Origin of the sequence: Vibrio sp. T9, from assembly GCF_003123985.1 — a bacterium.
Taxonomy (GTDB): domain Bacteria; phylum Pseudomonadota; class Gammaproteobacteria; order Enterobacterales; family Vibrionaceae; genus Vibrio; species Vibrio diabolicus.
The window spans coordinates 173,015-288,357 of the sequence record NZ_NIGY01000008.1 but is presented as its reverse complement, the minus strand read 5'-3'; the positions used below and the strand labels follow the sequence as shown (position 1 = coordinate 288,357).

102 protein-coding genes and 1 pseudogene (2 of these 103 running past the window's edge) are annotated in these 115,343 nt (G+C 44.3%); 41 read left to right on the top strand and 62 right to left on the bottom strand.

The features are described from left to right. Together pfkB and fruA are read left to right on the top strand one after the other, a co-directional pair. On the top strand, positions 1-573 hold the 3' portion of the coding sequence (gene pfkB, locus CBX98_RS18030; RefSeq protein WP_109169937.1) for a 1-phosphofructokinase. It extends 399 nt beyond the left edge of the window; the window shows 573 of its 972 coding nt (coding positions 400-972); its start codon lies off the left edge, out of view; its stop codon occupies positions 571-573. Between the two features lie 18 nt (positions 574-591). Continuing rightward, positions 592-2,331: a PTS fructose transporter subunit IIBC gene (fruA, locus tag CBX98_RS18025; protein WP_109169936.1), complete on the top strand. Its 1,740-nt coding sequence runs from the start codon at positions 592-594 to the stop codon at positions 2,329-2,331. Between the two features lie 82 nt (positions 2,332-2,413). Here the strand turns inward: fruA and CBX98_RS18020 are convergent, their stop codons facing one another. From CBX98_RS18020 to CBX98_RS18005, 4 genes are all read right to left on the bottom strand, one after another. Beyond that, the gene (locus tag CBX98_RS18020) at positions 2,414-3,127 is read right to left on the bottom strand and encodes a hypothetical protein (RefSeq protein WP_109169975.1); all 714 of its coding nucleotides are present in this window, start codon (positions 3,125-3,127) and stop codon (positions 2,414-2,416) included. Between the two features lie 175 nt (positions 3,128-3,302). Beyond that, positions 3,303-6,362 (bottom strand): efflux RND transporter permease subunit, encoded by a 3,060-nt coding sequence (locus tag CBX98_RS18015; RefSeq protein WP_074190632.1) that lies wholly within the window; start codon positions 6,360-6,362, stop codon positions 3,303-3,305. Continuing rightward, a complete protein-coding gene (locus CBX98_RS18010) occupies positions 6,362-7,423 on the bottom strand; it encodes an efflux RND transporter periplasmic adaptor subunit (RefSeq protein WP_109169935.1) in 1,062 nt (353 codons plus the stop codon). The genes CBX98_RS18015 and CBX98_RS18010 overlap by 1 nt, the downstream gene beginning before the upstream one ends. Further along, positions 7,423-8,496 carry an efflux RND transporter periplasmic adaptor subunit gene (locus tag CBX98_RS18005; RefSeq protein ID WP_006742272.1) on the bottom strand — a complete coding sequence of 358 codons (1,074 nt, stop codon included), beginning with the start codon at positions 8,494-8,496 and terminating at the stop codon, positions 7,423-7,425. Before CBX98_RS18005 ends, CBX98_RS18010 begins: the two co-directional genes overlap by 1 nt. A 161-nt stretch (positions 8,497-8,657) precedes the next feature. Between CBX98_RS18005 and vdeR the strand changes: the two genes are divergently transcribed. Next, the gene (gene vdeR / locus CBX98_RS18000) at positions 8,658-9,386 is read left to right on the top strand and encodes an efflux transporter transcriptional repressor VdeR (RefSeq protein ID WP_006742273.1); all 729 of its coding nucleotides are present in this window, start codon (positions 8,658-8,660) and stop codon (positions 9,384-9,386) included. 133 nt (positions 9,387-9,519) lie between these two features. Here the strand turns inward: vdeR and gcvT are convergent, their stop codons facing one another. Together gcvT and CBX98_RS17990 are read right to left on the bottom strand one after the other, a co-directional pair. Then, entirely contained in the window at positions 9,520-10,638 is a 1,119-nt protein-coding gene (gene gcvT, locus CBX98_RS17995; RefSeq protein ID WP_109169934.1) for a glycine cleavage system aminomethyltransferase GcvT, read from the bottom strand. A gap of 260 nt (positions 10,639-10,898) precedes the next feature. Continuing rightward, positions 10,899-11,522: an XRE family transcriptional regulator gene (locus CBX98_RS17990; protein WP_005395176.1), complete on the bottom strand. Its 624-nt coding sequence runs from the start codon at positions 11,520-11,522 to the stop codon at positions 10,899-10,901. 377 nt (positions 11,523-11,899) lie between these two features. On the opposite strand from CBX98_RS17990, the gene CBX98_RS17985 reads away from it, so the two are divergent. The 3 genes from CBX98_RS17985 to gcvP all read left to right on the top strand — a co-directional run bounded on the left by CBX98_RS17985 (position 11,900) and on the right by gcvP (position 16,622). Continuing rightward, positions 11,900-13,195 carry a serine hydroxymethyltransferase gene (locus CBX98_RS17985; protein WP_109169933.1) on the top strand — a complete coding sequence of 432 codons (1,296 nt, stop codon included), beginning with the start codon at positions 11,900-11,902 and terminating at the stop codon, positions 13,193-13,195. A gap of 53 nt (positions 13,196-13,248) precedes the next feature. Next, positions 13,249-13,629 carry a glycine cleavage system protein GcvH gene (gcvH, locus tag CBX98_RS17980; protein WP_046876056.1) on the top strand — a complete coding sequence of 127 codons (381 nt, stop codon included), beginning with the start codon at positions 13,249-13,251 and terminating at the stop codon, positions 13,627-13,629. A gap of 128 nt (positions 13,630-13,757) precedes the next feature. After that, positions 13,758-16,622: an aminomethyl-transferring glycine dehydrogenase gene (gene gcvP, locus CBX98_RS17975; protein ID WP_109169932.1), complete on the top strand. Its 2,865-nt coding sequence runs from the start codon at positions 13,758-13,760 to the stop codon at positions 16,620-16,622. Between the two features lie 96 nt (positions 16,623-16,718). On the opposite strand, the gene CBX98_RS17970 is transcribed toward gcvP, so the two are convergent. The 4 genes from CBX98_RS17970 to CBX98_RS17950 form a co-directional block, all read right to left on the bottom strand. Continuing rightward, positions 16,719-18,737, bottom strand: coding sequence for a DUF3732 domain-containing protein (locus tag CBX98_RS17970; protein WP_109169931.1), 2,019 nt, complete (start codon positions 18,735-18,737; stop codon positions 16,719-16,721). After that, positions 18,734-19,186 (bottom strand): three component ABC system middle component, encoded by a 453-nt coding sequence (locus tag CBX98_RS17965; protein ID WP_109169930.1) that lies wholly within the window; start codon positions 19,184-19,186, stop codon positions 18,734-18,736. The genes CBX98_RS17970 and CBX98_RS17965 overlap by 4 nt, the downstream gene beginning before the upstream one ends. Then, positions 19,183-20,310, bottom strand: coding sequence for a hypothetical protein (locus CBX98_RS17960; RefSeq protein WP_109169929.1), 1,128 nt, complete (start codon positions 20,308-20,310; stop codon positions 19,183-19,185). The genes CBX98_RS17965 and CBX98_RS17960 overlap by 4 nt, the downstream gene beginning before the upstream one ends. A gap of 693 nt (positions 20,311-21,003) precedes the next feature. Further along, on the bottom strand, positions 21,004-21,405 hold the full coding sequence (locus tag CBX98_RS17950) for a VOC family protein (RefSeq protein ID WP_109169928.1): 402 nt from the start codon (positions 21,403-21,405) through the stop codon (positions 21,004-21,006). 241 nt (positions 21,406-21,646) lie between these two features. Here CBX98_RS17950 and CBX98_RS17940 point away from each other — a divergent pair, with 241 nt between their 5' ends. Continuing rightward, positions 21,647-22,108, top strand: coding sequence for a carboxymuconolactone decarboxylase family protein (locus CBX98_RS17940; RefSeq protein ID WP_109169927.1), 462 nt, complete (start codon positions 21,647-21,649; stop codon positions 22,106-22,108). A 104-nt stretch (positions 22,109-22,212) separates the two neighbouring features. After that, the gene (locus CBX98_RS17935) at positions 22,213-22,953 is read left to right on the top strand and encodes a helix-turn-helix domain-containing protein (RefSeq protein ID WP_172605993.1); all 741 of its coding nucleotides are present in this window, start codon (positions 22,213-22,215) and stop codon (positions 22,951-22,953) included. A gap of 118 nt (positions 22,954-23,071) precedes the next feature. On the opposite strand, the gene CBX98_RS17930 is transcribed toward CBX98_RS17935, so the two are convergent. The 3 genes from CBX98_RS17930 to CBX98_RS17920 all read right to left on the bottom strand — a co-directional run bounded on the left by CBX98_RS17930 (position 23,072) and on the right by CBX98_RS17920 (position 25,125). Further along, complete coding sequence (locus CBX98_RS17930; protein WP_109169926.1) at positions 23,072-23,566, bottom strand: YcxB family protein; 495 nt, start codon at positions 23,564-23,566, stop codon at positions 23,072-23,074. Between the two features lie 240 nt (positions 23,567-23,806). Beyond that, positions 23,807-24,067, bottom strand: coding sequence for a DUF5062 family protein (locus CBX98_RS17925; RefSeq protein ID WP_005376453.1), 261 nt, complete (start codon positions 24,065-24,067; stop codon positions 23,807-23,809). Between the two features lie 197 nt (positions 24,068-24,264). Beyond that, a complete protein-coding gene (locus tag CBX98_RS17920; RefSeq protein ID WP_109169925.1) occupies positions 24,265-25,125 on the bottom strand; it encodes an immunity 49 family protein in 861 nt (286 codons plus the stop codon). Between the two features lie 356 nt (positions 25,126-25,481). Here CBX98_RS17920 and CBX98_RS17915 point away from each other — a divergent pair, with 356 nt between their 5' ends. From CBX98_RS17915 to CBX98_RS17905, 3 genes are all read left to right on the top strand, one after another. After that, positions 25,482-26,096, top strand: a complete 615-nt coding sequence (locus CBX98_RS17915; protein WP_172605992.1) for a 3'-5' exonuclease — start codon at positions 25,482-25,484, stop codon at positions 26,094-26,096. Between the two features lie 167 nt (positions 26,097-26,263). Beyond that, positions 26,264-28,024, top strand: coding sequence for an ABC transporter ATP-binding protein/permease (locus CBX98_RS17910; protein WP_109169923.1), 1,761 nt, complete (start codon positions 26,264-26,266; stop codon positions 28,022-28,024). Between the two features lie 504 nt (positions 28,025-28,528). After that, complete coding sequence (locus tag CBX98_RS17905; protein WP_047008310.1) at positions 28,529-28,921, top strand: hypothetical protein; 393 nt, start codon at positions 28,529-28,531, stop codon at positions 28,919-28,921. 40 nt (positions 28,922-28,961) lie between these two features. Here CBX98_RS17905 and CBX98_RS17900 read toward each other — a convergent pair whose 3' ends face one another. The 4 genes from CBX98_RS17900 to CBX98_RS17885 all read right to left on the bottom strand — a co-directional run bounded on the left by CBX98_RS17900 (position 28,962) and on the right by CBX98_RS17885 (position 32,618). Next, entirely contained in the window at positions 28,962-29,966 is a 1,005-nt protein-coding gene (locus CBX98_RS17900) for a metal-dependent hydrolase (RefSeq protein WP_109169922.1), read from the bottom strand. Positions 29,967-30,300: 334 nt separating this feature from the next. Further along, positions 30,301-30,759: a hypothetical protein gene (locus CBX98_RS17895; RefSeq protein ID WP_005486552.1), complete on the bottom strand. Its 459-nt coding sequence runs from the start codon at positions 30,757-30,759 to the stop codon at positions 30,301-30,303. A gap of 94 nt (positions 30,760-30,853) precedes the next feature. Beyond that, entirely contained in the window at positions 30,854-31,882 is a 1,029-nt protein-coding gene (locus tag CBX98_RS17890) for a phospholipase A (RefSeq protein ID WP_006742284.1), read from the bottom strand. Between the two features lie 232 nt (positions 31,883-32,114). Further along, positions 32,115-32,618, bottom strand: coding sequence for a DUF2938 domain-containing protein (locus CBX98_RS17885; protein WP_109169921.1), 504 nt, complete (start codon positions 32,616-32,618; stop codon positions 32,115-32,117). An 84-nt stretch (positions 32,619-32,702) separates the two neighbouring features. On the opposite strand from CBX98_RS17885, the gene CBX98_RS17880 reads away from it, so the two are divergent. Continuing rightward, entirely contained in the window at positions 32,703-33,110 is a 408-nt protein-coding gene (locus CBX98_RS17880; protein ID WP_172605991.1) for a helix-turn-helix domain-containing protein, read from the top strand. Positions 33,111-33,174: 64 nt separating this feature from the next. Here the strand turns inward: CBX98_RS17880 and def are convergent, their stop codons facing one another. The 7 genes from def to CBX98_RS17845 form a co-directional block, all read right to left on the bottom strand. Further along, the gene (def, locus tag CBX98_RS17875; protein WP_005395192.1) at positions 33,175-33,681 is read right to left on the bottom strand and encodes a peptide deformylase; all 507 of its coding nucleotides are present in this window, start codon (positions 33,679-33,681) and stop codon (positions 33,175-33,177) included. Positions 33,682-33,901: 220 nt separating this feature from the next. Further along, on the bottom strand, positions 33,902-34,360 hold the full coding sequence (locus CBX98_RS17870) for an ABZJ_00895 family protein (RefSeq protein WP_172605990.1): 459 nt from the start codon (positions 34,358-34,360) through the stop codon (positions 33,902-33,904). Positions 34,361-34,392: 32 nt separating this feature from the next. Further along, positions 34,393-34,722 (bottom strand): YceK/YidQ family lipoprotein, encoded by a 330-nt coding sequence (locus CBX98_RS17865; RefSeq protein WP_080253353.1) that lies wholly within the window; start codon positions 34,720-34,722, stop codon positions 34,393-34,395. Positions 34,723-35,036: 314 nt separating this feature from the next. Further along, on the bottom strand, positions 35,037-35,288 hold the full coding sequence (locus CBX98_RS17860) for a DUF2999 family protein (protein WP_005395194.1): 252 nt from the start codon (positions 35,286-35,288) through the stop codon (positions 35,037-35,039). Between the two features lie 100 nt (positions 35,289-35,388). Continuing rightward, the gene (locus tag CBX98_RS17855; protein ID WP_172605989.1) at positions 35,389-36,834 is read right to left on the bottom strand and encodes an AGE family epimerase/isomerase; all 1,446 of its coding nucleotides are present in this window, start codon (positions 36,832-36,834) and stop codon (positions 35,389-35,391) included. A 113-nt stretch (positions 36,835-36,947) separates the two neighbouring features. After that, complete coding sequence (locus tag CBX98_RS17850; protein ID WP_172605988.1) at positions 36,948-37,484, bottom strand: AAA family ATPase; 537 nt, start codon at positions 37,482-37,484, stop codon at positions 36,948-36,950. Between the two features lie 293 nt (positions 37,485-37,777). Then, positions 37,778-39,124: a magnesium transporter gene (locus CBX98_RS17845; RefSeq protein ID WP_172605987.1), complete on the bottom strand. Its 1,347-nt coding sequence runs from the start codon at positions 39,122-39,124 to the stop codon at positions 37,778-37,780. Positions 39,125-39,336: 212 nt separating this feature from the next. Here CBX98_RS17845 and CBX98_RS17840 point away from each other — a divergent pair, with 212 nt between their 5' ends. Beyond that, entirely contained in the window at positions 39,337-40,212 is an 876-nt protein-coding gene (locus CBX98_RS17840; RefSeq protein WP_109169917.1) for a universal stress protein, read from the top strand. Between the two features lie 45 nt (positions 40,213-40,257). Here the strand turns inward: CBX98_RS17840 and CBX98_RS17835 are convergent, their stop codons facing one another. Together CBX98_RS17835 and CBX98_RS17830 are read right to left on the bottom strand one after the other, a co-directional pair. Further along, positions 40,258-40,647 carry a MazG nucleotide pyrophosphohydrolase domain-containing protein gene (locus tag CBX98_RS17835; RefSeq protein ID WP_109169916.1) on the bottom strand — a complete coding sequence of 130 codons (390 nt, stop codon included), beginning with the start codon at positions 40,645-40,647 and terminating at the stop codon, positions 40,258-40,260. Between the two features lie 26 nt (positions 40,648-40,673). Continuing rightward, complete coding sequence (locus tag CBX98_RS17830) at positions 40,674-41,102, bottom strand: PaaI family thioesterase (protein WP_024702912.1); 429 nt, start codon at positions 41,100-41,102, stop codon at positions 40,674-40,676. 211 nt (positions 41,103-41,313) lie between these two features. Here CBX98_RS17830 and gloA point away from each other — a divergent pair, with 211 nt between their 5' ends. Together gloA and CBX98_RS17815 are read left to right on the top strand one after the other, a co-directional pair. Further along, entirely contained in the window at positions 41,314-41,700 is a 387-nt protein-coding gene (gene gloA / locus CBX98_RS17820) for a lactoylglutathione lyase (RefSeq protein ID WP_109169914.1), read from the top strand. An 11-nt stretch (positions 41,701-41,711) separates the two neighbouring features. After that, on the top strand, positions 41,712-42,812 hold the full coding sequence (locus tag CBX98_RS17815; protein ID WP_109169913.1) for an alkene reductase: 1,101 nt from the start codon (positions 41,712-41,714) through the stop codon (positions 42,810-42,812). A 120-nt stretch (positions 42,813-42,932) separates the two neighbouring features. Here CBX98_RS17815 and CBX98_RS17810 read toward each other — a convergent pair whose 3' ends face one another. Further along, positions 42,933-43,208 (bottom strand): nitrogenase-stabilizing/protective protein NifW, encoded by a 276-nt coding sequence (locus CBX98_RS17810; RefSeq protein ID WP_005454233.1) that lies wholly within the window; start codon positions 43,206-43,208, stop codon positions 42,933-42,935. A 241-nt stretch (positions 43,209-43,449) separates the two neighbouring features. On the opposite strand from CBX98_RS17810, the gene CBX98_RS17805 reads away from it, so the two are divergent. Then, positions 43,450-45,300, top strand: a complete 1,851-nt coding sequence (locus CBX98_RS17805) for an acyltransferase family protein (protein WP_109169912.1) — start codon at positions 43,450-43,452, stop codon at positions 45,298-45,300. Between the two features lie 80 nt (positions 45,301-45,380). Here the strand turns inward: CBX98_RS17805 and CBX98_RS17800 are convergent, their stop codons facing one another. The 4 genes from CBX98_RS17800 to CBX98_RS17785 form a co-directional block, all read right to left on the bottom strand. Next, positions 45,381-45,851 (bottom strand): RES family NAD+ phosphorylase, encoded by a 471-nt coding sequence (locus CBX98_RS17800; RefSeq protein WP_005376497.1) that lies wholly within the window; start codon positions 45,849-45,851, stop codon positions 45,381-45,383. 1 nt (position 45,852) lies between these two features. Further along, positions 45,853-46,305, bottom strand: coding sequence for an antitoxin Xre/MbcA/ParS toxin-binding domain-containing protein (locus tag CBX98_RS17795; protein WP_006742299.1), 453 nt, complete (start codon positions 46,303-46,305; stop codon positions 45,853-45,855). 165 nt (positions 46,306-46,470) lie between these two features. Then, positions 46,471-48,642 carry a catalase/peroxidase HPI gene (gene katG / locus CBX98_RS17790; protein WP_074190610.1) on the bottom strand — a complete coding sequence of 724 codons (2,172 nt, stop codon included), beginning with the start codon at positions 48,640-48,642 and terminating at the stop codon, positions 46,471-46,473. A 185-nt stretch (positions 48,643-48,827) separates the two neighbouring features. Further along, on the bottom strand, positions 48,828-50,369 hold the full coding sequence (locus tag CBX98_RS17785) for a glutamate synthase-related protein (RefSeq protein WP_109169911.1): 1,542 nt from the start codon (positions 50,367-50,369) through the stop codon (positions 48,828-48,830). 157 nt (positions 50,370-50,526) lie between these two features. Here CBX98_RS17785 and CBX98_RS17780 point away from each other — a divergent pair, with 157 nt between their 5' ends. Then, positions 50,527-51,006 (top strand): YbaK/EbsC family protein, encoded by a 480-nt coding sequence (locus tag CBX98_RS17780; RefSeq protein WP_006742302.1) that lies wholly within the window; start codon positions 50,527-50,529, stop codon positions 51,004-51,006. A 166-nt stretch (positions 51,007-51,172) separates the two neighbouring features. Here CBX98_RS17780 and CBX98_RS17775 read toward each other — a convergent pair whose 3' ends face one another. From CBX98_RS17775 to CBX98_RS17765, 3 genes are all read right to left on the bottom strand, one after another. Continuing rightward, positions 51,173-52,585: a coniferyl aldehyde dehydrogenase gene (locus CBX98_RS17775; RefSeq protein WP_109169910.1), complete on the bottom strand. Its 1,413-nt coding sequence runs from the start codon at positions 52,583-52,585 to the stop codon at positions 51,173-51,175. Between the two features lie 125 nt (positions 52,586-52,710). Next, complete coding sequence (locus tag CBX98_RS17770; RefSeq protein WP_172605986.1) at positions 52,711-53,283, bottom strand: GNAT family protein; 573 nt, start codon at positions 53,281-53,283, stop codon at positions 52,711-52,713. 114 nt (positions 53,284-53,397) lie between these two features. Next, entirely contained in the window at positions 53,398-53,856 is a 459-nt protein-coding gene (locus CBX98_RS17765) for an NUDIX domain-containing protein (RefSeq protein ID WP_048624976.1), read from the bottom strand. 184 nt (positions 53,857-54,040) lie between these two features. Between CBX98_RS17765 and CBX98_RS17760 the strand changes: the two genes are divergently transcribed. Continuing rightward, positions 54,041-54,946 carry a DMT family transporter gene (locus tag CBX98_RS17760; protein ID WP_005395238.1) on the top strand — a complete coding sequence of 302 codons (906 nt, stop codon included), beginning with the start codon at positions 54,041-54,043 and terminating at the stop codon, positions 54,944-54,946. Between the two features lie 82 nt (positions 54,947-55,028). On the opposite strand, the gene CBX98_RS17755 is transcribed toward CBX98_RS17760, so the two are convergent. Both CBX98_RS17755 and CBX98_RS17750 read right to left on the bottom strand, forming a co-directional pair. Continuing rightward, complete coding sequence (locus CBX98_RS17755; protein WP_109169909.1) at positions 55,029-55,343, bottom strand: multidrug efflux SMR transporter; 315 nt, start codon at positions 55,341-55,343, stop codon at positions 55,029-55,031. Positions 55,344-55,493: 150 nt separating this feature from the next. Further along, the gene (locus tag CBX98_RS17750; RefSeq protein ID WP_109169908.1) at positions 55,494-57,599 is read right to left on the bottom strand and encodes a M4 family metallopeptidase; all 2,106 of its coding nucleotides are present in this window, start codon (positions 57,597-57,599) and stop codon (positions 55,494-55,496) included. A gap of 351 nt (positions 57,600-57,950) precedes the next feature. Here CBX98_RS17750 and CBX98_RS17740 point away from each other — a divergent pair, with 351 nt between their 5' ends. Continuing rightward, the gene (locus tag CBX98_RS17740) at positions 57,951-59,315 is read left to right on the top strand and encodes an endonuclease/exonuclease/phosphatase family protein (RefSeq protein WP_109169907.1); all 1,365 of its coding nucleotides are present in this window, start codon (positions 57,951-57,953) and stop codon (positions 59,313-59,315) included. A 292-nt stretch (positions 59,316-59,607) separates the two neighbouring features. On the opposite strand, the gene CBX98_RS17735 is transcribed toward CBX98_RS17740, so the two are convergent. The 4 genes from CBX98_RS17735 to CBX98_RS17720 form a co-directional block, all read right to left on the bottom strand. After that, positions 59,608-60,141 carry a DNA mismatch repair protein gene (locus CBX98_RS17735; RefSeq protein WP_109169906.1) on the bottom strand — a complete coding sequence of 178 codons (534 nt, stop codon included), beginning with the start codon at positions 60,139-60,141 and terminating at the stop codon, positions 59,608-59,610. Continuing rightward, on the bottom strand, positions 60,135-60,521 hold the full coding sequence (locus CBX98_RS17730; RefSeq protein WP_005395243.1) for an MAPEG family protein: 387 nt from the start codon (positions 60,519-60,521) through the stop codon (positions 60,135-60,137). The genes CBX98_RS17735 and CBX98_RS17730 overlap by 7 nt, the downstream gene beginning before the upstream one ends. Positions 60,522-60,728: 207 nt before the next feature. Then, on the bottom strand, positions 60,729-61,634 hold the full coding sequence (rarD, locus tag CBX98_RS17725) for an EamA family transporter RarD (RefSeq protein ID WP_109169905.1): 906 nt from the start codon (positions 61,632-61,634) through the stop codon (positions 60,729-60,731). A gap of 101 nt (positions 61,635-61,735) precedes the next feature. Continuing rightward, on the bottom strand, positions 61,736-62,458 hold the full coding sequence (locus tag CBX98_RS17720; RefSeq protein ID WP_054867404.1) for a sulfite exporter TauE/SafE family protein: 723 nt from the start codon (positions 62,456-62,458) through the stop codon (positions 61,736-61,738). Between the two features lie 446 nt (positions 62,459-62,904). Here CBX98_RS17720 and CBX98_RS17715 point away from each other — a divergent pair, with 446 nt between their 5' ends. After that, a complete protein-coding gene (locus CBX98_RS17715; RefSeq protein WP_109169904.1) occupies positions 62,905-63,441 on the top strand; it encodes a prepilin-type N-terminal cleavage/methylation domain-containing protein in 537 nt (178 codons plus the stop codon). A gap of 48 nt (positions 63,442-63,489) precedes the next feature. Here the strand turns inward: CBX98_RS17715 and CBX98_RS17710 are convergent, their stop codons facing one another. Further along, positions 63,490-64,470, bottom strand: a complete 981-nt coding sequence (locus tag CBX98_RS17710; protein ID WP_025998672.1) for a chemotaxis protein — start codon at positions 64,468-64,470, stop codon at positions 63,490-63,492. A 478-nt stretch (positions 64,471-64,948) separates the two neighbouring features. Here CBX98_RS17710 and CBX98_RS17705 point away from each other — a divergent pair, with 478 nt between their 5' ends. Next, positions 64,949-65,557, top strand: a complete 609-nt coding sequence (locus CBX98_RS17705; RefSeq protein WP_005395257.1) for a response regulator transcription factor — start codon at positions 64,949-64,951, stop codon at positions 65,555-65,557. Here the strand turns inward: CBX98_RS17705 and CBX98_RS17700 are convergent. The 4 genes and pseudogenes from CBX98_RS17700 to CBX98_RS17685 form a co-directional block, all read right to left on the bottom strand. Continuing rightward, positions 65,554-66,441, bottom strand: coding sequence for a LysR family transcriptional regulator (locus CBX98_RS17700; RefSeq protein WP_005395258.1), 888 nt, complete (start codon positions 66,439-66,441; stop codon positions 65,554-65,556). The two genes, CBX98_RS17705 and CBX98_RS17700, sit on opposite strands and share 4 nt — an antisense overlap. A gap of 136 nt (positions 66,442-66,577) precedes the next feature. Continuing rightward, entirely contained in the window at positions 66,578-67,939 is a 1,362-nt protein-coding gene (locus CBX98_RS17695; protein WP_109169903.1) for a GGDEF domain-containing protein, read from the bottom strand. Positions 67,940-67,945: 6 nt separating this feature from the next. Beyond that, a pseudogene (locus CBX98_RS17690) lies at positions 67,946-68,047 on the bottom strand (LuxR C-terminal-related transcriptional regulator); the annotation flags it as partial. Between the two features lie 52 nt (positions 68,048-68,099). Then, complete coding sequence (locus CBX98_RS17685; RefSeq protein WP_109169901.1) at positions 68,100-69,254, bottom strand: EAL domain-containing response regulator; 1,155 nt, start codon at positions 69,252-69,254, stop codon at positions 68,100-68,102. Positions 69,255-69,932: 678 nt separating this feature from the next. On the opposite strand from CBX98_RS17685, the gene ylqF reads away from it, so the two are divergent. Both ylqF and cqsA read left to right on the top strand, forming a co-directional pair. Continuing rightward, a complete protein-coding gene (gene ylqF, locus CBX98_RS17680; protein ID WP_005376521.1) occupies positions 69,933-70,877 on the top strand; it encodes a ribosome biogenesis GTPase YlqF in 945 nt (314 codons plus the stop codon). Positions 70,878-71,216: 339 nt separating this feature from the next. Further along, on the top strand, positions 71,217-72,398 hold the full coding sequence (cqsA, locus tag CBX98_RS17675) for an alpha-hydroxyketone-type quorum-sensing autoinducer synthase (protein ID WP_109169900.1): 1,182 nt from the start codon (positions 71,217-71,219) through the stop codon (positions 72,396-72,398). A gap of 103 nt (positions 72,399-72,501) precedes the next feature. Here the strand turns inward: cqsA and CBX98_RS17670 are convergent, their stop codons facing one another. Beyond that, complete coding sequence (locus CBX98_RS17670) at positions 72,502-74,547, bottom strand: response regulator (RefSeq protein WP_006742321.1); 2,046 nt, start codon at positions 74,545-74,547, stop codon at positions 72,502-72,504. Between the two features lie 367 nt (positions 74,548-74,914). Here CBX98_RS17670 and CBX98_RS17665 point away from each other — a divergent pair, with 367 nt between their 5' ends. Next, positions 74,915-75,532 carry an HAD family phosphatase gene (locus tag CBX98_RS17665; protein ID WP_109169899.1) on the top strand — a complete coding sequence of 206 codons (618 nt, stop codon included), beginning with the start codon at positions 74,915-74,917 and terminating at the stop codon, positions 75,530-75,532. 86 nt (positions 75,533-75,618) lie between these two features. Here the strand turns inward: CBX98_RS17665 and CBX98_RS17660 are convergent, their stop codons facing one another. Then, the gene (locus CBX98_RS17660) at positions 75,619-76,167 is read right to left on the bottom strand and encodes a GNAT family N-acetyltransferase (protein WP_005398196.1); all 549 of its coding nucleotides are present in this window, start codon (positions 76,165-76,167) and stop codon (positions 75,619-75,621) included. Positions 76,168-76,439: 272 nt separating this feature from the next. Between CBX98_RS17660 and CBX98_RS17655 the strand changes: the two genes are divergently transcribed. From CBX98_RS17655 to CBX98_RS17640, 4 genes are all read left to right on the top strand, one after another. Further along, on the top strand, positions 76,440-77,564 hold the full coding sequence (locus tag CBX98_RS17655; RefSeq protein WP_109169898.1) for a fatty acid desaturase: 1,125 nt from the start codon (positions 76,440-76,442) through the stop codon (positions 77,562-77,564). A gap of 355 nt (positions 77,565-77,919) precedes the next feature. Beyond that, positions 77,920-79,287: an anaerobic C4-dicarboxylate transporter DcuC gene (dcuC, locus tag CBX98_RS17650; RefSeq protein WP_109169897.1), complete on the top strand. Its 1,368-nt coding sequence runs from the start codon at positions 77,920-77,922 to the stop codon at positions 79,285-79,287. A 226-nt stretch (positions 79,288-79,513) separates the two neighbouring features. Then, a complete protein-coding gene (locus tag CBX98_RS17645) occupies positions 79,514-80,104 on the top strand; it encodes a LemA family protein (protein ID WP_005398201.1) in 591 nt (196 codons plus the stop codon). Beyond that, positions 80,104-81,993 carry a M48 family metallopeptidase gene (locus CBX98_RS17640; RefSeq protein WP_109169896.1) on the top strand — a complete coding sequence of 630 codons (1,890 nt, stop codon included), beginning with the start codon at positions 80,104-80,106 and terminating at the stop codon, positions 81,991-81,993. The genes CBX98_RS17645 and CBX98_RS17640 overlap by 1 nt, the downstream gene beginning before the upstream one ends. A 68-nt stretch (positions 81,994-82,061) precedes the next feature. Here CBX98_RS17640 and CBX98_RS17635 read toward each other — a convergent pair whose 3' ends face one another. Continuing rightward, entirely contained in the window at positions 82,062-82,418 is a 357-nt protein-coding gene (locus tag CBX98_RS17635) for a hypothetical protein (protein ID WP_005398137.1), read from the bottom strand. A gap of 577 nt (positions 82,419-82,995) precedes the next feature. Here CBX98_RS17635 and CBX98_RS17630 point away from each other — a divergent pair. The 4 genes from CBX98_RS17630 to CBX98_RS17615 all read left to right on the top strand — a co-directional run bounded on the left by CBX98_RS17630 (position 82,996) and on the right by CBX98_RS17615 (position 87,073). Then, complete coding sequence (locus tag CBX98_RS17630) at positions 82,996-84,228, top strand: OFA family MFS transporter (RefSeq protein ID WP_031780690.1); 1,233 nt, start codon at positions 82,996-82,998, stop codon at positions 84,226-84,228. Between the two features lie 67 nt (positions 84,229-84,295). Further along, entirely contained in the window at positions 84,296-85,909 is a 1,614-nt protein-coding gene (locus CBX98_RS17625; RefSeq protein WP_109169895.1) for a VRR-NUC domain-containing protein, read from the top strand. A gap of 165 nt (positions 85,910-86,074) precedes the next feature. Next, entirely contained in the window at positions 86,075-86,722 is a 648-nt protein-coding gene (locus CBX98_RS17620) for an AcfA family outer membrane beta-barrel protein (RefSeq protein WP_109169894.1), read from the top strand. A 15-nt stretch (positions 86,723-86,737) separates the two neighbouring features. Beyond that, positions 86,738-87,073: a NirD/YgiW/YdeI family stress tolerance protein gene (locus CBX98_RS17615; RefSeq protein ID WP_053807720.1), complete on the top strand. Its 336-nt coding sequence runs from the start codon at positions 86,738-86,740 to the stop codon at positions 87,071-87,073. Positions 87,074-87,150: 77 nt separating this feature from the next. Here CBX98_RS17615 and yegS read toward each other — a convergent pair whose 3' ends face one another. The 11 genes from yegS to CBX98_RS17560 form a co-directional block, all read right to left on the bottom strand. Further along, positions 87,151-88,053: a lipid kinase YegS gene (gene yegS, locus CBX98_RS17610; RefSeq protein ID WP_048624961.1), complete on the bottom strand. Its 903-nt coding sequence runs from the start codon at positions 88,051-88,053 to the stop codon at positions 87,151-87,153. Between the two features lie 8 nt (positions 88,054-88,061). After that, entirely contained in the window at positions 88,062-88,967 is a 906-nt protein-coding gene (locus CBX98_RS17605) for a LysR family transcriptional regulator (RefSeq protein ID WP_172605997.1), read from the bottom strand. Positions 88,968-89,140: 173 nt separating this feature from the next. Next, a complete protein-coding gene (locus CBX98_RS17600; RefSeq protein ID WP_005398150.1) occupies positions 89,141-89,566 on the bottom strand; it encodes a bifunctional diaminohydroxyphosphoribosylaminopyrimidine deaminase/5-amino-6-(5-phosphoribosylamino)uracil reductase RibD in 426 nt (141 codons plus the stop codon). Positions 89,567-89,615: 49 nt separating this feature from the next. Then, the gene (locus tag CBX98_RS17595; protein WP_109169892.1) at positions 89,616-90,932 is read right to left on the bottom strand and encodes a BatD family protein; all 1,317 of its coding nucleotides are present in this window, start codon (positions 90,930-90,932) and stop codon (positions 89,616-89,618) included. Beyond that, positions 90,929-92,659, bottom strand: a complete 1,731-nt coding sequence (locus CBX98_RS17590) for a VWA domain-containing protein (RefSeq protein WP_109169891.1) — start codon at positions 92,657-92,659, stop codon at positions 90,929-90,931. The genes CBX98_RS17595 and CBX98_RS17590 overlap by 4 nt, the downstream gene beginning before the upstream one ends. Then, positions 92,652-93,722 (bottom strand): VWA domain-containing protein, encoded by a 1,071-nt coding sequence (locus tag CBX98_RS17585; RefSeq protein WP_109169890.1) that lies wholly within the window; start codon positions 93,720-93,722, stop codon positions 92,652-92,654. The genes CBX98_RS17590 and CBX98_RS17585 overlap by 8 nt, the downstream gene beginning before the upstream one ends. Continuing rightward, positions 93,715-94,293, bottom strand: a complete 579-nt coding sequence (locus CBX98_RS17580; RefSeq protein ID WP_109169889.1) for a DUF4381 domain-containing protein — start codon at positions 94,291-94,293, stop codon at positions 93,715-93,717. Before CBX98_RS17580 ends, CBX98_RS17585 begins: the two co-directional genes overlap by 8 nt. Continuing rightward, on the bottom strand, positions 94,294-95,256 hold the full coding sequence (locus tag CBX98_RS17575; protein ID WP_015313118.1) for a DUF58 domain-containing protein: 963 nt from the start codon (positions 95,254-95,256) through the stop codon (positions 94,294-94,296). Positions 95,257-95,268: 12 nt separating this feature from the next. After that, complete coding sequence (locus tag CBX98_RS17570) at positions 95,269-96,252, bottom strand: MoxR family ATPase (RefSeq protein ID WP_109169888.1); 984 nt, start codon at positions 96,250-96,252, stop codon at positions 95,269-95,271. 85 nt (positions 96,253-96,337) lie between these two features. Continuing rightward, a complete protein-coding gene (locus tag CBX98_RS17565) occupies positions 96,338-97,639 on the bottom strand; it encodes an anaerobic sulfatase maturase (RefSeq protein ID WP_109169887.1) in 1,302 nt (433 codons plus the stop codon). A 114-nt stretch (positions 97,640-97,753) separates the two neighbouring features. Beyond that, positions 97,754-99,280: an arylsulfatase gene (locus CBX98_RS17560; protein WP_047008268.1), complete on the bottom strand. Its 1,527-nt coding sequence runs from the start codon at positions 99,278-99,280 to the stop codon at positions 97,754-97,756. A 140-nt stretch (positions 99,281-99,420) separates the two neighbouring features. On the opposite strand from CBX98_RS17560, the gene CBX98_RS17555 reads away from it, so the two are divergent. Continuing rightward, complete coding sequence (locus CBX98_RS17555) at positions 99,421-100,278, top strand: LysR family transcriptional regulator (protein WP_005396661.1); 858 nt, start codon at positions 99,421-99,423, stop codon at positions 100,276-100,278. Between the two features lie 123 nt (positions 100,279-100,401). On the opposite strand, the gene CBX98_RS17550 is transcribed toward CBX98_RS17555, so the two are convergent. Further along, positions 100,402-101,949, bottom strand: a complete 1,548-nt coding sequence (locus CBX98_RS17550) for an arylsulfatase (RefSeq protein ID WP_109169886.1) — start codon at positions 101,947-101,949, stop codon at positions 100,402-100,404. A gap of 330 nt (positions 101,950-102,279) precedes the next feature. Here CBX98_RS17550 and CBX98_RS17545 point away from each other — a divergent pair, with 330 nt between their 5' ends. The 3 genes from CBX98_RS17545 (at position 102,280) to CBX98_RS17535 (ending at position 105,305) form a co-directional block, all read left to right on the top strand. Next, positions 102,280-102,651, top strand: coding sequence for a winged helix-turn-helix domain-containing protein (locus CBX98_RS17545; RefSeq protein ID WP_237310952.1), 372 nt, complete (start codon positions 102,280-102,282; stop codon positions 102,649-102,651). A gap of 89 nt (positions 102,652-102,740) precedes the next feature. Next, positions 102,741-105,095, top strand: a complete 2,355-nt coding sequence (locus tag CBX98_RS17540) for a fatty acid cis/trans isomerase (protein ID WP_031780574.1) — start codon at positions 102,741-102,743, stop codon at positions 105,093-105,095. An 18-nt stretch (positions 105,096-105,113) separates the two neighbouring features. Next, positions 105,114-105,305, top strand: coding sequence for a hypothetical protein (locus CBX98_RS17535; protein WP_005376565.1), 192 nt, complete (start codon positions 105,114-105,116; stop codon positions 105,303-105,305). Positions 105,306-105,354: 49 nt separating this feature from the next. Here CBX98_RS17535 and torS read toward each other — a convergent pair whose 3' ends face one another. Further along, positions 105,355-108,318, bottom strand: coding sequence for a TMAO reductase system sensor histidine kinase/response regulator TorS (gene torS / locus CBX98_RS17530; RefSeq protein ID WP_109169885.1), 2,964 nt, complete (start codon positions 108,316-108,318; stop codon positions 105,355-105,357). Positions 108,319-108,361: 43 nt separating this feature from the next. On the opposite strand from torS, the gene torT reads away from it, so the two are divergent. Together torT and CBX98_RS17520 are read left to right on the top strand one after the other, a co-directional pair. After that, a complete protein-coding gene (gene torT, locus CBX98_RS17525) occupies positions 108,362-109,411 on the top strand; it encodes a TMAO reductase system periplasmic protein TorT (protein ID WP_080619283.1) in 1,050 nt (349 codons plus the stop codon). A 64-nt stretch (positions 109,412-109,475) separates the two neighbouring features. Continuing rightward, a complete protein-coding gene (locus CBX98_RS17520; RefSeq protein WP_005376571.1) occupies positions 109,476-109,931 on the top strand; it encodes a methylglyoxal synthase in 456 nt (151 codons plus the stop codon). 77 nt (positions 109,932-110,008) lie between these two features. Here CBX98_RS17520 and helD read toward each other — a convergent pair whose 3' ends face one another. Further along, entirely contained in the window at positions 110,009-112,078 is a 2,070-nt protein-coding gene (gene helD / locus CBX98_RS17515; protein WP_006742784.1) for a DNA helicase IV, read from the bottom strand. A gap of 323 nt (positions 112,079-112,401) precedes the next feature. Between helD and yccS the strand changes: the two genes are divergently transcribed. The 3 genes from yccS to CBX98_RS17500 all read left to right on the top strand — a co-directional run. Beyond that, a complete protein-coding gene (gene yccS, locus CBX98_RS17510; RefSeq protein WP_005396670.1) occupies positions 112,402-114,555 on the top strand; it encodes a YccS family putative transporter in 2,154 nt (717 codons plus the stop codon). Between the two features lie 184 nt (positions 114,556-114,739). After that, positions 114,740-114,970: a hypothetical protein gene (locus CBX98_RS17505; RefSeq protein ID WP_041853076.1), complete on the top strand. Its 231-nt coding sequence runs from the start codon at positions 114,740-114,742 to the stop codon at positions 114,968-114,970. 80 nt (positions 114,971-115,050) lie between these two features. Next, positions 115,051-115,343, top strand: partial view of a hypothetical protein gene (locus CBX98_RS17500; RefSeq protein WP_109169884.1) — the 5' portion only. The gene runs 10 nt beyond the window's last position; 293 of the gene's 303 nt are visible here — the first part of the coding sequence; the start codon lies at positions 115,051-115,053; the stop codon falls past the right edge of the window.

The following is a 115,343-nucleotide window of genomic DNA, read 5'->3' as shown; positions in this document are numbered from 1 at the left end:
ACTCACGATTACTTTGTGCTTGCAGGTAGCTTACCTGGAGGCGTAACCGCCGAACAATGTGCTGCGTGGATAAAAGCACTGCATCAACAAGGCAAAAAGGTGTTGTTCGACAGCAGCAAAGCCGCATTGAAATCAGGTATTGAGGCTCACCCATGGTTGATTAAGCCTAATGATGAAGAACTTGGTGATTTTGTTGGCGAACACCTAGAAACACCAGAACAATGCCAAGCCGCCGCGCAAACACTGAGTGACAAAGGCATCGAGAATATTGTTGTGTCGATGGGAGCTGACGGTGTGATGTGGCTAAACCAAGGCGAATGGCTTCGTGCACAACCCCCTCGAATGAATGTGGTAAGCACCGTTGGCGCTGGCGATACGCTAGTTGCTGGCTTGTGTTGGGGTCACATGCAACTGATGCCGAAAAACGATTTATTGCGCTTCGCTACAGCACTTTCTGCCTTGGCAGTTAGTCAAGTCGGCGTAGGGCTAACCAGTCAGGAAGAACTGGAGAACATCAAGCTGCAAACTGAAGTTAGCGAGCTTTACCCTATTACAAACTTAGAACAAAACTAAGGAACAGAAGGTTATCGTATGAATATTGCCATTATTACTGCCTGTCCGAGCGGTGTTGCAAATAGCATCCTTGCGGCAGGGTTACTAGAACAAGCAGCCGCAAAATTAACCTGGAATGCAAAAGTCGAATGTCAATCAAGTGTGGTTGAACCTACACTGCTGACGGAAGCTGACGTTGAACAAGCAGAAGTCATTATCATTGCGGCAAATACTAGCGTGGATACTTCTCGTTTCGTAGGAAAAAAGGTTTACCAAGCGGAAATCAGCGAAGTAGCAAAAGACGCAACTGCGTTTCTCCAGCAAGCGGTTGAAAACGCCACTTTACTTGAAAAAGCAACCACACTTTCGGCTCCTATCACTCCTGAAGCAACATCAGCAGCGAAGAAAATTGTCGCAATCACCGCTTGTCCTACTGGCGTTGCGCATACCTTTATGGCAGCAGAAGCGCTAGAAGAAGAAGGCAAACGCCGTGGCCATCAAATCAAGGTGGAAACTCGTGGTTCAGTTGGTGCGAAAAACCAACTGACAGATCAAGACATCGCAGATGCTGATCTAGTGATCATTGCTGCAGATATCGAAGTGCCACTTGATCGCTTCAGCGGCAAAAAGATGTACCGCACGAAAACAGGCCCAGCTCTAAAGAAAACAGCCGAAGAGATGGACAAAGCATTCGAGCAAGCCACGATTTACCAACATTCAGGTTCTGCAAATTCTGCTTCGACAGCGGACGAGAAGAAAGGCGCTTACAAACACTTGATGACAGGGGTATCGCACATGCTGCCTGTGGTTGTCGCAGGTGGTTTGATCATCGCCCTATCGTTCGTGTTTGGTATTGAAGCATTTAAAGAAGAAGGCACGCTAGCAGCTGCATTGATGAACATTGGTGGTGGCTCTGCATTCGCATTGATGATTCCTGTACTTGCTGGTTACATCGCGTTCTCAATTGCTGACCGTCCGGGTCTGGCTCCTGGTCTTGTTGGCGGTATGCTGGCAAGCTCAACGGGTGCTGGTTTCCTAGGTGGTATCGCAGCTGGCTTCATTGCCGGTTACGCGGCGAAGCTCCTTGCGGACAAAGTAAAACTCCCACAATCGATGGAAGCGCTTAAACCAATTCTGATCATTCCATTTGTGGCAACACTGTTCACAGGCCTTGTGATGATCTACATCGTAGGTGGCCCAGTTTCAGGCATCATGAACGGCCTGACTGACTTCCTAAACAACATGGGATCTGACAGTGCAGTACTACTGGGTATTATCCTTGGCGCAATGATGTGTTTCGACCTAGGTGGCCCAGTAAACAAAGCCGCTTACGCATTTGGCGTCGGTCTATTGGCTTCGCAAACTTACGCGCCAATGGCAGCAATCATGGCCGCTGGTATGGTTCCTGCGCTAGGTATGGGTTTAGCGACCTTCATTGCGAAGAACAAATTTGAACAAAATGAACGTGAGGCAGGTAAAGCATCTTTTGTATTGGGCCTGTGTTTCATCTCTGAAGGCGCAATTCCATTTGCCGCCAAAGATCCAATGCGTGTGATTCCATCTTGTATGGCAGGTGGCGCGCTTACTGGTGCCCTATCTATGCTGTTCGGTGCAAAATTAATGGCACCACACGGCGGTCTGTTCGTACTGTTAATCCCTAACGCCATTTCACCAGTGTTAATGTACTTAGTGGCTATCGCAGCTGGTACAGCAGTAACTGGCTTTACTTACGCTTTCTTAAAAAGCAAAGCAGAAGCCAAACAAGAAGTCGCGGCTTAAACAGAATTACTCCGCTTAACAATGCCACCCTCGAATTTGGCATTCAGCACCTCCCTTTAATTCCGGTTAAGGGAGGTGTTTTTTATTCCGCAGCCGGAACGGCAACAATGTCTACTTCCCCACTGTTCATATCCACCGTCGCTTTATAAGTACTATGCGGATCACCGTAATGTTTAAAGGTGAAGTGGTATACATTGGCTGGCGTCCACAAAGCTTTCGAATCAGCGGGCATAATGTCATAGCCATCTTGCTGATAAAGCTCTGTCGCCATTACATTCGCAATTGCCGCCTGCTGGTTTGAGTCACGATCCACCTTTGGCTCCAAAGAAGGGTTACTCGGGTAAGATTCACCGTTGTAACTCATGAGTCGATATGAGCCATTACTCCAAACGATGAAATCTTGCCAGCCATTGCTGTAACTATCTGCAAGTACAATAGGCGTGCGAGTGACAGACATTCGATTGATAACGTTCCCCTCGTTATCAAACATATAAGCTGCACAACCACCGCTGCCACAGAAATAACGGTCTTGTAGCAATACAATGTGTTCTGCATTGCCATCGCTGTTTAAGTCGGCGCTACCCGATATATAACGTAGATTGTCTTGTTCGAGTGAAAGCCCTTCAGGCGCTAAAACCTTGTTATCAATCCAGTTGGAGATGACTTCAGTGCTAACGCTGTTGATTTTAGGAACGGCTTGCTTAGCCTCTTCTGTAGTCATACTGTCTGTCGTAGTACAGCCGACCAAGGTGAAAGAACCGACGAAGAAGAGTCCGTGTAATACGCGCTTGTTCATGTTATCTCGCTCTTTGATGTATCGTTCCATCAGTATACGCATGATTTGCATTGCATTCGTAAGAAAATCATTAGAATCAAGTAAATGAATGGGTTGGTGTACATTGGTAAGATCAAAAAAGCCCTGAAGAAAACCTTCAGGGCTAGGCAGGAAGCTGGCAAATAGCCAGGAGTCCCTATGCAGTGGTCGGTTTTACCCTAAACAGAATCGCAAACATCACTGGCACTACAATCAGTGTCAGTACTGTAGCAAAACCAAGACCTGCCATAATCGTTATTGCCATCGATCCAAAGAAGGCATCGAAGACGAGTGGAATCATCCCCAAGATGGTCGTCAGAGCAGCCATACTTACCGGACGAACACGACTGATCGCACTATCGACAATCGCGAGGTAAGGCTCTTTCCCTGATTCCAACTCAAGGTTAATTTGATCAAGCAACACAATACCGTTTTTCAAAATCATCCCACTTAGGCTCAGCAAACCAAGGAATGCTGTAAAGCTGAACGGCATATTCGTGGTGAGCAAACCAAAGGCAACACCAATGATCGCCAACGGCACGGTGAACCAAATGACCAACGGCTTTTTAATTGAGTTAAACAGCAAAATAGTAATGATGAACATCAACAAGTAACCCATCGGCAACGAACCAAACAGACCTTCTTGCGCATCTTTCGATGATTCATACTCACCACCCCATGTGATTTCGTAACCTTCTGGAATATGCAGTGCCATCACTTTAGGCTGCACACGCGCAAACAAGCTTGCCGCCGTGTCGTCGCTCAACACATCGTGGTCAGCGAGCACAGTTAACGTGCGCTTGCGGTCACGACGCTGAATTAGCGGCTCGCTCCAATCCAATTTAACGCCATCAATCACTTGGTCGACCGGAATATACGTTTGCAGTGATGGGCTCCAAATGGTCACGTTTTGTAGTGATTCAAAGTCCACGCGTTCTTCTTCAGGAAGGCGCGTCATAATTGGCAAAGTGTGTGTACCATCACGTAAGTAACCCAACGTGCTACCACCAAACGCCATTTGCAGTGTGCTTGAAAGATCTTCTTTCGAAATGCCCAAGCGACGAGCTTTAGACTCATTGAAAACAGGCACAAGCTCCTTAGTACGCTCTCGCCAATCGTGACGAATGTTTCGGGCACCAGGGTCGGTATGAAGGATGTCTTCAACTTGCACCGCTAAATCACGTAAAACTTGTGGATCGGGACCAGTAATACGCGCTTCGATCTTAGACGCTGGTGAAGGGCCAAATTCCATCAATTTAAATTGAAATGTCGGTGCATCAAACGTCTTCGCAAGGTTAGCATCTAACTTGTGCAACAAACCGAACATGCTCTCACGATCAGTGGCGCGAACTTGGAACTGGGCGTACGCTTCGTAACTTTTCTCTGGCTGATACGTAAGAGCAAAACGCTGCAAACCCTGCCCAATTGAAGCAGAAACAAAGTCAATATCGTCTTGCTGACGAATGTAGCTTTCCACTTCTTCGGCTTTTTTGATCGTTTCGCGGATATCCGTACCTTCTGGCATCCACATATCAACGTAAAACATCGGCGTGTTCGATGGTGGGAAGAACTGCTGTTTTACATTACCAAATGCCACGACAGCACCCACTAATAGCGCGACCATGCCAGCAACCGTTAGCCAACGGAATCGCAGTGCGAATTTTAGCGATGCGCCAAATACAACAAACAGCCAACCTTTATAGGGATCTTCTTCGTTGGTATCTTGGCCCTTGTCCTCTTCTTTCAACAATAGATCTGCGAGGAATGGCGTCAGCGTAATAGCGGTAATCCAGCTCAAAAATAGTGAGAAACACAGCACCCAGAATAGAGAGCCCATGAACTCACCCGTTGCATCTTGCGACAAACCGATAGGTGCAAAAGCCGTAATCGCAATGATGGTTGCGCCAAGCAAAGGCCACTGTGTTTGCTTTACAATATCGACGGCCGCTTGAACTTTAGTGCGCCCTTTTTTTAGGCCAACCAAGATGCCTTCCACGACCACAATCGCGTTATCAACCAGCATACCCAGAGCAATAATTAACGCGCCAAGAGAAATACGGTGCAGCTCGATATTGTTGTAATTCATCAATATGAAGGTACCGAACACCGTCAATAACAGCACGACGCCAATGATGACACCACTGCGTAAGCCCATCGTAAACAGCAGAACGATGATAACGATCGCCACTGCCTCTGCTAGGCTAATTACGAACGCTTTAACGGACTCATCCACTTCATTGGCTTGGTTGTAAAAGTAGTTCATATCGATGCCAGCAGGCTTGATAGACTCAAGGCTCGCAAGCTCCGCATCCAAACGTTCGCCAACCTCAACCACGTTCACACCTGACGCAAACGAGATACCGATATTAATCGCTTTTTGACCGTTAAAGAGTACGACGTTGCTTGGCTTCTCTTGGATACCACGAGAAATCGTTGCTACGTCTTTTAGACGAATTAGGTTCCCTGTGTCACGACCATGAATGATCAAGTTTTCTAGCGCTTCTACGGTGTTTAAGGTACCACTTGGACGAATGACAAGGCTCTCGCCATTGACCATCACTTCCCCTGCTGAAACCACATTATTTTGTTGGTTCAACAAGCTCGCAACCACATTCATGTCTAAGTTCAGCGCGGCAAGGCGATCAAGTGAGATCTCAACGAATAGCATTTCTTGCTGATCGCCCGTGATATCCACCTTTCCTACGCCATCAACCAGCTCGATTTCACGAGTCAGGTAATCAGCATAGCGTTTTAGCTCGACATAATCGTAATCGTCACCAGTGAGCATCAGCATCACGCCATAAACGTCACCGAAATCATCAATGATCTGCAAAGATTGTACGCCCTGAGGCAAAGTTGGTCGCAAGTCATTAATTTTACGGCGCATTTCATCCCAAATTTGCGGCAGTTCATCAGGACCATAGTCCATTTCCATACTGACCGTGATTTGAGACATACCATCAGAAGACGTAGAGGTAATTTTGTCTATATAAGGCAGTTTTCGAATCTCTTTTTCTAAAGGATACGTCAGCTCTTCTTCAACCTCTTTCGACGTCGCGCCAGGGTATGTTGAAATGATCATGGCATCTTTAATCGTAAATGCCGGGTCTTCTAGTCGCCCAAGCTCCAAAAACGACGTTAGACCACCAACAGCAAGGATAATAATAAACAACCAGCTGATGACTTTATTTTTTATTGAGTACTCAGCAATGTTCATTATTGTTTATTCTCCACAACATCCACATGTTTACCTTCACGTAATTTACGTAGGTTTGAATTAATCAGAACGTCGCCTTGCTTAACTCCTGACGACACAATGGCTCCGTTGCCATTCACTTGGGAAATCATCACAGGCACCCGGGTGACAACGTCACCCTCTTTTTTCCATACAAAGAACTCATTCTCTTCGCTGCCCGCTTGAAGCGCCGTCACTGGAATACTGTAACCATCGATGGAGGTAATCCCCGCTTTCACCATATCAACCAGAACACTGACACTGGTTCCCGGCAATATCTCTGGTTTTGGCTGTGGCATCGTCAAATACATTTCGTAAGTTTGAGTTTCGGAGTTAGGCTCACTTGTGTGCTCTAAATAGTCCAAAGCAAATGTGTCATTAATGCCGGAGAAGGTTGCTCTGGGCTTGTAACTCATGTTGTCTGAATTTGGGTCCACCATAGCGAGAACATTGTCGGAAAGCTCAATACGCACGTACACCAAATCGTTTTGATATAGGTTCAACACTGGCTCTCCAACTGCCACACGTTCAAAACGCTCTTTGAAAACGTCAGACACTTTACCGGCGAACGGGGCAAATAAACGGGTGTAGTTCAATTGATTGGTGGCGTTATAGAAATTAGCCTCTGCCAACTCTTTATTAGCCGTTAGCTCATCAAGCTCGGCCTTTGAGATCATCTGACGTGCGTGTAGGTCTTCGCCGCGTTTGAGCTGACGAATCGCCAGTGTATATTGCGCTTCTGCGTCATTTACGGCTTGCTTTTCTTTACTGTCATCCAGCTTTGCGATCATTTGGCCTTGCTTAACAACGTCGCCCGCTTTCACCAACACGTGTTGAATTTCTCCCGCGCGGCGGAATGCCATAGGTGTTTGCTCTGCTGGTACAACTATTCCTTTAAAAGCTCGATATTGGCTTTGTACCGGCGCATCCACAGAGATAGTCGACACAAAAAGCGGCTGCTCGACGACAGCTTGGTTTTCATTTTTGCAACCCGTTAAAACTGCAAGCGCAATTGCAGAGATCGTAAATAGAGATCGTTTCATTAAATGCCTCCCTCACGAACCCAAGCTTTCACGACTTGTCCTTCGACCAGTCGCTCAACGCCAGCAACAACAACGTAATCATTGTTATCAAGCCCTGCTTTCACACCTCCAGAGGCATCAAGAGACACAGTGACTTTATTAACTTGCTGTGTGTTTCTGTCCATTACCCACACTTCGCCTTGCGTCTCTTTTTTGTTTACCCAAGCGGATTGAGGCAACGTCATCGCGTCCGATAGATGTTGTTTAGCTATGTGCACCTGCCCTGTCATACCTGTTAGCAAATTGCGATCTTCTGGTCGAGTGATGGTTACGATCGCCTCATAACTGTTGGTATCGATATTTGGCTGAGTCGAAATTTCTTTAAATTTTCCAGGGATACGTTTTCCTGGCTCGCTATCCATCGTCACCCACATATCGGAGTTTTGCAGTGACTCAAGTGATACGGATTCCGCATAACTGACTGGCAGTGTGAACGACACATCTAAGGTCGTGTTATCGATAAGATTCAGGATCTCTTGCTTCTCTGCGACCACTTGAAACGGGTTAACGTAGGTGTATGACACGATGCCATCAAAAGGTGCGTGAATCTTGGTATAACTCAAATCTGTTTTGGCTTGTTCGTAGTTTGCCAATGCCGCTTTATATTGAGTTTCTTTCTGGTCGTACTCATCTGTACTAATCAGCTTTTTTCCATAAAGGTTTTTCGCGCGCTCCCATTGCGTTTTTGCTAACGCGAATTGTGCTTGAGAGGCGTCTAACGCAAGCTGAAGATCTTTAGGGTCTAACGTTGCAAGCACTTCACCTTTTTTTACCTCTTGGCCCATGCGAACAAGTAATTCATCGACCTCACCACCAACCTGAAAAGAAAGCTGTGCGCGATGTGTCGCATCAATACGCGCTAAAAAGGCATGCGAGTCTTCAACTTCTAGATCTTTCACCGCCAGTAATTTTACAGGTTTGATTAAAGGTTCAGACGGCTCGGAAATGGCTTTGTTACACCCAGTTAGCATGCCAGAGAGACTTAATGTCACCACAGCACCAACTAAAGTGCGCTTTAAATATTGTTTTCGCACCCGCTTTCTCCGTAGGTTTTATTTATTACACAGCCGTGCAGTATATGCAGAATTTGAAATCGATCAAGATATTTTCCAGGTGGAAAGCAAATTAATTAGTCAAAGCGTCCGGTTTCTGGTAAAAGTAAGCGCGTTGATTAATATTCGGGAAAATTCGAACTATGAATGAAAGAAAGCAGGGGCGTAGAAGTGCTGAAGCCGCAGAACAAACTAAGTGTCTGATCCTTAAGGTGGCAGCAGATATGTTTTGTGAACTTGGTTACGAGCGTGTCTCACTGCGCAATATCAGTGAAAAGGCTGGTGTTTCACATAGTTTGATCCGTCACCACTTCGGCAGCAAAGAGAAGATTTGGCAAGCGGTTAGCGACGCGATGGATGAATTCATGCAGTGCTATATGGCTGAATTAATCAATGAGATGCCTGAGAACACACCTTCGAATAGAAAAATTTATCTGTTCATGGTTCGCATGCTGGCATTTGCGCTCGTTAATCCTCACCCAGTACAGATGATCGCTGATGCTATTCGCCAAGGCGATGATGGTGCCCTGCTGCAGTATTTCTTAAAGTCAAAAGATGAGTTTGCTGCGATATTTACCGGAATTTTTGAGCAGTACAACAGTGAAAACCCTAACGCCCAATTTGATCAGTGGGAATCAAAGTGGCAGATGTTGATTTTTGCACATGGTGCAATCAGTCTTACTCCGATGATGCAAGAGACATGGCCTGACATCGCTGATAATCGCGAAAAAATGCTGATCAAACATTGGGAATTGTTCAATACGATCATGGCGTCTCAGTTTGGGATTGCAAAAGAAGACATGATTCATCCGGAAAAACTTGAAGATATCGTTATCGACATGTGTTGTACAATCGACAAAGCGGTCGGATAAGGCTGCAGAAACTACGATAACTTCCAAGCGTATAAATAAAACCGATATACATAAAAATGCCGAGCTAGAAAGCTCGGCATTTTTGCTTGTTTCTTGCCTCGCGAATACGCGAAGAATGACAATAATGAGTAACCTAACCGCGGTAGTAACGTTGCGGTACAAACGGCATTTTCTCAACCGTCATTGGTAGCATTTTACCGCGTACTTCAGCGAACAATTCGGTACCAATCGCAGCAAGATCAGCACGCACATAACCCATTGAGACAGGCTTACCTGCATTTGGACCCGCAGTGCCGCTGGTGACAACGCCAATTTTAACGCCATCAGCATCAAACAATTCCGCGCCTTCACGTACTGGTGCTTTAGTTTGGCCAACTAAACCGACACGCTTGCGCGCCACATCTTTGGTCTCGATCTGCTTAAGAATAATATCCGCACCTGGGAAACCACCTTCACGTTCACCGCCGATACGACGAACCTTTTGGATGCCCCATAACAAGCTCGCTTCTACAGGCGTAGTTGTTGTATCTAAGTCATGACCGTATAGGCAAAGACCACACTCAAGACGAAGTGAATCACGAGCACCAAGGCCAATCCATTCAACTTCCTCTTCCGCGGTCAGTTTACGTGCTAGTTCTTCTGCCTTGTCAGCAGGAACCGAGATCTCGTAACCATCTTCGCCAGTGTAGCCACTACGAGAAACAATGCATTCGGCGCCTAAAATATCGACTTTACGAATATCCATGAACAGCATGTCAGAAACTTCTGGGGCAAAACGCGCCAATACAGCTGCCGCTTTAGGGCCTTGGATCGCAAGCAGAGCACGGTCTTCAATAATTTCTAACTCAACACCAGATGGCAAATGCGATTGTAGGTGTGCAATGTCTTGTTCTTTGCATGCCGCGTTCACAACCACAAAAAGATGATCGCCTAGGTTCGCTACCATCATGTCATCCATGATGCCGCCCTCTTCATTAGTGAAGAACGCATAACGCTGTTTACCAGACTCAAGATCCACAATATCTACTGGCACTAATGTTTCTAGGAACGCAGCTGCACCGTCACCAATTAGGCGAAGTTGTCCCATATGAGAAACATCAAACAGACCTGCCGCATCACGAGTGTGTAAGTGTTCCTTTTTTACGCCTAGAGGATACTGAACAGGCATATCGTAACCCGCGAACGGGACCATTTTGGCACCAACTTCAACGTGAAGTGCGTGTAGTGGTGTTTTCAGTAGTTCTTGAGTCATTTTCGTCTCCATTTAGATAGACCCGAGAATGCTATCGGCATTCGATGTGTTTCCAATAATAAACACGGCTCATTCTATTTTGCACGAACAAGACGTAGATCGACTTGCAAAAGTGTGACTCTTAACATTTTAATCACAACAAATCGTACAAAAAAAGCGCTTTAATGAGTGTGTTCTCATCAAAAAAGCGCCTTTTCATCATAACGACCACCAACAGCAATCGTTTGCTTTCACTATAGGAAATTTACAACTATTTATAACTATTTGGCTGTCACCCACAAAATGTGCGCATCTTCCTCGCTAACACTGGTCAACATATGTCCCATGTTCGCATCGTAATAGACGCTGTCGCCCTCGCTTAGAACAACAGGTTCGTAGAACTCAGAATAGAACATGACCTCACCAGATAAGATAAGCAGAAATTCTTCGCCATCATGACGAACCCAGTCTTTATATTCATCAAAACTGCGAGCACGAATTTGGCTCTTAAACGGCATCATTTTCTTATTGGAAAGTTGAGTAGCGAGCAGTTCATGTTCATAGGTTTGCGTTGGGTGTGGTTTGCCTTCATTCTTCTTGGTAACATCCCTACGCCCTGTCGCAACCTTTTTTCTAGGTGGCTCAAAGAGTTGCGGCATATCAATTTGTAAGCCAAGCGCCAATTTTTGCATTGCTTGAAATGTCGGAGAAATCTGCTCATTTTCTATTTTACTCAGTGTAGAACGAGCAAGCCCTGTTCGCTGACTGGCTTCTTCTAGTGTAATACCAAGTTTTGAGCGGATATCCTTGATACGCTGACCCAGCTTTAACGGCTCGATATTTTGATCATTTTGCTCTTTCGCTAACGTCATCGATGGGTATTCATCGTAAATACTTTCTGCCATAAATCCCTCTATAGATATCCTTATTTTTGTCCTACTAGCATTGTGCATGAAGCACATAGTGGATAAAAGTCCACCAAGTGAATTAAACCGTGCTCTTGTTAACAATTTTTGAAATCTTGTTTCCTATAGGAAATTTTTGGTTGATTGTTCCCGCCGCAGGCGCTATGTTACCAACTTGTTAGATGTAGAGATGCATATTTCCGTAAGAGATTGGTAAAGGAAACACGCAATCCGACGGAGTTTTTGCCCACATTTAGGGCCGGATGTTCACTCTGTTCTGCTATGCAGTTCAGCTGTTTTGAGGACAAATGAACCACAACCGCAAATCATAATTCATCTATTGCGGGTTCATTTTAAGATTTGGAAGGTCAACTACCATGAATAAGAGTTACCCTAACCACAGCTTGGAAAACTTTTTCTCTACCAACCTCTCTGCGACAGATGATGCTGTCTTTGCTGGAATTCAGGCGGAATCCGCTCGCCAAAACGAACAAATCGAACTTATCGCTTCTGAGAACATTGTTTCTAAAGCGGTAATGCAAGCTCAAGGCACATGCCTAACAAACAAATACGCTGAAGGTTATCCAGGTCGTCGTTACTACGGTGGTTGTGAGCACGTAGATACAGTGGAAGCCATTGCTATCGAACGCGCGAAAAAACTTTTTAATTGCGAATACGCAAACGTTCAACCTCACTCAGGCGCTCAAGCAAATGGCGCGGTGAAACTGGCTCTTCTTCAACCAGGCGACACCATTCTTGGCATGTCTTTGGACGCTGGAGGCCACCTAACACACGGTGCACGCCCTGCACTTTCTGGTAAATGGTTTAACGCAGTTCAATACGGCGTTGATCGCGAAACACTAGAAATCAACTACGACGACGTTCGTGCACTTGCAGTAGAGCACAAACCAAAGATGATCATCGCGGGTGGCAGTGCTATTCCACGCGTTATCGATTTTGCTAAGTTCCGTGAAATCGCTGACGAAGTTGGCGCAATTCTTATGGTCGATATGGCGCACATTGCTGGCCTTATCGCAACAGGTGCACACCCTAGCCCATTGCCACATGCGCATGTTGTGACCACCACAACACACAAAACATTGCGTGGCCCTCGCGGCGGTATGATCCTGACTAACCACGAAGACATCATTAAGAAAATCAACTCCGCCGTATTCCCTGGCCTACAAGGCGGCCCACTGATGCACGTTATCGCAGCAAAAGCGGTTGCATTTGGAGAAGCACTTGGCCCTGAATTTAAAACTTATATTGATTCGGTGATCAATAACGCAAAAGTCCTAGCGGAAGTATTGCAAACTCGCGGTTGCGACATCGTAACTGGTGGCACAGACACGCACCTAATGCTGGTTGACCTTCGCCCTAAAGGCTTGAAAGGCAACAAAGCAGAAGAAGCTCTAGAACGTGCTGGGATCACATGTAACAAAAATGGCATCCCATTCGATACAGAGAAGCCTATGATTACATCGGGCATCCGTTTAGGAACGCCTGCGGGTACAAGCCGCGGCTTTGGCGCTGAAGAATTCAAACTCATCGGTAATTGGATTGGTGACGTACTGGATGGTTTGGTGAACAACCCAGAAGGTGACGCAGACGTTGAAAAACGCGTTCGCAAAGAAGTAAAAGATCTTTGCAGTCGCTTCCCTCTTTACCAATAAACGATTTTTTAAAAATCACAATAATTCCTGACAAGTTATTTGGAGATTAAGCAATGGACAAAACACTGAAGTTTACAGATAGCCACGAGTGGGTACGTGACAACGGTGACGGCACAGTAACACTTGGTATTTCTGAGCATGCGCAAGAAATGTTGGGTGACGTAGTATTCGTTGACCTACCAGACGTAGAAGACGAAGTAGAAGCAGGTGAAAGCTTCTCTTTGGTTGAGTCTGTAAAAGCAGCGTCAGATATCTACTCTCCTGTTACCGGTGAAATCGTAGAAATCAACGAAGAACTAGAAGACAGCCCAGAGCTAATCAACGAAGAACCGTACGAAGGTGGTTGGATTGTGAAAGTGAAGCTTTCAAACCCATCTGAGTTGGATGACTTAAAAGACGCGGAAGAATACCTAAACTCTATCGAAGAAGAGTAATTAGGATGTGACGAAAGCTGTTCCCTAGCCTGTTTAGAGAGCAGCTTTTTTTCTAGGTTCGGACGTATAATTAAATGTGTCACTAACGACCATTTCCGTTACCCGAGCCAAGGAGTAGGTAAAGGACAATGACTGAATTACTTCAAAGCCTCAGCACACAAAACGAGTTCGTTGCTCGCCACAATGGACCAAACAAATCTGACCAACAGAAAATGTTGGATGCCATCAACGCAGTTAGCCTAGATTCGCTTATCGACGAAACCGTACCAGCACAAATTCGCCTAGAGCAACCAATGAGCTTGGCAGAAGCAAAAAGCGAAGCAGACATGTTGGCAGCAATGCGTAAGTTCGCCGATCAGAACCAAGTTAAACGTACATTCATTGGTCAGGGTTACTACAACACCTTCACGCCGAACGTGATTCTACGCAACGTGATGGAAAACCCGGGCTGGTACACTGCTTACACTCCTTACCAACCAGAGATCTCACAAGGTCGTTTAGAAGCGCTTCTAAACTACCAACAAATGGTGATGGATCTTACTGGTATGGAAATCGCGAACGCGTCACTGCTCGATGAAGCAACGGCAGCAGCAGAAGCGATGACACTTTGTAAGCGTGCGGGTAAAAGCAAGAGCAACGTATTCTTCGTGGCTGACGACGTTCACCCACAAACCATCGAAGTGGTAAAAACTCGTGCGAAATTCATCGGCTTTGAAGTCTTGGTTGGTTCTTTAGAATCACTACCAGAGCAAGACGTGTTCGGCGCTTTAGTTCAATACCCAAGCACAACAGGTGAAGTTCGTGACCTAACGGACATCATCGCAAAAGCGCAAGCAAACAAAACGCTTGTCACTGTTGCGACGGACCTGCTTGCTTCTACCCTATTGAAACCTGCTGGTGAAATGGGCGCAGACGTAGCAATTGGCTCTGCACAACGTTTCGGCGTTCCTATGGGTTACGGCGGTCCACACGCGGCATTCATGGCAACGCGTGACAAACACAAGCGTACCATGCCAGGTCGTGTGATCGGTGTTTCTATCGATACGAACGGCAACCAAGCACTGCGTATGGCAATGCAAACCCGTGAGCAGCATATCCGCCGCGAAAAAGCGACATCGAACATCTGTACCGCTCAAGCATTGTTAGCGAACATGGCGTCTTTCTACGCGGTTTACCACGGCGCAGAAGGTCTACGCACTATTGCTCGCCGTACACACCATATGACTGCGATTATCGCCGCTGGCCTAACCAAAGGCGGCTTTGAACTTGCTCATAACAGCTTCTTCGATACCATCACCATCAACACAGGTTCAAAAACAGAAGAGCTTTACGCAAAAGCACTTTCAGCAGACATCAACCTACGTCTACTACCTGGCAAGCTAGGTATTAGCTGTGACGAAACAACCACGGTCGCTGATGTAGAAGCACTATTTGCAGTCTTTGGTGTAAAAGAAGACGTAGCAGCACTATCGACGGAAATCGCAGGCAACGAGTTTGCGGCAATTCCAGAAGCGCTACGCCGCACAACAGAATACCTGACTCACCCTGTATTCAATACGCATCACAGCGAAACGCAAATGATGCGTTACCTGAAACAGTTAGAGAACAAAGACTTCTCGCTAACGCACGGCATGATCCCACTAGGCAGCTGTACGATGAAGCTGAATGCCGCGGCAGAGATGATTCCAATCACTTGGCCAGAGTTTGGTTCTATCCACCCATTCGCGCCAGCAGAACAAGCGGCGGGCTATGCAGCACTAGCGAAAGATCTAAAAGAGAAGCTTTGTGAGATCACAGGCTACGACGCATTCTCACTTCAGCCAAACTCTGGTGCATCTGGTGAGTATGCAGGTCTTATCGCGATTCAACGCTACCACGAAAGCCGTGGCGAAGGTCACCGCAACGTATGTTTAATCCCAAGCTCTGCGCACGGTACTAACCCTGCAACGGCGTCTATGGTGTCAATGAAAGTTGTGGTTGTTAAGTGTGATGAAGAAGGCAACATCGACATCGATGACCTAGCAGCGAAAATCGAGAAGCACAAAGACAACCTATCAAGCATTATGATCACTTACCCTTCTACGCACGGCGTTTACGAAGAGAAAGTGAAAGAAGTGTGTGAAATGGTTCATGCCGCTGGCGGTCAGGTTTACCTAGACGGCGCTAATATGAACGCACAGGTTGGTCTAACATCACCAGGCTTCATCGGTTCAGACGTTTCTCACCTAAACCTACACAAAACCTTCTGTATCCCACATGGTGGTGGCGGTCCGGGTATGGGTCCTATCGGAGTGAAATCTCACCTAGCGCCTTTCCTACCAGGCCATATTGAAGACGGCGTAGAAGGCGAAGATTTTGCAGTATCAGCAGCAGATATGGGTAGCGCTTCTATCCTACCGATCTCTTGGGCTTACATCGCAATGATGGGCGAAGCAGGCCTAACAGATGCAACAAAAGTAGCAATTCTGAACGCAAACTATGTGATGGAAACACTTCGCCAACACTACCCTGTTCTTTATCGTGGCAAAAATGGTCGTGTAGCGCACGAATGTATTATCGACATTCGTCCACTGAAAGAAGAAACAGGCATCAGCGAAGAAGACATTGCGAAGCGTCTAATGGACTACGGTTTCCACGCACCAACTATGTCGTTCCCTGTAGCGGGCACGCTAATGGTTGAGCCAACGGAATCGGAAGATCTAGAAGAGCTAGACCGCTTCTGTGATGCGATGATCGCTATCCGCGAAGAAATGGAAAAAGTGAAAAACGGTGAATGGCCACTAGAGAACAACCCTCTCGTTAATGCGCCACACACGCAAGTTGACCTTTCTGCTGAAGAGTGGGACCGTCCTTACTCTCGCGAGCTTGGCTGCTTCCCTTCTAAAGCGACCAAATCTTGGAAGTACTGGCCAACAGTAAACCGCGTAGATAACGTATACGGCGACCGTAACCTAATCTGCTCGTGCCCAAGCATCGATAACTACGAAGATTAATTTTTATAGTCTTTAAATAGACAAAGGCGAACCGTTTGGTTCGCCTTTTCTATATGGGCAGTTTTATCACAAGCCAACGTGAAACACAGTGTCGACCTATTGATCTGGAACTGGGTTTATCAACCCTCTTGTTCTCCACCTATTACCGTTGACGTAGTATTCAAAATCATATCCATTTGATAAACGTAAATCATCTGCATGGTCAGTGACGATAACCTGTGGGGAGAACCCAAATTCCTTCTCAATATTGACGCAGTATTCAGATAATTGTGTAAAGAGATTTTCGACGGCTTCTATATCTTCGTCAACTACTCTCTCATTTACGTGGTTACTTCTCAGCTTCGCTTCCGCTTCTTTTTGTTCCTCAAACGTTTCTGAATTGTCACGTTTAAAGTTGGGGAAATAGACTTGGGTAGGTTGATCTAAGAATAGTACTGAAGGAATTGAACACTTACTTCCTAGTTCTGCAAAATATTTATGTAAAGCTAAGAAAAGAGTTACATGACTATATAGCCAGTTCGCTCCGCTTCCCATTGATCTCAAGTATATTTTTTCATCTTCTTCAGTTTGGTGGTAAAGGTCAAAAGTTTCGAATGAGAACTTTAGATTGATTGGCATATAGCTATCTTCAAACTCGAACTTACTACCTATATCAGCCATATAGGTATTTACCTTGGCAGCAGCGTTCTCTAGCCCCTGTTTAACATTATATTTAAGAAGCTTTCTATTCGTATCTTTTAGCTTACCCTCAAGCTCTGTTAACATTTTGTTCAATTCAATATCGTCAGATAAATTGAGTGTATCCAATATCATAAACAGTTTTGCTTTTTCGATTAGCACTGCTTCATACAACGTCTTTCTTTTGGCTAGTTTTTCTTCCGATTTTTCAATAACAAGAATATATTGGTTTATTCTTGTTATTGAGTTACTTACACTCTCGATTTCACGTTCAACTTCCAAAAGAGTAGATTTAAATTTTGCTTTCATTGGCTTGGCTGAAGCAATGTTGCCCGATACTTTATGTATCGCCTTTTGGAGCCTTACTGCACTTTCGGACAGGTCACCTTTTTCCGTTCGACAGAAAGGACACACAGTTGTCGAAACATGAACTTTGTCTGGTGATTTAAGCTCCGTAACACTATCTAAAAATCTAGACTCTTCATTGATGTGCTTACGAATCGAGCTAGCTTTCCTTTGTAGCTTCCTCAACTCAGACGTTTGCGCTGTTAATTCAAACTTCAACTTATTGTATCGCTTCGTAGTTGCATCTGAATTATGTTCAATCTTCTCTGGTACAATAATATTGTCGAGCCGCTCTTTAGCTAATTGAGGGTTACGAAGAACTTGAGCTAATCCAACAGGAGCCTCTTCAAAGCCCATCATGGAGTATAAATGACTTAGTACAGGCTCAACCTTATCTTTGTATGTCTTTACGGCCCTATTGTTTGCATCTTGCTGTCTCTTCAAACCGTTCACTTCACCCATCAAACGTTCTTTTTCTTGAGTTAAATGAAAATAGTCTTGATCGACTAACCCTAAGAATATTTTCGTATGATCAATAACATGCTCTCTTTTCTCTTTTTCATCAAAGCGATAAAACAACGCATGCTTATTTGCTACAAGGTTTTGATGCTGTAACATAAACGAGCTAAGGCTTCTAATCGAGGGCGTAGATGCTTTACGCCGTCTATACTGCCTTGCTACCAGAGACTCATCGACATCATCTATATCTATAAACAAGTCACGTAGATACTTTTTATACTCTGCCAACGGTCTAAAGTATCTACTTTCAAAGTAACCTAACTGGATATCCTCTGACGTAAAGCTTTCTAAGGTTTTAAAGAATGCCTTGTTGGGCAAGGTAGGATCACGAGCTACAACCAGCGCCTGCTCTTCAACTTCCAGCACAACATAATAAATAACTGCACTAGCGGTTATTACACCTTTCGGAATTGTATTTTCTGAGCTACCGAAACAGTAATCGAATATCTCTATAAGAGCGCTCTTACCCGTAGAGGACTTACCAGTGACAATGTTTAAACCCGACTTGAAGTTTACTGGATGCTTCAAACCACTTTTATCAATAACACCTATTTCACGAATCAATGTTTTCATCGTGGTTTAACTCCTAAAAAGGCGTAAATTTCTGAGACAGTATGCCCTTGAAACAAACGACCTAAATTATATGCGCTTTTCTGAATAGATAACTTGCTATCATTGACTGTTTGACAATGTAGCATGAGTCTATCTTCCTCAAAGAAAATCCAATCATTAACAATGCAATATTGGAGAGATTGCTCGGTCAAGATTTGAAACTCATCAACTCTCTCTTGTAAATCATATAGTTGACTTCGTTCTTGAAAAATAGACCATATAGAACTTCTTACATTAGCTGTAACTAGCTTAGGCGCGAACAGTGGATGACTACAGATAGGTATGACCAATGGAGCTAGTAACAAGTTTTCTTCCGTCTCATTCAGAGTTGAATAAAAAGACGCTAAATACCCGCCATATTTAAAAGGATTAAACCTAACTTCATAAAGTGCGTTAACGATGCTCGTCATACCTGAATTCTCCAGTGTAGATCGCGCTCATCATCATCCATCGCGTCATGAATGAGGCCATTCTTGTACTCTATTGGGGGAATATCATTCCCAATGTGTAGCGGCGTTTCTAACATAGTCTTGTTGTACAGTACCTTAGAACCCTTGAGACTATCTGTAGCTTCTAATTGAGCACTGGAATATTGGATCTTATATCTCTTAACCAATTGATTTTGATAATTAGTAGTCTTCTCAAGGTAAAGAGGAAATTCATCGAGTTGCTCCATTAATGAGTTTTGCAATTCTAGCCAATTGCCTAATGCATCTGGTATCATCGCGTAATGCTCAATAGCAGCAATTTTCTCTACAAATAGTTTGCTTTTATGCAATTCAACCTGTTCATCTGTAGCTTCACCTCCTTCAAACTTTGGAAAAGTAAACTCTTTTTTACAATATTGAGACGTTAACTCCTCACATTTAGCTCGAAACTCATTCTCAGGGATATGCCATGAAGTGTTATCTGCTTTACCGTAAACAAAGCCAATCAAGCCCTCCAAAAAACTTTTCAAGTTGCTCGCAGGAATTCCAACGGGTTTGGAATAAATCTTTTTCTCTAAAAGAAGCAAATCATCGGCTTCGGTGAAAAGGGTAATTTTTGACAATACCTCTTTTAATCGCTCAGGAGGCTCTTCCATCACGGCTTTTTGAATTTTCGCAACACCAGATAGATTTTCAGACTTCAACTCGTCATCACCTCTCTCTGCAAAGATTGAGTTCAGAGTTTTCAGGCGTTCATCGCTCGACTGTTTGTTCCAAGACTTAAATCTACTATTGGAACCAAAAGCCTGAGTGGTGTGTAACACTAGAGAGGCGTAATCTGTATCATCAAACTCTGGAGCTAGCCAGTTATTTAGAGTCTTCCAAAAGTTTTCATGATGATCAGTAAGAGGCGATTTGTAGTTCTTAACTTCCAACTGTTCTGAGCATGAGTTATCGGAAGCAGTTAAGCTCACATCACCATCCTTCTCGAACCAAATCGATTGGCCTTCATTGAGGTCAAAACACTTATCTAGACCTATAAGCACTTGATAGTGAAATGCTAATGCTGTGGTCAACGCAGCATTCTTGGTGCTACTGTCACTCATACTATCTCCGTAGCTAGAATAAACAACATCGTAATCATTACGTATTGGTTGGATTACTATCCAGATTGCATATCCTAGCAACCCAAAAACTAATTGTCATTCTAGCAATGTGGTTATTGTGTTGCTTTTGATAACTAAATCAAAGACTAATGAATGTGTTTTTACTTATATCGAACGGATGAGACCAGTATTTATCTGGCTTCTAATTTAAATCAACACAATCTCGATAGAATGCTCCCTCACTATCCAGAAACAATCTGACTTCCCCCTCATTCGTAACCAAGAAGATAACAACAAGCTCACTGGCATCGTTATTAATCAGTAAAGATCTTAGCCAAAAAGTCTCCTTACACTCCAAAGGTGCTAGCGCGTCAGCTCCTTCAAAGATGACAAGTGTCTTGCGTCTACAATATTTTTAATGAGTATTCCAGATGGTTGATTTAGAGAGCGGTCAAGTTTCCATCTTAGTTATCTGTGATCATTTGTAGTCTCTAAATAGACAAAGGCGAACCGTTTGGTTCGCCTTTTTGTTTTTGGTGTGCCGCCCTAGCATTTGTTGATACATCAAGAAGGAATGATGGCTAGTTATTGTTTGAGCAAAAGTGATTTAGAAATATAGTGACTTCTGAGAACCTTAAAAGCTTGTTGGAAACTCCTCATGAACACTATGTTATGCAGGTAATGTGTAGTTTCTCAGTTCAGTTGCAGTAAGTCCCATTTATTACCATAGAGATCTTGGAACACCACCACTGTCCCGTATTCTTCCACACGAGGCTCTTCATTAAATACAACACCATTTTTCTTCATCAACTCATAGTCACGCCAGAAATCATTAGTTTGCAGGAACAAGAAAACACGACCACCTGTTTGATTTCCTACTGCGTGCGTTTGCTCCGGTGTACTCGCTTGAGCCAAAAGAAGGTTTGTACCATTGGAGTTTGGAGGAGAAACTTGAACCCAGCGTTTACCACCACCTAGGCTGGTATCTTCAACCAGGGTGAATTGAAGTTTTTGAGTATAAAATTCGATAGCATCGTCGTAATTTTCAACGACTAGAGCAATGTTTCCGATTTGCTGCTGAACAGTTTTGGCCATGATGATTTCCGCTGTGTTAAAACGCTAATTGTACGCTATTTTGAGACTTTTCTAGAAAGCACGTAACGCCTTGCAAAAGTGTAAGGCACACAATACGAATGTTTACGCATAGCATCAAATAGACATCCTTTTTCGCTTTCTTCGTTCACTCCTTTATCTAACTTTATTGAGTGCATGTCGAAAATCTTCAATCTTTTGCTAAGAGCGTTTTTTATTATGTGAAAAACAGAGGAGAATGACCATGAAAAAACGACTCAACTATATTGAAGTAGCGCCAAAGGCAATAGAAATCCTATACGCTCAGGAAGCTTACTTCCATGAACAATTTAGCCAATCAGAAACCATGAACATGATCATATGGGAACTGGTTAAGTTACGCATATCGCAAATCAATCAATGTGCATTTTGTATCGACATGCATAGTAAAGATGCGCTTAAGTTAGGTGAAAAGCCGGAACGCATATGGGGGCTTAGTGCATGGAAAGATATGCCATTCTACAGCGATGCAGAACACGTTGCACTAGGCTGGGCTGAATTACTAACTGCTGGCCGACCAGTAGATGATGATACCTATCAGCTGACCTTGAATACCTTCGGAGAAGAAGCTATGGTCAGCCTAACAATTGCGATCAACGCGATCAACAGTTGGAACCGAATAGTTAAGGCATTTAAGCCAAAGGTTGGAGTCTATAAACCTAGATAATTCTATCTGACAGTTTTTACTTATAAGTCACTGCTTATTCCTCAACTTAATATGATGAAAAGTACATGTGTATCACTTTCTCATTTAAGTTGAGGTTAAATAGGATGATTCATTTGAACTTAGAATTTGATATTTTAAAACCTCAAAGGGCTTTAGCTGGCTATGTTCAAGCCATTTGGTCAGCATCCGTCAAACCTGATACGACGCAAACCGTACGTAAACAATTACTCAGTGATGCTGGTACAGGTGTGGTATTCATTTTACAGAATGAAGTACAAATGGATGGTGAGTGGCAAACGCCAGGGGTTGTCCTACTACCTGTAAGCATTCTGGCACATCAAGTCTGCCTACCGCCAGGCGCGGTGATGACTGGCGTACGCTTTCATCCTGCTGTTGGTTATCAACTATTTGGTAAACGCCTAGAACAGCTATTGCGGATTCAAGATGACCACCCTTTGGCTTCTTCTGCGCTAGCAACATTTGAGTCTCTGCAAACAGCGCGTTCGCCGTCTGCAAGGATTTCTACTTTGTATCGCTGGGTTCAAGCACTGATTGAGGAATATGAACCACAGTACGTCGGCCACATCATTGACCAGCCTACAGGGACGCTCAGTCAGCGCCAGAGAGAGCGCAATTTTCAGAAATGGTTGGGGATTACTCCTAAACATTACCAACGCATTAAACGAGTGAAGCACACTTTAGAGCAACTCCGAGCGCAACCCGATCTTACTTTATCGGAGTTGGCGCTGGAGCAAGGTTTTTCCGATCAATCACACATGACTAGAGAGTGTAAGCAGATTGCGCGCATGACACCGAAGCAGTATGTCCGAAAGAGAAATCTCTAAACCCTATTAGCTTTCTACATCAAACCCAGTTGATTCAGAATCAACCAAGCACTTGTTATGATGTTCGATATATATCACCTACTTTTCAGATCGCTCATTCCAGCTTGATGTGAATTTGTTAGCTCGCTTTTGATGCCGCGTGCTGCTCTACCATAAACGCGATCACTTCTTCGTTTAAGCAAGATTTGCTGATGTATTGGCGTTGTTTACCAAGGTGAAGGATAAAGCCCAAATCAGTTTGTTCGAGTTGGTCGATATCATTCCAAGCGAGGCTGCGGTCAACTTTACCACTTTTGTAGCGCACGCCATCTGCATTCACTTCAAAAGCCACTTTACTGCCGCGACTTGAGCTGATGGTTTGACGCCACAGCCACCAAGTTCTTTTGAAGTAAACGCTGCACGCTTCAATCACACTCAATACGATAAAGAACCAACCGACATAACCGTTAGGTAGCAGTTCAAACTCCAATAAAACCACACCAAAGATAAGAAACAGCATCCCTTTTAGGTACGCCTGTGGAAACTTCGTTGGTTGGCTAGTTTGATCATAACACTCAGCAAAGAAAGGTTTGTCGAGTATGTATTCTGTAGTGAATTCGAAATCTTTAGACATGTATGGTTACTTCAAGGCTTCTGTAAATGAGTAATCTTGGTTGCACTCTCGCAACGCCTGCATTGTAGCGCTTCTCGGGATTTATCTTTAGTCCTTTTGATTCTGTTTTGTAAATCAATGATACCGCCACGCAAAAAGACCTCGATGCACTCGCCAAGATCAAACAAGGCGAACCACTTGGCTCGCCTTGTTAATTAATGGCCTGTGTTAAGTAATAACCTATGTGACTTCTTGAGTTTTCTACTTTAGAGGGTCGTTGTCTGGCAATGCACTGTGTATCCATACTGCCAGTCGGTGTTTGATGCTTGCGCCGTCTAGCTTACTTTCCGGTAGTGGCGTTATCTGTTTTGCATCGACCAAGAATAGGTAAATCGCTTTTACTCTTAAAGGCTGAGGTGACTGTGGGAGATCAAAGCCTTGCAGCTTAGCCATCTTCCCACCAATCTCTAGTGCCTTTTTAACCAGTTTGTCTTCATTGTGAAGCTTGGAGCTTTTTGACATTGATAAATCCTCTTCTTCGCTTCAATTGAGGATACATGAAGTGTCACGTATGGCGTGTTAGTAAGCTCTCATATTGATAAGTTTATGCCTTGCTTCCGAGTTGCTGGTTGAAAAACGACCTTTTTTCGAGGCGTATTTTCTGTGTATGCCTCCGAGCTGCAACTCCGAGTGGGCTTGAGGGCCAGCCTCCGAATGATTTATTTAGAACAGAGATCATGTTCACCGTAAACGAGCCATTTCGGTAAATATGCGGTTTCCGGAATTGTCCAGCCATACTTATCGTATGCCAATGCAGCAAGACCAGTCAGTCTTAGAGAAACATTCCCTTTTGGCGAATAACGAAGATCTTCATTCATGTAAAACTGGTAATGAGCCTCTAACGCATCTCTCAGCGCTTCTTGATAATGTGCCTCATCGCCATCGATAATGGCAACAAACACATTCACAAATGGAATAAACAAAGAGTGTACATATGGCACCCTGGTTGATTCTAAATATTGCGGGGAGGATTTCTCCATCACAGTTTGCAATAACTCAGGTAACGCTGATGAATTGCTAAATACACCGCTAACGAACTCGACCAGCGCAACATCGAAAGGATCTTTTAAACGCACTAACGACTCATCCATGATGGTCATCAGCTCTACGCAGCGCCAATCTCTCGCTGCCATCGCTAAACAGATTTCATCCAACCATGCATCCATTGTTCCTCCTGCAACAGAACGGTTACCCACTTCCGAAAAGTGTCGGTGCCCAACGGAGAATTCAACAACTTGGTCTGAATGATTGGCCAGTAAGTATACGTTATTCAGTAACTCAAGCGCTCTTTTTATATAAGCTGGCGAGGCCTGATGTTGTCCGTATTTTGAAGCAGTGAAGAATGCATCAAGCGAATACCAAGCGTCGCCTTTCATTCTTTTGAGAGGCTGCTGATAAAAAGATTGTTTTTCATCAAGCATTTCTTCCCAGAAGTTGTAGAAATCTTCATCTTCCTCACGAAAAATACGCAATTTTCTTTCTTCAGGTATCTCTAAATAGTGATTTTTCATTTGTTCCATCGTTCCCTAGCCTCGCATTATAAGTTGTTCTAATTTTTTGCCGTGATGATATTCATCTTCAAAATCAAGCCGTGAATGATGCCGAAGTTGATTTATAAAATCAATTTATAATCAGTATGTTGCATCGAAAGTTAATGCTTAATTGAAATGAATCGAAAAGCCGAAAAACATTTGAAATATAAGGCTACCGCACAAGCCGCGATGGGTAAGCCAGAACGTACCTGTCCATAAACAGTGGACGACGAAAGCTGACTTTGTGGAGTAAAGATAGACAGATATTCACCATTGTGTTCGCCTTTCTTTTTCTGTCGCTTTCGATAATACTCTTGCGCAATATTACTCAGCTGGAAAATTTTATGCCTCAAGCAAACTCTGTGGTCGTACTCGACTTTGAAACCACAGGTCTCTCTCCTACTTTAGGTGATCGCGCAATAGAAATTGGTGCAGTAAAGTTAGTCGATGGCGAGGTTGTCGATAGTTTTCAGCAACTCATGAATCCCGGCTTCAGAGTGAGTTCTTTCATTGAGAACTACACCGGCATTACTAACAATATGTTGCGATCGGCACCAAGCTGCGAAGAGGTAATGGCGTCATTTAGTGAGTTCATTGCAGGCGAAAACCTTATCGCTCACAACGCGTCCTTCGATAAACGATTTTTAGATGCAGAGCTTGAGCGAATCAACTGTGGTTATTCGGGTGAGTTTGCTTGCTCCTTACTGGTAGCAAGACGGCTCATTCAAGATGCCCCATCACACAAGCTAGGTGAACTTGTTCGCTATAAAAATATCGACAACGACGGTGTTTTCCACCGTGCACTAGCCGATGCGCAAATGACAGCCAAGCTTTGGCTCTTAATGGTCGAAGGGATAGAAAACTCAGGTATCGTTAAGCCAAGTTTTCAGTTGATGCAAACGGTTAGTAAAACAGCAAAAGGAAAAGTCGACCAGCTACTCGCCAAAAGCCGTGCTTAACCCCCTCCTAGCTAAAAGCTGATTCTCGTCTCTTAGACGTTTAAGTGATTTTCGATGCGATATTGGCTATCCCAGTGAACTTCCTACTCCGAAAGCGGCAGTTCACTGGTCTCACCAACCAAACTCGCTTACTATGCCAGTTACCTAAAACGCTTTGTGAGTCACTCATGAGCCGAAAAAATAACAAAAATCTCAGCATTCTTCTTAAACTCAACACCTTTATTGCACCTTATAAATGGCGGGTTGCGGCGGCTTTGGTTGCCCTTGTCGCGACAGCAAGTTTGACGTTATCCGTTGGCTATGGAGTACGTATTCTTATCGACCAAGGCTTTGCTCAGCAATCATTGCAAGAGCTTACCAATGCGATTCAGTTTATTGTCGGTGTCACATTGTGTATTGCCATTGGGACCTTCTTTCGCTTTTACCTTGTCTCTTCCGTAGGTGAGCGCGTCAGTGCGGATATTCGCCTTTCAGTGTTTAACCATGTGATTACGCTGCATCCGAGCTATTTTGAGACCAACAGTAGCGGCGATATTATGTCGCGCCTAACTACCGATACCACGTTGCTGCAAAGCATTATCGGTTCATCGTTCTCAATGGCGATGCGTAGCGCTTTGATGTGCTTTGGTGCCATCATTATGTTATTCGCTACCAACGTTAAGCTCACGCTGATTGTGCTTGCTTCTGTGCCTTTGGTTCTCGTTCCGATTTTGTTTTATGGACGACGCGTGCGTGCGCTCTCTCGCCAAAGTCAAGACTCAATGGCCGATGTCGGCAGCTACGCAGGTGAAGCGATAGAACATATTAAAACCGTGCAAAGTTTTAGCTCAGAGCCGTACGAACGAGCGGCTTTCGCTGTCGAGGTGGAAAAAGCGTATGAAGTGGGCAGACAGAGAGTAAAACAACGCGCAATCCTGATATCAGGCGTTATTGTGATTGTGTTCAGCGCAATTGCAGGCATGCTTTGGGTTGGCGGCAGCGATGTGATTCACGGAAAGATGTCTGCGGGAAACCTAGCAGCGTTTGTGTTTTACGCCATTATGGTTGCCTCATCGACTGCAACCATTTCCGAAGTCATGGGTGAACTGCAAAGAGCCGCAGGTGCTACCGAGCGACTGATTGAGATTCTTCAAGTAGACAGCGATATTAAAGCGCCAAGCAACCATTTGCCTGTCCGTCCGGATATGCCTGCTGAGGTTAACTTTAATTCGGTGAGTTTCAACTACCCTTCTCGCCCAAATCAACCAGCTATCAAAGAATTAAATCTAACCGCAGAACAAGGCAAAGTATTGGCGTTGGTTGGCCCTTCTGGTGCAGGTAAAACAACACTATTCGAATTGCTGCAACGCTTTTATGACCCACAACAGGGGCAAGTGTTGTTTGGTGGCGAAGATATTCGACAGTTCGACCCAAAAGAGCTTCGACGCCAAATGGCACTCGTACCACAACAGCCAGCGCTGTTTAGCCATGATGTGTTCCACAATATTCGCTACGGCAATCCAGAAGCCACGGATGAACAAGTCATCGAAGCCGCCAAAAAAGCTCATGCCCATGAGTTTATTGAGAAGCTTCCCGAAGGCTATCACAGCTTTTTAGGCGAGCGCGGCGTTAGACTATCAGGTGGTCAAAAGCAGCGCATTGCGATTGCCCGCGCGATTCTAAAAGATCCAAAAATCTTACTACTAGACGAAGCTACCAGCGCCCTTGATAGTGAAAGTGAACATCACGTTCAGCAAGCACTTGAAGCACTGATGAAAGGACGCACAACACTTATCATTGCTCATCGCCTTTCGACTATCCAACATGCGGATAAAATAGCGGTGCTGGACAATGGTGAGTTAGTCGATGTTGGTAACCACCAATCATTAATGCAAAGCTGTGAGTTGTATCAGCGACTCGTGGCGTTACAATTTAAGCACTTAGAGTAACGCCTAGTTAAGCCCTCAAGAATAAGCAAAAACGGACCAAGTGATTTAATGCCAATAGCTTAACGATGTTTTTGTGTCATTCCAGCGAGCCTTGGCGAGACTAGGAATCTAATAGCAACGTGCTGAGGAGTGGTTAAAGAGACAATTTTGACCATAAAGAGCTAGGATAGAAGATCCTATATCACGCACCTTCGCCGCTGTACAAGATAACGAAATACAAAAAGATGCCACTCGTAGTTAAACGAGCGGCATTAAACCAAGTGGTTCTCGTTTTAATACAGGAACTCCGGTAAGAATCCAGTAACCAGCGTACTCTCCCTTCAACTAGAAACACTCATCCCCAAGTACCATATAAAATCCAATCAACTTCATTTGTAACAAGTTAGGTTTCAAAAATAGGAAATTACCACTGTAAAAATTCACCGCGTTTTGTCTTGCTGCCTATGGTTACAATGTTCGTGAAATCAATGCCTTTAAACCAAGTTACAAGTAAGTGGCACCGAGATGAACAGTGAAGCGAAACAACTTTTTTATCATTTATGTCAGCAATACGATGCGCTTTCTCAAGAACTAGAGTCTCGCGCGTTTCCTGAGTTTTCCGAGACCATCACTCATCCGCTTGGACACTGCTTTGTCCGTTGCCCTGTTGGCAGTCAGCGCTTTTCCATTGTTGCAGTCAACTTTGCGCCCTCCGTTCGCGGGCAAGGTGTGCTTACTGCATTTATCGACTACATTAAAAGCCATCCATATCATTACCAAGGCGTTGAAGTCGCTATCATTGAAAACAAAAGCTTAGCAAAACGACTGTTGTCTCTTGGATGGAAGTACAAGTCTCTGTTTGGCAAAGTTTTCTTCGCCAGCAAGCCGACCCTAGTGAAGGACTTTCAGTCTGCGTAATAGTTATTACGACACCACATCGGCATCCAAAGCAAAACCATCACTCAAAATCCGTAAGCATATTTAGAAAAGTTTGGCGATCTTCGGTTGTACTACCTCGATGAGCAGTGTATTCAACATGCTCGTTCGGGCTAGCTTTGGGTGATAAATTGATGCCCCACAGCGCGTTAATTTGGTTTGGAACGATGGAGTAACGCACGTCAACAATTCGCATTTCGTTATTCGGGTCTTGCGCTACAAAACCATTTGAAAACCAACGGAAACGTTCGATGTCTTTCGCTTGCTGCGATTGCGGATCGAGCCATGGAAATTGAGTCTTCACATTGAGCTTTGGTGTGGATTCGCCTGGGTAGATTTTTATTGAACGCCCCACTCTTACCGCATCCACATAGTAGTTATCTTCCGTTTCATAAATCACTTTCCAGACCAAAAGGTTCCCGAAGGTTGGTTTTGCTTTTAGCTGCACAGCGCTGTGCTGTCGCTCTTGGACGATTTTCCATCCGGCCACTTCTGCTCTATCTCGTTGAATAACCCCAAGAGTCAGATAAGCCAGAGACCATAGAAATGCGACACGCGCGTAATTTCGATTTCGCTTCAGTGCGGCAAACAAAAGCAGGATCAAAATAGGAAATGTGAAAGCGGGGTCGATAACCGAGATTGTGTTCCAAGCATAGCGTGTGTTGCTTATCGGCCAAAAAAGCTGAGTCCCATAGCTGGTGCAAGCATCTAACAGCGCATGGGTGCTATAACCAAGGGCACAATAAAACCAACTCTGCCGGAAGCTTAGTCCTCGCTTTTTTGCTAACAACGGATACAACACTAAAGCACAGAGAAAGCTGCCAAAAGGGATAAACAACAATGAATGGGTAAAGTGTCGGTGATATTCCAAAAACAGCAATGGGTCAGTTGATGAACGGATAAGTACATCCAAATCCGGTGCCATCCCTGAAACCACGCCTAACACGCCAGCAGCCACAATGTGCCGCTTGTTACTTGCAGACTGTGGCAAAGCAGCGCCAAGTAAACCTTGCGTTAACGGGTCCATTATTTACGCCCGCAACGAAAATGTAGCCGAGATAGAAGGCATATACGCTTCAAAATAGGCTCAAATTTAAAAACCAGAACGTTCTCCGACATAAATTATCCGTATTTAAGTGGATTGGAAATCACGGCTTAATGATGCATTAAAGTGTTCGAAAACAAATGCTTTGATTTTAGTGTAAGAAGGAATCGCCCTATTCGCTAGTGAGAAGCGAACCTAAAGCGAGGCTTGTGGTGTACGTCAAAAGTCCAAAACAGCGGATTTTACAGACGCAAAATAAAACAAGGCGAACCAGATAGCTCGCCTTGTTTACTGAACGATTAACGACAAAAAAACCTTAGTCTTGAGGGTTTTCTTTCGCGTTGATTTCAGCGTAAGTGTGCAGAAGCTCTGTCAGAGTTTTCACCCAAGCAAAAACATCCGAAGGGGTATTTTCGAGTAGTTTTTCCACTAGTGCACAGTGTGTTTCTAGCGTGATTGCCTCTTCCAAATGGAATGAAATCGCATAGAAATGCCAAAGAACCAGTCGCGTCATTCGCTCGCTATTTTGCTTTGCATTGTCTGAGTCATCAAACGCTTGTTGAATTTCACTCAGTGCGATTGCTGTCATGCGTAGCATTGCATCAAGACGTGCAGACAACATACGGTCTTCGCTATCCACTTCTTCTTGATCAAAAGTAAACAGCTCATTCATCACGTCTTCTGGCACCATTTTACTGATCATGCGAGCACTAAACTCTTCCAGTTCATGGCGAGGCATGGTTACAAGACAATCGAAGGTGTAATCACGAAGCATAAAATCACTCTAGGTTGGAAATCAATTTTAGCCACGCATTCTAAATACTGAAATCTCAATTGCCAGCGTTTATTTCTATTGGGCTACCGAAAAACTACAGAACACCGTTGATCGCAATACCAACACCAATACGCTGCTGATTATGATCATAGTCAATCAAGCTCTTACCATACCCCGTCGAGTACTGTGCGTATCCCTGAAGTTTGCCCCAGATCGGAAATGACACCCCTAATTCGGCAAAGCCTTTATGCGTTTGGAAGTTCTGGCGGCCTAAGAAGGTAAACTCATAACCATTCCATTTGTACGCACTCGATAGCTCAAAGTGCCCCATGTAATCTTCGATATCCGGGTTATCATCACCTTTAGGATCATTCGGAGATGTTTTTTCATCCTCAGGTATACGCCACCACGGTTGAAGAGAAACCGCAAAATTGTCTTTCGCAAAGGTTAAGTTGGCGTAAACACGATTCCAACTGCGCGATAACTCTTGTCTCTGCCCATTCGACTCATGTTCAATACCAAAACCTAACCAAGTCGAACCATCAAGTGGCTTCCAGTCTGTCGGGGTATAATAAAAAAGCTCAGGACGATAATTGGTTTCACGAAATGGACGCGATGCTGCTCCTGTATACACCTGCCAAAATGACTTTAGCGTCATACCAAAGAACAAACCATCCCCATCAAACAACAAATCGTCGTAGTTCATTGGCACTTTAAAACTAATTTGGAACTCCGCTTCTTCCTTACGCAGCTCATCCCCGTACTTAGTGTCCGCATAAGCACGCTTATTTACGCGATCACTGTAAGTGAACGGCAAGATGTAGTTAACACGATGCGCTACCAAACTAAATGGTTCAAAGGCGTTTTCTCGTTCTGACTCCAAACGCTTGTCGACCAAGCTTTCCTGAAGCTCCTCAGGTTCTTCAATTTCTGGATCTGCGGGCACTGTACTTGTTACTGCATCAAGCTCACACTGCGCGCGAATGCTCTTTATGGTTTCCTCACCTTTGCTTTGCTTGATTTTGTCTAGCAAACATAAATCATAAGCACTGGCTGTTTCTCCCATCGCAACTGGCGCTGCCAATAAGCTCAGTATTGATATCCCTGCCACTTTTGAAGCCATCTGAAACCCTTAATATTCTTTATGTCAAACCAGATAATTTTAATTTTTCTTGGTAAACCGCTTGCCATTCAGGCGTTAAGGCAATGTTAAATTTTCGCCGACTTTACGTCTTGGATAAATACGACAGACCTCAAACATATCGGCCCACTATGAGCAACGCGCCAAAAACGACCAAGAGTTGAGCATCATAAATAAAAACAAAAAAGACTCGTTTGCATGATGCTCATATTCCCTATGCAAAATACTGGCTCGCCACTTTGATTGCAAACCCGGCTATGAATAAACCCAAGCCGTAAGCCAAATGCGCCAATGTGCTAAGAAAACGGGCTTTCCAAGGTGTTGGGGTTTTACTGGCAGCAAAACCAAATCCTAGACAAGGTTGAATGACAAAAAATGGGAACACCAACGTGACCACACCAGTGGCTAAGCCGGGCACTAGACTAGGCTCTATCAACCAATGATGCCCAAAAGCAGCAATGTGAGCCAAAGCGAAAACAACACCAATGGCATAGTGCAAAAACCAACCGAGTGCTTTTTCTCCCGACATCGGGTCTGTTGCCATAATTGGCGCATGCATAAGCTTTCCTTTGGGCATGTACAAAACCCAGCGCGCGACCAATGCATAGTTTAGTGAGGGAATACCAAACACTCTCCTTTGTAGCCAAGCCCATAAATCCATTATCAAAGTCGCACCAATCCCTATTAGCGCCGCTTGTAATCCTATTAAAAACAGCATTTTTCGCTCCTCAAGTTTTTGATTTGTTAAGGTCTTAGTTGCATGCTACAACTTAAAGCCAACTTGAAGTCAATGAGGAATAATATGGATATTGCAGAAGTGGTTAAAAAATCAGGATTGCCGACCTCAACGCTCAGATACTACGAACAGTTGGGGTTAATTCGCTCGATAGGAAGGAATGGATTGAGACGTCAATATTCACCAGAGGTACTCAATAAACTCAACATCATTAGTTTGGGGCGTATCGCTGGAATATCACTTAACGAAATGGCAGAAATGTTGAATCACTCAGAAGGTTCAAAACCATACATTGATCGTGACTTACTGGCGAAAAAGGCGCTTGAAATTGATGAGCAAATAACACGTTTGAAAGCGGTGCGAGACAGCCTAAACCATGTTGCCACCTGCCCTCATGAGTCACATATGGACTGTTCTTCATTTCAGAAGCTTATGAAGATCGTGAAGCGTTATGTCCCCAAAAAACAGAGATAAAGCACTCTACTTATTCTTGATGTAAAAGGAAGTAACTCGCGGTTGTGAGTTACTTCCTTTCATATTACTTAGCTTGCGCTTTTACGTACTTCTTCACTTTTTTCATCGCCATTTTTTGCTTTAGCGGTGAAAGATAATCAATGAACAAGTTACCAGATAAGTGGTCGATTTCGTGCTGCATCACAATCGCTAAGAACTCATCACTCTCGATTGTAATCGGGTTGCCATCACGGTCTAGTGCAGAAACAACAACTGATGTGTAACGCTCTACATCGGCATAGTATTCGGGAACAGATAGGCACCCTTCTTGACCAAGCGCTTTGTTTTCTCCGCTCACAACTTCTGGGTTGACTAAGATTAAAGGATCATTGCGTTCGTCAGAGATATCGATGACAACAACCGCCTCTTTTCTACCAACTTGGGTTGAAGCTAAACCGATGCCATTGCCCGTTGCATAAAGTGTTTCTAGCATATCGTCGATCAACGTTTGTATTGTCGATACGTCAGTAACTTTTTCTGCTTTTACTTTAAGTCTTGGGTCTGGAATGGAGAGAATTTCGAGGACTGCCATACTTACCTTTCGTTATCTGTAAATCGTAATTTCCGGCGAATTATACACACGTTTGGGCAGACATAAACAGGTTGAGTTTTCGTGGAAATACCGTTTCGTCTAAAACATTCGATTTTGCTAGAGACCAAAGAGGCACAAAGAAAGAGAAGACAATAACGCCAGCACGATATGGCTGGCGTCTTTTTTACGTATCTATCTTTGAGCGTTCGTTATTTGTGAGTTACGCACTCTTTTGCGCTTTTAGCAAAACCTTAATCGCCATTTTTTCACCACTCTTGAAAATAAAGTACCCGAGACAAACGGTTATTAACGTTAATACAACGATAATAATACTGAACCAGCCTAGTTCCGCTATCAGTTCAAATATAGAGATGCCCAAAAACATTAAGATGAGAGAAAACACCAATAAGCTCGATAAATTCCAAAGCAGCACTGAATACCATCTCGTTGTCGAAGGCATTATATTCCCTGTTTTATAGCCAAAATAATATCCTACACTCATCGCTGGTATTAACGTTCCAAGAAAGCCGATACCGTTCATTTCCATGCCAGAAATGTACTCAATAATAAATAGCAGTATGGCCAAACAAACTGATGCCAAACACAAAAGCGACGTTACAAAGAGCACCGAGGGAGCGTTGTTTTCTGTTGAGTAATTATTTTTCGATTCCACTTTCATTTCCTTCCATTTATTTGAATAAAATAAGCGTGTTAGATCATGCTTCCGCTTGGACAACCTAGAGAAACAACACCGCCATAACTCGTTGTGGGTGTAGCTACCATGACTAAATCAACAGGAAGAAACACAACGTCCGTTGCTAACGACAAAGGGATGTCAATCAATGAAAGTGGGTATAACGCGATGGAAGTAATATCAGATCTTAAATAGCAAGGTTGTCGTGCGACTGATAACGCGGTGCCTGAAAACGGCTTTCCGTATCCGCCACCAGCATGCGCATCTATAGACGAACACCCCACCATTAAAGATGCTGACACCACAAGAAATACAACTTGTAGCTTTTTAAATATATTTATTTTCATTTAACCTAGATTCCAACTAACTATTATTTTTTAAAACTAAACCCTCTCTCAAATTGTATATTCAATGAATTTACTCATATGGGCCTAGTGCAACCATGTTAATACGTTCTATGTATTAGAAACAATTCATTTATTTCCAATAGCACCCGTGAGTTCATGCGACGTGACTAGAATCGCACTTAATTTTTTATGCAAGCACCAAGTTAAGCTCAACCTATTCGCTTTCCCGTTGGAGTCGCGTACCTTTCATCTGATGTAAAAAAGCCACCAGAACCATTTGGCTCTGGCGACTTTTGTTTTTATCGAAAACTCGATTACTGCTGTAGCTTCGCTTTGGCTTCTACTACTTTGGAGAAGTCTAGGCCCAGCTCTTCCACTGCTTCTTTAATCAGTACAGGGTTTTGCATTACCTGCGCCATTAACGCTTGAAGCTGATCTTGTGGCAGACCTAGTTGGCTGATAGTTGCCATTGCAGCCAAAGGGTTTTGAGTTAACGCCTGAAATAGCTCGTTGATTTGCTCGTCGCTAATATTGTTTTCTTTCAACATCGCAAGAATCGGGTTCATCAAATTACCTTTAAATACTATGTAAAACAGACCCGCAGTTTACCATTGGGTTTTGTTAGTTTGCACGCAGACTTTAACCACCACACCACCATCGACCAAGTTATGGTCGAATATTGGTGAAGGTTGCGGTAGTGACTCCATCACTTTGCGACGAAAGCGCTTTTATATCCGCGTTAAAGTAATATGGATTAAGTGGCATTTTACTCTCGGCTGGTCGCGCGTAGTAAAGCTTGGCAGGCTGTTTTGCCATTTGTTGCGCGTACAAATACCCGACCAACGCATGTTCAAACTGGTGGTAACCATTCCCCCAATGGAACGCTTTGGTTGATTTAGGATTCAGACCAACACCTCCGTACTGATGATCCACCCACACGTCCATAAAGGTGGGTAACGTGTATTGCAACGTTTCTTTCATCGAACCATCGACAAGAGAAACCGTCATCGCCGCTTGATCGAGTTCTGTCCATTCCCAAGACGAGATATAGTGCTTGTGCGGTCTTGATTGCCAAGCAGGAATGCTCTCTTGCGTCCATTTACTCTGCCATTCTGGTGAGAAGAGCGCTTTGACTTGCTCAAAGTTTTGCTTGTATTGCGCTTGTTTAAGCGTGTGTTTCATTCCTTTGAAACCAAACTCTGTCCAATTGGAATTCTCCAACAACTGACCAGTGAGATACGTCATCCAATACGCTTTGATGGTGTGTCCAAAATCATTGTGTTTCGCATCTGGCATCATTACCGCTTTGTGATGTATCGCGCCATAAAAGCGCTGCTCTTTGTCGGAGTGGTAGTTATCCAGCATCACTTGCGTCAGCCATTGCAGATCTTGCTTCCACTTGGCTTGCGCTGGCTCTGGTAAAAGTGGCGCCGTTAACAACAGGTAGCCATTGATTTGGTCAAGTTGAGCGACTAACTCTTGCTGCTTCTCACTTTCTCCATCACCATCTTTCAAAACCCACGCCAAACCGCGATCATCGCTTCGTCGGTATTGTTTAAATATAAACGCTTGCTGGTCGATAAGTGCTTGTTCAACCTTTGGATCTTGCGTCAAGTAGTAGTACATCGCCAAGCCCACCAAGGCGTAAGCTTGGTCTTGAGAAGTTCGCTGTTGCCACTCCATCCCCGGTTTTCCACTACGCGTAAAGCTCACAAAGCCGCCGTTTTTATCATCTTGTAGATGATCAATCAGGTAATAAGCCCCTTTCTTGGCTAGCTCTAATGCTTGTTTGTCACCCGTAAGATGAAAAAACACGCCATAAGCGTAAGTTTGGCGCGATTTCATGCGTGTGTATTCGCGATCGAAGTGCGGGCTAATCCACCCTTTGTTTAATTCTTCACACGGCTTTTGTGGGTCGAGAATGACACCGTTATCACAACGAAATGTCGGAAAATTCCCCGCAGGTTGCCCATGCGCGCTTTCCATCATCCAATATGGGGCTAGGCCATTCGTCACATGGTTTAACCAATCATCCCCCGAAGGCAGCTCCACATCAGCAAAGCTGTTCATGCTCGTCGTTGCGAGCAATATGGTAAGATATTTAAAAGACATAATACTCAATTAAGTTATTGAATTTTATCCAGTATAAATAACTCCCTTTACGCATATTGTCGTCGTGGTCACAATAGCCTTACGCATTTGTTTGCATTATTCATCTGTCTGCCTTATTCGATGACTGAGTCGAGAATAAACGCCGCTCTGTCTTCGACTGACATTTTGGGCACTTCGATCAATTGATAACCAAACTTGTGATAAGCGTTGACCATCTGTTTATGCGTGGCGACCGCTTCAGAAAAATCTTGCTTTCGCTCTTCATCGTTGCTGAATATCGACGACCACGGTGGAAAAATGAACACTTGAGAATGATAACGAAGCGTCTGGCAATGCGTGATGAGCTCATGCGAGATTGGCAATTGTTCCAACTTGCTGTAGCCATATACGTCCACAATACTGCGATCAAAAAACACGTCCCCTTGGTGGGCATTGAAAGCGAGGTAATTGCTCACTTCTGCCTTCATCATTTCGTCTCGAAAGGCTTGTTTGTCATTCCAAGGTAATGCTGAACCGTGATTCGCAACCTGCCTTTGTATTACGTGACGACCTGTTTCTGGCGAGCAGATAAAGCCTTGTGTTTTTAGTTGTTCGATTACCGAGGTTTTTCCTGCACCGGGACCACCAGTGAATACGATGAGTTTGTTCAAAATCTTTTCCTTATTTTTTGTTTGAGTGAAGTAATGCGTGTACAGCCAAGAAAATTGGCATCATCTGGCGTTTGAAATTGGCATGGCATTTGGCACGCCAGCGTTAAGCGAGATCGGCAGTCGAAAGTTTTGGGATAGAAATGAGCAGTGAAAAATATTGATGAAATGAAAGCTTAAACGGCGTGTTCAGCGTTTATGAAAACGGAGGAATTTTGAGCGAATCAAACTTGCCCAAAATATTGGGTTGGGAAATGGAGAGATTGGATCATCAGGTTAACGCGTCAATTGGCTTTCTATATCAAGAAGATGGCACCTAAGCCTAAGAACGCAAAGAAACCGACGACATCGGTAACGGTTGTCAATACTACCGAGCCAGCCACGGCGGGGTCAATGTTAAACTTTTTCAACGTGAATGGTATCAGCGTACCCGATGCCGCAGCCGCCAGACTATTGAGAAAAATTGCGCAGCAGATAATAAGCGCCAATGGCCAAGAGTCAAACACCATGTAGACGACACCCGCGATGACTAATCCCATGATCAAGCCATTAATGGTGGCGATTTTTAATTCCTTATTCACCAATAGCTTCAAGTTACTTTGGTGCAAGTGGTTCAATGCGATACCCCGAATGGCCACCGCTAAGGTTTGGCTACCTGCGATGCCGCCCATACTCGCCACCACGGGCATTAAGATAGCAAGCGCTACAACTTGCTCGACCACATTATCAAAAATACCAATGATGGCAGAGGCAACAAAAGCGGTCAGCAAGTTAATCACCAACCAAAGTGCTCTTAGCCTTGTCGCCACAGTTAATGGTGTAAACAAATCCTCTTCGCTTCGTACGTTTTCTGCCACTACAGCTTGTAAGCTGAGTTCACGCAAAGTAATCGTGATGGTCGCCATCGACAAAACACCCATAATTTTGCCACCAGCCATGATAGGAAACCAATGCGCGCCACCATCAATCGAGACCTGTTTACTGACGCTTTGAATCGTTTGGATATCTTCCAGAATTGGCGTGACCACGGTCAAGTCTGTGAGTTTGGTATGGTTCTCATGCAGCAACAGGGTTTGAGGTTCTATCGTCCCAATAACGCCTCCGACATCGCGCACAATGATCAATCGCACCGGGCTTTGTCCACGTTTTAACAACTCGGTTTTGATGCCTCCTACGCTGTTTTTAGGATTTGCGACTAAAAAATACGGCTCGGCATATCTCCCCACTTTATTATCTTCATACGACAATGCTTGTTGAATGTGCGCGACCGACTCTTCACTTTGGTCGATAAGGTACTCATCCACAAATTCGGTCGGTAGAAAGTCTGCAAAGATGATCAGTTCCGAATCCGTGATGTACGCTAAGCGTTCATGTTGCAGCTCTTTGTTGAGTGATTGATGAATGTGCTTGGCGGTGTCGTATCTCAGCAAATTTAATACGGTCCAGTACTTCTCTGGCGGCACCGCTTCTATCACGCGTTTACGATAAGCAATGTTGACCGACTCCAAAATGTTCGCGATTTGCGCTTCCTGATAGTCTTTCAAAAAACTGAGGTCTTCGGTCGACTCTATCGCTTTAATGATCTCGGCAAGCAAATGAGGCACTTTGCGATTAATCTGTAATTGGCTGGAATCTATCATCATTGTCACCGATTTCCTTAGACATCACGTTAGTGTCAACACGATGTCTATTATCTAAAGGCATGAGATCCTGATGTTAAAATTCTAGGCAATGGCGCGCACAATTGCGGAATTTATATTTTGCTCGCAGAAACAGAACGTCTTTGCATAAGGGGATGGTATAAACTTTTAGTGTGCATTAGGCGCATTTGCCTCGTTTGATAATGGAGTAATCAATGGCACCAGTATTTTTTCTGACTCAGCAAGCCGCCTTACCAAGTCGTAAGGTGCTTCGTAAAGTGATTCAGTTTGCGACAGCGCTGGCTCAACCCATCGTGGTATTGGTGGAAGATCACCGCCGGAGTGAAGATCACGCGTTCGCGCATTTCCTTAGTTTCAACTCTGACCATATAGAAAAGAGACAAGCTGAGTTTGAAGCTTGGACATCAAAATTTAAAGACTTCGTTATCGAACTTTGTGAAGAAGAGGAAGTTGAAACGCCAACACTCTCTTATGAGCATTTCAAAGGGAGTCATTGGATTGTTCAAGTCGCGAAACGGCTTGTCGACGACACAGATTTACTGCTCGTGGGGCATTTTAACAAGCACGACATTCAAACCTTACTCACCGAGCTAGCAAAAAACGATTGTGATTTATTGCTATTAAGTGAGCGTTCATGGCCTTCTCACGCCAACATGCTTTGCGCGATAGATCCGCTTCATCGCGGAGATGCAAAGTCGGTCGTAGATAAAGCCATCGTATCGCGAGGCTCAAAGCTAGAAAAAACCTTGAGCGGAAAAATGACGTTAGTTTACTGCCGCTACGTTGCGCCTTATCTGTCTCGCTATCGTGCAGAGATTTTGAGCAACCAAAAAGCAGGCATTACGGACTTTATTACTGCGCAAAAGTTAACTCAAGTACCACTACTGCTGCCAGAAGGAAACCCTGAAACGGCGTTACCAAAAGCAGTTAAGCAATCACAAGCGGCAATTCTGATTATGGGCGCGTGTAAGCGAAGCATGTCATCCCAATTTTGGTCTGGCAGCACTGTAGACACGTTACTTGATCAACCTCCTTGTGACCTGCTGTTGGTCAATAGCACGAAGGATTGATCAGGCTTCCCCATTCCGCCGCATCTTAAATAATATCACGCGCAGTTATTGGCTCTTCATGGTCTCTAACTGCGCGGCTTCATGTTCCGCGTTCAAGGTTTGTTTCTGCTGCTTTTTAACCTCATCCCAACTGCGTCCCGACTCAATCGCAGATACACGCTGCTCGTATTTGGCGCAGGCTCTTTCGAGTACTTTCTCAGGAGCTATACCCTTTTCTCTTTCCAACGCTTTTAATACGTTAAGATAGTTCCACAACACATCGCCTAACTCGTCTTCCAAATGACAAAGGCGGTTCTCACGAATCTCTTCACGGACTTCATCGACTTCTTTGCCAATGGCCTCCAGATAAGTCTCTACGCCTTTAAACCAAGTGTTGGTTTGGTCATATTGAGATTTTCTCGTCGCAATTGCGTACAGCTCATCAAATTTCTTCATTATCTCTCCGTAGAACGAGTTTTTATTTACGCCTCTTTAGGACGAATAAACTTCCCTTTTGCCGTCACTCTAACTTCATTATTGACCAGTAATTGAGCCACCAGTTGATATATACCGCGGCGTTCACCTTCACAGTGTGCAGTAATCGAGACATGCTCATCTAGCTCAATAGGTGCATGGTAGCGCACATCCAACTGCGCGGTAAGGGCTTGAATGTCTCTAAATAACAAACAGTGCGTCATTGCACCATCGAGCAGCGAACTCGCAATGCCACCATGCAACAGGTCTGTGTAACCTTGATGACGAGGTAAAACGTGAAACTCTCCGACAACAGAACCATCGGCTAGACACTGGTAGTTCACAGCCAAAGAGTTCGGATTCGCATCGATGGAAGAACAAACCGCACATTGATAATGAGCTTCGTGAGTGGAATGAAAGTGACTATTTGCGGACATGTTAAGTACTCGGGTTGTAAAAAGGAGTAATTAGCATATGCCAATTATTAAAAAGAAATGGCGAGTAATCTTTGTTTGCACGTTGTAGGGCCAACAACCTCATTATCCATAACGTTAAATAATCATTTTCATAATTAACGATAATTTCCAGTTTATTTAGAGTGGCGATAAGGTTTGCATTGTGATTACGCAACGTTATGAAAGGCGACTTATGAAGTTTCTCCACACGATGATCCGTGTTGTTGACCTAGACAAATCTATCGAATTTTATACAAACGTTCTGGGAATGAGCGTTTTGGATCGTTTTGAAAACCAAGAATACCGTTACTCACTGGTGTTTGTTGGTAGCCCTGATCAACCAGATGGCGCGACCATCGAGCTAACTTATAACTGGGATGCCGGCAGTTACGACTTAGGTAACGCATTCGGACACATGGCGCTTGGGTGTGAAGACATTTACGCAGCTTGCGAACAAATCAAAGCGCTTGGTGGCAACGTCACTCGCGAACCCGGTCCAATGAAAGGAGGAGAAACGCACATCGCCTTCATTAAAGATCCCGACGGCTACCCAATCGAACTGATTCAAACTGAACAATAACGAGGTTTCCTATGACAGACGCATTATTTCAACCGATTCAACTTGGCTCTCTCTCATTAAAAAACCGCATCGTTATGCCTCCGATGACGCGCTCTCGAGCCTCTCAACCGGGTAATGTCGCCAACGACATGATGGCCATCTACTACGCTCAACGCGCCGAAGCGGGATTAATTGTTGCTGAAGGCACGCAAATTTCACCAATGGGTCAAGGCTACGCGTGGACACCGGGTATTTATAGCCCAGAGCAAATTGCTGGCTGGAAAAAAGTAACTGATGCAGTGCACGAGAAAGGCGGCGTTATCTTCGCGCAATTATGGCACGTTGGTCGTGTGACTCATCCTGACAACATCGGCGGCGAGCAACCTATTTCTTCTTCTGCGCTTAAAGCAGAAAACGTGAAAGTATTTATCGACAATGGCACAGACGAACCTGGCTTTGTCGACGTGGTTGAGCCGCGTGAAATGACCAAACAAGACATCAAGAATGTTATTGAAGAATACCGCCAAGCCGCATTAAACGCGATAAAAGCTGGGTTTGATGGTGTCGAACTTCATGCAGCAAATGGCTACTTGGTTAACCAGTTTATCGATTCTGAAGCGAACAACCGCACTGATGAATACGGCGGCTCAATTGAAAACCGTCTGCGTTTTCTTGGTGAAGTGGTCGAAGCGATGACGCAAGCCATTGGCGCAGAGCGTGTTGGTGTTCGCCTTGCACCATTCACTTCGTTAAACGGCACCGTTGATAGCACACCAGTCGACACCTACACCGCTGCTGCTGCGCTGCTTGATAAACTCAATGTGGTTTACATTCACTTTGCAGAAGTGGATTGGGACGACGCGCCAGACACTCCGCACGACTTTAAAACCGCAGTTCGTGAGGCGTATAAAGGCACACTGATCTATGCTGGTCGTTACAACGCAGAAAAGGCGCAACACGCGATTGAGAGTGGTTTAGCCGACATGATCGGTTTTGGTCGTCCGTTTGTTGCAAACCCAGACTTACCAAGCCGCATCAAGCATGGCTATCCACTGGCAGAACATGACCCTGCCACATTGTTCGGCGGCGGTGAAAAAGGCTTAGTGGACTACCCTGCTTATCACGCGGGTTAACTCATCTACGTAAAGCCGATTCGCAACTCGCGACAAACCAATAGCTAACCCAAAAGAACCTTGCTCTTCCCCCTGTAACGCCAAGATGCAGGGTTCTTTTTTAGGCTAAGCCACCAAGAATTAACGTCTTTGACAAGATGTACAACCTCGGCACGCAGAGCGCGTCGTTTTACTTAGTAAACTGCGTTGTACTTTACAGTAGGCGTTTTTCAGTGCGCGGCGGCCTGAAAACCAATCATCCGGTTTAGTGAGGATTAAGTAGCCATTAAATCTCTTAACCAACTCGGTTCGGTTGTTTTCGATAAATCGGCTATCAAACTCGATTTCGAAGTAATTCAACGCTTCTTCGATACAAGTAAAGCTGGCAATTTTTTCCTGAATCGTATTCTCTGTCATTGTTTCTTTAGCGTTATCATTTTCAATGAAGTCTAAGAGCCTCGCGCTTTACGTTCTTTGATTTAGCGCTTCTTAACATCACTCTTTCTGGGATTTCCATATTGAAATTCAATTTGGGAATTCGTTATTTCCCCCAGCCTTTTCATTTTGACAATCAATTTAAGGTGCTGATTTAAAGCAACATTATTTCTGGTTCATATTTTGCTCTACTTCGTTAAACGGAATGTTGGAGGGACACGATATGACTTACAGAGCGGAAGTGGACGGATTAAGGGCGATTGCTGTCACGTTGGTGATTTTGTTTCATGCAGGAGTTGAGCAGTTCGCTGGTGGCTTTATTGGCGTCGACGTATTTTTTGTTATCAGCGGCTATTTGATCACCACCATCGTGATTAACGATTTGGAAAACCAGAAGTTCAGCCTCGGTGATTTTTATGAGCGACGCATTCGCCGCATACTTCCCCTGCTACTGGTGGTGATTACCGTAAGCTATTTGATGTCTTGGTGGTTATTTTTGCCACAAGCGCACAAAGACGTTGGTCAGTTCGCAGTGTCTTCTATTCTTTCTTCATCCAACATTCTTCTGTATTTAAAAGGCCACAATTACTTCGGTTTAGAAGATCAAGCCAATCCGCTGTTTCACACTTGGAGCTTGGGCGTTGAAGAACAATACTACATTGTCATTCCTTTGCTACTCATGCTACTCGCTCGTGGCAAAAACGCGTTTTACCTGACTTTTTTCATCGCGGTATTTGCGCTGAGTTTGATGACTACTGTCTATGCGAGCAACGATCCTGATTTCGCCTTCTACATGATCTTCTCTCGTGCCTGGGAACTGGCAACCGGTTCATTACTCGCATTAGTAATGAGAAAAACCCAAGTTCAGTCCAACGATACGCTGGCAACCATTGGTATCGTTTTGATATTGGCCTCTGCACTTTTGTTTGAAAAATCGCAAGATGGCGCGGGTATCACTTTGCTGGTGCCGGTCATCGGTAGCGCGTTAGTGATTTTGTTTGCCTCTAAAGACAATGTCTGCGGTAAATTACTGAGCCTAAAATGGGTCGTGTTCGTCGGCTTAATCAGCTACAGCTTGTATTTGTGGCATATTCCGCTATTTGTGTTTTACCGCTACATGCTGGATGCAACTCAAGACGTCAATATCCCGATTTACATTGCCGCTCTTTTTATACTGTCTTACTTCACTTGGCGCTTTGTTGAAAAGCCGTTCCGCAGGCGAAAAGCCATGAGCATGCGCACTGTGTCTGTGGTTATTGCGGTTTTGACGTTGCCCTTGCTGACGTTCGGCATTATTGGTCATAAAAACGGTGGTTTTCCAGAAAGAAGCGCATTTTTCGAAGCCATGCGCGTTAATAACGGTTACGGTTTAGATTGCAACGGCAACACCGACGTTAACGATGTGTGCTCGTCTGCGCCGCAGCCCACCATCGCAGTGCTAGGCAATAGTCACAGCATGGTTTACGTAAAGCGTCTATCCGAAGTAACACCAACTGGCGTAGTGCAACTTACTCAAGATTCCTGTGCAGTCGGTTATGTCGACATCATCAAAGATGCTGGATCAATTTCTTGCCGACAGTTCTTCAAACAGGCAGTCGATACCATTTTGCGTACCCCTTCTATTCGTCGCGTCGTTATCTCTTCCAACTTCAATAAAGAGCTTTCACAAGCTGATTATGAGGCATCATTAACTGGATTGTTGAATGAACTGGAAGGGAAAGAAGTGGTCGTTTTCGGCCCAACCCCTTCCGCACCTTTTGCGGTAGGAGAATGCCTTTGGAAAGCGCGTTTGTTTGGCGAGACAGAAGAGTCCGCATGCGATTTCTCTCCCAAGCGACATCATCCAAAAAACGTGGCGAAGTTAGTGAACTACTTTGAGCAATTTGAGCACGTTGAGTTTGTCGACTTGACCGATGCCATTTGCAGAAATGGCGTATGTCGAATGAAAGTTGGTGCGAACAACGCCATGTATACCGATGACAGCCATTTATCTTACAAAGGTGCTGAGTTAGTGCTTGGGCATTACCACAACAGTACAAATGAAGCGCAACAGTTCACTTACGACCGGCAATAACCAAGAGAATAAACTTTTATGCTTCAGCGCTTATCTCAGGTAAGCGCTGAATATTTTAAAGCGAGAGAAAGCCAGCGTGTTTATTTGAAAATGCGTGGGTCAAACGCGAAATCGAGCTTTTCGGCTTTCTTGATGATCTCTTTCATTTTGGGATGATTTGGGTTCACCACGTAGTTTTTATCACGAGGTGAAATCGTTGAAGGCACTTGCAGTGCGGCAAACTCGGGATGAGGATCATTTAGAAACTGGTCACCAATGTACTGTGTAGACTCGCTCGCCGGTATTGCTCGCCACGTCACTGGGAGATCTTCCTCATCTAAGGTGGCGATGAGGTATTCTGGCATTTCAATACGATATAAATCGTACAGTTTGGTGATAGCTGGATCGTTATTTACGTGAACAAACACTTCCAACGAGCAAAGGGATTCCGATTCAGAGAAGTAGAGGGCTTCGGTTCCTTTTGAGTTCCATCGCCCTCCAAATAACTTTGCGCCAACGGGGCTAAATGGCGTGTCAGCGAATTTCTTTTGTGTGAGACGATAGAGCTTCATATTACGAGAACACCCCGTGCTCTAAACGGCCGATCAAATCTTTTACGATTTCAAAATCAACCGTAGTCGACACCATATCAAGTGGACGTTTTCCACCTAAGCCGTATACATTTTCTCTCATCCATTTTAACGCGCGTTCTTCGTCGTCAAACAACTCTGTTGCGAGTTTCAATAACATCGCTAATCGATAGATTGCATCACTCTCTTGAGTATTAAAACGCTCATCATTTTTAAGACGACGCTTAATTGTACTAACAGGAATCAGTGTCACATGTTGGAATTCACTTTGAGAAAGCTTTACTCGATCAACAATGTTCCGGTATACCTTGGGCTCAAAGCCTTTGTGAACCGCATCAATACGACCCGTTTCAGCATCTTCAATACCTAACATAAGCCAGAAATTGGCTTTATGAGATTGTTTCGGCTTAAAGCTTTTTAATGCTGCAGTTGCCATATCAAGCTCCTATGGTTCATATGGTCTAGTTATTATGGTTCAAATGAGCTCAACTTTCAATCAAAGTAAAAAGACAGGTAAAGAAAAAGGCGAGCTTTGCGCCCGCCTCTCTTACTTATTCATCAACTTTGTTTACGCATCTACCGATTTGCATCGTTTCACTTACTACAAGTCAAAACGGTCGGCGTTCATGACTTTCGTCCATGCAGCGATGAAGTCGTGGATGAATTTTTCCTGATTATCATCTTGCGCATACACTTCCGCGTACGAACGTAGAATCGAGTTTGAGCCAAAGACAAGATCCACACGGGTTGCCGTCCACTTCACAGCGTCGGTTTTACGATCACGGATTTCATATTGATTAGCACTCACTGGTTTCCACGTATATGCCATGTCAGTAAGGTTCACGAAGAAATCATTCGACAAAGTGCCTACTCGGTCAGTAAATACGCCCTCTTTTCCACCGCCGTAGTTACTGCCTAAAACGCGCATACCACCGATGAGTACCGTCATTTCTGGTGCTGTTAGCCCCATAAGCTGAGCACGATCTAATAAAAGCTCTTCTGGCTTAACCGCGTAGTCTTTCTTCAACCAATTTCGGAAACCGTCTGCAACAGGCTCAAGAACTTCGAATGATTCAACATCCGTCATCTCTTGGGTGGCATCACCTCGGCCTGGCGCGAATGGCACAGATACATCATGACCTGCGGCACGCGCAGCCAGTTCAATACCTACGTTACCAGCAAGCACGATAGCATCTGCAACACTACAGCCCTCTTCTGCTGCTATTTTTTCTAGCACAGCAAGAACACGACTTAGACGCTCTGGCTCGTTTCCTTGCCAATCTTTTTGCGGAGCCAAACGAATTCTCGCACCATTTGCGCCACCTCGGCGGTCAGAGCCACGGTATGTACGCGCACTATCCCACGCCGTACTTACTAGCTCACTAATGGATAGGCCACTTGCTTCGATTTTTGTTTTCACTAAATCGACATCGTAGTCTGTCTTACCTGCAGGCGTTGGATCTTGCCAAATAAGATCTTCGCTTGGCACATCAGGTCCGAAATAACATGATTTTGGTCCTAGATCGCGGTGTGTCAACTTAAACCAGGCACGAGCAAAGACGTCATCAAAGTACGCTGGGTCATTTTGGAACTTTTCTGCAATCTTGCGATATTCAGGGTCCATTTTGAGCGCCATATCGGCGTCAGTCATGATTGGATTGTAGCGCTTAGAGCCGTCTTCAACATCGACAGGCTTGTCTTCTTCTTCAATGTCGATTGGCTCCCACTGCCATGCACCTGCTGGGCTCTTCTTCAGTTCCCAATCGTACTTAAATAGTAGGTGGAAGTATCCGTAGTCCCATTGTGTAGGGTGTGTCGTCCAAGCACCTTCAATGCCGCTCGTTACCGTGTCACGGCCAATGCCACGTGTTTTGTGGTTAATCCAGCCAAGACCTTGTTCATGAACGTCTGCAGCTTCGGGCTCTGGACCAAGGTTTGCGGCATCACCATTACCATGACACTTACCGACCGTGTGACCACCCGCTGTGAGCGCGACAGTTTCTTCATCGTTCATTGCCATTCGCGCAAAGGTCACACGCATGTCATGTGCTGTTTTGAGAGGATCTGGGTTCCCGTCCACCCCTTCTGGGTTCACGTAGATCAGCCCCATCATTACTGCGGCAAGTGGATTTTCTAAATCTCGCTCACCAGAGTAGCGGCTGTTATCAGCGTCACTTGTGGCTAACCATTCTTGCTCGGAACCCCAGTAGGTGTCTTTTTCGGGATGCCAAATGTCTTCTCGCCCAAAGCCAAAACCAAAGGTCTTAAAGCCCATGGATTCATACGCCATGTTACCGGCAAGGACAATCAGATCGGCCCAACTTAATTTGTTGCCATATTTTTTCTTGATGGGCCATAAAAGGCGGCGAGCCTTATCGAGGTTTGCGTTATCTGGCCAAGAGTTGAGAGGAGCAAAACGCTGGTTGCCTGTCGCAGCGCCGCCACGTCCATCCGCGATACGATAACTACCCGCTGCGTGCCATGCCATTCGGATCATTAAACCGCCGTAATGTCCCCAGTCGGCAGGCCACCAGTCTTGGCTGTCAGTCATTAAGTCTTTTAAGTCTTTTTTAAGTGCTTCGACATCTAGCTTTTTCAGTTCTTCTTTGTAATTAAAGTCCTGCCCAAATGGGTTGGTTTTGGAGTCGTGTTGATGCAGGATGTCTAAGTTTAAGGCATTCGGCCACCAATCCATCACCGACTTATCTGTAGATGTTTGCCCACCATGCATAACTGGACATTTACCTACCGAACCGCCGTTTGTGTTGCTCATATAATGCTCCTTCGTATCGTGGTTGTGGTAACCACTCTTTGTTATTCAATAAATCGAATATCCACCTCAAACAGCGTAGTTCATACACTGAATTTTTAGTTAACGCCAAGTCAAAATTTCCATATCTCGGCTAATAAATAATTGTTATCAAACATGTACCTATATGCAGAAAATATGGATAGAGATCAGTTTAAGTCCATACCTGAATACTTAATCCCAGACAGCCTCGCCATGTTGTGATCCCAGGTCGCTAAATCATGATGACTAAATTCATTCAGAGCGTGATGACCACACGCCCTTGCCATGACTTGCATGAGCTCGACCGAGGATTCGAAGAAATTTTTCAGTTGCTGAGATGATTTTTCGATATCGAGACGCTGCCTCAAATCGGCATTTTGCGTTGCGATCCCCGCAGGGCAATTATTGGTGTTACAAATCCGGGCCGCGACGCAACCGATCGATTGCATCGCACTGTTTGCTATCGCCACTCCGTCTGCCCCAAGTGCCAACGCTTTGACAAAATCCGTAGGAACTCGCAACCCACCAGTGATGATTAATGTGACACGGTCACTTGCGCCTTTTTCATCTAAGTACTTACGCGCACGAGCTAACGCAGGAATAGTTGGCACGCTAATATGATCACGGAACATAGTTGGCGCCGCGCCCGTGCCACCACCGCGACCATCTAAGATGATGTAATCGGCACCCGCATCGAGCGCAAATTGTATGTCTTGCTCAATATGGTTTGCACTGAGTTTAAAGCCAATTGGAATGCCGCCAGTGATGCCACGGACTCTGTCAGCAAACTTTCTGAAATCGTGAGTAGTATGAAGGTCTTTAAATGTTGGCGGTGAGATTGCTGGTTGGCCTTCGGGGATACCTCTCACCTGAGAGATCTTACCCACATTTTTATTTGCTGGAAGATGACCACCCGTGCCTGTTTTGGCGCCCTGCCCACCTTTAAAATGAAAAGCCTGAACATTAAGAAGCTTAGATTCATCGTAGCCAAACTGAGCACTGGCAAGCTCATAGAAATACCGCGAATTTGCAGCTTGTTCTTCAGGTAACATCCCCCCTTCACCGGAGCAAATCCCAGTCCCTGCCAACTCAGCACCTTTTGCTAGCGCAATTTTCGCCTCTTCCGAAAGTGCGCCAAAACTCATGTCCGATACCAATAAAGGGATAGCAAGTTTGAGCGGCTTACGCGTGTTTGGCCCTACAATCAACTCAGTTGATACGGGAACGTCTTCCAACAACGGTTGTGTCGCCATTTGCGCCACCATGATTTGTATAGCATCCCAATGTGGTAGCAAATGCCTAGGAACCCCCATTGCAGCCATCGGACCATGATGACCGAGTTTAGAGAGCCCTTCTCTCGCTAATTGGTGGATAAACTCTAGGGTTGGTTCTTCTTGAGTAGCAGACGCAGTCGGTTTGTCACTTTTCTCTCGTTTTTTCTCAGGGCCTTCTTTGCCGACTTGCTCAGCAGAAAAACGCTTATGTGTTCCATCACAAAATGGGGCATTAGAGGTATGCTTGCACTGGCAGAGATACGCTTCTTCATCTTTTTCCGCAGTAAAGCTCATTGGCTTTAAGCCTGTTCCCGAATGCGACCCATCGCAATAAGGTTGATTTTTAGAACGTCCACATCGGCAAAAGTAATATTCTTGCCCTTCGGTTAGATTCACTTTAATCGGCTTATTATCTGCGATGATTGGCTTGCTCATGTTGCCCCCTGTTTATTATTGTTAACCACGCTTTCTCGCTGGCTTGCAATAAGCGTAGAACAGGAGCGGAAAGAGCGTCAGCGAAACCAGAGTAAAATACGCGATTGTCGCTTGCCTCACCTATACTCTTTATGGGTCTCATACACGTGGAGGCTATATGACGATTGCAACCCGATTAGATGAATATTTGACTGAGCATAACATTCACTTTCAAACCGTGAATCACAGCCACAGTCATAGCTCGCTACAAAGTGGTGTTGCCGCAGGTGTGCCTTTAATGAATATCGCAAAAGGCGTCATTCTTGAGGATCATGAAGGGCATCATATGATGGCAGTCTTACCTGCCAACAACAAAATCAGTTTGTCGAGATTAAACGATGAATTTAACGCTACTTTCCACTTGGTGAAAGAGCGTATGGTTTACCGACTCTTCACTGATTGTGAGCACGGCGCAATTCCACCGATTGGTAGTCCTTACCACATGTCGACCGTTTGTGATGAAAGATTAGCAAACTTGGAACATGTCTATCTTGAAGCCGGCGATCATGAAACTCTGATTAAGCTAGATAGAAAGGCATTTAAAGAGCTAATGAACGACTGCAAATACTTAAGATTCAGCAGTGAAGTTCTGCATTAAACTTCCAAAAATCTGTCGACATTTCGTGAAAAAGGCTCTTTCAAAAAGAGCCTTTCTTTCTCTATTGGCAGCGCGTGGTGGAAACTTCCCGACCTTAGGTAATCCGCAATTCAGAACACATAGAAACAAAAAACGCCCGTTTGAGCGGTTTTTTACAATCCAACCACTATCGAACAAAAATCTTTTGAATCGCTTTTATCGCCATAGCTCTGCGACGCATTAATGCCCCCGTCCTTGGTAGCCATTTCGGCGTGTGGAGTACGGTTTTCGCGTGGCTAAAGGTTCTGAATCCTTCCACTCCGTGATAATGACCACTGCCTGATTCACCAACGCCACCGAAAGGCGCATCCTCAGCGCCAACGTGTAATACCGTGTCGTTAATGCCGACGCCGCCACTGTGTGTGTTGCGTACAATATGTCTGATGGTCGATTTGTTGTCCGACATAACATACAGCGCAAGTGGTCGCTGGTGCTGATTAATGTAGTCAATCGCTTCATCTACCGCTTTGTAAGGCTTGATGGGTAGAAATGGCCCAAATATTTCCTCTTGCATGATGCGCATATCTGTCGACACGTCTGTGATCAAATGAGGATACAAAAGCCTTTCCTGTTGAGGTGACGCTTCAACAGTATGGATGCTTGCGCCCTGAGCTTTGGCGTCCTCAAGTAGCGCAGTCAAACGATCATACTGTCGTTGATTAATAATATGGGTCAGCTTTTGATTCTTGTTGGATTTCAAATAGAGTTTTTCAAAACGTTTTAAGAACAGCGTGATGAACTCTTCGACGCGTTCTTGTGGTACAAACGCGTAATCAGGCGCGACACAAATCTGACCGGCATTGATGCATTTACCAAACAAAATCGCATCAACGGTTTTCTTCATATCTGCATCTTCTGCAATGATCACCGGAGATTTTCCACCCAGTTCTAACGTCACTGGAGTCAGGTTTTCAGCCGCTGCTTTTGCCACAGCGCGACCAACATTTGTCGAGCCAGTAAACAAAAGATGATCGAATGGCAGTTGGCTGAATGATCGTGCAACGTCCGCTTCACCTTCAAATACTTCGACATATTCAGACAACTCGCGACAAATATTGACGATGACTTTATTGGTTTTGGGCGTAAATTCGCTGAGCTTCATCATCACACGGTTACCTGCTGCCAAAGCAGTAACTAAAGGCGCAAGGCTCAAAATGACAGGAAAATTCCACGGCGAAATGATCCCGACCACGCCGAGTGGCTGATACTGAACAGTCACTTTCGACGGAGCAAGCAACAGACCGGATTCACGCTTACTTGGTTTGCACCACTTTTTTAGCTGCTTGATGGTGTAATTGATGTGCGAGACCGTCGGCAAAACGTCGGTCATGGCGGTATCAAATTCGGAACGATAACCAAAATCGTCACTCAGCGCTTCCACCAATGCTTGTTTATTCGCAATCAGAGCTTGTTTTAGCAAGACAAGGCGCTGCTTACGCTCATCCAAACTAGGATAAGGTTCGGCGGCATACGCCGCTTTTAAGCGATCAAGGCTTTGTTGTAACAGGTTGTCCACTTCAACCTCTGCGATTGCGTTCATGATGCTTCTCCTAACCTAGTTTCAACCAATGACGCTCCAAATTAACACGAGCGCAACAATGTTACTATTGTAGCGCTCGCGAAATTAGAGTTCGAACTCTGATTAAAATATCAGTGGGTTTGGAGCTAAGTCAGACGCAACTCATAAATGCCGAGCCGTTGAGAGCGGTCAAGCGTCTCGAACTCGTGATCAATGTATTCTTTTAATGTAGCACCAGCACGCTCAGCAATATTGATGCTGGCAATGTTGTCTTCCATACAGTGGAATTGGATGAATTGCGCGTGCCCTTTCTGCTTCAAAAAAGGAATCAACACCGCGAGTACTTGGTCGATCACTCGGTGTCCTCGCCCATTGTTGGCAAGCCAATAGCCAATCTCAGTGACGCGTGTGTGCGAATCCACACCTTTAATGCCAATAACACCCGAAAACTGCTCATCAAAATAAATCGCGCACCAGTGGGCATCTAACGCTTTGCTGTTCACGCGCTGAGAGATGTAGTTCACTGCTTCTCTGCGGTTGGTCACAAAGTCCGTCCAAGGCAAATAGCCAGAGAGGCTGTTTCGATACGTGTTCACCACTTCCAGTAAAACGGTCGCGTGTTTGGTGGTAAGAGGCTCAATTGAGACCCTGTCTGAAACAGAAAAACTGGCCTGCATGCTATTTCCTTGATACGCCTTTTGGCACATGACCTCATCCATCCACATTATCCCTTTTTCAGTAAACACTACTCACAAATCCTACCGCCTCATTGCGTTGAGAACAAACTTCCATATTCGTTATTTCAAACGTGCTTAAAAGGATGGTTATCTCGTCTAGTCTGTTTGTTCAATCAACGTAAATGGCGTCAACGATTCCACATCCACGTAATGCCTCCACACATGTTCGTAAAGGTGGTGCTGATTTGCAAACGGGGCTAGTCGCTTTGCTTCTTCAAGCGTACACCAACAATACTCTGTGTGTTCTTCGTTAAGTACAACCGATTGGTTAGGTGGACAAAGTAATACGAAGCATGGAATAACCATGATGCGGTTATTTTTTGCTTCGTAGAACTGTTCTAGAAAGTCTGCAGTATGTAACTCAACATCGTCAATTTGCGTCTCCTCTTTCAGTTCTCTGAGAATAGTTTGCCATCCGGTTTCACCGGCCTCTACACCACCAGCAACATGGCACCAATAACCACCTTTAACACGTTTGAGCAACAGCATTTTATCGACGCCATCAATTTTAGAAATGACAACGCCAGAAGTATGCGTTGCTTGTACTGGGATCATGTATGCTCCTTAAATATCTAGATATTTCCTAGATGCGCTCCATGCGCGAATGAAAGATAGGGTTGCTTGAGAACCCATAGTCTACTGCTTATTCTCACTCTCGGCAGATGTGTTTGAATATCACGGATCATTTTGTGAGCTGAGTATGCTAAAGTGCGATCTGTCGCAACAAATGAGCAGTAAAATGTCTAATTCATTCAACACTCTGGTTCCCATTGGTGTGCGCTTTATGGTGCTCTCCGCATTCGGTTTCGCGCTAATGTCTGCCACAGTAAAGCATGTCAGTCTTCATGGTATCCCTGTATTTGAGATTGTTGCAGCGAGGGCACTCGTCTCACTTGTTATCAGCTATTTAGATGTTAAGCGAAAACGAATTTCTGTATGGGGCAATAATAAGCCATTACTGTTTGCGCGTGGCGCAGTGGGCACCATGGCATTGATGTGCGTATATTATTCGGTGACTACCTTACCTTTGGCAGAAGCGACCATATTCCAATACATTCACCCAGTATTTACTGCGCTCCTAGCCGTCTTTTTCTTGAAGGAACGCATTCAACCATCGACGTTCCTTTGTATTGCCTTGTGCTTACTCGGCATCTATATAATGGTAAGTCCAGAAACAGGACAAGAAGCAGAGCGCACTTTACCTATGTTTAGCGTAATGATTGCAATCTTGGGCGCATTTGGTAGCTCAATTGCTTATGTCATTGTTAGAAAACTTAGCCAAACTGAAGATAGTTCAGTGATCATTTTCTATTTCCCTCTGGTTGCTCTGCCCGCTTCACTCTTACTGATTGGCGATGATTTTGTTATGCCCGACCTGTATCTGACTTTCATGTTGGTTTTGGTTGGTGTATTCACCCAAGTTGGGCAATTGGGATTAACCAAAGCAATGCAAACTCAGCAAGCGGGCAAAGCGTCTGCTTACTCGTATATTCAGATCGTATTTTCTGTGTTGTTAGGCATCATTTTCTTCGGCGAAATCCCGCTCATCTGGACGTACATCGGTGGTGCACTAATTGTAGCGGGCGCACTCATTAACGTATTTGGCCACCATTTGCGATTGCCATTCGTTAAGCGCAGCGCTTAACCCTTCAGCCCCAAAGCGAGATAACACTAAAACGTAAAAAGCCAGAGTCGACTCTGGCTTTCTTTTTATGTTTAACCTGACGTTAAGCGGATAATTTTAATCCAGCGATACCGGCAACAATAAGCAGTAAACTCAGCAATTTTATCAGCGTCGCGGGCTCGTTAAATATGTAGATACTGACGATTGCCGTTCCAATCGCACCTATACCTACCCAAACGCCGTAAGCGATACCGAGTGGTAGCGTCCTTAATGCAATTCCAAGTAACCAAAAGCTCAACACCATAAACGTAACGGTAAAGACAGATGCCGCCAATTTGGTAAAACCTTGTGAGTATTTTAGTCCGACAGCCCATGCCACTTCGCATAAGCCAGCAATGAAGAGAATTCCCCAAGCCATGTCATATTTCCCAACGAGATAGGGTCGTCCCCGAGAAAAGATAGAGCGGTGAGGTCGTCCTCACTTCTTTGTGACTTGCTATTATATACAGAAAATTGAACGTAAAAAAATAAGGCCCTGATATTTCAGGGCCTCTTTACATAAAAATCGCTAGGGCTTAGCGATGATGAATACGGTACCATCCGTCAACGTAAAGCTAACCTCACTGGTTTTCTTTCCGATACCGGATAAACTGCACTCGTTATCGTTATCACACGGCGTATTTGAAATAACATTCCACACGCCATTCATCAAGCCAGAACCAGTAATAATCGCCGTCCATGTTTTACCATTGTTGATTGATTGTGTAGTAACTTCATCAGATGGTGGTGGCGCTTCTTGTCCTACATAACTTGCTTCCACGTTCAAGTTACTGTAACTGCTGTAAGCGTACACGCCAATGTGCCACGTTCCTTCATTCGGAGAAGTAATACTACATGATTCATTACTGTTGCTACTGTATGAGCGACAATCGTAGCTGGTTAAACTTGGTTCACTTCCCAGCTTAACGTAAAGATCCGCATCGCCGTTTGCTCCCGATGTGGTAACAGTAAAATCTGAACTGTTGGTAGGCACATCAATCGTAAAACAATGCCACTCACCAGTAGATGAAGAGTCTATGTTGCTGGAAACACCATTGTTTAGGGCGATAGCCTCACACGTGCTAGATGGTGGCTCGACGACTCCGCCATCAACTGAAACACCGACCTGAGAAAAAGCGTCGGCTACATCATTCGCCGCCACGTTTAAGCTTTGGGCGGCCGCCAATACACCCGCAGCTGCAGAGTCAAACGTTTCGCTTGGCGTCCAGTAGTTCTGGTTAGCGTACGCAAAAACCTCGAACGCCTGTCGCGTTCCCCAATTGTACTCAACCGCCAATAGATAAAACGCTTTGTTAAATACACCACTTGAATAATGCACATCCATGCCACTCACATACTGAGACGCGTGATCAATTGAACGACCATCAAGGGGCGGATTATCCATGTAGCGCAGCGCCGCATTGGCAGCCTTTCTAATATCGTACCCAACTTTCCAATCGTTAGAACCACGTGAATAGAATTCAGCCGCCTCACCTGCCATATCTGAGAAAGCCTCATTGATTCCGCCAGATTGCTCTGAATAAATCAGATCAGAGTTTTGTTCTGTAAATCCATGGCTAACCTCGTGCGCTGAGACATCTAAACTCACTAAAGGATAGAAATAACTCGCACCGTCGCCAAAAGTCATACTCGAGCCATTCCAAAAGGCGTTTTCATAGCGTTTGCGGTAATGCACTCGCATTTGAAGCTGAAACGTTAAGGGAGCGGTATTCAGCCAATCTTTGTACATGTCGTATACCACTTTGCCAAAGTAATGCGCATCGTTTAACGGGCTGTACGCTCCATTAATTTCTTTAACACTATTGGTTGGACAAACGAACGTATGTGTATTGCCAGACGTCCTACCATTCAAGTTGATGGTTTTGACCACGCCAGGAATGTCCATCAAACACGTATCACCGGATTGCTGGACTAATAGAGACTCAAAGTCCACACCATAATGATAACGACCAATTTTTTGGTTTCCTCCCGGACCATTCGCTTCTACGTGCGCTAACCCTTCATATTGCAGCAAAATGTTTCCTGTTTTAGCATCAACAAGAAAGGTGGGACGCGTAGGCTTACCACCATGCTCATTATCAGCAAAAAACTGGACAATATAAGCTAAGTGCGCCACGTCACTTTTATCGACATAAATACGCAAACCTTGGCGCTGATTATCTATTTGGTATCCGTTTTCACGGTACGGCTTTTGCGTTGAAGACATTACTTGAGAAAGCGACAATCTAGGCACCATGTCATTGATATCTCGGGCAATATCCTTTACGAGAGTACCGTTGATATGCTTGATTTGGCCCTGTTTATCACGATGTACGACAATTTGCTTGCCCCAAATCGGGACGCCTTTAAACATCTGCTGATAACGACTATGCGTACCGCCGTTTTTACCTTTGTTGGTTTTCAGCTTTTGTACACGATTTCCATTTTGTAAACCTAACACACGATCTATATTTTGTGTGGCTGCAAGGTTGCGTTTTTCTAAAGCAACAACAAGACCATGGTTTTGCTCTAGCCGTTCGGACTGAGCGGCGGATAAAGATGTTGAAAAAAGAAGTGGTGAAGCAAGCATTGCCGTGACAAATAACCTGCTCTGGTAGTTTGATACTGAACCCATCGGTTAGCCCCCTATTTTGCATCAATAGCAAAGCCAAACTGACCAGTTCTATTTGTTTGTTTCTCACCCAAAAGTGAAGTCAAACTTATCGTAATTATCCCGCTCATTGATTTTAGCACACACAATCATACAGCTTATGTTTTAGTGCCATTTCATCTATTAAAAACGACACCGTTTTTTAACAATTTGCATATAACCTTTTGGTGTTGAAAGTGTTGCGTTTATTGCACAAATCACACAAAAACTAATTGAACATGTAAATATGAAAACGTTTGTGTGATTGATATCGCTTAAAACAATTACTGATGACTTTAATATTCAGCCGAATCAATTATAAGGTATGACGTACCCATGAAAACAATCAAAACCTCTATCGCTCTCCTTGTTGGCGCCGCTCTATTATCTGGATGTAATGACGACACTGAATACGTCAATGTTCAGCCTAAAGAAGTAAAAATAGCGACTTACAACCTCTCTTTTGACCGTGCAACTTTTGAAGCTTTAGTGAGTGAAATGCAAATTGAACCAGCGCAGCAAACTGTATTGGTTACTGCCTATTTAGACGGTTCTATCGCCGCTGAAGACAAAACCACTGCGGAAAAAGTCATTCAAATTCGAAACGTTGCTGCGATTATTCAGAAGAATCGCCCTGACGTTCTAATGATGGCGGAATACAACAACGACGGAACAGGCGAAAACAAAGCAGCCCTTGAAGGCTTCCAGAAGAACTACCTGTCTGTCGCGCAAAGCATCAATGGTGCAGGCGGTGAAGCGAACCTTGAACCTATCGAATATCCTTACGCGGAGTCTTACTCTACCAACACAGGTTTGCTAAGCGAGTTTGACCTCGACAACAATGGAACAGCAGGTCAAATGCCGGGCGATGCATGGGGCTTTGGCATGTACCACGGTCAATATGCCTTTGCCCTAATGTCTAAATACAAGATTGATACGGCAAATACGCGTACGTTCCAAGCGTTTAAATGGAAAGATATGGAAGGTGCGAAGATTCCAACCATTACTATCTGTGACGGCTCACAAAAGATTCCAGATGGCATGAAGTGTGGTGATGAGTGGTACTCTGCAGAAGAATGGGATCAAGTACGCCTATCTTCTAAAAACCACGTAGATGCACCAATTATCATTCCGACTCGCAATGGCGAGGAAGTTGTGCATCTACTGATGTCGCACCCTACTCCACCAGTATTCGATCCAGGTAAAAACAAAGCGCAAAACGCAGCCGAAGTAGAGTTCTGGCATCACTACATTCAAGGTAAAGAGTATTTCTACGACGATGCAGGTAAGAAAGGCGGCTTATCGAGCGGGGCTAAATTCGTAATGATGGGCGATCAAAACCTTGATCCCGTGGCCGGTGACGGTATTAGCTCTGTAATGCAAGAACTGCATAATGATCCATTGGTTAACCAAACCGTGATGAATGGCGAGCTTTATCCGACAAGCTTTGGGGCAGCCGAACACGCTGTTGACCGCAGCTCCACTCACCCATATCCAAATCGCATCACTTCGACGTTTGGCTTGGGTGTAGATTATGCCTTGCCTTCTGCAAACCTAAATGTGGTGGACTCTGGCGTATACTGGTCAGCTTCTTATGAAGAAGGTCGTAAGCTATTTAACGATGCGCGTATTGGTAAGTATGGTGATGGCAAAGATGTGTCTTCCGACCATCGCATGATCTGGATTAAAGCACAGTTCTAAACTGAGTCATTTAAATAAAAAAAAGCCAACCACAAGGATTCGTGATTGGCTGTATATATTTGTGAACAAAGTGGTTCACTAACAACGTCAGTTGGCTAGGTGACCCTCGGCTTAGAAAGGGTCACTCATACTAAAGCATGAGGCGTGCCAACTTTGTAGCGCACAAAAACAGGTTGTTATTTAATCACTTTCATTAAAACTTCACCAATAGCCACTGTTTGCTCACGCAATGAATTGCAATTTGCAAATTATTGTTGGCATTTCGCAATAAACCCTACCATTAACTTTTGTTCTATGGCTTCCTAGCCAAATCACGTGCGAGGATTAATGCGAGTCCGAATACTTGCAAGAAGAGCCCGATATTCTTGTACCAAGCGATCTTTTCATCTTGCTTTACCATTAGCTCATTGAGCTCTACATTCTCAATGTAATAGTCATCAATGCGATCTCTATACGAAGCTTGTGCTTGGTTTATCTTTGACATTAGCTGAGGGAGTTTATCTATTTGTATTTCATCCGATTCGTGATGAGTCCAAGAGGATAAGTGCCCTTCCAATATCTGTTCTATCTCCGAAGGTATCGCTGCGCTCTGACCTATGTGCAAGTGAAGCAGCAACGCCTCTCTTTTTCTTTCTAGAGTTTCAACGCTATTCCACGCGAGTTGGATGGAATACAAGTTTTCCGCCTTTTGCTCTGCGAGTTGCGAATACTGTTTGCCAAGACTATCAAGGACCAAGCTAGTAAGAACGATCGCGCCAATATTCAGTACTAACCCAATCAGAACGAGTACCCATGGCGGCGGGATATAGCTACGAAGACTTACCATAACTTATCGTACGGAAGATAAATCATATTCAACACAACCAGCGAAAGTATCACTAGGAATGTCACCTGCATGCCCCTAACACGCCTTTTTAAGTCCTCTTTCAATATACCTCGAGCATGGATAATTCGACCGATCACGAAAATAATGCCTGTGAGATGTATCCAGGTTGGGTAAGCACTATTGGATTCTAATAGTGCCATTAGAATCAGAGTAATGGGGATATATTCTGTCGCGTTACTCTGTGCACTACGAGCGATTTGGAGAGCCTCTACTCCTCCGTCAGCATAAGCAACCTGATTTAAGCGACGCTGCTTAATCACTTGAACGGCCAACCAAATAATCAGTATTGCAAGAATGCTAGCGTATAGAGCTGTGATCATATGTCGTCCTTTTTAATCCGGTTTTCATTATATAGCGTGTTACTTGGCTATAAATATAGCGGTATCCTAATGATAATGCGTCAGTTAACCTCAAATTATGCTTTGACTCGAATATAAGAAAACGAGTAAGAGAATACCTTATGGAACTAAAAACGCCCTCGAATAGAGGGCGTGAGAGTGAAATCGTGAATATTCAAGAATGGTGCACTATAAAGGATGATTGGCCAACTTTTTACGCTTATGCCCTTTGACAATACTTTCAAAGATTGTAAATAACAGCCCCACCCAAATAAAGGCAAAAGTCACTGCTTTAACTTCATCAAACAGTTCACCGAAAAACATCACAGCCAAAACAAATTGCAAGCTTGGTTCAATATATTGCATTAAACCAACTGTCGATAAGTTTGTTATACGTATCGCGATAGAATAAAAAATCAGTGGTAAAAGCGTGATCGGTGCGCTGCCAAAGTACAAAAGCAATGTTGTGATATCTACGCCTGAAGCCAACTCACCCACTGTCCATTGTTTGTAAAACAAATACGCCACGGCAACTGGAGTCAATAGCAGGGCCTCAACAAACAAGGTGGTGCTCCAGTCGTATGCTATCTTCTTCTTGTACAAGCCATACAAAGCAAAGAACAACCCCATCGTTAGTGCGATAACAGGCAACTGGCCATAATGAATCACTTGATACATCACACCAATTGTTGCTAGCACAATTGCGATGAGTTTACCTTTTGAAAGCTTATCTCCAAGAATAAACACGCCTAGCGCCACTGACACTAACGGTCCAATAAAAAAGCCTAAGCTTGCATCAATGACTCGATGGTGAGTCAAAGCCCAAGTGAACGCACTCCATGAAATACACATCAAACTGCTCGCGACAAACGTGTACCACAAAGATTTTTTGTCACACCAGATTTCTTTCCAATTCGGTCCTCGACGGGTTATACCAAGCACAATTAAAAAACCGACCGGAACTGAGCCGATGATTCGCCATGCCAGCAACTCATCCATTGAAGCATTCGGTAAATAACGATAATAAATGGGTAGCAGCCCCCAAATTACAAAGGAGAATGCTGCCATAAAAGTGCCATAACGAGTGTTATTCATAAAACTATCGCTCATCTAAACGAATAAGTCAGCGCAAACAAATCGCGCTATGCATAATAAAAGGAACGCGATATCCCTGTGAGTTTAAGATGCTGAGGGCATTATTGGTTCAACGCTTGTACTACTGCTGTAAACCCACTCACAAAACACAACATAAGTGCTCCAAACCGAATTTTTTCTTTTGGTAACGATTGGGTGGTTTTCATCGCGAGCCAATACCCAAGTGCTGCCGCAGGTAATAGCGGAATAGTAATCACCAAATGGTGTAATGTGAAGAAACCAGCGGGAATTTGAACAACGAGCGAAATGATGGAACTGAAAACAAAAAATGCCGACAGGTTACCACGTAACTGATTCGCTTCTTGATGTTGCAACAACAACGCCATCGGTGGGCCTCCAATCGCCGAACTGGTACCAAACAATCCAGAAAAGAATCCTGCTAATGTCATACGCGATGGTGTGGGTTCAACCCGAAACGGTAAAACACTCACCACAACCGCGAATAACACCAAAAAACCAATCCAAAGTGTAAGGGCTTGAGTCGAGACAAAAAACAGTAGCAAGCCGCCAGCGACCGATCCGGGCACACGCCCAATCAATGCCATTTTTAAACCGCCGATTTCAACACTACTGCGGTGCTTCATCGCATTCATCAACGAAATAAATAACGCGACTAAACAGATTGGTGCAGGCACATACTCCGGCGCCCAAAGAATCAGTAAAGGTGCGGCAACAATTGCCAAGCCAAAGCCTATTGCGGTTTGTACATAAGAGCCAAGAAATATTAGCCCTATCGCAAGCAAGTTTATCGAATCGAATTCCATTTAGATTATTCTTATATTTGAAAGCCAAACACGAAACCAAAGCACATTCGCACGATGAATGCGTCGAGTGTGTTGTGATATGAATCTCGCGTAGCATTCATCAAAGTGAACAAAAAGACAATCCATTTGTGCGGTTTGCCGTCACTTCTTTTCGTCTTTCATTCAGCCGATGTACACGTATGCTTATATCTAGGCGAATTCATGCTCGACTGTTCATGCAGCATTTCTTCCACGGAATTAATGACTGCTCAAAAACGGCCGCATTAGATCTTTGAATCCTCCTCCCGCTCTATATAGGCGTAACCGATTCTCACTACGTCGGTATAGCACTTTATGACTCATCGCTTTATACTATTGATTATTTTGTCATTACCGTACTTATTTACACAACAACAAGTGTACGGTCAGTGTTACTTTTTCTACCTTTAACTTGCTGTGAAAATAATATGAGAAAACAAACCGGATTTACTCTAATAGAGTTAGTCGTAGTTATTGTCGTGCTCGGCATTCTTGCTGTCACTGCCGCACCACGCTTTTTAAACCTTCAAAGTGATGCGCGTGAAGCGCGTTTAGAAGGCATGAAGGGCGCGATTGCATCAGCGCTCGGTGTCGGTTATGGGAAAATGGCGATTGCAGGGTTGGAACACTATCCATATATATCAAACAAACACACAGACGCAGGTTCAGGTAAAGGCCCTGAAAATTTGCCTTTCTCAGGCTGTGAGTTGAATGGCTCTCTTAGCTGTACATTTAGGTACGGTTACCCAGATGCAGATGAAACAAGCTTAGCTATATTAGTCTCAGAACTTGAGAATCAGTATGGAGATAGTGACTGGAAAATTGTTCAAACTAATAACATTAAAGTAGTTATTTCAGCAAGAGATGATAAAAATAGCAGTTTAACTCAATGTGGGATTTTATATGGACCACCGCAGGGTCCAAACGAAAATTACACCTTGGAAATTCTTCCATGCTCACAATAAAATAAGGCTGCCCATCGGCAGCCTTATTTTTAATCTTACCGGGTTTGTTTACGCAAAGTTAAACACGTATTTATCCATCATATTCACCATACGGCCAATCTCTGGCTTGGTAATCGTATCATTTGCGCCAAGAGACAGTGCTTTCGCTCGGTTATCCTCACTCATCAATGATGAGAACATAATGATCGGCATTTCATGAAACGCTTCAGTATCGCGTAGTCTCTTCACTAAGTGCATACCATCCATTCGAGGCATTTCTACGTCCGTAACCACCGCATCTAACAGCTCTTTAACTGGCAAGTTTTCTTCTTTCGCGACCTCGATTAAGCTCATTAATTTCTCATGAGCCTCACCACCGTCTTTACAAGTGATCACATTGTAACCTGAAGAAGCTAATGTATCTTGAATCAAAGAGCGAATAAATGCTGAGTCATCCACCACCATGATCGTTTTAGCATTACGCTTACCCACCATTCTCTGGTTTAGATCTACCGACTTATCCCCTTTCACATCGTATTTTTCCATACTCAGCTCTGGGTTAATATCCGCGATGATTTTTTCAAAGTCGAGAATCATGATCAGGTTGCCTTCTTTGCGGACAACTGCCACTACACAATCTTGTTCGCCCGCTTCCAAAAACTGACTTGGTGATTCCACATCATTCCAAGAGATACGATGAATACGTGAAATACTATCAATCAGAAAGCCATTGGTCATTTTGTTGAAATCAGTAACGATAACAAACTTACGCTCTAGGTCCTGGCGTGTTGGTACACCTAACCAACCAGCTAAATCAACTAAAGGCGTCAATACATCTCTGGACGAAAACACCCCGATCATGTGAGGTTGTGCGTTTGGATAATCGGTTGTCTCTGGTACGCGAATCACTTCTCGTACTTTCGCAACGTTGATGCCGTAATAACAAGTTTTTGTGCTGCCATCCGGCAATGTTTTTTCTAAATGAAACTCGATGATTTCAAGCTCATTGGTACCACTTTCTGTCAAAATGGTGCTAGTTACGTTACTCATAAAGCCAATTATCCAACCAAAATACGCATCAGAAAAAGTTTGATGCAAACGCCATGAGAAGCCATTCTCAGGCTAAAAATCCAAGCATCCTTTTTAGTTGTTACAACAAAATTTGTAAACCACCAAAAGGACGGCCAACGCACATTTCCATATCAAACTGTGAAAAAATGTCTCATTTTTGAACAGGATAACATGAGTTAACTTAGTGCGACCTTACCTTCCCACTTTTAGCGGCCATTTCGATGAAAAGTTTAGGGTTAATATTGATGTTTTTCGTTGGCCTATCACTATACCCACACATATGAAATCCCTCGTGTATTGGCGTATTCGACAGTATCTTATTCAATTGTGCTCAGTGAATTTCAATTATAGAAAATGTCATTTTCCTTTCCATCAGAAAGGTTTTTCCTACAATCCCTCTTAATACAATCATATTGCGTTGGGCGGTATGACAGTTCGGATAGTAGTGAGGCTCCATTTGAATAATGTTCTTATCATTGATGACCAACCACTTTACAGCGAAGCACTGACTTCTCTTGTTGAGAGCGTAATCAACACAGCCGAAGTCATTCAGTCGAAAGACAGCGCAGAAGTAATGGACTTAGTTCGAAATACAAAAATTGATTTTATTATTCTAGACGTTGTCCTTGGTGATCGAGATGGTATGCGTTTGGCGAAGAATATTTTAGCAACGGGCTATCAAGGTAAATTACTTTTCATTTCTTCACGCGACTATTCCAGCCTTTCTAAAGCGGCTTACGAGATGGGAGCTCATGGTTTCTTGAATAAAAACGAGACAAAAGAAGCTATTGCTGACGCGATTGTGAGTGTCTCACGTGGGTACTCTATGTTTAAGTCTACTCACGCTCCTTCTACTGGTGATGTCACGCTATCCAATCGCGAAGCCATGGTGTTCCACTACTTAGCTCAGGGCTATTCAAATAAACGTATTTCAGAACAACTATCGCTCAGCGCTAAAACCATCAGCACTTACAAAACTCGTATTTTGAAAAAATACCATGCAGATTCATTGATTGAATTACTGCATACGATCCCAAGCGCTGAAAACATTCAATGCGATCGTTAGTTCTTCATATATTTTGCAATGGCATCGGTTAATATCTGATGCATTGCGTCGTGACGATGGCTTTGCTTCATCTGAAGTACAACCTTTGGCCAGCCGTTGGGGTAATAAGATTCAGGAATACGAATAAAACGGTATCCTTCGATTGGCGCCTGATACTCCAGAAAAACCGTCGCCGCCTTTTTTTGTTTGAGCAGCTTTAGCACACTGCTCACGTTATCTAGCGCTGCAATTCGATTGATCACCATACCGTGATTCTCCATTGCTCGTTTTGCAAGCTGCTCTTTCTCTTTCCAACCGATAATTTCAAGCATAATAAATGGTAGTTTGGCAGCCTCTTCAAGAGTGGTGATCCCAAGCTCTTCCGGAACAACAACCACAGCAGGCGCGTAGCCAATAAATTTCTGATGGATAGATTTTGGCAATTCATCATTGAAGTAATGAAGCTGGGCATCCACTTTGCCTAAAAGGATTTCGTCCACCGTATATTCCGTGATGGTTGCGACAGTAATATGAGCTTTAGGAAACAGCGTCATTAAATCCATCGCCAACAAGTGTCCAAATGAGTACTGAGCCGTTTGGGGTAAACAGACCGTTATATCCTTACTGTATTTTTCTGGTTTGAATTCTGATCGAACTAGGCATGTTTCTAAGTTATCTAATGCATCTGCAATTTTGGGTAGCTGACGCATCAGAAAGTTGGTGGGTTCTAAATGATGTGGGTGACGAATGAATAGTTCATCACCAAGTTGGATGCGTAAGCGAGCAAGATATTTACTGACCGACGCCTCACTCTTACCCAGGGCTTTCGCTACGGGTTTAAGCTGACGATGCTTTTCTAACAGAACCAGTATTTTTAATAGGTTTAGATCAAGGTCTTTGTTCACGATACAGTACCAGTTGGGTCTTATGCTAATCAGCAATCAAAGGAGCATTATGCATTGCTCGACTAATATAAAAGACCAAGGGTACTGCTTGGTCAAATTTATCAAACAGTTATGTCATGGTTATGTATTGTTGTCCTCAAACACACTGTTTTTTCATTTCATATAACTCTTCATCTGCTCTCACGATCACCTCTTGCAGCGTTTCATCCTCTTCGCGCACAGCAACACCAGTACTAACGCTGATCTCTATATCTAATGTATTTAAACGATTGTGTTTAACAACGCCACGGAGCTTTTTCGCTAACATGGAAGCTTTGCTCATGCTGCATCCGGGCAAAATTACAATAAACTCATCACCACCAGTCCTGACTAAGTAGTCACTGTTCCGAAAAACCTTTCTCATTGAGTCTGCAATAATAACAATGACTTCATCGCCAACATGGTGTCCGTAACGATCATTAATCTTCTTGATACGATTTCCGTCAATCGCAATGATAGAGTATGGTTCAACCTCCATTCGATGTTTAAACCGCTCTTCTTTAAATACTCGCCGATTTAATAACCCGGTTAAGTCATCTTGCGTTACATCACTCAGCGCATTTTCTAATTGAATTTTGCTCTGTTTAGATTCATTGGCTTTTCGATAATAGGCGAACGCTACGACAGAATAGATGACAAGAATAAAGCTGTAGTCCACCACTATTTTACTAAACGGATATTGGTAAATGACAAGATTATTATTGTCGGCAACATAGGATTGAGTGTAAGCAAAATGAGCTAAGGGGTAGCTCGGAAAGTAAATAATTATCTGCTTATTTCCGTTACTAACCTCTACGTCAACGGCTTTGCCTTCATTATAAAGCGATGATAAATACAGTTGTTCCGAAAATTCGCCGACAAGCTTCCCTCTATAGTAGACGGGACTCATGATACTTAATGCCATCTCATCAGAATACGTGGTTTTGAAGGGCTTAGAGATAAGAACTCGGTCGGAGAGCTGCTCTTTCCACGCGGCAAGAATACAAGCGTAATTCACTCTGCACCATTCTATATCAAACGTCTCTTTAGATCCCTCTAGAGCTGGGATTGGTCGTTCTAAGATGAGTTTGTCACTAGTGTAAGAACGAAAGTACAATATGGCGTCTTCTCTATCGTAGACATTGGACAAATGAGCTTCTGCTTGGTGTAGGGCTTTACGAGCAACAGTTTCCACATAATCTAGTTTTTTATACGGCCTTAAAGCATAAATTGCATCTTGAAAACTGAAGTCAGTCAGTGCTTCTATTTGTTCGACGCTGAAGTTTTCATACTGCGCCAATTGAGCTTCGGTCAACAAGCCTAGCAGAATGACCTTCTGCTTTGTTTTTGCTAAATTGTTAGCGTACGTATTAAATTGCTTCTCCTCATAAGAGATGAGAACAGCACCAATCATGGCCACCGATACAATAAATAACAACATCGCAACCGCAAAAGAAGAAACAAAACTTCTTACATTCATAACACTTTATGTTCCCACTACTTTTGCAAGTTCAATAACATTATTTACATTAAACTTGTCTAGAAATCGACGTTTCTTGATACTCACGGTTTTATCACTGATAGCCATACAGATAAGCATTTGATCATCAAAGATCAAACAGTTCAATTTTTTCATATCTTTACTTCAAAATAGTGATTACCTCTAACGGCATGGGCTTATCAATGTAAAAGCCTTGGCAGATGTCTATTCCACATTCGCGCATGGTTTTATAGGTTACTTCGTCTTCGACACCTTCGGCGACAATACGAATATTGAGGTTTTTCGCTAAAGCACAAATGGCGATGACAATGCTTTTCTTTTTCAGGTCTTCACTCGCTCCGTAGACAAAAGCGCGGTCAAGTTTGATCTCGTTAAAAGGTAACTTTGCCAACTTTTCAAATGTAGATGAGCCCGTACCAAAATCATCAATTGATACCGTGACACCTTTCATTCTGAGTTTGATGAGGTTTTTGTAGATAGATGTGCTAGCTTGGAAAGCTTCCCGCTCTGTAATCTCAATGGTGATTTGTGACGGGTCGACACCACTTTCCGAGCATTGTTGAATAAAACGATGCGAGAAGTCAGGGTCGTTCAAGTTTTCGTGGTCGACATTAATCGAGACCTTTTGGGTTAATCCCCTATTGTTGATGTCATAGATTGTATTAATCAGCACTGATTGAAAAAGTTCAGAAGACAAATGGCATCGTTTTACGATCGGAAGAAAGTGGTTTGGTAACAACACGCCATAAATAGGATGCACCCAACGCGCTAACGCTTCATAACCTAAAAGCTCACCACTGTGTGCGTCTACCAAAGGTTGGTAATAATTCTTCACTCGCCCTTCACCCAAAGCAAATAAAAACTCTTGGTCTTGCAGTGCGATAGGTTGAGCAAACGCTGTTTTTCGCGTTCTTTCATCTTTTATTTGGTTGAGGAGTTTAACCACTTGCATTTCGTCGTACGGCTTAGGCAGTTCTCCTAATATCTCAAAACTAAACCCTTCGCACATTTCTCGTACTGCCGAGATGATGCTCTGCTCCAACAAACTGACTAGCACGACTTGCCCGTGATACTGAATTTGGTCGAATACTTCCAAGATGTCGATACCGCCTTTTCCCGGCATCTGGAGATCGCAAAAGATCACATCAAAATATTGCTCTTGTGCACATTGACTAGCAGTGTCCACACAATTGAATGTACTGACTGAAGCGCCACTATGACCCAATATTTGGGTAAGTATCTTGGTTTGTAGAGGATGACCATCAATCACCATCACATTAAGCTGTGTATTCATTTATCTCTATCCAATAGTCTATATTTTCGATCTCCTGCTCGATTGGTTAAATTAATCCTGCCACTCGCTGATCAAAATCGACCAGCATTACTCAGCCTCAATGTAAAACTCAGTCTGCTTGTCTGTTCTCAATAACTTTCACTATCAATGAGTTAAAAAAGAAACTACTGGCAAAAATGTGGCAACGGACAACGCTGTAATACGACTTATCGTACTGAGCATAAAGCCTTACTCGGACTGGGCAGTCAGATTAATTTGTGTCGGCTAAAAGTCAAATTTCGACTAATAGCGAAATGAAATATAAATTGCTGATATAAAGATAAAAATTTGAAATAAGTCAGAAAAAACCGACAAAACAATCCACCTTTGACTACACAATATTTGCGCTTAATATCTCACCAAAGTGAATACTTGTTGTAAGTCCGTTGGCGAGCATACTCAACAAATGTTTGCTTGCTCGTTTGTAAACCGTGGCTTTTTGTCTCCATCTTGAATGCTTCGCCTTCATTCCGTGATAAACTAGCTCATTAACACGAAAGAAACGCTCAACTTTGCGGTACAGAGCCACAAAAGTAAGTACGGTTTTAACACACTCTGTCTAAAACTATGCTGCTCGAAGCTCAAATTACTACTCGTACGCCCGTTGGAGCAGTAAGAAAATTAAGGTATTAAATTCAAATGGTTAATAACTCAATCCAGTGGTTTCCTGGCCACATGCACAAAGCACGTAAAGAGATCGAAGAAGCAATCCCACAAGTGGATGTGATCATCGAAGTACTGGATGCTCGTATTCCTTTCAGTAGTGAAAACCCTTTGATTTCTCAAATCCGTGGTGACAAGCCGGTCGTTAAAGTCTTGAATAAGCGTGATTTGGCCGATCCTGAGTTAACTCAATTATGGATTGAGCACTTGGAGCAAGAGCAACACGTAAAAGCAATGGCGATCACGACGTCAGAACCGCAAGAAGTGCATCGAATCATGGAGCTTTGCCGTAAACTTGCCCCACACCGTGAAGAGATCGGTAAAAACATTCGTACCATGATCATGGGGATCCCAAACGTTGGGAAATCGACAATCATCAATACTCTAGCTGGTCGAACGATCGCGGTGACTGGTAACCAGCCCGCGGTAACACGTCGTCAGCAGCGCATCAACCTGCAAAATGGCATCGTTTTATCCGATACTCCAGGGATTCTGTGGCCAAAAGTGGAAAACCCACACAGTGGCTTCCGTTTAGCTGCTACTGGCGCTGTAAAAGATACTGCGATGGAATACGACGAGGTTGCGTTTTACACCATTGAGTACCTAGCAGCCCACTATGCGGACAAGCTTAAAGAACGTTACCAAATCGAAGAGCTTCCTGAATCAGATATCGAGATCATGGAAGAGATTGGTCGTCGCCGTGGCGCACTACGCGCAGGTGGACGTGTGGACTTGCACAAAGTATCAGAGATTTTGTTGCACGAACTTCGCCAAGGCACACTAGGCCAAATTACACTAGAGCGCCCAGAAATGATCACTCAAGAGCTGATTGAAGTCGAGATTGAAACCGCTCGTAAAGAAGAAGAAAAAGCGAAGCGTAAAGAAGAGCGCCGCAAGCGCTATCTACGTAATAAGCGATAAACTGATATTATCTTTTCCCAATTATATTTTAAGGCGCGATTTTCGCGCCTTTTTGTTATCTAATGCGCCCATTTTTTCACTTTTCAAACTTTATATTCCTCATACAAAATCCAGATATGAAGCACGAAAAAAACACCGCAAAATCGCCGTATAAACTTTAAGCACAAACTAGTTTAGACCCCGGGCCCCTATAGAGTTACAGCCACCATCCAACCCTCAAATGTCGAGTTTGCAAGGGTCTGCAAACTTATGCAACCTGGTTAGTGACACTCTCCCCAAAATCCGCAATATGAATAAGTGTCAGCGCTGGCGTTTTTCCATATGAAGAAGAGATTTATTATGAGTGAAACTATACAAAGCAAACCACTTCCTTCCTTTATTGAGGAACGCCTAGATTTTCATATTCAAGATCTAATTGAACCGAACGAGAACAAGAAACACCTTGTTCTTGGTAAACGTCCACCATGTAATGCCGTTGTTATGCAAAGCAATGATTACCTGGCACTGTCTCATAACAAGGAGATTCAAAACGCGCATCGTGATGCGATTTCTCAACACGATGACAACGTCGTGATGTCCGCAATTTTCTTGCAAGATGATGAGTCGAAACCTGCATTTGAAACTCAACTAGCCAGTTTTGTCGGCATGCCTAGCTGTCTGCTTTCTCAATCGGGATGGGCTGCGAATGTCGGTTTATTACAAACTATTTGTGCACCGAACATACCTGTGTATATCGACTTCTTTGCGCATATGTCTTTATGGGAAGGTGCACGTATCGCAGGAGCACAAATTCATCCGTTCATGCATAACAACACCAACCACTTGCGAAAACAGATTTCACGCCATGGTTCGGGAATTATTGTTGTGGATTCGGTTTACAGCACTATCGGAACCATTGCTCCTCTACGTGATATCTACGAAATAGCACAAGAGTTTGACTGCGGCTTAGTTGTGGATGAATCGCACTCGTTAGGTACGCACGGTCCGCAAGGTGCGGGGCTACTGCAAGAGCTGGAGTTGACTCATATGGTGGATTTTGTAACCGTAAGTCTTGCAAAGACATTTGCTTATCGTGCTGGCGCGATTTTAGGGGCAGAAAAGCTGGCGAAGACGCTTCCATTTGTCGCGTATCCTGCCATTTTCAGTTCTACCGTGTTACCGCAAGAGATCATTCGGTTAGAAAAAACACTGGACGTCATAAAAAAAGCCGATGACAAACGGGAGATTTTGTTTAAAAGAGCGAAGTCTCTAGCCGTTGGTTTAAAACGTATTGGGTTTACTATTCGCAGTGAGTCGCAAATTATCGCGCTAGAATGTGGCAACGAAAGAAACACTGAGCGAGTTCGCGACTTTTTAGAAGAAAGAGATGTCTTTGGCGCAGTTTTCTGTCGCCCTGCAACAGGAAGAAACAAGAACATCATTCGTTTTTCTGTCAATGCGGACATGACTGCCGCCGAAGTCGATCACGTTCTTTCCGCCTGCCAAGAAGCGTTTGTTCATCCCGATCTAGAGTTTGTATAAGCTAGAGTGTAGGTAAAAATAAAGAGCTCAGCCGTTTTGCTGAGCTCTTTATCCGTATTCGCGTTATGATCAACTCGTCTCGAGATAACACAGTTGCGAGTGATTAAATCCAGTTTGCGATTTTGTCGAATAAGCGATTTTTATCCGCTGGTTTCACGATAAAGTCAGACATGCCAGAAGAGCCTATTTTGTCCAGCGTAACAGGTGAGCTATCCCCAGTATGCGCAATAATAGGTACCGACGCATAGTTTTTATCCGAGCTTCGAATTCGCCTTGAAGCTTCTACACCATCCATGATGGGCATCTCGATATCCATAAGAATGAGGTCAACGTTCTCTTGCTCTAATGTATCCAGTGCTTGCTGCCCGTCTTCTTTCTGAATCACTTCAAAGCCCTGCTTTTCGAGTAACATCGCGGTAAATTTTCGCAAAGATTCGTTATCATCCACGACCATAATTGTCCGCTTATTTGACGTATCCAAAGCCACTGAGGCCGTTGGTGTCGATACATAGCTTGAATCATACAAGAGACGGTCAATGGTTGGCTTAGTATTCAATAACCAGGCTTGAGTCTCGACCCAAATAGGCTCATATGCCGCTTTGCATGCTCTCTGTGTCGGGTGATGCTCAAAAAGATAAACGATACGAGCTTCCGTGAAAGACAAAAGAGATTCTAATCTATCCAATTGGTTTGCTCTTGCATCCAAGCTCTCAAGATCGATAAAAATCAGGTCGAATTCGAACTCATACTCTTTCTTTTTGAGCACTTGATTAACATCTAAGATCGTTGATTCAAAACCCATAAAACGGCTAATGTCCGTCACTTTCGACACAAGAATATCTTGATTAGTCACCGTTAGGATGGTTTTGAGTTTGGTCAAATCGTTTTTAATTTCAGTCACGATATCAGATGTGATCGGCGGGAAAGTTAACGTGAACTGAGACCACTCACCTAGCTGAGACTGGCATTCAATGTTACCTCCAAAAGAACGCATCACTTTTTTACAAAATGGCAAACCCAAACCATAGCTGCCTGACTTACCAGTTGTGTAAAAGTCCTGAAATATATTACGTAGGACATCAGGAGCAATGCCTGCACCATTATCGGTTACAACGATTTGGTTTGAGTGCTCCGTACTCGTCATGGAGACATGTATGTGGAAATCTTCAGATGTGCGATGATGGAAGGCGTTCTTGAAAAGGTTATACATAACGTATTTGAGTAAGGTATCGCTACCAAGAAAATCAAACTCACTTCTCGCATCTAGGGATATAGCAAAGCGATCCGTCGCACGCTTATAACTAAAGCTTTCAATCGCTTTTTCAACCACTGAGTGAGCAGAATGCTTTTGGAAACTGGATCGCGAGACACGGTTTTCGTCTATCGATGTCAAAAGTAAATCTATCGTCTCGTTGCCCGACTGGATGATGTTCATCGCATCCTCACTAACTTCGCGCAGCAGGGTGACATCCTCTCCGCTCATCAGATATTGGTCTTTCTCGGCTTCTTTTTTACTGGGTAAGACTGATTGGATAACATCGATTGACGTGCAAAGGCCACTTAAAGGGTTACGCATTTCATGCGCAATTCCGGCCCCGAATGACTTGGCCAACGACACTTTCGCTTCGTGCTCTACTTGGTTCCGAAAGTAGAATAAATTGCCAAATACATAAATAAAGAGAAAGATTGGCACATGCGTCCAGTCCATTGTTAAATCGAGATGAAACCCTTTCGCCACCCAAGCAAAGAATGTCGCTAAACCTATTCCGGCAAAGGTTTGAGCGAACATAACTCTTGTGACATGAACCAATAGAATGTGCAAGAAAATCGCGGACATAAAGGACATGACCCAAACATTGGACCAATCATTCATCAGTAACATATAGAAAAAGAAAAACGGTAAGCAGATCGTTATCGTCACTTGGTAGTAAATATGGATATATTTTCGCCACGTTGACGACAGGCGATTTCTAAAAATGATGCCAAAGAACAATAGTGAACAAAACAATCTGAGCGGCAAGTTTTCATAAGCCTGTGGGAAAACAAAATCCCAAACAAAGTAGTACAGCGGAAAGCCAAGAAACCCCATCCAACCAACGAGAGTCAGGTTGGGTTCTGCATATTGATAAACCTTACGTATCGAGTCCATATTATCTATTTTGCCTACTCCGCCTGACGTCCCAATAGTGTGATTTGCATTCATTCTTATCGTTTTATTATTAAGTAATTATATATTACTTAACGCTTATAAGCAGCGCGAAATGGCGCAAATATTTCGCGACGCTTGTCTTTAATTTCAATCTTTTAAGATAGAGACACTTGATTTACAACCAAATAAATGAAGTTGCATATAGTTTAGTGTAATTTTGCGATAATCGCGTTGTATCCTAAGGGATGTTAATCTCATGTACGTTCGAGACATTTAAACAGCGCCTTTGGCTCGAACTTCCAAAGATTTAACGACAGCACTCACTGTGGATGTAACGCGGTGATGAACAATTGGCTCGAGGTGTGTTATGGAACCTTTACAAATAAAAAACGTAATTTTTGATGTGGGAAATGTATTAGTACGCTGGTCTCCGGTAGAGATTGTTCGCTTAACATTTGGTCACGCAGTAGAAGCGAAAAAAATGGCCCAGTTGCTGTTTTCATCACAAATCTGGAAAGACTTAAACAAAGGAATCATTTCCGAAGAGGAAGCCAAACTGTGCTATCAACGTGAGCACAAAGTGACAGCGGAAGAAATGGACCGCTTTTTTTACTACGTAAAACATACACAAATATTACTTTACGGCAGTGTCGAACTGCTAAAAAGAATAAAAAGTGCAGGATATAGCGTTTATGCGCTCACAGACAACGTCAACGAAATTGTTGAGCATCTTCGTGCTACCTATGAATTCTGGCCGCTGTTTGACGGTGCAATCATCTCTTCTGAAGTGCAGTTACTAAAGCCACAAGCTGAGATCTACCAAGCCCTACTTTCAACATATCAGCTTCAGGCTAAGGAAACGGTATTTCTTGATGATATGCCATACAACGTCGAAGGGGCCCGAGCGGTAGGCATGGAAGCCATTCAATTTGAAAATGCTCAGCAATGCGAGTCAGAGCTAAAAGCCATGGGGCTTTGCTTTTAAGTCGCCCACTGAAACACTAAACTTTAGGACAGGCACAAAAAAGAGCAGCGTTGATGCTGCTCTTATTGCTAAGCTAAAACGTCAGACTAGGAGTAAATAACGTTTTCTTCTATCCCACTAACTAATGACTGAGCATTCTTCCAACGGAATACCTTCTCCAATACTTCTGTACCACCTGGCGCACGCCAAGTTCGCTCTTGACATTCTTGACCTCCAATATGGCGGTAGAATTCAATTGCAGAAATGTTTTGCGATACGACTTCTAGATAAAGACCAGTGTCTTTAAAGTACTGTTGCTGCCATTCTGCGACAGCAAGTAATAGCTGCTTGCCAATACCACGACCACGGTAGCTGTCATCAACATGCAGTGCGTCAATAAAGGTTCCACGCTCGAAATCATGGTTGCCAAACACACAAACGAAGCCGAGCAACAAACCACCCTCTTCCGCCAAGACAATGTGCTGGTTGAATGGTGGGTTGGTCAGACGGGTTTGCCAGATCAGTAGTTTGTCGTCAATCGCCTCTTTATCAAGATAGTTATCACTAAGAATGCCACGGTAATGACGCTTCCAACTATCCGCATGAAGATGCGCAATGCGCTCGTAGTCCTTATATTCCGCTAATCGTAAATCCATTACGTATTCCTATTTTCTTACATTTTTTACTTCTTTATAGAGTCTCGGCATATTCCACCTTTATAACACTTGTTTCTTGGCAGATTTTATACACCTTAAGCCAGAGCTCATTTTTTAATACTACTCATTATTCAATTAAAAGCAAAATATCCCATCAAGTTCCTTAATGTACATCCAAAGGAACAGTCACATTTGTCTAACTTTAATTTGACTTACACGTGTACGCTGATATTCTGGCGAACAGTTGTTAGCTCAAAGTTAGGAATACACCTGTGACTCAAAACAAACCACCCATTATCTGGTTGAATACATTGATATTTTCTTCCAGTTTTGTTCTGACTTTTATTGTAATGCCTTGGTATGCATATCATTTTGGACTGGGTTGGGAGCATCTAGTTTGGGGAGTGATGGCATTCAGTTTTACGAATCTTTCTATTACAGCAGGCTATCACCGACTCTGGAGCCACAAAACATACGAAGCTCATCCAATTTTACGTGCTATTTTTGCGATTGGAGGAGCATTTTCTTTGCAAAATAGTGCATTACACTGGTCTTCTGATCATCGTGTACACCACAAGCATGTCGACAATAACGACAAAGATCCTTACTCAGCAAAACAAGGCTTTTGGTATTCTCACATTGGCTGGATGTTACGCGACTACAACAAATCGCAGGAAAACGAATACACCAACTGCCGCGATTTAAAGCGTGACAAAATCGTCATGTGGCAACATAAGTACTATGTTCCACTTGCTCTACTCACCAATATTGGCTTTCCGGTCACTCTTGGAATTATCTACGGCGATATTTGGGGTATGTTATTAGTAGTTGGTGCCGCTCGAGTCTTTATGAGCCACCACACGACCTTTTTCATTAACTCACTTGCGCATGTTTGGGGAAAGCAGACTTTCACGGACAAAAACACCGCTCGCGACAACGGCGTGTTAGCGTTTTTCACATTTGGTGAGGGCTACCACAATTTCCATCATATCTTCGAGAATGACTATCGTAATGGTGTGTATTGGTGGCATTACGACCCGACCAAGTGGTTGATTAAGTCTTGTTCTTGGCTTGGACTCACATCTAAGTTGCGCACAACGCCTACATTTAGAATTGAAAAAGCTCGCGCAACTCAACTCTTGAAGAAAGCAAAAGAAAAACTGGGAGCAAAACCGAATACGCAGACGATTCTTGATCAGTTACAACACGAGTTTGATGCGCTAGTTCATCACATGCAGGAATATTATGAAATGCGCAAGGAAGTACTCGGTGCAAAAACAGCCAGTGTGGTAAAAAAATACGAGTGCTCTGTGACAAAGATAAAGTATCAGCAAATCAAAGCGGAGTTCGAACGGCAACAACGCAGTTGGAACCTCATGGTGCGCCGATACGCTTAACTTAACCCATCCTTACGATTTAGCTTCGCTTCGGCGAAGCTTTTTTGTTGCAAGGATTATTACCCTCTCCCAACTCACTGAGTTGTTTCTTTTTCTCATTTTGAATCAATTCCCTCACTATTTATTCAAATTTCTGATCATATTTTCCTTCCTGCAAACAGCTTCAAACCAGCACACAACACTTAGAAAACCAAATTCCAACAATACAATCTAACGAAATTAATTATTAAATTATTATTTGTCTCAGATCATGCAAGCCCCATATTTGTCTCGTGCCACAGTTAAGAATTCTGTAAATTCCTTGTCATAAACTGAAACAGTTTCTTTCTTTTTTTCATAACATTCGGAGATCCCTATGTTAGAGCTCTTAATTGGCTTAGTTGTCACCATTGCTGTGGGTTACTTTATCGTCAAAGGCTATAAAGCAGCGGGCGTGTTACTGACGGCTGGTATTGCTTTACTTCTTATAACTGGCGTATTGGGGCATGACGTGCTGCCCTCAAAAATCACCTCAACCGGTAACATGGTGACAGACGCGCTAGAATACGTGAAATACATGCTACAATACCGCGGCGGCGGCCTTGGTATGCAAATCATGTTGCTATGTGGCTTCGCTTCCTATATGACTCACATCGGCGCGAATAACGTTGTAGTGAAACAGTTCTCTAAACCGCTTTCTGTTATCAAGTCTCCTTATGTCCTTTTGGTAGCGGCTTACATTGTGGCGTGTTTGATGTCTCTTGCGGTAAGTTCTGCAACTGGCCTTGGCGTACTATTAATGGCGACATTGTTCCCAATGATGGTCGCGATGGGGATCTCTCGTCCAGCAGCGGTTGCAGTTTGTGCATCTCCTGCGGCAATCATTCTTTCTCCAACCTCTGGTGATGTGGTGATCGCCGCCGAAAAATCTGGCTTGGCGCTTGATGTGTTTGCGGTACAAACAGTGTTGCCTGTTTCTATTTGCGCAATCATCGTGATGGCTGCCGCGGCTTTCTTCTGGAACAAATACTTAGATAAGAAAGAAAATACGCCAATGGAAAAAATTGACGTATCAGAGATCAAAGCCGATGCACCAGCGTTTTATGCGGCACTGCCATTTCTACCTATCATCGGCGTGTTCCTATTCAACGGTCGTACCATTCCAGGACTTAGCCTAGACATTTACACTATTGTGGTCGGTTCAATTTTCCTTGGCGCTCTGATCCATTACGTTGTAAATAAGTTTGATGGTAAGAAATCACTGGAAGATTTAGATTCTTGTTACGCTGGCATGGCTGACGCGTTCAAAGGCGTTGTGATGCTTTTGGTTGCAGCGGGGGTTTTTGCGCAAGGTCTAATGTCTATCGGCGCTATCGATAACCTACTTCACCTTGCAGACAATGCAGGTGCAGGCGGTGTTGCTTTAATGCTTATCCTTACTGCATTGACAGTTGCAGCAGCAATTGCAACGGGATCTGGTAACGCGCCTTTCTATGCATTTGTAGAGTTGGCACCATCTTTGGCTGCTAAAATGGGACTAAACCCAGCGTTCCTAATTATCCCGATGCTTCAAGCATCAAACCTAGGTCGTACTATCTCACCAGTGTCTGGCGTAATCGTTGCGACATCCGGTATGGCGAACATCAGCCCGTTTGAGGTTGTAAAACGTACATCCGTTCCGGTTCTTGCAGGTCTTATCACAGTTATAATTGGTACTATGGTGCTTGTTCCAATGAGTGCCTAACGGCATCGCCAATATTGCTTATCGACAAGGCCCGGCTTCTAGCTGGGCCTATTTCTTTCATCTCTCCAGTGCCATTATTCTTTCTGTATTGCTTTGTAAATGTATTTTAATCGTTACTCAACTCGTGACATATTTCTCGGTTATTACATCGCTTCTTCAGAAGCATTTGCTTAATATCTCAACAGTTTATATAAGAACTGAATACATTAAGAAAATGGGATTTATTATGACTGCATTTATTGTCTTTATCGTTATTGTCCTGCTCATTGTGGTGTACGCCGTCAGTATCTACAACAAGCTCGTTACTCTACAAAACCGTTTCAAAAACAGCTTCGCTCAAATAGAAGTTCAATTAAAACGTCGATACGATTTGATTCCGAACTTAGTTAATACTGCAAAAGGCTATATGGAGCACGAAAAAGAAACATTTGAACGTGTCATCCAAGCTCGTAATCAAGCAATTGCTGGCCTGAAAGCAGCCAGTGACGCGCCTGGTAGTGATGCGGCAATTAGCCAACTAAACCAAGCGGAAGGCATGCTGCAAAGTGCGTTGGGCAAACTTAATGTTGTAGTGGAAGCCTACCCTGAGCTTAAAGCAAATGAAACCATGAGTCAGCTTCAAGAAGAATTAACCAGCACTGAAAACAAAGTTGCGTTTGCTCGCCAAGCATTTAATGATGCGGTAACCAGCTACAACACATACAAACAAACGTTCCCGCCAGTGTTGTTTTCCAACGCATTCGGATTCCAAGATGGCAAACTGTTAGAGTTTTCTGACAGTGCTGAAATACAAGCGGCCCCGAAGGTTGAGTTCTAATGAATTTCTTTGACCATCAAGATACCGCGCGTCAACGCACTGGGCTTTTGGTGTTCCTGTTTTCCTTAGCAGTTGTCACCATCACTGGTTTGGTAAGCGTATTATCGATTGGTATCTATTACGGAGTAACAGGCGAACACTTTGATCAAGAAACCGCACTTACCTACGTCTTGTTGTGCTTTGCCGGTGTATTGCTGGTTGTTGCGATAAGTTCAATGGTTCGCTTATCCGCCCTCACCTCCAATGGAGGCCGAGGTGTTGCTGAGAGCATAGGCGGCAAGCTGATTTCCTCAAACACCTTAGATGCAAAACATAGACAACTGCTCAACGTTGTGGAAGAGATGGCAATTGCATCTGGCATTCCGGTTCCTCCCGTCTATGTGATGCAGGAAGAGCGCGGTATCAATGCTTTCGCAGCAGGCATGAGCATTGATGATGCCGTCATCGGCGTCACACAAGGCGCACTGGATAGCTTCACGCGAGATGAACTACAAGGTGTCATTGCTCATGAATTCAGCCATATCTTAAACGGAGATATGCGTTTGAATACGCGTCTTATCGGCGTACTATTTGGCATCACTTGCATTGCACATTTTGGACACTTGGTCTTAGATAACACTCATCATACGAGCCGCGTATCAAGAAGTTCTTCCGATTCCGATAAAGGCTTTGCGGTTATCATGCTGATTGCGATTATCTGTTTGGTTCTGGGCTGGATTGGCACCTTGTTTGGCTCGATGATCAAAGCTGCAATCTCTCGTCAACGTGAATTTCTCGCTGATGCCAGTGCCGTTCAATTTACTCGAAACGATCAAGGCATTGCTGGTGCACTCAAGAAAATTGGTAGTCATATGGCGGGTTCTTCATTGAATACAAAAGCAAGCGATGAGATGAGCCATATGATGTTTGGTCAAAGCAAACTCTCCGGCTTTTCTGGCCTATTTGCTACTCACCCTCCACTAGAAGAACGGATTCGCCGAATTGAACCTGGTTGGGATGGAAGTTTTTCTCAAAGTTCGCATCGTCCAACGACAAGCTTTGAGAATGATAACGTTAGTGGATTCACATCAGGGACATCGACACAACCGGAGAAACCAACCACCGCAGAACTCAGCGAAGTAGGTCAACAACTACTTAACCAACTTCCTTCCGAACTTGTCGACATCGCTCGTGAACCATACAGTGCGCGCTTTATTGCTTTTGCCTTGATATTTGATGGCAGTGAACTCCAGCGAGAGATGATAAAAAGTCATATCCCAAATGTGTCTCAAGCACAATTATTACCATGGCTGGATTATGATTTGCCTCTTCATCTACGCTTTCCATTACTCGAACTCTCCATCCCTGCCTTGAAATCGCTGAGTGAGGGTCAGAAAAACAGACTGTGCCAGGTGCTACGTGAACTCTCTCAAACTGATGACCACTACTCACTCGCAGAATGGTGTGTCATCAACTTATTGGAGAAGCAACTACTCGAATCGTATGGATGTACAAAACAGATCCAATCTTTAAAGCAATTAAAAGAGAGTGTGTTTTGGCTACTGCGCGAATTGGCTTGGGTTAGTCACTCTCAACCGGAAGACGCTCAACGTGCATTTAGCAGCGCCCTAACCTGTTTGGGCTTTAATGATGCAGAGTTACAACCCGCAAATAAGAACTGGGGCCTAAATCGCGCCGCTTTAGAGCTCCTACTGCAGCTCAAACCGAAAAGTCGTCGCTTGTTCGTAAAAGCGTGTCGATTAGCGATTGAATCGGATGGAAAGGTCACCGTTGCGGAAGGAGAACTCTATAGGGTAATCGCCTGCTTCTTAGAAGTTCCAGAGCCGCCACTAACCGTATCATTCAATACAGGACAAACCCTACCGAGCCAAACACAACAAGCTAACTGACTTAGCTTTAAACAAAAACGCCAGCACTTTTGCTGGCGTTTTTTCATTATGTTTTCTTATTTGACGATTTACGCTGACTTAAATCGATCAGGGATCTTAGTGATACTCTCTCGATAACTAAACCATAAGTAGGTCACGGCGAGAGAGAAGAATAAATACGAAAGTGCGAAGACGATTGGAGATGTAATTAATTCAGCCGACATTCCCCACATCACACCAACAACCGTTATCGTCAACTTAGAAAGCATGCCGCAAATTAGTAAGAATAAGGCAAGCTGCGGAAAGCGCGAGCTACGGAATGCAAAGAAATAACAGCTCCCTACCGCTAGAGAAGCAATAGATAGACCCAACATAAATGAATGGATGTGGTCTGCAGATGCGACACCAGCAGATACCGAAGCCATGAGTAATAGGAACAGTTTCATAAGTCACCTCACAACAAGTCTAAAAAAGCATCCCTTCATAAATGAAATCTCATTTTTCGCTATATTCTGCTCCTATAATCTGCAATTACAAGTGACTTTTTTGTTCACTTAATGCACAAAAAACCTAATCAGCTCTAGTTATTACAAAAGGTTAACAATTTAAATTTAAGAAACCCTTTACATCCAATACTTACGGCGACAAGACGATATTTCAGTCATTTTTGTTACAGGGAGTTAACACGGTAACATTTTGAAATTTTTTATATGAAATGTGAGCTCTGCACCCAACTGCGCACTGAATTCTCTGTTTTGACTAGCTCCTCGTTCCTAACAACAAAAATCATCACTTTTTGATAACACTCCAACCACATACAAAACCATGAATTCACATCCGCTTTTAATGTTTCAAATTATTTTATCAGTAACGGCAAAAAGAGATTCCAATCACATATTTATTGGTTATAATCCGCGCTCATTGCGTTAATCGTTGAAAAACGCAAACTAATTTTGAGAAAAAACATCTTTAAACCAACCCTCTTTGCGGCATTGCCAACAAGAGGAAAAACTGAGAATGAAAATGAGCAAGATTGATAAAGCTATGCGCATCCTGTTAGCAGGGTTCTGTATCAACCTTTGTCTTGGCATCCTGTATGCTTGGAGTGTATTCAACAAGGCACTGGTAACTGAATCAGGCTGGAGTGCTGCAGAAGCTTCTGCACCTTATGCAACTGCAACCATCACTTTCTCTATCTGTCTTCTTGTTGCAGGTATTCTTCAAGACCGCATGGGTCCGCGTATGATTCTTATCCTAGGTACTGTTCTTACAGGTCTAGGCATGATCGCATCTGGCTTTGTTGACACTCCACTCATGCTGAACATTACCTTCGGTGTGATCACAGGTGCAGGTATCGGTTTTGGCTACGCATGCCTATCACCTTCTGCAATGAAATGGTTCCACGCTTCGAAGAAAGGCATGGTTAACGGCATTATTGCGGCTGGTTTTGGTCTAGCGGCTATCTACCTAGCACCAGTAACATCATCATTGATCGACAGCATGGGCATTCAAACCAGCTTTATGGTTCTTGGTGTTGGTATCCTAGCGATTGCGGTTCCTCTTGCAGCAACCATCAACAACCCACCAGCAGACTACACACCTGCTGAGCCGAAAGTAAAAGAAGGCCAAGCACCTAAAGCGGTGAAAAAGTCAGATGACCTAACTTGGAAAGCAATGCTGAAGACACCACAGTTCTACTCTCTATGGATCATGTACGCATTCGCAGCTTCTGTTGGTCTAATGATCATCGGTAACATCACGACCATCGCAAGCGTTCAAGCAAACTTACCAAACGCCGTTTACCTAGCGTCTATTCTTGCTGTATTTAACTCAGGCGGCCGTGTTGCTGCGGGTATGCTTGCAGATAAAATCGGCGGTGTTCGTACGCTTCTACTTGCGTTCGTCTTACAAGGCGTAAACATGGTGTTGTTCGCAACGTTCGACTCTGAGTTCACTCTGATCATTGGTACTGCGATCGCAGCGGTAGGTTACGGTACACTTCTAGCGGTATTCCCTACTCTAACGGCCGAGTTCTACGGTTTGAAAAACTACGGTACTAACTACGGTGTGCTTTACACTGCATGGGGTATCGGTGGTGCAATCGGCGCAGCAGTTGTTGGCTTCTCTATGACGAACGGCGAAGGCTACACCTTGGCTTACACTATTTCTTCAGCAATGATGGCAGTATGTATCGTACTTGCGTTCATCACTAAGCCACTGTCTGAAGCGAAAGTAGCGCAGCTAAAAAACGCATAATTGCGAATTGATTTGATAGCGAAAAGGCTTAACCTATGGGTTAAGCCTTTTTTGTTATCGGTCGTTTATGGAAAGCCCTATCGAACTTGCACCAGACTACTATCTAGAAAACTTCTTTAAGCTGACTCACCACGCAGTAACCTGGTACAGCGATTTACTGGCTGAGGAAGAACACACTTGGCTTTGCTCGTTTGATTCCTTGAGCAAACACGCCCAGTGCCTGTTGGTGCGTTTATACAGCCGAAAAGGGTGTTGGTTTCGAAGTGATAAGCTGTGTTATCAAGAAATACCTTCAATCAATGAAGCACTGGCAGAATTGAGTCAACATGAGTTTGTGGCCCTTTCCCCCACACTCTCTCATCAAGAGTTAGCGTCTAACTTACTGACGAAACCGGAGATCTCTGCACTTTACCCAGAGCTACCGAAGTCATTAAAGAAAGATGCCCTTGTAGAGCGTTTAAGCAACACGGAATTTGATCGTTTTGAGCAGCTTGAGTTTACGATCATCAAACTCAATTCCGCCCACATGATCGACGTTTTACTCACCCTATTTTTTGCCAACACCCATCAAGACTTAAGTCAGTTCGTGCTTGATGACTTAGGTCTACATCAGTTCGAGCAATACCAATTGAGTAAAGTGCGCCGTTTCTTTGATTCACGTGAGCAAATAGACCGCTTAATTGAACTGAGCCAACTGAGCAACCTGTACTGGCAATTTGATCGAAAAGACAAAGCCAATCTCGACTTATTAATTGAGGCAATGCCTCAGCCCGTTAATCACCATTACGTGGATCGTAAACGTGAACACATGTTGAATGACATAGCACGTGATTACGAACGGATTGATGAGCTAGAGACCGCCCTATCACTATTTGGCCAAACTCAGCTCGCTCCGAGCCGAGAACGACGTGCACGTATCTATGACAAACTAAACCAAGATGATTTATTTAGTGACATTGTCACAGAGATGCTGCAGTCGCCAATTGATGTGTCTGAGCTCGAAGTCGCACAAAAACTTGAGCAACGGTTGAAGCGAAAACAAGGCGCGAAAATGCCAAGAGTAGCAAAGCCACTCTGCTCCGAATACCATATTGAACTGGATTTATCTCAACAACGAGTCGAGCTTGCCAGTAAAGCGTATTTTGAGTCCTTAGGCTGGAATGTGTTTTACGCTGAAAATGCGTTGCTCAACTCGCTACTGGGGCTTACATTCTGGGATGCGATTTTTGCTCCTATTGAAGGGGCATTCATTAACGCATATCAACACCGCCCTTTAGATTTATATCACTCGGATTTTGTTACCAAGCGCCAAGCTTTGATAGACACCGCTTTTGCCGAACTAGAAGCGGGCAGCACCCAGACGTTATTGGCAAAATACGATGAGAAGTTTGGCATCAGTAATCCATTTGTACATTGGAATTTAATAAGTAAAGAGCTACTCGAAACAGCGCTCAACACTATCCCAACCAATATGCTGATGGCGCTGTTCAAAATACAATTGAGCGACCTTAAGCTTTACCGCAATGGGATGCCGGATCTCATTGCTTTTAAAGAAAATGAGTTCGAGTGGATTGAAGTGAAAGGCCCTGGCGATAAACTCCAGGATAACCAATGGCGTTGGATCAAAGAGTTTACTCGCCTTAATGTCCCGTTTGCGGTGTGTTACGTCGCAGCAACTTAACTTACTCTATATTAAGAGCTTGGTGTTTGTTCACTCAAACCGCCCCTCGGTTATCGCCCCTTGCTCTTTTTTCTAAACATTTTTTCGTTTCTTCACGATCGCTTCACGCTTCTTCACACAAAATGCGCTTCTACTCACTAAGTTGACTTGAAGAGGAAAAATAAAATGAACAAAACACTTCTTGCGTTACTTGTTACCTGCTCAGTTTCGGTATCTGCGGCTCCTTATGTAGGTCTCGAATATGGACTAGGCACCACTGACCATGATTTGGAACCTCACTTTTCAACTGACAACGTAACACTCAACCCTGGGCTTGAAGACGGTATTTTCTCAGGTTTTGTCGGTTACGCGTTCGATGACAACTGGGCGCTAGAGTTGGGCTACAGCCAATTTGACCTTGATGATAATCGTTCAAAGAACCTTGGTATCAAACAAATTGATGGCAAAGATTACCATCATGAAATGGATTGGGATGCGTCAATCAAAGCCAAGCAAGTGTCGTTGGCACCTGTGTTTAACTATGCATTAAATGACAAATGGACAACAAAATTCAAAGCGGGTCTAACGTACACGCAATACGACACCAAAGTTTCGAAACACCAAGAATATGAGCTTGTCGCGAATGACGATGTGGAAATGAACAACACGCTTTTCCACAACACAGAGAAAAACAACGAGCTAGGCGCAATGTTCTCAGTGGGTGCGGAATACAGAATTTTCCCGCAGCTCACCATTGGTGCAAACGCAAAATATCAACTAGACAGCTACGCAAACACGGCATCCTTTAACGTAGGCACAACTTACTACTTCTAATTTAAGGAGACGATAATGAAAAAAATGATTTTAGCATCCATGTTTGCCCTACTTTCAAGCTCAGCTTTCGCCGCGTTTAATGGTCCAGAAATAAGCGTAATTAATTCGGTAAAAGAGGCGCACAACGCAACCGACGACAGCGCCGTCATGTTAACCGGGCACATTGTTCAATCTCTTGGTAACGAGACTTACTTGTTCAAAGATGAGACTGGTGAAATCGAAGTGGAAATCGACAATGAAGATTGGATGGGGCTAGACGTTGGTCCAAACGATAAAGTGACGATTCGAGGCGAAGTTGACTCAGAGTGGACAACCAAGCAGATCGACGTAGAGACCATTCAAAAGCTTTAATTCGCCTGACACCTCAACACAAACAACACAGCCACATATTGGAGGCTGTGTTGTTTATGGACCGTGAAACTACTCGTTTAGCTGGTCAAGCAAGGACAATCTTGCGGCAAGACTAATCGTATACTCTTAGGCTGAACATCAAACCGTATTGTTCTCGAATGATATGGTTCACCATCTAAATTGAGCGGAAGTGGATTTGGAAAGTCTATCTCCAACCAGCTTGCTCTTGTGTGTTTTACAAACTCACCTTTCTCGCTAGGATTATTGATCTCTTCGATAACTTTTGGCAGCTCATGAGGTAAGAATGGACGCACCAATGTTAGATCCATCAAGCCATCATTAATCATCGCCTTCGACGCTAACTCTTGCCCACCTCCAGCTAAGCGACCATTGCAGAAAGCGCCAAGCAACATTTCTCCCTGATAAGCCCCGCCTTCAATTGTTATTGTTCCGTCATAAGGTTTAAAGCCGAGCGCTTTTACAACACCGGTTAGTGTATAAGCGCCGCCACCAAGAAAGTTTTTAAGTTCAACAGGCGTTTCTGCCGTAACTTCTGCGCCAAACCCTGCTGTTGCCACGTTAATAAAGTAACGATCGTTAGCCTTGACACAATCGACCAAAGCAGACTGCCCTTCTACGGCGAGAGATAAAGACGCCTTGATAGAAGCTGGCACTTGAATCGCGGTGGCAAAATCATTTGCGGTACCAAGAGGGATAATGGCTAACTCAGGGCGTTTTTCTTCTTCAATTTGGATAATCGCAGAAGCCGCCTCATTGACGGTCCCATCGCCACCAGCGACAACAATACGTTCAATCCCTTCATCAACCGCTTCTTTCACCAAGCGCGGCATGTCTTGAGATTCCCAAGTCACTCGCACTTGCACATCGACGCCCTTGTCTCTCATTTTCATGATTGCATCTCTTAACTCTGGGTTCCCAGCTTTTTTGCCGTTAAGGATGGCACGTATTGTCTTCTTCATTGCACTTCCTATTGGTTGATGGTTTTCCCTGCTTGTTTAATCTGTGATCGCAACCATTGATGGGCACTGTCGTTTGTCCGACTAGGATGCCATATTGTGCAGAGCTCATAGGTTTGTTCATCAAATGGCATAGATAAAGATTTAACATGATAGGTGTGGTTGAACAAGTTGATCATCGACTCGGGCATTAAACCAATATATTCACTACCGCAGATAACAGGTAGCATTTCCAACACGCCAGAAGCTCGATACTTTACCTTTCTTTTGTCCAAGTCGACAATATCATCGGCGTTTAACAAGCTCTTACGACTCTGCCACTGCGAAACCACCACATGTTCTTCTTCAAAAAATTGTTCAGCCGTAATCTCGTCCTTTAAGCGTGGGTGCTCCTCGCTAGACACCACCACCAAGCGCTCAGTAAGCACAGTTTCAACTTTTAAAACTGTTCGTGCTCTTGGCGCGATATCAATGATCAAGTCGTAACGTTGCAAACGCAGATCGCTTTCAAAATCTTCTGTAAAGAGTGGATGAACCTCTAAAGCAATATGTGGTGCTAACTCACGGATCTGTTTCATAACTTTAGGGAGCAACTCAAAACTTGCAACAGAGACACAAGCAATGGAAAACACTCGATTCGACACTTTAGGGTCAAATTCGCTAGAAGCCGTCAGAGTTGAAGTAAAGTTTTGCACCGAAGTAAGCAGCGCAGGGTAAATATCCATAGCAAAAGAGGTAGGTTCTACTCCCTTGGTACAGCGATGAAATAAAGGTTCGTCATAAATATCACGAAGGCGTGCCAACGCTTTGCTGACTGCGGGCTGCGTGATACTGAGACGTGCTGCCGCTTTAGATAAATTCCCCTCTTCATAGATGGCAATAAAGATGGGGATAAGATTCAGATCGGTCGGTTTCATGCTATTAAATTTTTCGAAAATCACTTTTTCTATTTTAATCTAACAGCATGATAGTTAACGTAACCAAGTACAAGAAATGGGCGGTAAGACCTGTTTTAATGAGTTTTAACTCAATTTTGACGTACTCCATTCACCGCATAAGTGAGCAGCTAGCGTGCAAGCCAAAGCTTACATTAAGATTTGCCTAAATATGGGGTAAGAAACTCGCAGACTTCCTCGCCGCATAAACCAATTTCCACCTCAATACCCGCTTGTTCTAGAATCTCGATTCCTCGACCACTGTTGCGCGGATCTGGGTCCAACATGGCTACGACGACTTTGCCAATACCGGATTTTACTAATGTCACCGCGCACGCTGGCGTGCGACCTACAAACGAACACGGTTCGAGCGTAACGTATGCCGTCACCGATTCTAACGAGCCTTGATATGCATTCAGCGCTTCTACTTCCGCGTGATTGCCACCAATAGCTTGAGTATGACCTTCTGAAACGATTTGATTGTCTTTCACTAACACGCAGCCAACCGGCGGGTTGGGTTGACATTCAGGAAGCGCATTTTTGGACACTTCCAATGCGCGGCGCATAAACTCTTGGCTCATTTGAAATCTATTCTCTAATAAAAACGAGGCGCTATATTAGCGCCCCGTTTTATTCATTGCCATCTCTTCCAATGACTTTGTCCAGCTCTGGTAACGCTCGCGGTATACGGAATTTAAAGCGTTGTTGTTTGGTCTGGATCTTGCGCCACATCGACTTCATTAAATGAGCGCTATTTTCACCATTTTGCATTCGCGACGCACTTTTTTGCCACGATTCACTCGTATCGGCTTTGGTCATTTCCAGCTCTGCCGTATTTAAACGCAATTGTTTGTACAATACGGTCCTTGCTTCAGACCAACGTTTAGCCTTTAACAAACGGTGGAACGTCAACCATGTTGGTGTGGGTCTGTTGCGGTAGTAACGTTTAATGGCTACCAATGAAACAGCCACAAAGCCCAGCAATACAAGCGTGGAAACAATCCATGCAAAGTACGTTTTGATGAAGGATTTCAACGTGTGCTTCGCGGCAAATGTTTTGCCCTCTAACACCACCGTTTCCACTTGCTGAGTCTTACTGTTCCACCAACGGAACTCATAATCTGGCAGGGTTAATTCACCACCTTGTTGAATCACGTACACGCTCTCTTCTGTGCGTGTTGACTGGTAATCACCACGTGTTTGCGTATCTGTAAGACGGTGCGGTTGAGGATACGCTTGGTAACGGGTTGTTGATTCTCCTTTCAACAAGTCTGGTAGCAACACAGATAGCGAATCTTGAGCTGAAATGGTGATTTTACGCGTGATTGCATCCCCAACTTTGAGTGACTCAGTGGAGGTTTCCCACTCTTGTTTTACGTCTACGTGCGTTGCAGAAAACCAAGGCGTGTCACCGCTCAACAATCCCGATGGCAAGACAGTTTTGAACTTAATCGGCTGCGTGTAAAGGGTACCTGACACCTTCTCGCCGTCCGGTGCTGACACCTGAACGCCCACTGCGACAGGTGGAATCACAAAATCACCAGATGCTTGCGGATACAAAGTCACTTCCCAGCGTTGACGCGACCAAGTTTGTCCGCCCTTGTGCTCCGTGAAGTTAGTGGCTAACTGATTACGCTGTTTGGCGATAACATTGGGCATTTCAATACTGCCAATTCGCGTCCCACCCGTAAACCAGCGCGGCGTTGCCACTTCGATGGTTAAAATGACTTGCTCGTTGACACTAAAACTTGGCGTTTTACGCTTTTCTCCAGCCGTTGGTTGTTGACCAACCCACGCTTGCAACTCAACACCATGATTGCGTTGAAGATCGTAAATGTCCTGAGCGAAAACGTGACGACTTACGAACAGACTCAAACAAACCACTAACCATGCCACTATCCGTACAGGAAGTGCAAAAGAGGTAACGCGATGGGCATTCATCATCATTGATCAGCCTTCTCTGTATTGTGTTCCGTTGTCGTAGTTGAGCTACCCGTTGTTGGCGAGCGTAATTGAATTTGGAATTTAGCGCGTAAGAAATACTTCGGATCCGCTTCGACTCGCTTTAGCCACTTGTCGGCTAACTCTTGGCTACCTATGATGTCGTCTGCGCTTAACGTCTCTTTAATCATCAACTCTGCTGACGTTTGTTCATCCGCTCCTTCTGCGGTTTGAGGGTTGTCGCCTAGCTCGGTTGACGCCTCTTGCTCTGTTCCTGCTTGACTCTCACTCATCTGATTTATCTCATCGACGATGCCAGCAATCACTTTCAAGTTGTGCTCAACATCAGGTCTTAACGACTCGCTCAACGTTGGCTTACTGGCTAGGGATTTTAACAAGTCACGAGCAGCCAAATATTCACGCTGACGCGCCAATGCGCTCGCCGCATTGTAAAGACCGTAATCTCTAACCTCTTCGGACGGGTCGTTTTGCATTTCCAAAAACGCACTGTGCGCGAGCTCAAACTCGCTAGCGTAGTAGTACGCCGTGCCTTTGCGTAATGGATCGACAAAGTGTTTTGCAGCTTCTAAATACGCTTGTTGGTTGAACAAACGCTGTCCTTGTTGGTCTGGCGTCAGCCACAAATCCCACCACCATTGCGCCACCTTGTCGAAGGTCGTCACTTTTTGCACAACTTGTGGCTGTTCGGCTTTCACAGAAATGTTCTCCGCCATTGCACTGGTCGGCATCAACAGTGTACCGCTCACCATTACGATCACGCACCACTGCACTAACCACCCTTTTCTAAACCACAGCATCATGATCAACGCGATTGGGAACAGAAGTTGATAACCCATGTCTTTCCAAGGCATTGAAGATTCGCCATTAAGCTGCATATTGCGCTCAACGTATCGATTCAGTTGTTCGATATCACTGTTATCGACCGTCACTTCCACCAATCGACCGTTGGTCTGGCTGGCCAGTTTTTGCAGAGAATCCAAATCCATCGGGTTGTTACTCACGATGTCTGTATTCCCCGCAGCAAGAATTAACAGTTGATAAGGTTTACCTTCAAAATACGCTTGGTATTGCTTAATCGTGGCCGGGTTCACGCCATCGCTCACCAACAAAACGGTGGAGCCTGGTTGACCTTGCAATTGTTGATCAATTAACGGTAAGGCTTTTTCAGCAAGCTTACCTTGCACGGGCATGATTTCTGGCGTAATGGCCGCCAAAAATGGGTCAAATACTTTGCTGTCTTGAGTCAGAGGCATCGCCACATGAGCACTGCCCGCAAACACGACTAAACCCGTTTTTCCGCCTTTTCGAGCGGCTAACAGATCGCGTACTTTCTGTTTGGAACGCTCAAGGCGGCTTGGTGGGAGATCTTTTTGCAGCATCGAGTCGCTGTTATCAAGCACCACAAGCAGAGAGGCTTTATCTTCGCCAAAGGGGGAAGATTCACGTTGCCACGTTGGGCCTGCACAAATCACAATGGCAATTAGTACAATCAGCATCAAGAGCTTAAGCGGCAGTTGCTTACGCCAACCTTGCTCGCCAATCGTCAAAGCATTGCGTAAATGTTCGGGCAGAATATCCTTCCAGCTTGGTTTGCTTTCTTCTCGCCAGCGCAACCACACCAAGAAAAACATAGGGGTCAAAGCCAGTAACCACAGCGGTCGAATAAAATGAAACTGCGTAAAGAATTGCGTCCAACTAAGAGAATCAAACATCGCTCTCTCCTAATGATGATCGTGTTGCAGCCCTTCTTTTGAGTGTCGCGACGCTGAACGCGAATAAATGCATGATGACCACTAACGCCATCAAGTAATGGTGAAGACTTTGTTTCGGCCGGTATGTGGTGCTTTCGTAAAGTTGAGGTTCCAGTTTACCAATCTCGTCGTAGGCAGCCGATAGTTCATCACGGTTGAGAGCTTCAAACGCTTCGCCGCCGGATTCTTTCGCAATGCGATGAATCGTCTCCATATCCAACGCGGTTTCACCTATCGTTTCCGGATCGCCCATCGCAATCACGTGCACTCGCACGCCTTTGGCTTTCGCAACTTTCGCCGCATCAATCGGTTCGACAAAGCTGCCCGTGTCATTACCATCGGTTAATACAATCGCGACTTTTTCACGGTTTTGCTTTTGTTCTAAAGCACCACGCGACTTATCGCTTTGCTCAAAAACTTTAATCGCTAAGCCAATCGCATCACCAAGATGGGTACTCTGCCCTGCCATCGCCACATCGGTTTGGTTAAGCAGTTCGAGCCACACTTTTTGGTCTGCGGTAAATGGCGTTTGCACAAAAGCGGCATCACCAAAAAGAACCAAGCCTAATCGGTCTCCTTTACGAGACTGAACAAACTCCGTCAACACTTCTTTCGCCGCATCAAGGCGAGAAATTTTTTCACCTATACGAGAGGTGAAATCAGGCTCAGCCATGGAACCCGAAAGATCCACCACCACCATAACATCGCGCCCTAAACTCTCGCGAACTTGAGGCTCGCCTAACACGGTGGGTTTTGCCATCGCACACACCACCAAAAGCCATGAGAGAATTAACGTTGCTCGTTGCCACCAGCTTGGGGTTAACTGGCTTGCACCTTCTGACGGCGTCTCGCCAATCGCTTCCACCAACTGACTAAAAAACGGCACTTTGATCGCCATTTGCTTAGTGCGATATGCAGGCACCAAGTAGTACACCACCAATGGCAGCGGCAAAATCAGAAACCACATTGGGTGAGCAAATTCAAAACCAGACAAACCAGTTAGCGATACAAGAAGATCATTCATGTTGACCTCCCTGATTTGCTTTGCGTTTCAATAATGGAGATTTCTTTGCCGCGCTTTTTTGAGCATCACAACGGTGTTCACTCACCCAGTTTTTCGCACGAGCAATAAGCGTTAATCGCTCTTCGTTGGTTAGTATAACGCTTGGGTCAACAATACTTTGTAACCAGCGCTTTGAAAGCTCATCGTTAAAGACCACTTGCGAGTTTGCTTGAGAATCTCCGGTTTGCGGATATAGCGCATCGAACTTTCGCAAAAAGGCGGTATCAAACAATTTCGCGTTACGGCTATCAACATGAATCAACACAATTTTAAGCACAGAGAACAATGCTTTAGGCATGCCTTTGTCGCTCGGTTTGATTTGCGAAATCGTCAACAGAGCTTCTTGTCGGTAGCGGTTACACCACCACTGTTGAACCAAACGATACGCGACATACACCAGTGCAATGAGCGCAACCGCCGCTAAAATCTTCCAGCCAATAGTTTGCGGATACCAACTCACACTTGGTGGCACGGCCACATCATGTAGCTCTCTGAGTATGTAAGTACTCGGAGGCGTAGGAAGACCACTCATTTAACGCCCTCCTACCAGTTTTTGAAATTGTTTAATGTGCTCGCCTGTCGTATCGAGTTCGATGTGCGGAAGGTGTTTCATCGCCATAAGTTGAGAGAGTGATTGACGCTGTAAGCTAGTTCGAGCCTCAAGCTTTGCGCTCGCGGCTTCTACCTTTGCTTTGCTGTCTAAATTGAGTTGATACTGCCCATCACCAACCACCCATTTCGATTTTGCCAAATCGTCTGGTAGCGCTTGTTCTAATGGGTCACTGACCATCACTGCGAGAACATCGTTGTGCTGTTGTAGCTGTTTAAGGTGATCAAGGTGGTGCTCCTCGCAGTCGCTCCAGTCGCTGATAAAAATCAATGTGGATTGTTTGAGCTTCATGCGTTTAATGAGCTCAATCCATTGACTGAACGTCACTTTTTCGGAATTGCGGGAGTCCACATTGAGCGATTGATTGGCTTTAGCGAGACGCTTAAGTTGAGCCAGAAGATCGTTTTGCGAACGCTGCGCCTTGCTGTGAAACAGCGCCTGTTGGGATGCGATGACAAAACCAACTCGGTCGCCATCTTTTAACACACGCCACCCGCACATGGCCGCGATTTCTGCCGCGACAACCGATTTCATTACTTGCGTCGAAGCAAAAAACATTGCGCTGCGCTGGTCGACACACACGATCACGTTGCGATCTTTTTCTTCGGTGTAGCTGCGCACGTGCGGCTTGCCTGTGCGCATCGTGACTTTCCAATCCAGGTTACGAATGTCGTCACCCAATTGATAATGGCGCAGCTCTTCGAAGTTCAATCCACGACCGCGAAACAGCGAATTGTGGCGGCCTGAGAGTACGCTGCCCGCTTTTAGATGAGGAAGTAAACTGAATGATTCTGCTTGTGCTTGCAAACGTACTAAACGAGCGTAATCGCAGTACAAACGGGGATCCATCCCCTGTGATTTTGGCGCAAGAGTTGGCTTAGCCATAATGCCTCCCGCTTATCCAATTTCTACACAATCTAGCAGCTCTTGCACGACGCGTTGGTGATCGACTCCGTCTGCTAGTGCATCGTAGGTCAAAGAAAAACGGTGGCCCAGTACAGACGGAACCATGGCTCGCACATCGTCAGGAGTGACATGGTCACGTCCTTGCATCCACGCATACGCACGAGCGCATTTGTCTAGTGCGATGGAAGCACGGGGACTAGAGCCAATCTCAATCCATTTTGCTAAGTTTGAATCGGCATAACGCTCTGGCTTACGAGTCGCCATCACCAACGCGACAATGTAGTTTTCCACTAGGTCTGATACCACGATGTTTGGTAACTGACGGCGCGCTTCTAACACCACGTCTGGCTCGATGTGTTTTGGCGTAATAATTTCGCTGCTGGTTTCCGCACCTAATTCTTCACTGCGCACCAAACGAATGATGTCACGTTCAGCGTCATCTTCTGGATAGTCGACAGTAACCTTCATGATAAAACGGTCCATTTGCGCTTCTGGCAGCGGGTACGTGCCCTCTTGTTCTACTGGGTTTTGCGTTGCAAGCACCATAAACAAGTCTGGCAATACGTGAGTTTTATCGCCTACCGTGATCGTGCCTTCGGCCATGGCTTCAAGCAGTGCTGCTTGTACTTTGGCTGGCGCACGGTTGACCTCATCGGCAAGCACTATGCTGTTAAAAATTGGCCCTGGCTGAAAATGGAGTTGCGGCTTGCCATCCAACTCTTGATAAACCTCGGTTCCCGTCACGTCCGATGGCAAAAGGTCCGGCGTAAACTGGATTCGACCAAAACTGGTGTTTAACAAGTTGGCCAACGATTTTACAGAACGTGTTTTTGCCGTTCCCGGCAAACCTTCTAGAAGAATGTGCCCGTTCGTTAATAACCCGATGACTAAAGCTCGAACCACGTGGCCTTGTCCAATGACGCTTTTTTCTGTTTGTTCGATGAGTTCTTTTATCGCTTGTTGTGCGCGGTTCATAGGGTACCTTTTCAGTGGTTTAAGCCGTCTTTTCAATAGTTAAGTATAAGAACAAATGAAATAACTTAAGGTTATATTCACTATGTTATCTTTGCGGTTCTTCAGATTGGAGAAGCTGTTCAAGACCAACCAACATCGGTAATGCGTAATCAAAGAACATTTTGATTCCCGAACACAGATAGTTTAGTCCAGCCTCGCCATTCGGCGTTTTGATCAAACGGTTTTTCGGACACTCGCCCCAGCAATAAGGCAAGTAGGGACACTGCTTACAATACGTCGGCAAAGATTCGCGTTTTGCCATGCCAAAGGTGTATTGTCGTGTAGAGAATGCCATGTCATTCAATGAGTGTTCATGAATGTTGGCGAGTTTGTATTCTGGGTATACATAGTGGTCGCAACTGAACACGTCGCCATTGTGCTCAACCGCCAAGCCTTTGCCACAAAACTCAGCTGTCACGCAAAGCTGAGACGGTTTCCCCATTACTTGCGCTACCGCGGTTTCAAACAGGTTAACCAGTACACGGCCAAGATCGTTATTCACCCACTCTTCAAAGGTGGTCATTAAGAAGCGTCCCCAGTCTTCAGGATCGACCGACCAATCCGTCACAACAGACATTGGATGACCCGGTTTCGCCAGATCACTGCCTTTGGTTGGGATCATCTGTTCGTTCCAAAACTGCGGTGCGGTTGTTTGGAAGTCGTTCGCTTCAACCACCGGTGCAAACTGAATGTAAGTCACACCCAGTTCTTGGGTTAAAAATCGATACACTTCGAGCGGGTATTTCGCATTGTGCCGATTGACCGTCACCAACGCATTGAATTTCACGCCATGCGCTTTGAGCTTATCTACCGCTTTCATCACCAGATCAAACGTTGGCTTACCGCTGCGGGTTTTGCGATATTTGTCGTGCAGCTCTCGTGGTCCATCAATCGACAAGCCAACTAGGAAGTTGTGCTCTTTTAAAAACGCACACCACTCATCGTTTAGCAAAATGCCGTTGGTCTGAAGGTCGTTTTCAATGCGAACGCCTTCCGGCTGATGTTTCTTTTGCAGAGCTACAACATTGCGGAAATAGTCCAACCCAAGCAGCGTCGGCTCCCCGCCCTGCCATGAGAAAACAATTTCTTCGCCATCCTGACTTTCGATATAGCTTTTCACGAACGCTTCCAGTGTTGCGTCATCCATTTTTGGCTGCTTTTCTTGGTGCAGTAGATTTTCTTTATACAGATAAAAGCAGTACTGACAATCGATATTGCATTTTGCTCCGCCTGGCTTTGCCATCACATGGAATCGACGGTCGTACGCACCCGGAACCGTTGCTTTAGACGCCGTTTTAAGAGGAACAATAGGCATGGTAGTAGAATGGCGAGGGGAAATCTTACTCATACGTTTCTCACTATTAAATATACCCAAATAACCTCGTTAGCTTTGTACAACAAGAGTGAAGCTATTTGGGTATATAGCGCTCCGAAAAGCGCTATGGATTATCGATGTTCTTTATTACTTAGAAGACTTAGGTACGAATGAACCTGCTTCCATGCGAGGTGGGAACTCTTTAAACGTACCCATTACCTCTTTCACTTTCTCTACCGCTGGCATCATTAGGAATGAACGCTCGTACATCCAACGAGAGTAACCCATACCTTGGTCACCACGTTCGAATGGGTCGATACTCAAGTCGAAGATCAATGGAACACGAAGTTTAGTAAACGGCTTGCGCCATACATCCATGCCCGTTTCATTCTCTTGAATCATAAAGTGGAACTTGTACTTTCCTTGTCGTAATGCCACAAGATCGCCGTCATCGCTCCAGTAAACGAACTCATTACGAGCAGATTTGTCTGATTTACCTGTTAGATATGGCAGTTGGTTATAACCGTCTAGGTGAACTTTATAGTCCATATCACCAACTTTCTTGCCTTTTAGTAATTCATCTTTAACTTTGGTGTCACCCGCTGCAGCAACCAATGTCGGGAAGAAATCCTCTAATGACATCATGCCGTTGAACGTTTTACCTGCTTCGATGTTTCCAGGCCATTTAATCAACATCGGCACACGGAAACTGCCTTCCCAGCCAGTGTTTTTCTCAGAGCGGAATGGTGTCATCCCTGCATCAGGCCACAAATCAACCATAGGGCCGTTGTCAGTGGTGTAAACAATGATTGTATTGTCATCCACACCTAACTCTTTGATCTTGTTAAGTAGCTGACCGATTTGATCATCGTGCTGCTTAACACCATCCGCGTAGAAACCAGCACCTGTTTTACCTTTGTATTCTTCAGGAACATGCGTGAAGTTGTGCATGCGAGTGGTGTTAAACCAAGTAAAGAACGGCTTATCCGCTTTTACTTGTTTTTCTATGAAGGTTTCCGCAGCATCAAGGAATTCACCGTCAACATTTTCCATACGCTTACGCGTAAGTGGACCGGTATCTTCAATTTTGCCGTCAGCGTAAGAGTGGATTACGCCACGAGGGCCAAATTTCTTCTTGAACTCTGGATCTTTAGGATAATCCACGTTCTCTGGCTCTTCTTCCGCGTTCAAGTGATATAGGTTGCCGAAAAACTCATCAAAACCGTGGTTGGTAGGAAGGTGTTCGTCTCGGTCGCCTAAATGGTTCTTACCAAATTGTCCGGTTGCATAACCCATTTGCTTAAGCACGGTTGCAATCGTTGGATCTTTTTCCGAGATACCTTGCGGAGCGCCTGGTAAGCCCACTTTTGATAGACCAGTACGTTTTGGCATTTGACCAGTAATGAATGCAGAACGGCCTGCTGTCGAACTTTGCTGTGCGTAGAAGTTAGTGAACTTCGCACCTTCTTTAGCAATGCTATCGATGTTCGGCGTGTTGTACGCCATCATGCCTTGGTTGTAGGTACTAAGGTTCCAGTAACCAACATCATCACCAAAGATGACAAGAATGTTGGGTTTGTCCGCTGCGTGTGCAACTGCAGATGCAGCGCCTAATGCTAACGTACATGCGTTAAGTACGAGTTTTTTACTGCTCGTTTTGGTCGCATTTTTCATATTATCTCCAAGAGTTCGCTAGTGCGTAAAAATGGTATTCGCTTTTCAATACCATTGTTGATATAAGATAAAGCACTAATTTCAGGCGATAAATGCAGTCAGAATTAGTTAACCTATAAATTAAATTTATGAGTAACGTTATGGACTTGAATTTGATCCAAACTTTTCTTGTTGTCGCGGAGTTCCAATCTTATACGAAAGCCGCGGAACAATTGGGGCTGACACAACCTGCTGTGAGCGCTGCAATAAAGCGTTTAGAACAAGTGGTCGATAAGCAATTATTTGTCAAAAAAGGGCGAGGTATTGCACTAACATCCACCGCCTATCAACTGCTACCGCAATTCCAGCAAGCGGTTAATATCATTGACAATGCGATATCCGATAAGAATCATTTTGAAGTGTGTTGTTCCGAAATTTTATTGCACATTATGGACCCGATAAAGAACACTATTTTTTATGAATCGCCACCCGAAAAGTTCTTATTATTTGAGCTTCTAAGACAACAAAAAGTCGATCTTGTCATTGATACTGTTATCACAAAAGATGCCGCATTTATCATTGAAGATGCCTACGAAGAAGAGGCGGTGATTATCTGTCGTGAGAATCATCCCCGCGTGCAAGGCTCGCTCTCAAAAGAACAGTTTTATGAGGAAACTCACTGTTTGTTTTCAGGGAAATGGAACAACATGAGCGGTTTTGAGCAACTATCCCAAGAAACTATTCAAGAGAGAAAAGTCGATTTGATCACATCTTCGCTTGCTGGTATGGCGTTGTACGTCGCGCAACGCGATTGTTTAGGCTTAGTGTCTCAATCTTTTGCAAACAAATGGAGTAAAGCCCTTAAGCTTCAAGTTCTGCAATGCCCTATTTCTATATGCGCTATCCCTTACAAGTTTGTTTACCACAAGCGAGAGATGAACAACCCTGCTCATATTGCGCTACGTGAAAAAATTAAAGCGAACTTAACGGCAGCCCACTACGAGCCAGTTTCCTTGTAGGCCTTGTTGATTCGCATTTTCTTTGCCATTCGTTGCTCTGAAAGCTTTTATTAGACGGAAAAAAGAGGCTCATATGAGCCTCTTTTCTATATGGTTGCATGGTATTGCTTACGTAGCACTAGCCTACTTATTTGGGTTCTCTTTTAATTTCTCCATCACTTGATCGAGCGAGAAGCTTGCCGCTTTTTGCCTTGGTGGAAACTCTTTAAACGTTTCGAGGAATCTGCCTACGTAAGCTTGTGCAGGAACCAGCATATAAGCACGGTCTAACATCCAATCATAGTAGGTGTTGGAAGTGATATCAGCCACTTCGTAAGGGTCCATACGTAAATTGAAGATCTTAGGAACACGAAGTGTGGTGAACGGTTCCGCCCAAATGCGCAGCGTACCTTTTGCTCGTTGCTCCATGAAAACCAGTTTCCACTTGTTATAACGAAGTGCGGTTAAGTCTCCATCATCCGAGAAGTAAAAAATCTCTTCACGCGGTGCTTTCTCTTCTTTGCCAGTTAAATATGGCAGGAAGTTGTAACCATCGAGATGCACTTTGAATTTCTTACCATTCGCACTATAGCCTTTTAGTAATTTCTCTTTGATACCGTCATCACCCGCGGCAGCAACGAAAGTTGGCATCCAGTCCATATGGTGCATGATATCATTCGAGACAGAGCCAGCTTTAATTTTACCCGGCCAACGTACCATCGCAGGGACTCGATACGCACCTTCCCAGTTAGTATTTTTCTCTCCACGGAATGGCGTTGTGCCTGCATCTGGCCACGAGTTCATGTGTGGACCATTATCGGTTGAATAAAAGACTATCGTGTTGTCTTTTATGCCCAAATCGTCCACTTTTTTCAGTAGTTGGCCGACATGATTATCATGCTCGACCATGCCATCTGCATACTCACTGATGCCTGTTTTTCCCGAATTCTCTTCTTTCACGTGGGTGCGGAAATGCATACGCGTTGCGTTCCACCAAACGAAGAAAGGTTTTTCAGCTTTGACGGCACGATCCATAAAATCGAGAGCCGCATCCAACGTCTCTTCATCCACGGTTTCCATACGCTTGCGAGTCAGAGGCCCGGTGTCCTCGATTTTGCCGTCAGCGTACGAGCGAATAACGCCTCGTGGACCAAACTTTTTACGAAACTCTGGATCTTTAGGGTAATCGACGTTTTCTGGTTCTTCCTCGGCGTTCAAGTGATAAAGGTTGCCAAAAAATTCATCGAAGCCGTGGTTAGTAGGCAGGTGTTCGTCTTTGTCGCCTAAATGATTTTTACCAAATTGACCCGTCATATAGCCCATCGGCTTCAACATTTCGGCAATGGTGGCATCTTCTTCCTTCAAGCCAAGATCTGCGCCAGGAAGCCCTACTTTACTTAAACCCGTTCTAAGGACGGTCTGGCCGGTGATAAAAGTAGAACGGCCCGCAGTACAAGATTGTTCACCGTAATAATCCGTGAACATCATGCCCTCTTTCGCGATGCTGTCTATGTTTGGTGTATTGTATCCCATCAAGCCGAAGGTGTAAGCACTGAGATTGGACTGGCCAATATCATCACCCCAAATGACGAGAATGTTAGGTTTCTCTGCCGCGATACTGCTACTTGTCGCGCCAATTAAGGCGGCGGCAAGAATCGCTAATCGACGTTTTACGCCATATTTCGCTGTCATATAAACCTCTGTGTGTATTAGAAAAGAGCTTCCTGCAACAGAATGTATAGTCTAGAAATAGTGGATAAGCGAATCTTAGAAATAAGAACTTTAGATACATTAACAGCTGCTCTAGTCTCCAAAATAGCTGATTATTTGCTTTAGAAATTGTGGTAATACTTATTGATTTGGCGATTTAAATTGGTGCTCTTTCCGTCGTAGAGTTATTTCTTCCATATCAGAATTTTGATATGACTCAGACATATTGCATTACAAATAAAATACAGCATTGATTTCACGCCAACATTAATGATAATAGTTTTTACTATCATTAATAATTAAAATGCCAATATGTTTGAGTCTACCCTTTCGTCTGCTCCTAAGACGGCAGCTTCCGATTACGGTCTCAATAATGAATATGAGCTCGTACTGGACAAGCACAGCCATACTGTGATGATAAATCGTCCGCCAGACAAAAAGTTAGTTCAGCTTACAAGCGTTCAATTCGAGCTGCTCCGTACTCTGACTCATTATCAAGATCAAGTACTTAGCAAACCTTTCCTTTATGAAACGGTACTGAAGCGCACGTTCTCAGAGCATGACCGCGCACTCGATATGCACATTAGTAGAATAAGAAAACGACTGGTTAGCGAAGGGATTAACGCGGATCGAATTCAGACCGTTCATCGACAAGGTTATGTATTTAAGCATGCGAAAAAGTAAAGAAATCGCGGCGAATTGCTCCAACTTTTGGTAATTGACCGCTTATTTTGCTTTAATTAATGCAAATTCTAATCACGTAAAATAACTCAATGAATTTGCGCTTAATTTTTATACTTTGCATTGCTACATTGTTTGCTGGCTGTGCAACCTATGCGGGCCTTAACTATGACCAACTGTTTGGTCCACAGCTCGTTCGTGAACGTACGGCGGACGTAGCTACACCTCAAGCAAACTTCTTCCAAAGCGAAGTCAAACCCATTATGGATAACCGCTGTGTCGTCTGTCATGCGTGCTACGATGCACCATGTCAGCTTAAGCTTTCTTCCGTTGAGGGTATTGACCGTGGCGCGAGCAAAGCACTGGTATATGAAGGAACAAGACTTACTGCCGCCGCGCCAACACGCTTATTCGAAGATGCAGAAACAACCCAAGAGTGGCGCGATGCGGGTTTTCATCCGGTACTTAACGAACGTGATCAGAGCATGGCGGCCAACATTGATGCAGGCCTCATTGCACGTTTGCTACAACAAAAAGAACGCCACCCGCTGCCTGATCAAGTCCAGTTAGAAGGTTTTGATTTTTCGATAGACCGAGAACAAACCTGTCCAACAATTGAAGAGTACGAACAGTACGAAAAAGATAACCCAACCTGGGGAATGCCTTTTGGTATGCCAAACCTATCAAACAGTGAATACCACACACTGATGACTTGGCTGGAAAATGGCGCGATAATGAACGTTCACCAACCAATTAGTGAACAAGAGCAAGCTCAAATCGACAAGTATGAAACTTTGCTCAATCGCGCTGATCTAAAAAATCAACTGATGGCTCGCTATATTTACGAGCATTTGTTTTTGTCTCACCTCTACTTTTCAGAGCTCACTGAAGATCCTCGATTCTTTACATTAGTTCGTTCTTCTACTCCACCGGGGCAACCAGTAAAACGTATTTCAACACGTCGCCCGTACGATGATCCCGGGGTTGAGCGCGTGTTTTATCGAATTATTCCAGAACAAGGGACGATTGTAGATAAAACACACATGCCGTTCGCGTTAAACAAGCAACGTATTGAAAACTGGAACACATGGTTTATCGATGCTGATTACACAGTTAATCAACTACCGAGTTATGAACCTGAAGTTGCTGCAAACCCGATGACATCATTTATCGATCTTCCGGTTAAATCACGCTTCAAGTTTATGTTGGACAATGCGCAAAACACGATCATGGCTTACATTAAAGGGCCTGTTTGTCGTGGCCAACTTGCACTGAATGTTATCAATGATCGCTTTTGGATATTCTTTCTAGATCCAGATAAAGCAGATATCCCTGAAGTAAATGAGTTTTACCGCTCTCAGGCTGATAACCTAAGACTGCCAGCAGAGCAGGAAAGCAACACGCTACCTGTTACCAACTGGGTTAAATACGCGCGTCAGCAAGCTCGCTACCTAGAAGCCAAGTCTGAATTTACCAATAACTGGTTTAAGGAAGGCGAAAACCTATCCACCGACGTAATTTGGGACGGTAATGGCACCAACCACAATGCGGCATTAACGATTTTCCGCCACTTTGACAGCGCATCTGTCGTACAAGGGTTAGTTGGCGAGCAGCCGAAAACGGTATGGATTCTTGACTACGCGTTGCTAGAACGCATCCACTATTTGCTCGTTGCTGGGTTTGATGTGTACGGCAACTTCGGCCACCAACTCATGACACGAATGTTCATGGACTTTTTGCGTCTGGAAGGCGAAAGTAACTTTATCTCGTTGCTACCAACCGATATGCGTCATGAACTGCAATCAAGCTGGTATAAAGATCAAAGTCCACAGTTAAGTGACTTTTTACAACGCAACGTGAAGCCATTTAACCAACCAACCAGCGTCGAGTACAAAACTGACGATCCAAAAACAGAGTTAGTCGAGTTGCTTAGAGAACGAGTTTCAGATGTTCTTCTTCCGCGCTACGAGGTTAAAGATACTGAGCTTTCTGCTCAAAGTGAAAAACAGCTCCAACGTATTGGCCAAGTTCGTGGAGAAGGCCTGAAAACCGTTCCGCAAATCACCATGCTTATGGTGAGAAGCCAGTCTGGAAAAGATGAGTTATTCACCCTACTTCACAATAATGCGCACACGAATATTTCTAGCTTGTTTGATGAAGAAAGCAACCGCGACTTTGCTAACGATGATATGACCATCGTACGTGGCGTTGTGGGAAGCTACCCAGCGGCATTTTTCTCGATCAACGAAAATCAAGTAAAAGAATTTGTCGATCAATTTAGTGCCATCCAAAATGAATCCGATTACGTTAAGTTGTTGGATAATTTTGCGATTCGCAGAAGCTCAGAAAAATTCTGGCCGTTTAGCGATCGTCTGCACAATTGGTACCGTACAAAACAACCGATCGAATTTGGATTACTTGACTATAATCGTTTTGAGAATCGATGATGATTTAAGGGGGTTCTCATGGGTATCCGAGATAACATTGCCGCTCTTGAACAACAGATTTACGTTGCTTGTTCTGAGGGAGACTACGAAACGGTCAACATGCTTGAGCATCAACTCGAATACTTGCGTGGCAAAGTGGAGCATCCTTTTGATGACGACCCTTATGCCCTAGACACTCGATTCGAGTGGGAAGATGACATGACCGAATAGAAAAAACCTCCGGCTTGCCGGAGGTTTTTGTTTTTGGGATGCAATTGATTTACTTCGCCATCAACTCATCAAGAGCTTGAATTGATTCAGACACTTGAGACACCAATTGATCTTTAGTCGCCATGTAGGTATCTAAAGGTTGAGGCGCAGCTTCAATTTCTTGGCAAGAGTTCATTAATGCCGTAAGCCCTAAACTCCCTGCGCTGCCTTTTAGTTTGTGAGCAAGGTTCTTCACTTGTTTACTGTCATTACCACCAGCAGACGCTTGCAGCTTGCTTAGTACATCGGCACTGGTCGTTCTAAACAGATTAATGATGTGCAACATCTTCTCTCTGCCCAAGATTTTCATATCGGACTCAATCACGCTCGGGTTAATGATGACCACATCTGATTCCTCTGTTTTAGGGACTTGAATAACCTTTGATTGTATCGCTTGTTCTTGAGGCGAAGTTTGATCAAACGGGGTACAGTCGGCATTTTGTGGCAACAATAATGGCTTTCCATCCAGCACGTCCTGAATCAATGCCGCTAGAGCTTCTTTTGCCAATGGTTTAGGTAAATACCCGTCAAAACCTGCAGCTAAATAGCGCTCAACTTCTTCGGCAAAAACGTGCGCAGACACTGCGATCATAGGCGTAGCAGCAAGGGCTTTATTAGCTGGTTTGTTACATTCAATTTGTTTCAAACGTTGGATTAACTCGGTTCCATCACAGTCTGGCAAGTTGATATCGACTAAAGCGATATCAAAATCCTGCGTGCTGATCAGTTGCTCTGCCTGTGAGCCGTTTTCTGCCATCACGACCTGGTGGCCCATGCTTTCTAAAAAGCCTTCCGCAACCACTCGGTTTACTTCATTGTCTTCTACCAACAAGACTTTCGCTTTCACTTTGCAGCGCGCGGTTGCCACTGCACCGGTTTCAACAGGCTCACTTTCCTCTAATGGAATGGAGAACCAGAATCGACTGCCATGTCCTTCTTCAGAATCGACTTCTAAAATACCGCCCATCGCTTCAATGATTCGTTTACTGATGGCAAGGCCAAGCCCCGTTCCTCCAGTTTGACTCATCCCACCTTCGGCTTGCGTGAAGGCATCAAACAACGTTCTCTGATCTTTTTTGGCAATACCTATCCCGGTATCTGATACTTCGAATAGGACTTGCGACTCATCCTCTGGGTTGAGGCTAACATAGATATCAATTTCACCTTCGTCAGTAAATTTAATCGCGTTTCCGACGAGGTTGTTCAGCACCTGACTGATTCTGGTGACATCCCCTTTCCAATAGCGACTTACATCACTTTCAATATGATAGGAAAACAACAGCTTCTTCTCTTGAGCTCGGCTGTTCATTAACTGGAAAGTGTCTTCAACCATTTGGTGTAAATCGAAGCCCATGTGGCGAATCTCTAAATGCCCTGCTTCAATCTTGGAGTAGTCCAGCACATCATTCAGAATCGCGAGCAACGTTTTACCACTGCGGTTGATGATTTCCGCATAACGCTTTTGAATAGGGTTGAGGCCTGAGTCAATCAACAAACGTGCCGTTCCGAGCACTCCATTCATCGGCGTTCTGATCTCATGGCTCATGGTCGCCAAGAATGCTGATTTAGCTCGACTCGCTTGCTCTGCTTGCTTACGAGCTTTCGCGTGATTCAAAACCTCTTCATTCAAACGACGGTTTGCTTGTTTTAACTGCGAAGTGCGTTGCTCAACGAGCTCTTCCAAATGCTCTTTGTGCTCTTCGAGCTCTCGCTTGGCTTGAGCTTCTCCCTCTGCGACCACTTTTAGCGCTTGCGCTGTATTTCGAGCCGTGATGATAGCTTGCCCCATATGCGCTAGCTCATCTTTGCCTTTTACCTCCAGCTCAACGGCTAAGTTACCCTGCGCCACAGAAAGCAGCGCGGCAGAGTACTCTGCCAATCGCTTAACCACAGAAAGGTATACAACACGCCATAAAATCAGCACCAACACAATCAAACCAACAATTGAAATCACCGTTAGAGACCACTGAGCGAATTTCAGCGTGCTCGTCAATTCATCCACAGCAACGGTTGTCGTTTTGTTTGAATCATCAACCAATTTGTTTACGGTACCATTCAGCTCCGAAAACAATTCCAGTGTCTTTTGCATCAGTTGTTGAGATTGTTCATTATTCTCATACTGCTGCATCAAAATAGTGAACACGACCTGACGCTTACCGAGCTCTGTTAGTAGTTGGCTCATTTGTTTGGAGCGAGTGGGATCTTCTACGGCCAGAACACGGCGCTTCATGATTTTGAGATTACTTTCAAAATCACTTTGCACCTGCTGGATTCGCTCAATATTGGTTAATGTGCGAGCCTCTTCAATTTGATTCAGCATTTTAAAAGCCAATAAGTGCAGCTCATGCAATCGCTCCGTCAGATCTAGATCCACTTCCACCAGCGCATCTAGTGCCTGATAAACTTGCGATTTTTTATTCGATTCTAATAAGTCATAGATATGTGTGACGTTAGCAACGGCAATGGTGCTCGTGTTCTGAACTTGCGTCCGAGTTAGCTGTTCCAACTCTTCACTCAGTAAGCGCATCTCTTCGACACGAGTATCAATCTCTTTTGCCAGCCACAGCTTTCTTTCAACCGAAACACCAAGTTCTGCCAAGTTGTCGATAACGTTCTGGACGTTACTCTCGAGATCTTCTAGCAATTGAGAATCAAACGACTCACTCCCCAGCTCTTTGATATGAGTAAGCAATGATTCGAGCTGTTCGAAAAGCACACGTCCAGACTCTTTTCTTTCCTGCTCGTTTCTTGCGTTCGATAACAGTTGTACAGACGAAATGATGCGAGTACTCAACTCAGAGACTTGCCTCGCTTCAATCATGGCGGGAATTGCAGAATCCACGACATTTCTTTCCGTCTTGGCAACTAAAGAAAATCCAGACACACCAATAAGTGCCGATAACATAACCAGCATTGCCATCGCAATGAAAGACAACAAGAGTTTACGACCGATGCTTGCGGTTGCTAGCAACATATTTTCATGACCTTAATGTTCGTGTTCAGCGACATATTACGTTATATTTTGCAGTGTTTACTTAATCTATGCCAACGAACTTCATTTCATGGTTAAAAATCAACACGCATTTCGCACAATTTTCAAACATTCTGCAGTCACATTAGCCCTTGTCGCTTCTTTACCAGTAGTTGCAGCAGAAAAAGTATGTGCCATTTACCCTCACCTAAAAGATTCATACTGGTTATCCGTAAACTATGGAATGGTGTCCGAAGCGAAAAAAGAAGGCGTCGAGCTGAGAGTCCTTGAAGCGGGTGGCTATCCAAACAAAACGCGTCAAGAGCAACAACTCGCACTGTGCAGCCAATGGGGAGCAGATGCGATTGTCCTTGGGACCGTGGACCCACAGGCCTATGAGCATTCGCTTAAGAATTGGGTCGGAAACATTCCTGTCTTTGCTACTGTTAATCAACTCGATCTGGATGAAGAGCAAAGTGAGCTGTTAAAAGGTACGGTCGGTGTTGACTGGCACTGGATGGGATACGAAGCGGGAAAATATCTGGCTGCTCGCCATCCAAAGGGATCAGGAAAAACAAACATTGCCTTACTTTTGGGGCCGCGTACTCGTGGAGGTACGAAGCCCGTGACTGCCGGGTTTTATGAAGCGATCCAAGGAAGTGATATCAACATCGTTGACTCGTTTTGGGCAGACAACGACAAAGAGTTACAGCGTAACCTGGTTCAACGTGTGATTGATATGGGAAATATAGATTATATCGTTGGCAGCGCGGTTGCGATTGAAGCCGCTATCAGTGAACTGCGTAGCGCAGGCAAAGCTGAGGAGATCGGTTTGGTTTCTGTGTACTTAAGTCATGGTGTATATCGAGGCCTGTTACGTAACAAAGTGCTCTTCGCACCAACAGATAAAATGGTGCAGCAAGGCAGGCTTTCCGTCATGCAAGCAGCGCATTACTTAAGGGGTGAAGCGTATGACAAACATGCCTCACCAACCATCAAACCACTGACTCCAAAGACGCTTCATGACGATACGATCGAAGAATCGTTATCTCCGTCAGAATATAGGCCGACATTCCGTGTTAAGGCTGTTGATTGAAAGACAAAAAACGTGTTCTATTGAATAACAACAATTTTAAAATCATACAAACGGAAACATCTTGATGCAAAAAACCATTCGTACCATGCCAACCCACAAACATGTGGCTTTGGTTGCCCATGACAACTGCAAACCTGAGCTACTTCGCTGGGTAAAAGAAAATAAAGAAAAACTGCAGAGTCACTTTCTTTACGCGACAGGCACAACCGGGCACATGTTGAGCAAAGAAACTGGACTGGCGATTAAGAGCATGATCAGTGGCCCAATGGGCGGTGACCAACAACTTGGCGCGCTCATTTCAGAAGGTAAGATCGACGTTCTCGTTTTCTTCTGGGATCCGCTAAACGCCGTACCTCACGACCCAGACGTTAAAGCGCTTCTTCGTATTGCTAGCGTTTGGAATATTCCTGTGGCAACGAACCGAGCCACCGCTAAGTTCCTGTTTAACTCCCCTCTTCTTGAGCAAGAAGTAGATATTGAAGTACCGGATTACGAAGCGTATCTTGCTGAACGCATGTAAGCTTTGATGCCAACCGAATAACGTAAAGGCGATACTGAGTATCGCCTTTATTGTTTCTAAAATTCAGAACTCTGCCTTCAACGCGAAGTGATGATCGGATAATCACCATTGACGAGCTCTTGAACAAATGCGGACCCAGCGCCAGTGTGCGTAATCCAAACTTTCTCTTTCGCACGCGTAATCGCCACGTAAAACAGCCTGCGCTCTTCTGCGTGAGGGAATTTGTCTTTGGACTCGGTCAATGCGCCATCAATGTGAATTTGCTTCTTCTTCGCAGGGAACTGCCCCTCATCCACAGAAAGAATAATGACAAAATCAGCCTCTCGCCCTTTACTCGCATGGCAAGTCATAAAACGAATATCGAGATTAGGAAAACGTCGCAACCAATCGTCATACAAGTCGGGCTTATGATAATGATTACGTCCTAACAATAAGACGGACTTGGTTTGCTTGGCTTGTTGATTCAATTGATCCAAGATCTTTTCAACTTGGTTACTCGGTGCGGTATGCACACTCTTCTGCTTACGTTGCTTGTGGCTATTTAGTGTTTTCGGCAATTGCGATGGGTTTTGCTGCACAAAAGTGTTTGCCACATCACCAATCTGATTGTTGAAACGATAAGTCGTATCTAGATGATGAACGGTAGAGTGAGCAAAGCGCTCTTTAAACCCAGTGATAAGATCGACGTCCGCACCAGCAAACTGATAGATGGCCTGCCAGTCATCACCAACCGCAAACAACGTCGCACCCGCTTGTTTCTGAGTGGATTCACACAGTGCTTCAATCAGCGCTAAACGGTCTGGAGAGATATCTTGGTACTCATCGACCATAATGAAGCGCCATGGAGAGACAAATTTCCCTTTATTTACATAATCTGTCGCACGACTGATCATGGTAGGGAAATCCACTTGATTGCTTTCTTTAAGCATTTTCTGCCACGCCGTAAAACATGGCCAACACAAGGCGAGTTCGCTGTTTAAACGAGTATAGTCTTGGTGATTTACCAACTTTTCTTGCACTTGCTTTTTGGTTAGCCCTACCGCAGCTAAGTGAGACAACTGAGAGTCTAGCCACGCGATCAGTTTTGGGTTTTCTGAGTGACTTCCTAACTCATCGTCCCCTTTTAAATAGGCAATCGGCCATTTGTCTAAATGTTTTTGCCAACGTTTAAAGTTAGTAGGCGTCATCCAATGCTTTTTCAGCCAATCTACACACCATGCCGTTCGCTGGTTGTCATCTAACGCCAACGGACTGATCTCAACAGGCTGTTGCTCAACTTGATTAAGTATATATAAGCCTAGTTGATGGAACGTATTCACACGCACACCGTCTGCGGCCATGCCTACTTTATCCACTAAACGCTCTTTCATTTCAGTCGCGGCATCACGACCGAAAGCCAGCATAAGCAACTCTTCTGCTTGAGCCTGGTGGCTTTGCAGCAAGTATGCAACTCGAGCCGTTAAAACACTGGTTTTGCCAGAGCCTGCGCCAGCAAGGACTAAGTTGTGATCATCGTTGAGCAACACCGCATATTGCTGGGATAAGTTTAAAGGCGAAGATTCTATGCGATTAAACAGCACTTCCCAATTCGGACGTTCTTCCTCAAGCCAATCACGATTACGCTCACCAAGCGTCGCAGACGTATCAATAAGCCAAGGTTCGATTTCCGCCATGCGATTCGGCATCCGCATTTTGGCTTCTTCTAGAGTGGTTTTCATTTCGCTTAACTCTTGGTTAAGACTTTCCACCCAGGAGACCACTTGAGAGTGCGATAGATAGGCAGGAAGATGCTTAAGTTTGTAGAGCTCTTCTTCCCACTTAGGTAGATACTCAGCCAGTTTTCGGCACTGAGTATTGTGCCATTCTTGATACTGACGAACAGCTTCAAGAGCAAACTTACGGCATTGTGGCCACGGTAGCCCTTGTACTAGCCAACTTTGTTGTTTGCCTTCGTGCTCATGAGCAAAAAACTGCAAAGAGCTCCATAACAACCCACGCTTTACGCTAACTTTGCCATTCCAGATCGTAAAAGGAATATGTTCTTCACTGCCTATTGAGCTTAATAAAACACTGTTCTCTTTTATTTCGACGTGATGGTACTCATTTTGAATAAAAAACTGTGCTTTGCTAGTGGCAGTTAGCTGCATGAAACGTGCGCCTTTTAATTTAGAAGTTGTCGATTTATATCATTTTAAGGCGCCAAATTGTAGCAATGGCGAGCACCTAAGTAAGCATCTTCTTTTATTCTTTAATAAAATTCACATTACTGTCGATTTAGTAACCTAAAGCTCATTCTATTTGAAGCTGACTTTACAATTATAGACACATTGCGAGGCTGCTTTAGTATAAGTCAATGACATCCCTGTTGATTTTATCGACAACAACGAATTTTTCTTAAAGTAAATCATAAACGCGCTATAGTGGGTTTGGTAGTATTCCCCCGTTCTTCATCGGAAACATAAGGCGCATTGTGCAAGCAACTTCTAAATTTCGGCTCTATTGGGCAAACAAGACCATAAATTACAGCGTTCTTATCCTAATCACCTTACTGGGTGTGGTTATCCCGACTTGGTACTTCGAGCAAAACACGCTGATCACGCCTCTAATATTGGGCGTTATTGCTGCTGCTTTGGCAGAGAGTGATGACAGCTTCACTGGGCGCATCAAAGCGCTGATTCTGACTTTTCTCTGTTTTGCGCTCGCCGCTTTCTCAATTGAAATCTTATTCGACACCCCTTGGGCATTTGCATTAGGGTTATTTATCTCAACCTTTGGTTTTATCATTCTTGGAGCGATAGGTCCTAAATATGCGAGCATTGCTTTTGGCTCTTTGCTGATCGCCATTTACACCATGCTTGGCGCACATGAGAGTACCAACATTTGGTTTCAGCCACTGCTGCTTTTAACTGGTGCGGCTTGGTATTACTTCATGTCGATGATTTGGCAGATATTTTGGCCTCTTCAGCCTGTGCAACAAAGCTTAGCCAATGTGTTCTTCCAAATGGCAAATTATCTCGATGCGAAAGCCAAGCTTTTTCACCCTGTCACCAACCTAACGCCACAGCCACTTCGGATTGAAGCCGCCAAGTGCAACGCAGCGACGGTGATGGCGCTAAACGCTTGCAAAGCCACATTACTAAACCGCTCGAAACGCGGCCACATTGATGGCCCTAGTGACCGATTCTTAAATATCTACTTCATCGCTCAAGACATCCACGAACGAGTCAGCTCTAGCCATTACCGCTATCAAGATTTAGCAACTGAATTTGAACGTTCTGATGTGCTGTTTCGCTTTAAATATCTTTTGGAATCTCAAGCCCAAGCGTGTCGTGATATTGCATTAGCGATTCAGCTAGGGAATGAATACTCACATACCGATCAGTCCATCTTGGCCTTAGCTGAAGTGCAAAATTCACTTGCTTACTTAGAAGAACAAAAGCAAGGACACTGGAAACGTCTGCTAATGCAGTTAACATATTTATTCAATAACTTAGCGACGGTAGAAAAGCAACTGAATAACATTAACAACCCAGATGTTGAGGGCCTAGAGGAAGATACGCTCGCCGATACTAACCCGCACACATTAAAAGCCATGTGGCAGCGTATATCCGCGAATTTACACAAAGATTCGATGCTGTTTCGACACGCATTGCGTATGTCGATTGCCTTGACGATTGGTTATGGAATCATTCAAGTATTCAACATCGACCGAGGTTACTGGATACTCTTAACCACTCTCTTCGTGTGTCAGCCAAACTACAGTGCAACGCGTCAAAAGCTGACAGCGCGAGTCATAGGCACATTAGCCGGTTTGTTAATTGGCGTACCATTACTGACTTTCTTCCCTTCTCAAGAAAGCCAGTTAGTATTCATCGTTATTTCTGGCGTGATGTTTTTCGCCTTTCGGATGAACAATTACGGATACGCAACTGGTTTTATCACACTACTGGTCCTCTTCTTATTCAACCAGTTAGGTGAAGGTTACGCGGTTGTGCTTCCTCGACTGGCCGATACCCTCATCGGGTGTGTGCTTGCTGTAGGAGCCGTACTGGTTATTTTGCCAGATTGGCAATCGAGAAGGCTGCACAAAGTCATGTCGGATGCGATAGATGCTAACAAACAGTATCTCGATCAGATCATTGGTCAGTATCGAATTGGTAAAAAGGACAACTTGAGCTATCGCATTGCTCGTCGTCAGGCCCATAACAGTGATGCCTCACTTTCTTCTGCCATCAGTACAATGCTTGCGGAACCTGGTAAATATCGTGCTGCCGTTGATGAGAGCTTCCGCTTCTTAACGTTAAATCACGCAATGCTGAACTATATTTCTGCTCTTGGTGCGCACCGAACTCGCATTGAAGATGAGTCAATTCATAAGCTCGTTTTAGATGCGCACCGCTGTATTCATCAGCATTTAGACGTACTCCATAAACAGCTTCACCAGCATTGCGAAGAGTGCGATTTATCTAATATTGACGACGCAGGACTTGAGCAACGCTTAAATGAGTGGCGAGATGAAGATGATAGTTCCGCTCGCATGGTATTGCAGCAACTTCACCTTATCTATCGCATGCTCCCAGAGCTACATTCACTCGCCAGTAAGTTTGCAGTGAGGGTTAACTAGTAACACACGGATAGAAAAGGGAAGCGGATTGTCGCTTCCTTTTTTCTTTCTACTTTTCTATCTACCCCAAAGTGGGTAATTATGTACCTTCATAGGAAAAATCTGACGTATCACTTAACGCACCTTGACAATATTCGGACAAAAAGCAATCGATCAAATTCTAATCTATCTAGGTTGAATAAATATGTTGTATCCAAAGGACGAAGAATTTCGGGAAATGAAGGATAAACCGAATTACAACGAGGGTATTGAGATGAACGCACAACAATTTAATGAACTTAAACAAAAGCTCAGCGATTTAACGGCGAGTCAGTTGAAATCATTACAGGGTGAGATAAGCGTAAAGTTAAACAAAACGCAAAACCCAGTACTTTCTGTTGAAGAGCGAGAAATGCTTTCTAAACTGTTTGCTTAATCAAATCATTGATATAAAACACTTGAACGTTTTATAAACTCCACCTATGCTCTCATTAGCATAGTATTGGGAGTGGTGATATGCCTGTATCAGGAATTCAATCTGGGCACCAAATTGTTCAGATGTCACAGCAGATGGCTGAAAAAGCCGCGCATGGCATTAATGATAATTTAGGTAAAATGAAAGAAGAGATCGCTTCTCACAACATCGATTTGGCTAAAGTGGCAGATGTCGCAATAACCGCTTCAACTCCTAGCCTCCCCTCTCAAAAAGTTGAATCACTCATCAACCTTACGCAAGCTGCAGGTTACAACCGAGTGGGTGCGTCCGTCATTGAGAAAAACAATGAAGTCATTGGCAGCTTACTCGATAT

Bases quoted from the DNA above. Each gene is read 5' to 3' on its own strand.
- CBX98_RS17750 (WP_109169908.1), bottom strand. From the start codon at position 57,599: ATGGGTTCAGTATCAAACTACCAGAGCAGGTTATTTGTCACGGCAATG.
- gcvP (WP_109169932.1), top strand. From the start codon at position 13,758: ATGACTGAATTACTTCAAAGCCTCAGCACACAAAACGAGTTCGTTGCT.
- katG (WP_074190610.1), bottom strand. From the start codon at position 48,642: ATGAGCAACACAAACGGCGGTTCGGTAGGTAAATGTCCAGTTATGCAT.
- helD (WP_006742784.1), bottom strand. From the start codon at position 112,078: ATGCAGCTAACTGCCACTAGCAAAGCACAGTTTTTTATTCAAAATGAG.
- CBX98_RS17545 (WP_237310952.1), top strand. From the start codon at position 102,280: ATGTTTGAGTCTACCCTTTCGTCTGCTCCTAAGACGGCAGCTTCCGAT.
- CBX98_RS17755 (WP_109169909.1), bottom strand. From the start codon at position 55,343: ATGGCTTGGGGAATTCTCTTCATTGCTGGCTTATGCGAAGTGGCATGG.
- CBX98_RS17775 (WP_109169910.1), bottom strand. From the start codon at position 52,585: ATGAACGCAATCGCAGAGGTTGAAGTGGACAACCTGTTACAACAAAGC.
- CBX98_RS17565 (WP_109169887.1), bottom strand. From the start codon at position 97,639: ATGAGTAAGATTTCCCCTCGCCATTCTACTACCATGCCTATTGTTCCT.
- rarD (WP_109169905.1), bottom strand. From the start codon at position 61,634: ATGAATAACACTCGTTATGGCACTTTTATGGCAGCATTCTCCTTTGTA.
- CBX98_RS17595 (WP_109169892.1), bottom strand. From the start codon at position 90,932: ATGATGATGAATGCCCATCGCGTTACCTCTTTTGCACTTCCTGTACGG.
- CBX98_RS17540 (WP_031780574.1), top strand. From the start codon at position 102,741: ATGAATTTGCGCTTAATTTTTATACTTTGCATTGCTACATTGTTTGCT.
- CBX98_RS17910 (WP_109169923.1), top strand. From the start codon at position 26,264: ATGAGCCGAAAAAATAACAAAAATCTCAGCATTCTTCTTAAACTCAAC.
- CBX98_RS18015 (WP_074190632.1), bottom strand. From the start codon at position 6,362: ATGAACATTGCTGAGTACTCAATAAAAAATAAAGTCATCAGCTGGTTG.
- CBX98_RS17585 (WP_109169890.1), bottom strand. From the start codon at position 93,722: ATGAATGATCTTCTTGTATCGCTAACTGGTTTGTCTGGTTTTGAATTT.
- gcvT (WP_109169934.1), bottom strand. From the start codon at position 10,638: ATGACTCAAGAACTACTGAAAACACCACTACACGCACTTCACGTTGAA.
- CBX98_RS17895 (WP_005486552.1), bottom strand. From the start codon at position 30,759: ATGCTTCGTGATTACACCTTCGATTGTCTTGTAACCATGCCTCGCCAT.
- CBX98_RS17535 (WP_005376565.1), top strand. From the start codon at position 105,114: ATGGGTATCCGAGATAACATTGCCGCTCTTGAACAACAGATTTACGTT.
- CBX98_RS17645 (WP_005398201.1), top strand. From the start codon at position 79,514: ATGACTGCATTTATTGTCTTTATCGTTATTGTCCTGCTCATTGTGGTG.
- CBX98_RS17570 (WP_109169888.1), bottom strand. From the start codon at position 96,252: ATGAACCGCGCACAACAAGCGATAAAAGAACTCATCGAACAAACAGAA.
- CBX98_RS17715 (WP_109169904.1), top strand. From the start codon at position 62,905: ATGAGAAAACAAACCGGATTTACTCTAATAGAGTTAGTCGTAGTTATT.
- CBX98_RS17935 (WP_172605993.1), top strand. From the start codon at position 22,213: ATGATTCATTTGAACTTAGAATTTGATATTTTAAAACCTCAAAGGGCT.
- CBX98_RS17845 (WP_172605987.1), bottom strand. From the start codon at position 39,124: ATGATGATAGATTCCAGCCAATTACAGATTAATCGCAAAGTGCCTCAT.
- CBX98_RS17990 (WP_005395176.1), bottom strand. From the start codon at position 11,522: ATGGCAGAAAGTATTTACGATGAATACCCATCGATGACGTTAGCGAAA.
- CBX98_RS17615 (WP_053807720.1), top strand. From the start codon at position 86,738: ATGAAAAAAATGATTTTAGCATCCATGTTTGCCCTACTTTCAAGCTCA.
- CBX98_RS17890 (WP_006742284.1), bottom strand. From the start codon at position 31,882: ATGGCTTCAAAAGTGGCAGGGATATCAATACTGAGCTTATTGGCAGCG.
- CBX98_RS17915 (WP_172605992.1), top strand. From the start codon at position 25,482: ATGCCTCAAGCAAACTCTGTGGTCGTACTCGACTTTGAAACCACAGGT.
- CBX98_RS17635 (WP_005398137.1), bottom strand. From the start codon at position 82,418: ATGAAACTGTTCCTATTACTCATGGCTTCGGTATCTGCTGGTGTCGCA.
- CBX98_RS17885 (WP_109169921.1), bottom strand. From the start codon at position 32,618: ATGCTGTTTTTAATAGGATTACAAGCGGCGCTAATAGGGATTGGTGCG.
- CBX98_RS17965 (WP_109169930.1), bottom strand. From the start codon at position 19,186: ATGACGAGCATCGTTAACGCACTTTATGAAGTTAGGTTTAATCCTTTT.
- CBX98_RS17590 (WP_109169891.1), bottom strand. From the start codon at position 92,659: ATGTTTGATTCTCTTAGTTGGACGCAATTCTTTACGCAGTTTCATTTT.
- CBX98_RS17625 (WP_109169895.1), top strand. From the start codon at position 84,296: ATGGAAAGCCCTATCGAACTTGCACCAGACTACTATCTAGAAAACTTC.
- cqsA (WP_109169900.1), top strand. From the start codon at position 71,217: ATGAGTGAAACTATACAAAGCAAACCACTTCCTTCCTTTATTGAGGAA.
- CBX98_RS17560 (WP_047008268.1), bottom strand. From the start codon at position 99,280: ATGAAAAATGCGACCAAAACGAGCAGTAAAAAACTCGTACTTAACGCA.
- CBX98_RS17900 (WP_109169922.1), bottom strand. From the start codon at position 29,966: ATGGACCCGTTAACGCAAGGTTTACTTGGCGCTGCTTTGCCACAGTCT.
- CBX98_RS17760 (WP_005395238.1), top strand. From the start codon at position 54,041: ATGTCTAATTCATTCAACACTCTGGTTCCCATTGGTGTGCGCTTTATG.
- CBX98_RS17720 (WP_054867404.1), bottom strand. From the start codon at position 62,458: ATGGAATTCGATTCGATAAACTTGCTTGCGATAGGGCTAATATTTCTT.
- CBX98_RS17710 (WP_025998672.1), bottom strand. From the start codon at position 64,470: ATGAGTAACGTAACTAGCACCATTTTGACAGAAAGTGGTACCAATGAG.
- CBX98_RS17805 (WP_109169912.1), top strand. From the start codon at position 43,450: ATGACTTACAGAGCGGAAGTGGACGGATTAAGGGCGATTGCTGTCACG.
- CBX98_RS17520 (WP_005376571.1), top strand. From the start codon at position 109,476: ATGCAAAAAACCATTCGTACCATGCCAACCCACAAACATGTGGCTTTG.
- CBX98_RS17685 (WP_109169901.1), bottom strand. From the start codon at position 69,254: ATGAATACACAGCTTAATGTGATGGTGATTGATGGTCATCCTCTACAA.
- CBX98_RS17600 (WP_005398150.1), bottom strand. From the start codon at position 89,566: ATGAGCCAAGAGTTTATGCGCCGCGCATTGGAAGTGTCCAAAAATGCG.
- CBX98_RS17940 (WP_109169927.1), top strand. From the start codon at position 21,647: ATGAAAAAACGACTCAACTATATTGAAGTAGCGCCAAAGGCAATAGAA.
- CBX98_RS17695 (WP_109169903.1), bottom strand. From the start codon at position 67,939: ATGAATGTAAGAAGTTTTGTTTCTTCTTTTGCGGTTGCGATGTTGTTA.
- CBX98_RS17815 (WP_109169913.1), top strand. From the start codon at position 41,712: ATGACAGACGCATTATTTCAACCGATTCAACTTGGCTCTCTCTCATTA.
- CBX98_RS17835 (WP_109169916.1), bottom strand. From the start codon at position 40,647: ATGAAGAAATTTGATGAGCTGTACGCAATTGCGACGAGAAAATCTCAA.
- CBX98_RS17785 (WP_109169911.1), bottom strand. From the start codon at position 50,369: ATGAGCAAGCCAATCATCGCAGATAATAAGCCGATTAAAGTGAATCTA.
- CBX98_RS17640 (WP_109169896.1), top strand. From the start codon at position 80,104: ATGAATTTCTTTGACCATCAAGATACCGCGCGTCAACGCACTGGGCTT.
- CBX98_RS17970 (WP_109169931.1), bottom strand. From the start codon at position 18,737: ATGAAAACATTGATTCGTGAAATAGGTGTTATTGATAAAAGTGGTTTG.
- CBX98_RS17665 (WP_109169899.1), top strand. From the start codon at position 74,915: ATGGAACCTTTACAAATAAAAAACGTAATTTTTGATGTGGGAAATGTA.
- CBX98_RS17905 (WP_047008310.1), top strand. From the start codon at position 28,529: ATGAACAGTGAAGCGAAACAACTTTTTTATCATTTATGTCAGCAATAC.
- CBX98_RS17620 (WP_109169894.1), top strand. From the start codon at position 86,075: ATGAACAAAACACTTCTTGCGTTACTTGTTACCTGCTCAGTTTCGGTA.
- CBX98_RS17925 (WP_005376453.1), bottom strand. From the start codon at position 24,067: ATGTCAAAAAGCTCCAAGCTTCACAATGAAGACAAACTGGTTAAAAAG.
- torS (WP_109169885.1), bottom strand. From the start codon at position 108,318: ATGTTGCTAGCAACCGCAAGCATCGGTCGTAAACTCTTGTTGTCTTTC.
- CBX98_RS17930 (WP_109169926.1), bottom strand. From the start codon at position 23,566: ATGTCTAAAGATTTCGAATTCACTACAGAATACATACTCGACAAACCT.
- CBX98_RS17660 (WP_005398196.1), bottom strand. From the start codon at position 76,167: ATGGATTTACGATTAGCGGAATATAAGGACTACGAGCGCATTGCGCAT.
- gcvH (WP_046876056.1), top strand. From the start codon at position 13,249: ATGGACAAAACACTGAAGTTTACAGATAGCCACGAGTGGGTACGTGAC.
- CBX98_RS17960 (WP_109169929.1), bottom strand. From the start codon at position 20,310: ATGAGTGACAGTAGCACCAAGAATGCTGCGTTGACCACAGCATTAGCA.
- CBX98_RS17800 (WP_005376497.1), bottom strand. From the start codon at position 45,851: ATGAAGCTCTATCGTCTCACACAAAAGAAATTCGCTGACACGCCATTT.
- CBX98_RS17830 (WP_024702912.1), bottom strand. From the start codon at position 41,102: ATGTCCGCAAATAGTCACTTTCATTCCACTCACGAAGCTCATTATCAA.
- CBX98_RS17840 (WP_109169917.1), top strand. From the start codon at position 39,337: ATGGCACCAGTATTTTTTCTGACTCAGCAAGCCGCCTTACCAAGTCGT.
- fruA (WP_109169936.1), top strand. From the start codon at position 592: ATGAATATTGCCATTATTACTGCCTGTCCGAGCGGTGTTGCAAATAGC.
- CBX98_RS18020 (WP_109169975.1), bottom strand. From the start codon at position 3,127: ATGAACAAGCGCGTATTACACGGACTCTTCTTCGTCGGTTCTTTCACC.
- CBX98_RS17795 (WP_006742299.1), bottom strand. From the start codon at position 46,305: ATGGCAACTGCAGCATTAAAAAGCTTTAAGCCGAAACAATCTCATAAA.
- CBX98_RS17730 (WP_005395243.1), bottom strand. From the start codon at position 60,521: ATGATCACAGCTCTATACGCTAGCATTCTTGCAATACTGATTATTTGG.
- CBX98_RS17920 (WP_109169925.1), bottom strand. From the start codon at position 25,125: ATGGAACAAATGAAAAATCACTATTTAGAGATACCTGAAGAAAGAAAA.
- CBX98_RS17860 (WP_005395194.1), bottom strand. From the start codon at position 35,288: ATGAACCCGATTCTTGCGATGTTGAAAGAAAACAATATTAGCGACGAG.
- CBX98_RS17950 (WP_109169928.1), bottom strand. From the start codon at position 21,405: ATGGCCAAAACTGTTCAGCAGCAAATCGGAAACATTGCTCTAGTCGTT.
- yegS (WP_048624961.1), bottom strand. From the start codon at position 88,053: ATGAAGAAGACAATACGTGCCATCCTTAACGGCAAAAAAGCTGGGAAC.
- gloA (WP_109169914.1), top strand. From the start codon at position 41,314: ATGAAGTTTCTCCACACGATGATCCGTGTTGTTGACCTAGACAAATCT.
- vdeR (WP_006742273.1), top strand. From the start codon at position 8,658: ATGAATGAAAGAAAGCAGGGGCGTAGAAGTGCTGAAGCCGCAGAACAA.
- CBX98_RS17605 (WP_172605997.1), bottom strand. From the start codon at position 88,967: ATGAAACCGACCGATCTGAATCTTATCCCCATCTTTATTGCCATCTAT.
- CBX98_RS17550 (WP_109169886.1), bottom strand. From the start codon at position 101,949: ATGACAGCGAAATATGGCGTAAAACGTCGATTAGCGATTCTTGCCGCC.
- dcuC (WP_109169897.1), top strand. From the start codon at position 77,920: ATGTTAGAGCTCTTAATTGGCTTAGTTGTCACCATTGCTGTGGGTTAC.
- CBX98_RS17740 (WP_109169907.1), top strand. From the start codon at position 57,951: ATGAAAACAATCAAAACCTCTATCGCTCTCCTTGTTGGCGCCGCTCTA.
- CBX98_RS17670 (WP_006742321.1), bottom strand. From the start codon at position 74,547: ATGGACTCGATACGTAAGGTTTATCAATATGCAGAACCCAACCTGACT.
- CBX98_RS17865 (WP_080253353.1), bottom strand. From the start codon at position 34,722: ATGAAAATAAATATATTTAAAAAGCTACAAGTTGTATTTCTTGTGGTG.
- CBX98_RS17555 (WP_005396661.1), top strand. From the start codon at position 99,421: ATGGACTTGAATTTGATCCAAACTTTTCTTGTTGTCGCGGAGTTCCAA.
- CBX98_RS17855 (WP_172605989.1), bottom strand. From the start codon at position 36,834: ATGTCTTTTAAATATCTTACCATATTGCTCGCAACGACGAGCATGAAC.
- CBX98_RS17810 (WP_005454233.1), bottom strand. From the start codon at position 43,208: ATGACAGAGAATACGATTCAGGAAAAAATTGCCAGCTTTACTTGTATC.
- CBX98_RS17870 (WP_172605990.1), bottom strand. From the start codon at position 34,360: ATGAAAGTGGAATCGAAAAATAATTACTCAACAGAAAACAACGCTCCC.
- CBX98_RS17765 (WP_048624976.1), bottom strand. From the start codon at position 53,856: ATGATCCCAGTACAAGCAACGCATACTTCTGGCGTTGTCATTTCTAAA.
- CBX98_RS17770 (WP_172605986.1), bottom strand. From the start codon at position 53,283: ATGGATGAGGTCATGTGCCAAAAGGCGTATCAAGGAAATAGCATGCAG.
- CBX98_RS17780 (WP_006742302.1), top strand. From the start codon at position 50,527: ATGACGATTGCAACCCGATTAGATGAATATTTGACTGAGCATAACATT.
- CBX98_RS17575 (WP_015313118.1), bottom strand. From the start codon at position 95,256: ATGGCTAAGCCAACTCTTGCGCCAAAATCACAGGGGATGGATCCCCGT.
- CBX98_RS17630 (WP_031780690.1), top strand. From the start codon at position 82,996: ATGAGCAAGATTGATAAAGCTATGCGCATCCTGTTAGCAGGGTTCTGT.
- def (WP_005395192.1), bottom strand. From the start codon at position 33,681: ATGGCAGTCCTCGAAATTCTCTCCATTCCAGACCCAAGACTTAAAGTA.
- CBX98_RS17580 (WP_109169889.1), bottom strand. From the start codon at position 94,293: ATGAGTGGTCTTCCTACGCCTCCGAGTACTTACATACTCAGAGAGCTA.
- ylqF (WP_005376521.1), top strand. From the start codon at position 69,933: ATGGTTAATAACTCAATCCAGTGGTTTCCTGGCCACATGCACAAAGCA.
- CBX98_RS17735 (WP_109169906.1), bottom strand. From the start codon at position 60,141: ATGGTAAGTCTTCGTAGCTATATCCCGCCGCCATGGGTACTCGTTCTG.
- CBX98_RS17985 (WP_109169933.1), top strand. From the start codon at position 11,900: ATGAATAAGAGTTACCCTAACCACAGCTTGGAAAACTTTTTCTCTACC.
- CBX98_RS17880 (WP_172605991.1), top strand. From the start codon at position 32,703: ATGGATATTGCAGAAGTGGTTAAAAAATCAGGATTGCCGACCTCAACG.
- CBX98_RS17505 (WP_041853076.1), top strand. From the start codon at position 114,740: ATGTTGTATCCAAAGGACGAAGAATTTCGGGAAATGAAGGATAAACCG.
- CBX98_RS18010 (WP_109169935.1), bottom strand. From the start codon at position 7,423: ATGAAACGATCTCTATTTACGATCTCTGCAATTGCGCTTGCAGTTTTA.